The organism is Virgibacillus sp. MSJ-26, from assembly GCF_018918075.1.
GTDB lineage: Bacteria > Bacillota > Bacilli > Bacillales > Amphibacillaceae > MSJ-26.
This window is the reverse complement of record NZ_JAHLPW010000015.1, coordinates 1-107,790: the sequence shown is the minus strand read 5'-3', so window position 1 is coordinate 107,790 and position 107,790 is coordinate 1. Positions and strand designations below refer to the sequence as shown.

97 protein-coding genes, 1 pseudogene and 2 riboswitches are annotated in these 107,790 nt (G+C 38.1%); of the genes and pseudogenes, 15 read left to right on the top strand and 83 right to left on the bottom strand.

The annotated features are described in order from the left end of the window. Positions 1-502: 502 nt before the first annotated feature. On the bottom strand, positions 503-1,138 hold the full coding sequence (locus KQI49_RS14175) for a Vat family streptogramin A O-acetyltransferase (RefSeq protein ID WP_216489921.1): 636 nt from the start codon (positions 1,136-1,138) through the stop codon (positions 503-505). Positions 1,139-1,276: 138 nt separating this feature from the next. Next, positions 1,277-1,876, bottom strand: a complete 600-nt coding sequence (locus KQI49_RS14170; protein ID WP_216489919.1) for a TetR family transcriptional regulator — start codon at positions 1,874-1,876, stop codon at positions 1,277-1,279. A gap of 187 nt (positions 1,877-2,063) precedes the next feature. Here KQI49_RS14170 and KQI49_RS14165 point away from each other — a divergent pair, with 187 nt between their 5' ends. Further along, on the top strand, positions 2,064-3,032 hold the full coding sequence (locus KQI49_RS14165; protein ID WP_216489917.1) for a quinone oxidoreductase family protein: 969 nt from the start codon (positions 2,064-2,066) through the stop codon (positions 3,030-3,032). A gap of 839 nt (positions 3,033-3,871) precedes the next feature. Here the strand turns inward: KQI49_RS14165 and rlmD are convergent. From rlmD to KQI49_RS14020, 29 genes are all read right to left on the bottom strand, one after another. Further along, a complete protein-coding gene (gene rlmD / locus KQI49_RS14160; RefSeq protein ID WP_216489915.1) occupies positions 3,872-5,257 on the bottom strand; it encodes a 23S rRNA (uracil(1939)-C(5))-methyltransferase RlmD in 1,386 nt (461 codons plus the stop codon). Positions 5,258-5,440: 183 nt separating this feature from the next. Then, the gene (locus tag KQI49_RS14155) at positions 5,441-6,451 is read right to left on the bottom strand and encodes a WD40/YVTN/BNR-like repeat-containing protein (protein ID WP_216489914.1); all 1,011 of its coding nucleotides are present in this window, start codon (positions 6,449-6,451) and stop codon (positions 5,441-5,443) included. Between the two features lie 156 nt (positions 6,452-6,607). Further along, a complete protein-coding gene (locus tag KQI49_RS14150) occupies positions 6,608-7,513 on the bottom strand; it encodes a diacylglycerol kinase (protein ID WP_216489912.1) in 906 nt (301 codons plus the stop codon). Between the two features lie 623 nt (positions 7,514-8,136). Beyond that, positions 8,137-9,567 (bottom strand): Asp-tRNA(Asn)/Glu-tRNA(Gln) amidotransferase subunit GatB, encoded by a 1,431-nt coding sequence (gatB, locus tag KQI49_RS14145; protein ID WP_216489910.1) that lies wholly within the window; start codon positions 9,565-9,567, stop codon positions 8,137-8,139. Then, positions 9,567-11,027, bottom strand: coding sequence for an Asp-tRNA(Asn)/Glu-tRNA(Gln) amidotransferase subunit GatA (gene gatA / locus KQI49_RS14140; protein ID WP_216489908.1), 1,461 nt, complete (start codon positions 11,025-11,027; stop codon positions 9,567-9,569). Before gatA ends, gatB begins: the two co-directional genes overlap by 1 nt. Before the next feature lie 12 nt (positions 11,028-11,039). Further along, positions 11,040-11,330: an Asp-tRNA(Asn)/Glu-tRNA(Gln) amidotransferase subunit GatC gene (gene gatC, locus KQI49_RS14135; protein ID WP_216489906.1), complete on the bottom strand. Its 291-nt coding sequence runs from the start codon at positions 11,328-11,330 to the stop codon at positions 11,040-11,042. Positions 11,331-11,711: 381 nt separating this feature from the next. Further along, positions 11,712-13,232, bottom strand: coding sequence for a sodium/proline symporter PutP (gene putP / locus KQI49_RS14130; RefSeq protein WP_216489904.1), 1,521 nt, complete (start codon positions 13,230-13,232; stop codon positions 11,712-11,714). A gap of 299 nt (positions 13,233-13,531) precedes the next feature. Then, complete coding sequence (locus KQI49_RS14125) at positions 13,532-13,675, bottom strand: hypothetical protein (protein WP_216489902.1); 144 nt, start codon at positions 13,673-13,675, stop codon at positions 13,532-13,534. An 18-nt stretch (positions 13,676-13,693) separates the two neighbouring features. After that, entirely contained in the window at positions 13,694-14,962 is a 1,269-nt protein-coding gene (locus tag KQI49_RS14120) for a helix-turn-helix domain-containing protein (RefSeq protein ID WP_216489900.1), read from the bottom strand. 251 nt (positions 14,963-15,213) lie between these two features. Continuing rightward, positions 15,214-16,767 (bottom strand): L-glutamate gamma-semialdehyde dehydrogenase, encoded by a 1,554-nt coding sequence (gene pruA, locus KQI49_RS14115; protein WP_216489898.1) that lies wholly within the window; start codon positions 16,765-16,767, stop codon positions 15,214-15,216. 186 nt (positions 16,768-16,953) lie between these two features. After that, positions 16,954-18,174, bottom strand: a complete 1,221-nt coding sequence (locus tag KQI49_RS14110; protein ID WP_216489896.1) for a CamS family sex pheromone protein — start codon at positions 18,172-18,174, stop codon at positions 16,954-16,956. Positions 18,175-18,216: 42 nt separating this feature from the next. Next, a complete protein-coding gene (gene ligA, locus KQI49_RS14105; RefSeq protein ID WP_216489894.1) occupies positions 18,217-20,226 on the bottom strand; it encodes an NAD-dependent DNA ligase LigA in 2,010 nt (669 codons plus the stop codon). Positions 20,227-20,238: 12 nt separating this feature from the next. Continuing rightward, positions 20,239-22,461, bottom strand: coding sequence for a DNA helicase PcrA (gene pcrA, locus KQI49_RS14100; protein ID WP_216489892.1), 2,223 nt, complete (start codon positions 22,459-22,461; stop codon positions 20,239-20,241). A 13-nt stretch (positions 22,462-22,474) separates the two neighbouring features. Then, on the bottom strand, positions 22,475-23,152 hold the full coding sequence (pcrB, locus tag KQI49_RS14095; RefSeq protein ID WP_216489940.1) for a heptaprenylglyceryl phosphate synthase: 678 nt from the start codon (positions 23,150-23,152) through the stop codon (positions 22,475-22,477). A gap of 410 nt (positions 23,153-23,562) precedes the next feature. Then, the gene (locus KQI49_RS14090; protein WP_216489890.1) at positions 23,563-23,871 is read right to left on the bottom strand and encodes a YerC/YecD family TrpR-related protein; all 309 of its coding nucleotides are present in this window, start codon (positions 23,869-23,871) and stop codon (positions 23,563-23,565) included. An 18-nt stretch (positions 23,872-23,889) separates the two neighbouring features. Beyond that, a complete protein-coding gene (locus KQI49_RS14085) occupies positions 23,890-24,936 on the bottom strand; it encodes a DUF3048 domain-containing protein (protein ID WP_216489888.1) in 1,047 nt (348 codons plus the stop codon). A gap of 51 nt (positions 24,937-24,987) precedes the next feature. Next, complete coding sequence (locus KQI49_RS14080; RefSeq protein ID WP_216489886.1) at positions 24,988-26,727, bottom strand: adenine deaminase C-terminal domain-containing protein; 1,740 nt, start codon at positions 26,725-26,727, stop codon at positions 24,988-24,990. Positions 26,728-27,197: 470 nt separating this feature from the next. Continuing rightward, on the bottom strand, positions 27,198-28,448 hold the full coding sequence (gene purD / locus KQI49_RS14075) for a phosphoribosylamine--glycine ligase (protein ID WP_216489884.1): 1,251 nt from the start codon (positions 28,446-28,448) through the stop codon (positions 27,198-27,200). A gap of 232 nt (positions 28,449-28,680) precedes the next feature. Continuing rightward, on the bottom strand, positions 28,681-30,213 hold the full coding sequence (gene purH / locus KQI49_RS14070) for a bifunctional phosphoribosylaminoimidazolecarboxamide formyltransferase/IMP cyclohydrolase (protein WP_216489882.1): 1,533 nt from the start codon (positions 30,211-30,213) through the stop codon (positions 28,681-28,683). A 2-nt stretch (positions 30,214-30,215) separates the two neighbouring features. Next, positions 30,216-30,800, bottom strand: a complete 585-nt coding sequence (gene purN / locus KQI49_RS14065; RefSeq protein ID WP_216489880.1) for a phosphoribosylglycinamide formyltransferase — start codon at positions 30,798-30,800, stop codon at positions 30,216-30,218. After that, positions 30,800-31,816 carry a phosphoribosylformylglycinamidine cyclo-ligase gene (gene purM / locus KQI49_RS14060; RefSeq protein ID WP_216489878.1) on the bottom strand — a complete coding sequence of 339 codons (1,017 nt, stop codon included), beginning with the start codon at positions 31,814-31,816 and terminating at the stop codon, positions 30,800-30,802. The genes purN and purM overlap by 1 nt, the downstream gene beginning before the upstream one ends. 24 nt (positions 31,817-31,840) lie before the next feature. Continuing rightward, complete coding sequence (purF, locus tag KQI49_RS14055) at positions 31,841-33,208, bottom strand: amidophosphoribosyltransferase (protein WP_216489876.1); 1,368 nt, start codon at positions 33,206-33,208, stop codon at positions 31,841-31,843. Positions 33,209-33,210: 2 nt separating this feature from the next. Beyond that, the gene (gene purL / locus KQI49_RS14050; protein ID WP_216489874.1) at positions 33,211-35,451 is read right to left on the bottom strand and encodes a phosphoribosylformylglycinamidine synthase subunit PurL; all 2,241 of its coding nucleotides are present in this window, start codon (positions 35,449-35,451) and stop codon (positions 33,211-33,213) included. Positions 35,452-35,477: 26 nt separating this feature from the next. Beyond that, complete coding sequence (purB, locus tag KQI49_RS14045) at positions 35,478-36,773, bottom strand: adenylosuccinate lyase (RefSeq protein ID WP_216489872.1); 1,296 nt, start codon at positions 36,771-36,773, stop codon at positions 35,478-35,480. Further along, positions 36,770-37,903, bottom strand: coding sequence for a 5-(carboxyamino)imidazole ribonucleotide synthase (gene purK / locus KQI49_RS14040; protein ID WP_216489870.1), 1,134 nt, complete (start codon positions 37,901-37,903; stop codon positions 36,770-36,772). Before purK ends, purB begins: the two co-directional genes overlap by 4 nt. Then, positions 37,890-38,381 carry a 5-(carboxyamino)imidazole ribonucleotide mutase gene (gene purE, locus KQI49_RS14035; RefSeq protein WP_216489868.1) on the bottom strand — a complete coding sequence of 164 codons (492 nt, stop codon included), beginning with the start codon at positions 38,379-38,381 and terminating at the stop codon, positions 37,890-37,892. The genes purK and purE overlap by 14 nt, the downstream gene beginning before the upstream one ends. A gap of 738 nt (positions 38,382-39,119) precedes the next feature. Then, positions 39,120-39,219, bottom strand: a riboswitch (purine riboswitch). Positions 39,220-39,334: 115 nt separating this feature from the next. Then, positions 39,335-40,234 carry an SDR family oxidoreductase gene (locus KQI49_RS14030; protein ID WP_216489866.1) on the bottom strand — a complete coding sequence of 300 codons (900 nt, stop codon included), beginning with the start codon at positions 40,232-40,234 and terminating at the stop codon, positions 39,335-39,337. Between the two features lie 196 nt (positions 40,235-40,430). After that, positions 40,431-41,099 carry a DUF2179 domain-containing protein gene (locus KQI49_RS14025; RefSeq protein WP_216489864.1) on the bottom strand — a complete coding sequence of 223 codons (669 nt, stop codon included), beginning with the start codon at positions 41,097-41,099 and terminating at the stop codon, positions 40,431-40,433. Positions 41,100-41,158: 59 nt separating this feature from the next. Continuing rightward, on the bottom strand, positions 41,159-41,872 hold the full coding sequence (locus KQI49_RS14020; protein WP_216489862.1) for an MOSC domain-containing protein: 714 nt from the start codon (positions 41,870-41,872) through the stop codon (positions 41,159-41,161). Positions 41,873-42,000: 128 nt separating this feature from the next. Here KQI49_RS14020 and msrA point away from each other — a divergent pair, with 128 nt between their 5' ends. Both msrA and KQI49_RS14010 read left to right on the top strand, forming a co-directional pair. Beyond that, positions 42,001-42,528: a peptide-methionine (S)-S-oxide reductase MsrA gene (gene msrA / locus KQI49_RS14015; protein WP_216489859.1), complete on the top strand. Its 528-nt coding sequence runs from the start codon at positions 42,001-42,003 to the stop codon at positions 42,526-42,528. A 75-nt stretch (positions 42,529-42,603) separates the two neighbouring features. Further along, complete coding sequence (locus KQI49_RS14010) at positions 42,604-43,776, top strand: MFS transporter (RefSeq protein WP_216489857.1); 1,173 nt, start codon at positions 42,604-42,606, stop codon at positions 43,774-43,776. A 924-nt stretch (positions 43,777-44,700) separates the two neighbouring features. On the opposite strand, the gene KQI49_RS14005 is transcribed toward KQI49_RS14010, so the two are convergent. The 9 genes from KQI49_RS14005 to KQI49_RS13965 all read right to left on the bottom strand — a co-directional run bounded on the left by KQI49_RS14005 (position 44,701) and on the right by KQI49_RS13965 (position 52,014). Beyond that, entirely contained in the window at positions 44,701-44,910 is a 210-nt protein-coding gene (locus KQI49_RS14005) for a hypothetical protein (RefSeq protein WP_216489855.1), read from the bottom strand. Positions 44,911-45,340: 430 nt separating this feature from the next. Continuing rightward, on the bottom strand, positions 45,341-45,478 hold the full coding sequence (locus KQI49_RS14000) for a hypothetical protein (RefSeq protein ID WP_216489853.1): 138 nt from the start codon (positions 45,476-45,478) through the stop codon (positions 45,341-45,343). Positions 45,479-45,493: 15 nt separating this feature from the next. Further along, positions 45,494-45,664 carry a twin-arginine translocase TatA/TatE family subunit gene (locus tag KQI49_RS13995; RefSeq protein WP_216489851.1) on the bottom strand — a complete coding sequence of 57 codons (171 nt, stop codon included), beginning with the start codon at positions 45,662-45,664 and terminating at the stop codon, positions 45,494-45,496. A 435-nt stretch (positions 45,665-46,099) separates the two neighbouring features. Next, positions 46,100-46,333: a hypothetical protein gene (locus tag KQI49_RS13990; protein ID WP_216489849.1), complete on the bottom strand. Its 234-nt coding sequence runs from the start codon at positions 46,331-46,333 to the stop codon at positions 46,100-46,102. Positions 46,334-46,624: 291 nt separating this feature from the next. After that, entirely contained in the window at positions 46,625-47,878 is a 1,254-nt protein-coding gene (locus KQI49_RS13985) for an aminopeptidase (RefSeq protein ID WP_216489847.1), read from the bottom strand. A gap of 83 nt (positions 47,879-47,961) precedes the next feature. Continuing rightward, positions 47,962-48,579, bottom strand: coding sequence for an HAD family hydrolase (locus KQI49_RS13980; protein ID WP_216489845.1), 618 nt, complete (start codon positions 48,577-48,579; stop codon positions 47,962-47,964). Positions 48,580-48,765: 186 nt separating this feature from the next. After that, on the bottom strand, positions 48,766-49,224 hold the full coding sequence (locus KQI49_RS13975; protein ID WP_216489844.1) for a GNAT family N-acetyltransferase: 459 nt from the start codon (positions 49,222-49,224) through the stop codon (positions 48,766-48,768). Positions 49,225-49,491: 267 nt separating this feature from the next. Then, on the bottom strand, positions 49,492-50,136 hold the full coding sequence (locus KQI49_RS13970) for an HAD family hydrolase (protein WP_216489841.1): 645 nt from the start codon (positions 50,134-50,136) through the stop codon (positions 49,492-49,494). Positions 50,137-50,679: 543 nt separating this feature from the next. After that, positions 50,680-52,014 carry an NCS2 family permease gene (locus KQI49_RS13965; RefSeq protein WP_216489840.1) on the bottom strand — a complete coding sequence of 445 codons (1,335 nt, stop codon included), beginning with the start codon at positions 52,012-52,014 and terminating at the stop codon, positions 50,680-50,682. 140 nt (positions 52,015-52,154) lie between these two features. Continuing rightward, positions 52,155-52,255, bottom strand: a riboswitch (purine riboswitch). A gap of 632 nt (positions 52,256-52,887) precedes the next feature. Here KQI49_RS13965 and KQI49_RS13960 point away from each other — a divergent pair. Further along, entirely contained in the window at positions 52,888-53,034 is a 147-nt protein-coding gene (locus KQI49_RS13960; RefSeq protein ID WP_216489838.1) for a hypothetical protein, read from the top strand. A 64-nt stretch (positions 53,035-53,098) separates the two neighbouring features. Here KQI49_RS13960 and KQI49_RS13955 read toward each other — a convergent pair whose 3' ends face one another. The 12 genes and pseudogenes from KQI49_RS13955 to KQI49_RS13900 all read right to left on the bottom strand — a co-directional run bounded on the left by KQI49_RS13955 (position 53,099) and on the right by KQI49_RS13900 (position 67,349). After that, positions 53,099-54,667: a Vga family ABC-F type ribosomal protection protein gene (locus KQI49_RS13955; protein WP_216489836.1), complete on the bottom strand. Its 1,569-nt coding sequence runs from the start codon at positions 54,665-54,667 to the stop codon at positions 53,099-53,101. 385 nt (positions 54,668-55,052) lie between these two features. After that, a pseudogene (locus KQI49_RS13950) lies at positions 55,053-55,223 on the bottom strand (winged helix-turn-helix domain-containing protein); the annotation flags it as partial. A 35-nt stretch (positions 55,224-55,258) separates the two neighbouring features. Continuing rightward, the gene (locus KQI49_RS13945) at positions 55,259-55,792 is read right to left on the bottom strand and encodes a hypothetical protein (protein ID WP_216489834.1); all 534 of its coding nucleotides are present in this window, start codon (positions 55,790-55,792) and stop codon (positions 55,259-55,261) included. A gap of 115 nt (positions 55,793-55,907) precedes the next feature. Next, positions 55,908-56,327: a nucleotidyl transferase AbiEii/AbiGii toxin family protein gene (locus tag KQI49_RS13940; protein ID WP_371817576.1), complete on the bottom strand. Its 420-nt coding sequence runs from the start codon at positions 56,325-56,327 to the stop codon at positions 55,908-55,910. Continuing rightward, complete coding sequence (locus tag KQI49_RS13935) at positions 56,318-56,755, bottom strand: nucleotidyl transferase AbiEii/AbiGii toxin family protein (RefSeq protein ID WP_216489832.1); 438 nt, start codon at positions 56,753-56,755, stop codon at positions 56,318-56,320. The genes KQI49_RS13940 and KQI49_RS13935 overlap by 10 nt, the downstream gene beginning before the upstream one ends. Beyond that, positions 56,709-57,338, bottom strand: coding sequence for a type IV toxin-antitoxin system AbiEi family antitoxin domain-containing protein (locus tag KQI49_RS13930; protein WP_216489830.1), 630 nt, complete (start codon positions 57,336-57,338; stop codon positions 56,709-56,711). The genes KQI49_RS13935 and KQI49_RS13930 overlap by 47 nt, the downstream gene beginning before the upstream one ends. 170 nt (positions 57,339-57,508) lie before the next feature. Beyond that, the gene (gene guaA, locus KQI49_RS13925) at positions 57,509-59,029 is read right to left on the bottom strand and encodes a glutamine-hydrolyzing GMP synthase (RefSeq protein ID WP_253286842.1); all 1,521 of its coding nucleotides are present in this window, start codon (positions 59,027-59,029) and stop codon (positions 57,509-57,511) included. A gap of 114 nt (positions 59,030-59,143) precedes the next feature. Continuing rightward, a complete protein-coding gene (locus KQI49_RS13920) occupies positions 59,144-61,381 on the bottom strand; it encodes a transglutaminase TgpA family protein (protein ID WP_371817574.1) in 2,238 nt (745 codons plus the stop codon). Beyond that, positions 61,378-62,640 carry a DUF58 domain-containing protein gene (locus KQI49_RS13915; RefSeq protein ID WP_216489826.1) on the bottom strand — a complete coding sequence of 421 codons (1,263 nt, stop codon included), beginning with the start codon at positions 62,638-62,640 and terminating at the stop codon, positions 61,378-61,380. The genes KQI49_RS13920 and KQI49_RS13915 overlap by 4 nt, the downstream gene beginning before the upstream one ends. Further along, positions 62,640-63,599, bottom strand: coding sequence for an AAA family ATPase (locus KQI49_RS13910; RefSeq protein WP_216489824.1), 960 nt, complete (start codon positions 63,597-63,599; stop codon positions 62,640-62,642). The genes KQI49_RS13915 and KQI49_RS13910 overlap by 1 nt, the downstream gene beginning before the upstream one ends. Positions 63,600-64,041: 442 nt before the next feature. Then, complete coding sequence (locus KQI49_RS13905) at positions 64,042-65,571, bottom strand: AbgT family transporter (RefSeq protein WP_216489822.1); 1,530 nt, start codon at positions 65,569-65,571, stop codon at positions 64,042-64,044. 263 nt (positions 65,572-65,834) lie between these two features. After that, positions 65,835-67,349 carry an amidase gene (locus tag KQI49_RS13900; protein ID WP_216489820.1) on the bottom strand — a complete coding sequence of 505 codons (1,515 nt, stop codon included), beginning with the start codon at positions 67,347-67,349 and terminating at the stop codon, positions 65,835-65,837. A gap of 395 nt (positions 67,350-67,744) precedes the next feature. Between KQI49_RS13900 and KQI49_RS13895 the strand changes: the two genes are divergently transcribed. Next, entirely contained in the window at positions 67,745-69,547 is a 1,803-nt protein-coding gene (locus KQI49_RS13895) for an ABC transporter substrate-binding protein (RefSeq protein ID WP_253286840.1), read from the top strand. A 234-nt stretch (positions 69,548-69,781) separates the two neighbouring features. Beyond that, positions 69,782-70,246: a DinB family protein gene (locus tag KQI49_RS13890; protein WP_216489818.1), complete on the top strand. Its 465-nt coding sequence runs from the start codon at positions 69,782-69,784 to the stop codon at positions 70,244-70,246. Positions 70,247-70,368: 122 nt separating this feature from the next. Here the strand turns inward: KQI49_RS13890 and KQI49_RS13885 are convergent, their stop codons facing one another. The 11 genes from KQI49_RS13885 to KQI49_RS13835 all read right to left on the bottom strand — a co-directional run bounded on the left by KQI49_RS13885 (position 70,369) and on the right by KQI49_RS13835 (position 79,498). Then, entirely contained in the window at positions 70,369-70,740 is a 372-nt protein-coding gene (locus tag KQI49_RS13885; RefSeq protein WP_216489816.1) for a DsrE family protein, read from the bottom strand. A gap of 87 nt (positions 70,741-70,827) precedes the next feature. Beyond that, positions 70,828-71,160 carry a YolD-like family protein gene (locus KQI49_RS13880; RefSeq protein WP_216489814.1) on the bottom strand — a complete coding sequence of 111 codons (333 nt, stop codon included), beginning with the start codon at positions 71,158-71,160 and terminating at the stop codon, positions 70,828-70,830. A 2-nt stretch (positions 71,161-71,162) separates the two neighbouring features. Beyond that, positions 71,163-71,378, bottom strand: coding sequence for a transcriptional regulator (locus tag KQI49_RS13875; protein WP_253286841.1), 216 nt, complete (start codon positions 71,376-71,378; stop codon positions 71,163-71,165). Between the two features lie 254 nt (positions 71,379-71,632). Further along, positions 71,633-72,400, bottom strand: a complete 768-nt coding sequence (locus tag KQI49_RS13870) for an N-acetylmuramoyl-L-alanine amidase (RefSeq protein WP_216489810.1) — start codon at positions 72,398-72,400, stop codon at positions 71,633-71,635. After that, positions 72,401-72,655, bottom strand: a complete 255-nt coding sequence (locus tag KQI49_RS13865; protein WP_216489808.1) for a hypothetical protein — start codon at positions 72,653-72,655, stop codon at positions 72,401-72,403. 425 nt (positions 72,656-73,080) lie between these two features. Further along, entirely contained in the window at positions 73,081-73,869 is a 789-nt protein-coding gene (locus KQI49_RS13860; RefSeq protein ID WP_216489807.1) for a mechanosensitive ion channel family protein, read from the bottom strand. A gap of 314 nt (positions 73,870-74,183) precedes the next feature. Continuing rightward, positions 74,184-76,082, bottom strand: coding sequence for an ABC transporter permease (locus KQI49_RS13855; RefSeq protein ID WP_216489805.1), 1,899 nt, complete (start codon positions 76,080-76,082; stop codon positions 74,184-74,186). Then, positions 76,057-76,821 carry an ABC transporter ATP-binding protein gene (locus KQI49_RS13850; RefSeq protein ID WP_305852334.1) on the bottom strand — a complete coding sequence of 255 codons (765 nt, stop codon included), beginning with the start codon at positions 76,819-76,821 and terminating at the stop codon, positions 76,057-76,059. Before KQI49_RS13850 ends, KQI49_RS13855 begins: the two co-directional genes overlap by 26 nt. Positions 76,822-76,906: 85 nt before the next feature. Next, positions 76,907-77,611 (bottom strand): hypothetical protein, encoded by a 705-nt coding sequence (locus KQI49_RS13845; protein WP_216489801.1) that lies wholly within the window; start codon positions 77,609-77,611, stop codon positions 76,907-76,909. Positions 77,612-77,801: 190 nt separating this feature from the next. Next, positions 77,802-78,797 (bottom strand): sensor histidine kinase, encoded by a 996-nt coding sequence (locus KQI49_RS13840; protein WP_216489799.1) that lies wholly within the window; start codon positions 78,795-78,797, stop codon positions 77,802-77,804. Next, entirely contained in the window at positions 78,794-79,498 is a 705-nt protein-coding gene (locus tag KQI49_RS13835) for a response regulator transcription factor (RefSeq protein WP_216489797.1), read from the bottom strand. The genes KQI49_RS13840 and KQI49_RS13835 overlap by 4 nt, the downstream gene beginning before the upstream one ends. 140 nt (positions 79,499-79,638) lie before the next feature. Here KQI49_RS13835 and KQI49_RS13830 point away from each other — a divergent pair, with 140 nt between their 5' ends. Then, positions 79,639-80,358 (top strand): 3-ketoacyl-ACP reductase, encoded by a 720-nt coding sequence (locus KQI49_RS13830; protein ID WP_216489795.1) that lies wholly within the window; start codon positions 79,639-79,641, stop codon positions 80,356-80,358. Positions 80,359-80,385: 27 nt separating this feature from the next. On the opposite strand, the gene KQI49_RS13825 is transcribed toward KQI49_RS13830, so the two are convergent. The 3 genes from KQI49_RS13825 to KQI49_RS13815 form a co-directional block, all read right to left on the bottom strand. Then, entirely contained in the window at positions 80,386-81,885 is a 1,500-nt protein-coding gene (locus KQI49_RS13825; RefSeq protein WP_305852336.1) for a BCCT family transporter, read from the bottom strand. A gap of 149 nt (positions 81,886-82,034) precedes the next feature. Continuing rightward, entirely contained in the window at positions 82,035-82,238 is a 204-nt protein-coding gene (locus KQI49_RS13820; RefSeq protein WP_216489791.1) for a hypothetical protein, read from the bottom strand. Between the two features lie 190 nt (positions 82,239-82,428). Next, positions 82,429-84,495 (bottom strand): catalase, encoded by a 2,067-nt coding sequence (locus tag KQI49_RS13815; protein WP_216489789.1) that lies wholly within the window; start codon positions 84,493-84,495, stop codon positions 82,429-82,431. Between the two features lie 146 nt (positions 84,496-84,641). Between KQI49_RS13815 and KQI49_RS13810 the strand changes: the two genes are divergently transcribed. Further along, positions 84,642-84,824 carry a CsbD family protein gene (locus KQI49_RS13810; RefSeq protein ID WP_216489787.1) on the top strand — a complete coding sequence of 61 codons (183 nt, stop codon included), beginning with the start codon at positions 84,642-84,644 and terminating at the stop codon, positions 84,822-84,824. A 73-nt stretch (positions 84,825-84,897) separates the two neighbouring features. Here the strand turns inward: KQI49_RS13810 and KQI49_RS13805 are convergent, their stop codons facing one another. Beyond that, positions 84,898-86,235 carry a serine hydroxymethyltransferase gene (locus tag KQI49_RS13805; RefSeq protein ID WP_216489786.1) on the bottom strand — a complete coding sequence of 446 codons (1,338 nt, stop codon included), beginning with the start codon at positions 86,233-86,235 and terminating at the stop codon, positions 84,898-84,900. 24 nt (positions 86,236-86,259) lie between these two features. Continuing rightward, positions 86,260-86,910: a GntR family transcriptional regulator gene (locus KQI49_RS13800; RefSeq protein ID WP_253286839.1), complete on the bottom strand. Its 651-nt coding sequence runs from the start codon at positions 86,908-86,910 to the stop codon at positions 86,260-86,262. Positions 86,911-87,376: 466 nt separating this feature from the next. On the opposite strand from KQI49_RS13800, the gene KQI49_RS13795 reads away from it, so the two are divergent. Together KQI49_RS13795 and KQI49_RS13790 are read left to right on the top strand one after the other, a co-directional pair. Further along, positions 87,377-87,544, top strand: coding sequence for a hypothetical protein (locus tag KQI49_RS13795; protein ID WP_216489784.1), 168 nt, complete (start codon positions 87,377-87,379; stop codon positions 87,542-87,544). A gap of 335 nt (positions 87,545-87,879) precedes the next feature. Then, on the top strand, positions 87,880-88,344 hold the full coding sequence (locus tag KQI49_RS13790; protein WP_216489782.1) for a YndM family protein: 465 nt from the start codon (positions 87,880-87,882) through the stop codon (positions 88,342-88,344). Positions 88,345-88,411: 67 nt separating this feature from the next. Here KQI49_RS13790 and KQI49_RS13785 read toward each other — a convergent pair whose 3' ends face one another. Continuing rightward, entirely contained in the window at positions 88,412-89,917 is a 1,506-nt protein-coding gene (locus KQI49_RS13785; RefSeq protein WP_216489780.1) for a malate:quinone oxidoreductase, read from the bottom strand. A 565-nt stretch (positions 89,918-90,482) separates the two neighbouring features. On the opposite strand from KQI49_RS13785, the gene KQI49_RS13780 reads away from it, so the two are divergent. After that, on the top strand, positions 90,483-91,211 hold the full coding sequence (locus KQI49_RS13780) for a DsbA family oxidoreductase (RefSeq protein WP_216489778.1): 729 nt from the start codon (positions 90,483-90,485) through the stop codon (positions 91,209-91,211). A gap of 54 nt (positions 91,212-91,265) precedes the next feature. On the opposite strand, the gene KQI49_RS13775 is transcribed toward KQI49_RS13780, so the two are convergent. Beyond that, complete coding sequence (locus tag KQI49_RS13775; protein WP_216489777.1) at positions 91,266-91,685, bottom strand: universal stress protein; 420 nt, start codon at positions 91,683-91,685, stop codon at positions 91,266-91,268. 15 nt (positions 91,686-91,700) lie between these two features. Beyond that, a complete protein-coding gene (locus tag KQI49_RS13770; protein ID WP_216489923.1) occupies positions 91,701-92,705 on the bottom strand; it encodes a YeiH family protein in 1,005 nt (334 codons plus the stop codon). 142 nt (positions 92,706-92,847) lie between these two features. Here KQI49_RS13770 and KQI49_RS13765 point away from each other — a divergent pair, with 142 nt between their 5' ends. Both KQI49_RS13765 and KQI49_RS13760 read left to right on the top strand, forming a co-directional pair. Beyond that, positions 92,848-93,753, top strand: coding sequence for a LysR family transcriptional regulator (locus KQI49_RS13765; RefSeq protein ID WP_216489775.1), 906 nt, complete (start codon positions 92,848-92,850; stop codon positions 93,751-93,753). Between the two features lie 11 nt (positions 93,754-93,764). Beyond that, entirely contained in the window at positions 93,765-94,208 is a 444-nt protein-coding gene (locus tag KQI49_RS13760; protein ID WP_216489768.1) for a hypothetical protein, read from the top strand. 20 nt (positions 94,209-94,228) lie between these two features. Here the strand turns inward: KQI49_RS13760 and KQI49_RS13755 are convergent, their stop codons facing one another. The 7 genes from KQI49_RS13755 to KQI49_RS13725 form a co-directional block, all read right to left on the bottom strand. Beyond that, positions 94,229-95,176 (bottom strand): nuclease-related domain-containing protein, encoded by a 948-nt coding sequence (locus KQI49_RS13755; RefSeq protein WP_216489766.1) that lies wholly within the window; start codon positions 95,174-95,176, stop codon positions 94,229-94,231. A gap of 490 nt (positions 95,177-95,666) precedes the next feature. After that, positions 95,667-96,074, bottom strand: coding sequence for a YugN family protein (locus KQI49_RS13750; RefSeq protein WP_216489764.1), 408 nt, complete (start codon positions 96,072-96,074; stop codon positions 95,667-95,669). A 369-nt stretch (positions 96,075-96,443) separates the two neighbouring features. Beyond that, on the bottom strand, positions 96,444-96,923 hold the full coding sequence (locus KQI49_RS13745) for a hypothetical protein (protein WP_216489762.1): 480 nt from the start codon (positions 96,921-96,923) through the stop codon (positions 96,444-96,446). 76 nt (positions 96,924-96,999) lie between these two features. After that, positions 97,000-97,140 (bottom strand): hypothetical protein, encoded by a 141-nt coding sequence (locus tag KQI49_RS13740; protein WP_216489761.1) that lies wholly within the window; start codon positions 97,138-97,140, stop codon positions 97,000-97,002. A 337-nt stretch (positions 97,141-97,477) separates the two neighbouring features. After that, a complete protein-coding gene (locus tag KQI49_RS13735; protein ID WP_216489759.1) occupies positions 97,478-98,020 on the bottom strand; it encodes a DUF3267 domain-containing protein in 543 nt (180 codons plus the stop codon). A 572-nt stretch (positions 98,021-98,592) separates the two neighbouring features. Then, positions 98,593-99,792: an MFS transporter gene (locus KQI49_RS13730; protein ID WP_253286838.1), complete on the bottom strand. Its 1,200-nt coding sequence runs from the start codon at positions 99,790-99,792 to the stop codon at positions 98,593-98,595. A 560-nt stretch (positions 99,793-100,352) separates the two neighbouring features. Further along, positions 100,353-100,871 carry a GNAT family N-acetyltransferase gene (locus KQI49_RS13725; RefSeq protein ID WP_216489755.1) on the bottom strand — a complete coding sequence of 173 codons (519 nt, stop codon included), beginning with the start codon at positions 100,869-100,871 and terminating at the stop codon, positions 100,353-100,355. 681 nt (positions 100,872-101,552) lie between these two features. On the opposite strand from KQI49_RS13725, the gene KQI49_RS13720 reads away from it, so the two are divergent. Both KQI49_RS13720 and KQI49_RS13715 read left to right on the top strand, forming a co-directional pair. After that, positions 101,553-102,479 (top strand): glycine betaine ABC transporter substrate-binding protein, encoded by a 927-nt coding sequence (locus KQI49_RS13720; RefSeq protein ID WP_216489753.1) that lies wholly within the window; start codon positions 101,553-101,555, stop codon positions 102,477-102,479. A 240-nt stretch (positions 102,480-102,719) separates the two neighbouring features. Next, positions 102,720-103,502, top strand: a complete 783-nt coding sequence (locus tag KQI49_RS13715; protein WP_216489751.1) for a formate/nitrite transporter family protein — start codon at positions 102,720-102,722, stop codon at positions 103,500-103,502. A 319-nt stretch (positions 103,503-103,821) separates the two neighbouring features. Here the strand turns inward: KQI49_RS13715 and KQI49_RS13710 are convergent, their stop codons facing one another. From KQI49_RS13710 to tnpB, 5 genes are all read right to left on the bottom strand, one after another. Further along, entirely contained in the window at positions 103,822-104,307 is a 486-nt protein-coding gene (locus KQI49_RS13710; RefSeq protein ID WP_216489749.1) for an NUDIX hydrolase, read from the bottom strand. 258 nt (positions 104,308-104,565) lie between these two features. Beyond that, the gene (locus KQI49_RS13705) at positions 104,566-105,609 is read right to left on the bottom strand and encodes a serine hydrolase domain-containing protein (protein WP_216489747.1); all 1,044 of its coding nucleotides are present in this window, start codon (positions 105,607-105,609) and stop codon (positions 104,566-104,568) included. Between the two features lie 104 nt (positions 105,610-105,713). Continuing rightward, complete coding sequence (locus tag KQI49_RS18775) at positions 105,714-105,842, bottom strand: hypothetical protein (RefSeq protein ID WP_256439016.1); 129 nt, start codon at positions 105,840-105,842, stop codon at positions 105,714-105,716. A 115-nt stretch (positions 105,843-105,957) separates the two neighbouring features. Next, the gene (locus tag KQI49_RS13700; protein WP_216489745.1) at positions 105,958-106,386 is read right to left on the bottom strand and encodes an HIT domain-containing protein; all 429 of its coding nucleotides are present in this window, start codon (positions 106,384-106,386) and stop codon (positions 105,958-105,960) included. Between the two features lie 537 nt (positions 106,387-106,923). Next, positions 106,924-107,790 (bottom strand): IS200/IS605 family element RNA-guided endonuclease TnpB (gene tnpB / locus KQI49_RS13695; protein WP_216489743.1); only part of this gene is annotated, 867 nt, incomplete at its 5' end.

The window sequence follows — 107,790 nt, the reverse complement described above, 5'->3', positions numbered from 1 at the left end:
CCCTGCGCCCTCTTAACCAATAAAATAAAAGCCGAGGATTCCTTAACGTAGGAAAATCGGCTTTCTTTATGTCGAATTTTGCTTAGCGTATGTTTTCCGCGTTTTGTTGGTAGGACCCCTTCTCTTCTAGCCTCTGCTATAAAGGATTGTTTATCTTCCATGAATATTCACACCTCCCAAACTTGGTTATATAATCATTTTTTTGATTGGCCGTTCAATTAATCCCATTATAATACTTTCTTAATTCTTGTCAATAGGGTGGAATAAAGGATTAAATATAGAGTTAAAGAGATATTGGGGATAGAGAAAAAGACCGAATCACTATTGATCCAGCCGAATTTACATTGGTTTTAAATTAAGTTTGATTTTCTTTTTCAAATTGTATAGTAAACCTCTTTTTCACAGGCAATCGTAAATGCTTATTTTTCCTAATTCATAAACATCGTTTGGGAATTAGAGTAATTAATTATCACCCTCAAACGCTACTCAAACAATCTGATAGTTAATTAATAGTTTTAATTCTGTTTAAATCAGAACTACAAAGTATTTCAAGATTAGAAAAGATCTTCTCAGGTGGCCAGTCCCACCATTTTAGTTTAAGTAAATAGTCAATCAATTCATCATCAAACCTCTTCTTAATAATCCTGATTGGATTCCCACCTACAATATGATAAGCTGGTACATCCTTTACTACTACAGAATTGGCTGCAATGATGGCTCCATCTCCTATATGAACGCCTGGCATTACTGTTACATTTTGCCCAATCCATACATCATTGCCAACCACTGTGTCTCCTTTAAATGGTAGATTTTCAAGTGACGGTGTTGCTTTTTCCCAGCCATTACCAATAATATTAAAGGGATAGGTCGTTACAGAGTTCATCCGATGATTTGCACCATTCATAATAAATTCTATCCCTTTAGCAATCGCACAGAACTTACCGATAATTAGCTTATCACCAAGAAAATCATAATGATGTGTGACATGTTCTTCAAAATTTTCAGCTCCATTAACATCATCATAGTAGCTGTAATCTCCCACACTTATACTAGGCCTGGTAACTGTATTCTTTATAAAACAGATACTTTTAATTGCCTCATTAGGATATAGATCCTTCGGGTTTGGACCGTATTGCATTTACTCTACCTCCCATTTATTGTTGCTTCCTAGTATATTACCTTTTTTAAATCCTTTTCAGAACTATAGCCCTCCGTCCAGTTATCCCGGAGTGCCACAAACTAAGTGGAATTGTTTGTACATAGAAACCCAAACTTACTACCTAATTATAGTTTTCAAACCATCATTAAAAAGATCATCAACTGTTCGATCTGCAGCAAAGTACTCTTCTATGGCTTCGATCATTAAGGGATGGTTCTTTTTAAATTGTTCTGTATCAAAGCCTTCCATGAGCTCGGTAGATGGGGAGTTTTGCTCCTCGATAACATGACCGAACGTGTAGCGGGTTGCTGTCAGAACAAGCAAGCGAGATTGGTGTAGACTCATACCAGTATTTAAAAGTGTTTTTATAGCTTCTTCTGATATTTTTGCCATTGTTAATGATAAATGAGTCCCAGCGACGACCCTTCCCCCATCTTTATATGAGAGCAACGCTTTACGTAACCTATTAAAAATTAACATAAGCCAATCTTGCCATGGCTCATCATCCCTTCGTGGCTGTATTTCTGAAAACTCCATCTGTAATATAGTTTCAGCCATTCCGTTTACCAGTGCCTCTTTATTTTTAAAATGCCAATATAAAGCCGAAGCATAAACTTCTAATCTTTTTGCCAGTTTTCTTAGTGTTACACCTTCAAGACCACTTTCATTAAGCAGTTGTAGAGCTTCTTCAATAATTTGTTCCTTTCTCAAAGACATCTAACTTCTCCCCCCAATACTTAATTCTTAACACCACTTTTATGAAGAAATAGAAGAATTCATTGAAAATATTATAAAACAAATAAATTTATCTACTTGACATTATATCATAAATTCTTTTATACTGAACACAGTTCAATTGAACACTGTTCAATAAAAAATATTATAGCCAGGGAGGAGAAAAAACATGAAAGCTGCCGTATTATACAAATTCGGAGAAGTGCCTCGTTATGAGGATTTTCCTGATCCTAGTCCTACTCAGGAAGAGGTTCTCATCAAGGTTAAAGCAGTTGGGTTTGAAAATGTTGATAAAATGATGGCAGAGGGGAAACATTTTGCAAGTAATCAATTTCTTACTGAGCTTCCTGCAATTGTAGGTTTCGATGGAATAGGTGAACTAACCGATGGGAAACTTGTCGGATTTGGAGGTACAAAAGCCCCGTATGGAGCGATGGCAGAAAAGACAGTTGTTCCAAAAACTCATACTGTTCCAATCCCTGAAGGCATTGATGCCGCAACAGCAGCGGTACTTCCTGCATCTGCTTTAACATCTTTATTTCCACTTAAATGGGGTGCAAAACTTCAGAAGGGGGAAACAGTCCTAATAAACGGAGCTACAGGAGTGGCGGGAAAACTTGCTGTGCAAATAGCAAAACTACTTGGTGCAGGTCGAATCATTGGTACTGGCCGCAATCCTGATTCATTAAAACAAATCATGGATCTTGGGGCAGATGCAGTTATTAATCTCAAGCAACCCAAAGGTCAGCTTTCCGATTCATTCAAAAAGGAAGCAAAAGATGGCTATGATGTCATTCTCGATTTCCTATGGGGGCATCCTACAGAAACGCTTATCAATACACTAATTCCTGATGAAATTGGATATGTAGGTAACAGGATACGTCTTGTACAAATTGGAGAAGCAGTAGGGGAAACGATTTCTCTACCTGCTAGTTCACTTAGAAATTCTGGTCTGGAGATTATTGGAGCATCCGCTGGTATGACTCCTGAGGCGATAAATGAGAGTACAAACCAAGTTTGGGAATGGCTCAGGGAAAATAAGTTAAAAATGGACATTGAAAAGGTTCCACTGAAAGATATCGAAAGCACATGGAAGCGAACGGACTTTCAGGGGAAAAGAATAGTCATAGTTCCATAAAATTATTAATAGACATCAAGCAATGTAAGACTATATTCTTACCTATTGATTAAAAATGAAAAATAAAAATCACTCAACATATTATGTGCTGAGTGATTTTTGTTTACGTTGTTAATGTTGACCCGAAAGTGAATTCATTCTCATTCTATATTTGCAAGTAGTCTGGACCATTTAACACTCTCAAAGAGCTTATAGAAATGACAACGTTCTAAATCATATATGCTTTTACCCGTAAATCCTTTCGATAGTTTCCGTACTATTTCTTTCTTCTTTCCTAACCTTCACTTTACATTGGAATATTATAAACTAAACTAAATTTATTTTCACAACTATGTGCCGTAACAATTAACATCACCGAAATCTCCCCCCTCCAACCCGCATTCCACCGTTCGAGTTAAAATAAAGTTTTGCTACGGAACCACCATTTTCACACTTTTTCGGTTCAAAAATGGCCGTTTTTCGGGCCTTTTTCGCCTGTTTTTTCACCTTTTTTTCAGAGTTAAAATAAAGATTCCCGAAATATAATGGAGCAAAGAATACGGGAGAAAAGAAATGATGAGTAAAGATAAATATTGGATGACTATTGTTTTACTTATTGTACTACAATTGGGATTAATATTGAATAAACCCTTTAGTACCAATAATTTAGGCGATATTATTTTTATGAAAAAACTATTGGAAAGATATTGATTTGTATTGAAAAAAGCATAAAAAATCCCGGGTTCCTATTGAGGAAAAACCGGGATAATATTGGTTCAGACCCCGAAATCGGAAATGTTTATTTTAACGGAATTGATGTCGGAGTCGGTAATGTTTATTTTAATTAAGAGATTTACTTTTTAATTACACAACCTCTGTTCCAACCTAGTCACCGACTCAATATGCATACTCTGTGGAAACATATCTACTGGCTGCACTTCTTTCGTTTCATAACCGCCCTCGTCCAATATCTTTAAGTCACGTGCTAAAGTTGACGGGTTACAGGACACATAGACAATTCGCTTAGGCTCCATATCAATCATTGCTTGAATAAAGTCGACTTCACAGCCTTTTCTTGGTGGATCCACGACGATGACGTCTGGTCTCAATCCCTGAGCTTTCCACCAAGGCATGACCTTTTCTGCTTGGTCAACCACAAATTCTGTGTTGGTGATGCCGTTCAATTTCGCATTCTTTTTGGCGTCATCAATGGCTTCAGGTACGACTTCGATGCCGTATACTTTTTTCGCTTTTTGAGCTAAAAATAATGAAATTGTTCCAATTCCGCAATAAGCATCTACAACGATATCGTTGCTCCCAATATCTGCATATTCTAATGCTTTGTCATAAAGTTTTTTCGTTTGGGGAGGATTTACTTGATAAAATGATTTTGCTGAAATTGCGAAACGGATGTCGCCTATCGTATCGTAAATGTATTTCTCGCCGTATAATAGTTTCGTTTCTTTTCCTAAAATAACGTTCGTTCTGCGATTATTGATATTGTGCATAATTGATTTTATATGTGGATAGGTTTCGGTCAATTCCTTTACAAGTTCGTCTTGATGCGGAAGTTTTGCCGTTCGAGTAATGATGACAATCATTGTATCCTTCGTTTCCCTACCGGTGCGCACCATGATATGACGTAAGGTGCCCTTGTCATTCTTCTCATCATAGGCTTCAATGCCAAGTCGATCAGCAATTCGTCTAACCGCTTCGACCATCCGATCGTTAACTTCGTCTTGCACCACGCATGTATCCATATCTTTGATAATATCATGGCTTCTCATACGGTAAAATCCGGTAATGAGTTCACCCTTGTGTTCACCGACTGGAATGCTCACTTTATTACGGTAACGCCATGGATCTTCCATACCAAGTGGGTTGTGCACAGGCACATCATCTAAATGGGCAATTTTTCGCAATACATTTTTCACTTGATTTTGTTTCATTTCAAGTTGCATATCATAACTCATATGCTGGATTTGACACCCACCGCATTTATAAAAAACATCACACGGGGGTTCCACTCGATGTGGGCTTGATTTGGTGATTTCAATTAATTTCCCAAAACCAAAATTCTTATTCACTTTAACAACTTTGACCGTTGCTTCTTCACCGGGTAAACCATACGGAACGAACAAGGGATAACCGTTGATTTTTCCGACGCCATTACCTTCATGGGTTAAATCTTCAAATTGAAGTGTTATTGTTTCATTCTTTCTTACTGGAGCTTTTCCTTTTGCCATGATTCAATCGTCCTTTATGTTTATTCATTATTATGTAGGTTTTATCTTATCATAGATAGTAGATAAGGTTTAGTGTTTGTATTTAATACATGAAAAACAGCTTGCTGCTTAAACGTAAGATTATCCTTTAAACTGCAAGCTGTTATGTGCTAAAGCGCCTTTTTCAAAATTCATATTTGCTAATCAAACCCCAGCGAATGCCCATACTCTTTCATTTGATAAACGATCCGGCCATTCAAGAGGAATTTTCCGCCACGTCTTTCCAGAGTCTTTTGAACTGTACATCCCCAGATTATTTACTCCAAAAAACTCACCCTGTTTACCACTTGAAATGAGCGAAAATACAGAGGAGCCATCAGGTTTCGGCAATCCAGACTCAATCACTTGCCACTCTTGCCCCTTTTCTTTACGTACAAGGACGGTGTGAGCTCGCTCAGGCATATAAGCCGTCCGGGCACTTTTCGAAGCAGAAGCAACAATGGTGTCTGGATCACCTGAGTCTACAGTAAGTTCCACTAAATACGTATAAGGGTCTAGCCCGTTGTTAATCGTCTCCCATGTTTTTCCTCCGTCATGACTTTCCGCAAAACCTCCTCCGGCTGCTTCATATATACGTCCTTTTGCCAAAGGATTCATCGTTAAGGTATGACAGTCATATTGTGATCCAGGTTTTCTGTCTTCCCATGTTTCACCCTTGTCCTCACTTTTCATCACACCACCCAATTCGATGCCCGCGTAAATTCGGCTTTCATCATGGATATCTGGTTGAATCCATCTCACATGATGTGTATGAGGACGTGGTGGAAAACTCCATGTTGATTTAGATGGAAGGTTTTGTAATGCAGGACAGTCTTGCCAAGTTTCTCCACCATCTGTCGAGCGAAACAAGGCGCTAGGTTCCGTTCCTGCCCAAACAACAGCATGGCCATCTACTAGTTCACTCTTACTCACGGCAACGCTGAGCACACGATTATGAGTTATTCCTTCTCCTGCTGGTCGCCACGAGGCACCAAAATCATCCGTAATCCATAGGCCATTATCGAAAGACCCACCGTAAAATCTTCCTTTTCGCGTTGGATCAGCTGCTAAACATCTAAAGCTGTGAGGTGTCTCCTTTTCCTGTAAGACCCAACCTCCGTTCTCTTGAGTCGCTTCGTATATAAACTGCCCAGCTGTGAAAAATAACTTTTCCATTCTTTATCCTCCTCCCAATATTTCAAAAAACTTAATAGGAAATTAAATGTCTCTCTTTAATAATAAATATATCTTCTTATATCCAAATTTACTAATAATTGATTCTATTATGTCATTTACTTTTTAAAAATGAAAAAAAGATTACTGACCATTTTATCAGTAATCTTCCATAAATAATTGAGGTACGAAGAATTCAATATGCCGCTGGAGATTTACAAACTCCCCTGGCAAAAGCCCACCATATTCTCCATCGATGTTTAGTTGCATTTTTTGTTCTGGTGTCACTTTAATATTTTTTGCTTTGGTGTAGATTATGTTATCATCGTCTAAATGATTTCCGCGCAGAGCCATAGTGGCGATACGGATAAATTCGGCTAGATTCGTTTTTCTTAAAATTAATAAGTCAAAATAGCCATCATTCAAACTAGCGTCTGGAGCTAACTTTTCAAAGCCGCCAACGGAATTTGTATTCGCGACTAAAAATAACATCACATCTTCATCAATGACATTTCCATCATATTCAATTTTTGCTCGAATGGGTCTTAGTGATGGCAGCATCTCAATACCCTTAATGTAGTATGCCAATTGACCGATCATCGTCTTTAGACCTGTTGGCACTTCATAAGTAAGTTCCGTCAGTCTGCCGCCCCCAGCAATATTCATGAAGTAATGTTCATTCACTTTGCCGATATCGAGGAACATCGACTGATCTGCTAAAATGATATCGACTGCCTTTTCAATATTACGAGGGATAAATAAGGCTCTGGCAAAGTCATTCGTCGTTCCGGTCGGTATAATCCCGAGTTTAGGACGTTTTTCTTCACCTGCCATCCCATTGATCACTTCATTAATCGTTCCATCTCCGCCAGCTGCAACAATAACATCATATCCGCGATCAACGGCATATTTCGCCGCTTTCATCGTATCTCCCTCTTCTGGAGTGGTGGCATGGGCTGACGTTTCATAGCCCGCCTGTTCAAATCGTTCCAGTACGGTTGGCAATTCTTTTTTGAAAGCTTCCCGGCCAGATGTCGGGTTATATATAATCCGTGCTTTTTTCAAAGATGACCCTCCCCTATTTCCGTGACGCAAGGCCATTGTTTATTAAAATTACTTTCCATTCATTAATATAACACAACCTTTATCATAGCCCTTATTGAATTTTTTTAAAAGTGATTTGTATTTAAAAAGACAATACCGTGCTAAGATGCCTGAGGGAAAAAGAAGAAGAAAATTCAATTGGACATGGAAGAAGTGTTTTGCTTGATTGATGTCCGATTGGGCATCGCTATTGGACATGGAATGAGAATTTTGCCTGAGTGATGTCCGATTGGGCCTCGCTATTGGACATGGAATGAGGATTTTGCCTGAGTGATGTCCAATTGGGGCTTGCTATCGGACACGAAGTAAGAATTTTGCCTGAGTGATGTCCGATTGGGCATCGCTATTGGACATGGAATGAGAATTTTGCCTGAGTGATGTCCGATTGGGCCTTGCTATTGGACATGGGATGAGGATTTGGCTTGATTAATGTCCGATTAGGCCTCGCTATTGGACATGAAGTACAAATTTTACACAAGCAATGTCCGATTGAACCGCCTCGCAAACTACTAATACTGGCCTGGATGAAACTCACCCCGTATATAAAAAAGACTCTCTGCAAAAATGCAGGAGCCTCCTTTGTGTTATCTTTTTTCAATTTCTTGTTTTAAAATTTTATTAACCATTGGCGGGTTGGCCTGCCCTTTTGTTGCTTTCATGACTTGACCAACTATAAAGCCTAATGCGCGGTCTTTACCGTCTTTAAAGTCTAAAACGGATTGTTCGTTGTCATCTAGAACTTTGGTAATAATTTCAGTTAGCTGACCCTCATCTGAAATTTGAACAAGTCCTTTTTCTTTAACAATTTTCTCCGGGTCGCCGCCTTTTTCAACTAACTCAGCAAACACTTTCTTCGCCATTTTGGAAGAAATCGTGCCATCTTTGATTAGTTTAATCATCTTAGCTAATGCTTCAGGTGTCATTGGTAAGTCATGGAGTTCTTTCAAATGCTTATTCATATAGGCAGAAACGTCACCCATCAGCCAGTTCGACACTTGCTTCATATCTGCGCCTTCTTCAAGAGCCTTTTCAAAGAAATCCGCCATCTCTTTAGAGCTTGTCAGAACTTCAGCATCATATGCAGGCAGTTTTAATTCTTCAACATAACGTTTCCTACGGGCATCAGGAAGTTCAGGAATGCTTTGGCGAATCCGTTCTTTCCAAGCATCATCGATATAAAGTGGAACGATATCAGGATCTGGAATAAAACGGTAATCGTCTGCACTACCTTTAACACGCATCAAAATTGTTTCTTTCGTTTTTTCATCATAGCGGCGCGTTTCTTGTAAAATTTCTCCACCAGACAATAGGACTTGCTCTTGACGTTTTTCTTCAAATTCAAGACCTGCTTTAACAAACGCAAACGAATTTAAGTTTTTAAGTTCTGTTTTAGTTCCAAACTCATCTTGACCATATGGACGTAATGAAATATTGGCATCACAACGAAGTGAGCCTTCTTCCATTCTTACGTCAGAAACGCCTGTATATTGGATAATATTTTTTAGCTTTTCAAGATAAGCATAAGCTTCATCAGGCGTGCGGATGTCAGCTTCTGATACAATTTCGATAAGTGGTGATCCTTGACGATTGAAATCAACTAATGAATAACCATCATCCCCATGGGTTAATTTACCCGCATCTTCTTCTAAATGAAGACGTTCGATGCCGATTCGCTTTTTCTTTCCATCCACTTCAATATCTATCCAACCATTTTCCCCAATCGGATTTTCATCTTGGGAGATTTGATAAGCTTTTGGATTATCCGGATAAAAATAGTGTTTCCGATTAAAAACAGAATGAGTCGCAATGTCACAGTTTAAAGCCATTGCCGCTTTCATAGCAAAGTTGACAGCTTCTTCATTTAAGCTTGGCATAACACCTGGATAAGCTAAATCAATCGGGTTAACATTTTCGTTTGGTTCAGAACCAAAAGCATTTTTACTAGGACTGAATACTTTTGAATTTGTTTTCAATTCAACATGCACTTCTAAACCTATGATTGTTTCAAAATTCATTATTTCCCACCTCCTAATTGAGGTCTTTTTGTATGATGATCTGTTGCTTGCTCGTAAGCATGTGCTGCGCGATATACTGTTTCTTCATCAAAGTGTTTGCCGATGATTTGCAAACCTATTGGCAATCCCTCGCTTGAAAAACCACAAGGTACTGACATAGCAGGCACGCCAGCTAAATTAACTGGCACCGTTAAAACATCGTTCGCATACATAGCTAACGGGTCGTCTGTTTTTTCCCCAAACTTAAAGGCAGTAGTTGGTGTTGTCGGACCAATAATCACATCGTATTTTTCAAAAGCATTCTCGAAGTCTTGCTTAATTAATGTCCGTACCTTTTGTGCTTTTTCAAAGTATTCTTCGTAATTACCAGAACTTAGCGCAAATGTCCCTAACATAATACGGCGTTTTACTTCGTCACCAAATCCTTCGCTACGGGATAGTTTGTACATCTCAAACATATTTTTTGCGTTTTCAGAACGTTCACCATATCTCACACCGTCATAACGTGCAAGATTTGCAGATGCTTCTGAGGAAGAAATAAGATAGTAAGCCGCTTCAGCGTATTTTGAATGGGGAAGGGAAACTTCTTCCCATGTTGCTCCTAACTTTTCATAAATGCTTAATGCTTTTTGAACGGCTTCTTTCACTTCAGGATTTACTTTTTCTGATAGGTATTCTTTCGGAACACCGATTTTCAAGTTTTTAACGTCACCTGTTAATGCATCTGTATAAGTTGGAACTTCCAAATTCGCACTTGTGGCATCTCTTTCGTCATGTCCTGCAATTACTTCAAGAACACGAGCATTGTCTTCTACTGTGCGTGTGATCGGACCGACTTGATCGAGTGACGAGGCAAATGCCACAAGTCCAAAACGAGACACACGTCCATAGGTTGGTTTTATCCCAACGACGCCACAATAGGCAGCCGGCTGACGAATGGAGCCGCCAGTATCAGAACCTAGGGCAAATAACACCTCACCTGCTGCAACGGCAGCCGCTGCTCCTCCACTTGATCCCCCAGGTACATAGTCTGTGTTCCACGGATTACGTGTTTTAGAAAAACTAGAGTTTTCAGTTGAAGACCCCATGGCAAACTCGTCCATATTCAGTTTACCAAGTGTCATTGCTTTTTCTTGATTTAATTTATTAATCACTGTGGCATCATATAAAGGATGCTCAAAGTTTTTTAATAGTTGACTTCCTACCGTTGTTTTTAATGCTTTCGTAACAATATTATCTTTGATACCGGCAGGAATACCAAATAATTTTCCATCTTCACCAGTATCTAATTCTTCTGCTGCTTTTATTGCATTTTCTTCATCGACCGTGATAAATGCTTGAACTTGATCGTCCACTTCTTTGATTCGTTCTATCGATGCCTCAACAAGTTCTTTGGCCGTTATTTCTTTATTATGTAGCTTTTCTTCTAGCTCTTTAATTGAATGATTCAATAATGACATTAATTTCCCTCCTTACTCTAAAATTGACGGGACTCGAAAATGCCCATCTTTATGATCAGGCGCATTCTTGAGTACTTCCTCCTGAGTTGTCCATTGTTTAGGTTCGTCTTTACGCATCACATTCTCCAATTTTAAAGCATGTGTCGTTGGTTCAACACCCTCTGTATCAACTTCATTAAGCTGTTCAGCATAAATTGTTATCGCATCAAGATGTTCTTTAAACATTTTCGTATCCTCTTCTGTAACCGCCAAGCGTGCTAAATCAGCAATACGCTTAACTTCATCCATCGCAATATTTGACATATGTGCACCTCCATCTTTTAAATTTTGTCATTAAATCATATATTTTCTTTAAAGCTTTTTCTTATCCTATAAACTCTCATAACACTATTGATAATAGCAGAATTGACCAGCCTTTCGCAACTTATGCGACACTTTATACAGAGCGACGACGTTAAGAAAAATAACTTTTTTCTTGTACTAAACCGATGACATTTAATGAATATACAAATAAAAAATCCAAACAATAATTCAAATCTCTTAAACTGAGAATCAAATTAGTTTGGATTTTAGCTATAATTATAATATAGAGAAGTGTTTTCCATAGCGATGAAAAATTATCTGATTTGATGTAACACTTTAGAATTCTAAATTACTTCCCATCTTTTATAAACCAAAGAACTCCTATTCTTTAACTCTAGCAACCGTCTCATCAAACTCAGCTTCAACGCTTTCATGAGGTTCACCAAACAAACTTACGATAACAGTGACAATAAGATTTAATAAGAATCCGGGTAAAATTTCGTAAAGATCAAAGATGCCACCTGATAGAAAATCTCCCCAAACAATCACTGTTACCGCTCCAATAATAATGCCCGCTAAAGCTCCGTTTCGAGTAATTCTTCTCCAGAAAAGAGACAGAAGAATAATCGGCCCGAACGCTGCTCCAAAACCTGCCCATGCATAGCTGACAAGTTCAAGAACCGAACTTTCAGGGTTCATGGCAATAATCGCGGCAATTAACGCAATAACTAATGTAGCGATCCTACCAACCCAGACAAGCTCTTTATCAGACGCCGAACGACGAAATATTGCTTTATAAAAGTCTTCAGCGACAGCTGATGAGGATACAAGGAGCTGTGAATCTATCGTACTCATAATCGCTGAGAGTATAGCTGCAAGTAAAATACCAGATACGAGTGGATGGAATAGAATCTGTGAGAAAGCAATGAAAATCTTCTCAGGATCATCTAAATATTGAATACCATTTTCAGTGATCACATCAATTCCAAACTTTGATAAGATACTAACGTCTTGCGTACTAATGAAAGCGAGTCCAACGAGCCCAATAAAAATAGAACCATATAATCCCAAAATCATCCAAGTGGTTCCGATAAATCGTGCAATTGGAACGTCTTTTGGTGATCTTAAGGCCATAAAACGAACAATAATATGTGGTTGACCAAAGTAACCAAGACCCCATGCAATGGAAGAAATTATGGCCATGATACTGACACCTTTTATCATATTAAGATGAGTCGCATCAATTTGACCAACTGCCTGCACAGCTTCATTCAAACCTCCCATTTGATTTAAAGCGACAATTGGAACGACAATCAATGCTAAAAACATTAAGCTTCCTTGAATGAAATCTGTCCATGCTACTGCTAAAAACCCACCTAATAAGGTATAAGAAACAACAACAATCGTGCCAATCCAAAGCGCCGATTGATAGGATAATCCAAAGGAAGCTTCAAATAACTTGGCGCCTGCGACCATTCCGGAAGATGTATAAAAGGTGAAAAATAAAAGAATAACAAAAGCGGATATGACACGAAGAACATGGGATGTATCTTTAAAGCGATTTTCTAGGAAATCTGGAATAGTAATCGAATCATTCGAAACCTCCGTATAAATACGTAAGCGCTTTGCAACGAACTGCCAATTTAAATAAGCTCCAACAGCTAACCCAATTGCCATCCAAGCCTCAGCTAATCCTGATAGATAAATAGCACCTGGAAGACCGAGTAAAAGCCATCCACTCATATCAGAAGCACCGGCACTTAACGCAGCTACCGTCGGACCAAGCTTACGACCACCTAAAACATAATCGGATAAATCATTGGTCATACGATACATAATGACACCGATAATAAGTAATAATAATAAATACACAAAAAATGCAACAAACGTAGCTGTATCCACCGATTATTTCCTCCTTTCTCTAATCAAGGTAAAGATAGATAACAAGATTAATAATGGCATTGGGACAAATAACCAAAACCACGTCACCAATGGAATTGAGTACTCCATTCAGCACCCTCCCTCCCCATATTAACGTATGTTAAATGCTAACATTAAATACAACTGATATTTATTTAATAAATTCATATGATGACTCATTCACTTCTAGACAAAAAAATGCCTGAAATAGGTTCCACGCTATTTCAGGCTATAATATATATAATAGGGTAAAAAACATAATTCCATCTTACTTCCATCAATTACATGAAAGAAACAGGTTTTTGTACTGATAGAATGCTTGGCTCTAATTCATAAGCCAAATCTTCTTGATTACTGTCTTGAACTGACATAAACCCTCCCATTAACATCACTCCTAATACAGTTCCTACAAAAAGTTTTTTCATTTTGTATCCCCCCTTTAATTACAAAATAATTAATTTACCATATGTTAAATTTGCGAGTTTGTAATATTTAAGTGCTTCTTTGTACTTTGCTTGTTTTTCAAAATGTTCACCCAACATATTGGCAAAGTCAACTAAATAAACATATTCTTTATGTTTGGTTAAGTAAGGTAAAAATTCATTTATTAAAATACTTTCAAATTTGGCTTCATCTTTTTCCATGGCATATTTATAAGCAGTTAATGCATAGTAGTGCGCTTTAAAAGCTTCATCATAATTTAACCTTTTAAATAACTTCAAGCCTTTATCTAACATAATTTTACTTCTATCATATTCCCCTATTTTAAAATATTCTCTAGTCAATGAGGTAGCAGTTGGCAACTTAGTTTGTAAATCTACTTCTGAATCTTCTACAACTTCGCCATAATAATGAACAGCACTATGAGAATCTCCTTTTGATGAATAAAGATACCCTAAATTCACATTTGCCAGTTGAATGATTTGATTACTTCTTTCCAATCCACCTAAGTGTTTCGCTAAGTTATAATTTTTGATTGCTTTATCATACATTTTTATCCGACGATAAGAAATACCAAGTACAATATGACATTGAGCGCAGCGGATAAAATTATATTCTATCTGAAAGACTTCAATTGCTCTTTCTGCGTAATCAATGGATTCTAAGGTATTTCGAATTTTACTGTGAGCTACCGCAATCGTATAATAAAGATCAGCAGCTTCATCATTTTTTAGGTCGATTTGCTTTAATTTTTCTTCAGCAAGTTCATATAACTTAAGAGCTTGATTGTTATCTCCGGTTAGAGAGTTATAATTTCCTTTAAACTTATACCAATAATATAAATGGAGATTATCAAATGTATTGGAAACTTCATTTAAGCTATTAATCTGTTCAAGAGCACTCTCATGCTCACCAATAACTAAAAAGTATCTCACTTTGTAAATCTCAAACATAAGATAATTATTTGAGTTTACAGTTTCCATTAGTTTATTAAGTTCTTCATAACGTTTTTTAATCTCTTCCTTGTCATTCACTTCAAACAGCATGCCATACCATTCTTCACATTTGTCTTTAATATCAATATCTTTTTCGTTATCAATTTCAATCCCTAGTCGAGTGCATAACAAACTAATTACTTCTGGACTTGCCTCTGCTCGTTGATTTTCAATCTTAGATAAATAAGACATCGAGACAATTCCACTAGCTAATTCATCTTGGGTCATCCCTTGCTGGACTCTTTGCAATTTGATATAGGATCCGACTTCCATCATTTTACCCACCCGACTTTTTTTGAATTATTTCAATTAATTAATTTGTTTGTTAATACTATAATAGCATAACATTAAAGAAATTCATATTGGGAAAGTTGAGGGGAGAAAGTAGTGTTTAAAACGGTAAAAACTTTCCTACTTTCCTGACTTTCATCAAAAAATCAATAAATTTATTAAAAAAAGTAAAAAAGAACCTCTTTTGACTAAAAATCGTGCCAAAAGAGGTCGAGTCTATTTCTATGACTTTTTACTTAGAACATTTCTGATGTTGTTTTTCCTTGCATATGATGTAATAGGTAATCAGGTCCACCTGCTTTTGAATCGGTACCTGACATGTTGAAGCCACCAAATGGCTGATAACCTACGATAGCTGCTGTACAGCCTCGGTTGAAGTAAAGGTTTCCAACATGGAAATCTTCTCTCGCTTGTTCGATATGTTCGCGATTATTTGTGATGACAGCACCTGTTAAGCCATAATCTGTATTATTTGCAATATCAATGGCTTCGTCAAAGTCTTTCGCTTTCGTTAAAGCAACAACAGGGCCAAAAATTTCTTCCTGCATAATACGAGCTTTCGGATCAACATCACCAAACACAGTTGGATTCACAAACCAGCCTGTGGAATCGTCGCCATCACCACCGATGAGCAATTCTCCCTCATTTTTACCAATATCAATGTAGCCTGTGATTTTGTCATATGCTGCTTGATCAATAACAGGTCCCATATAGTTATTTGATGCTTCAGCTGGATTACCAATTGTTAATTCCTTCGTTAACTCAACTACACGGTCTTTCACTTGATCATACACATCTTCATGAATCACTGCGCGTGAGCAAGCTGAACATTTTTGACCTGAGAAACCGAAAGCTGATTGGACGATGGACTCAGCGGCCAGTTCAAGATCTGCTTCATTGTCAACAACAATCGTATCTTTACCACCCATTTCAATAATCGTGCGCTTCAACCATTTTTGTTTTTCATGGACGACCCCGGCACGTTCAAAGATACGTGTACCAACCTCACGTGATCCTGTAAAGCTTACGAAACGAGTGCGTGGATGATCTACGAGATAATCTCCAACTTCACTTCCAGGACCAGGAATATAGTTGATAACACCATCCGGAAGTCCAGCTTCTTCAAGTACTTCCATAAGTTTATAAGCAATCACTGGTGTGGTACTTGCTGGTTTTAATAAAACTGTGTTACCTGTAACCATAGCAGCAACAGTTGTACCAGCCATGATTGCAAATAAAAAGTTCCAAGGAGAAATAACAACCCCTACACCAAGTGGGATGTAATGGAATTGGTTGTATTCAATTGGACGGCTGTTAACTTTCATGCCATCTTTTATTTCTAGCATTTGACGTCCGTAGTATTCGAGGAAGTCAATTCCTTCAGCTACGTCAGCATCGGCTTCTTTCCATGGCTTTCCACCTTCTTTAATTAATAGTGCTGTAAATTCAGCTTTGCGGCGGCGAACAATGGCTGCTGCTCTAAATAAAATATCAGCACGGAATGTCGGATCTGATTTTCTCCAATAATTTTGGAATGTCTCGTCAGCTACCTTCATAGCCTTTTCTGCAAGTTCTTGGTCCGCTTTTGAAACGTAACCAATGACTTCTTCTTTATTTGCAGGGTTGACTGAAATGATTTTATCTTCAGTTGTTATGCGCTCACCATTAATGATAAGTGGATATTCTTTGCCTAAATCTGCTTCAACTTTCTTTAAAGCATCAAGCAATGTTTGTTTATTCTCTTCTACTGAAAAATCTGTAAATGGCTCGTGTGTGTATGGTACTACCATTAATAAACCCCTCCCTGTAATATGCGTTTCATTCCATTGTTTCCGCTTTCAAAGTATCTCTTTTTCTAAATTGATTTGCTAACATGCTAATCAATTTCATAAAAAAACGGAGTGGAATATGTCCACTCCTTATTTTAACGTATTTAAATTAACTTCTCAATCAACAAATATTTTTATATTTTTAAATTAGTGAAAAATATGCACGGTCGGTTCTTTTTCACCGGCTTCCTTGGAAATGAAGCTCTCGACTTGTTGGCTGGATGTTATTTTTATCTCCAAATCATAATAATCACTAAACATATCTTGGACAAGTCCGTAGGCGTACTGGGTGAAACCTATCACTTCACCTTTACCGAAGAACTCAATCGGGATTTCAAGCGTTAATTGTTTGAGATCACCGTCATAATAAAAACCTTCACCAACAACACCGACATAATTTGGGAAGTATTTAGCTATTTCCTCACCAAAATTATTGACAGTTTGATAATCATCGAAATGATCTTCCTTTGCATCATCTGAAGGAAATAGGACAAACTCTTCATTGATATCTTCCCATTTCTTGACTGAATCACTGTCACTATCAACAAATCCCCGAGCAACAAAGTTTCCAGGAATCGGTGAACTCTGTTCGGCCTCACGATAGATAGCCACCATAATCGGGATATCTTCTAAACCTTCCATTCCACGCATGCGTTCAACAATCGTATCAGCTAATTCGTAACCTTTTTTAAGCATCTGCTTTTTTGAAATGTCTTCATAGTAGTATGGTCCGCCTTCTTCAGTCTGGTAACGATAAACAGATTTCATCGCTAAACCAATGGAAATACCATTTAATGATACGGTATCATCATCGTTTTTAACTAGAAAATTATGTTCTAATATGTGGGATAAATATTTTGGATTTTCTTTATGGGCTTTTTTATCTTCATCATCAGAAATGGATGGGTTAAGTCCTTGCTGTAAGTTTTTTTTGATTTGTTCTTCATCGTAGTTCATTTCGTTCTTTTTACGTTTGTCTACTTCCTTTTTAACTTCTTTTTCCAATTCTTTTTTTGTTAATGTTCGTCCAAGCCAACCATAAACTGTGCTTTCGGATAAATACTGTCCTTCTTCAAAATAATAGTCATCCGGACTGTAATAGTCTTTAGCTAAGCGTCTTAAGCCCTCTTCCATTTCATCAATATCAAGACGGTTCGCAAGTTGGTTTGTTATGACCCCTCTTGCTGCACTGACTCGGTAGGGAAGCACCACTCTATAATTATCTTTGGAGAGCTGGTTGCTTGGTACGATAGATGTCTCTTCTTGTTGTTCATTATCTTTGACTACTTCTTCATCTTCCTGCACATCTGGTGCACAGCTTGTTACAAAAAGGAGTATGCCTAATAGTAGTATGCTTAATCTCTTCATAATTAACTTTTTCACTCCTTGTTATCAAAGGAATTGTTTACTTTAATTGGTTCCATCGAGAGCTTCTTTAAATTGTTGCTCATCCCATATTGTTATGCCAAGTTTTTCTGCTCGTTCGTACTTTGATCCGGCAGCTTCACCGGCAATGACGATATCTGTTTTGTTACTCACCGTTCCAGTGACAGATCCGCCGAGCGTTTCAATATTTTCTTTTGCTTCTTTACGTGTGAAGCTCTCCATTTTTCCTGTTAAGACGATTGTTTTACCAGAAAAAATGGTGTCGCTACTTTGTTCTGAAGTTCTTAGCCCTTTATATTCCATATTTAGTCCGAGATTCCTTAATTCTTGTAAAAGATCATTAGCCTCTTCTTCTGAGAAAAATTGGACAATCGACTCGGCCATTTTTTCACCAATTTCATCAATCAAGATAAGATCGTCATAGTTTGCTTGTTGGATTTTTTCCATTGTGCCATAATGTTCGGCTAAAATACGAGCCGCTTTCTCTCCAATAAAACGAATTCCGAGTCCGAATAACAATTTTTCAAGTGAATTAGCTTTTGATGCTTCAATGGCGTTTAAAAGATTATCCACAGACTTCTCACCCATGCGCTCAAGTTTAAGGAGTTCTTCACGGTCGAGGCGATAAACATCAGCTATCGTATGAATCAATTTTTCACGGAATAGCTGAGCGATGACTTTTTCTCCTAACCCTTCAATGTTCATTGCGTTGCGCGAAACAAAGTGAAGCAGTCCTTCTTGTAATTGTGCGGGACAATTCGGGTTAAGACAGCGTAAAGCTACTTCCTCATCCAAACGCACAAGATCACTGTCACAGGCTGGGCAATGTTTAGGCATAAAGAATTTCTTTTCTTGACCTGTTCTTTGTTCTTCAAGAACTTTGACGACTTCAGGAATAATATCGCCTGCTTTTTTAATGATCACATGGTCACCAACACGGATGTCTTTTTCCCGAATTAAATCTTCGTTATGAAGTGAAGCGCGCCCAACGGTTGAACCTGCAACTTGGACAGGTTCGAGCACTGCTGTTGGTGTAATAACGCCTGTTCTTCCAACACTCAATTCAATCTCTTTAAGTGTGGTAATCACTTCTTCCGCTGGGAACTTATAAGCAATAGCCCAGCGTGGACTTCTCGCTGTATAGCCTAGTTCTTCTTGTTGGTCGATATCATCTACTTTAATAACAATGCCATCAATCTCATAATTTAAATGGGGGCGTTCATTCGTCCAGTAATCAACGAATTCAAGGACTTCTTCGATTGAGTTGACTTTCTTCCATTCAGGATTCACTTTTAAACCTAGTTCAGATAAGTAGGTGAGGCGCTCACTATGTGACGTGATGCCTTCCACTTCCCATTCACCAACACCGTATAAAAAGATATCTAAGTTACGTGATGCAGCAATTTTCGGATCGAGTTGTCTTAATGAACCCGCTGCTGCATTTCGAGGATTGGCAAATGGTTCTTCTGCTTTTTCTGCTTTTATTTCGTTTAAAGCCAGAAAAGATTTTTTTGGCATGAACGCTTCGCCGCGCACTTCAATCGTTCCTTGTTCTGAAACCGACAGTGGAACACTCCGTATGGTTCTTAAGTTTGTTGTAATATCTTCTCCGACAGTTCCATCGCCTCGGGTTGAGCCTTGAGTAAATTGACCATTTTCATATGTTAGCGACACAGCTAATCCATCTATTTTAAGCTCGCAGACGTAAGACACCTGTTGATTTAAGTTTTCCTGAACACGCCGGTCAAAATCACGAAGATCCGCTTCATTAAATGCGTTTCCTAAACTTAACATGCGAAGTCTATGTTCGACTTTTTCAAAACCTTCAAGAGGTTGTCCACCAACACGCTGAGTCGGGGAGTCCGCAGTCACAAGTTCGGGATGCTCTTCTTCTAATTTTAATAATTCCTGTAACCTTTTATCATATTCTGAATCAGGTACACTTGGCTGATCAAGCACATAATATTCATAACCATATTTGTTTAATAATTCTTTTAACGCATCTATTTTTTCTTTTGCTTCCGTTTTATTCATTCAGTAAACACCCTATTCTTTCGTGATTGGTGCAAACCTTGCAAGAACTCGCTTGATTCCTGTTGGAGCAGGGAATGCAATATCAAGCTCCATTCCTTCGCCTTCACCTTCTACTTTTACAACGGTTCCCTTGCCCCATTTTTTATGAATAGCCTTATCGCCTGGAGCCCAGCCCTTCGTTTCTGCACCTGTGTTATTTGTTGTACGTCTGGCTCTTCGTTTAGGCTGAGGTTTCTTGATGGCTTCTTCGGTGAAAATAGGCTGTCTGCCAAACATCTCTGTTTTCGTCTCTTCCACGCCGTCAATAAGATCTTCAGGTATTTCGTTTATAAAACGGCTAATTGGATTCATGTTCGTCCGTCCAAATAATGTCCGCATTTTGGCATGGGTCACGTACAACTGTTTTTCCGCTCGAGTAATTCCCACATAAGCAAGACGTCGCTCTTCTTCCATCTCTTCCTCTTCAAACATAGAGCGGCTGTGAGGGAAGACATTTTCCTCCATGCCTATTAGAAAAATTACAGGGAACTCTAGCCCTTTCGCAGCATGTAAAGTCATTAAGGTGATTTTTTCTTCTTGATCAGGGTCTTCTTCATCAACTTGGTCAATGTCAGCGACTAAAGCTAAATCGGTTAAAAAGGCTATCAACGTTTTATCGTCTTCGTTTTTCTCTTCGAAATCCTTTGTGACGGTCATAAATTCTTCTAGGTTTTCAAGGCGACTTTGTGCTTCGATTGTCCGTTCGTTTTCAAGTGCCTCTTCATACCCTGAACGCTTAAGAACCGCTTCAACCATATCTGTTGCTGTTAAAAATTCTTGTTGTTGTGACAAGGTTTTAATCAGCTCACCAAAATCAGCTAACGCATTCGCTGCACGTTTAGAAACCCCCGTAAAATCTACTTCTTTAACAGCTTGATAAAATGAGATATCATTTGCCGCCGCGTAAGCTCTTAGTCGTTCCACAGATGTTTTACCAATCCCTCGCTTCGGTTCATTAACAACACGTTCAAAGCTTAAATCATCATTAGGATTCATGATCAATCGTAAGTAAGCAATGAGATCTTTAATTTCTTTGCGGTCGTAGAACTTTGTGCCGCCGACCATTTGATAAGACACACCCGACTTCATCAAAGTATCCTCAATGGCACGTGATTGGGCGTTCGTACGATAAAGAATAGCCATATCACCAGGTGTATACCCTTCTTCACGAATAAGCTCTTGAATTTTATCAGTAATAAACAAGGCTTCTTCTTGTTCTGTTGCACCTTGGTAATAATTAATTTTATTTCCATCAGGATTATCAGTCCATAACTTTTTCGGTTTACGGCCAGCGTTATGTTCAATCACGTGATTGGCAGCATCAAGTATAGATTTTGTTGAACGATAATTTTGCTCAAGCAAAATCGTTCGGGTATTTGGATAGTCTTTTTCAAAGGTTAAGATATTTTCTATATTCGCACCTCGCCAGCGATAAATAGACTGGTCAGAGTCACCTACGACACAAATATTTTGGAAACGGGTTGCTAGTTGTTTTACTAAATAGTATTGCGCATGGTTCGTATCCTGATACTCGTCAACATGAATATATTGAAAACGACGTTGATAATACTCTAACACTTCAGGAACGCGCTTAAATAAGTGAATCGTCTCCATAATCAAATCGTCAAAATCAAGAGACTGGTTTTTGCGCAACATTTTCTGATAGGCATCATAAACTTTCGCTACTTGTCGATCATAAAAATTCCCCACATGCTCACTGAATTCTTCTGGATTAATTAACTCATTTTTCGCTCCGCTAATTCGGTTCAGCATGGCTCTAGGTTCGAATTGTTTCGTATCGATATTTAAATTTCTGAGCACTTGTTTAACGACCGATAGTTGGTCACTACTATCTAAAATTGTAAAGTTTGAGTTATATCCAATCCGGTCAATATCACGGCGAAGAATTCGAACACACATCGAGTGGAAGGTTGACACCCACATATAGTCACCTTCAGGGCCGACTAATTTGCTGACACGTGATTTCATTTCACGAGCTGCCTTGTTGGTAAACGTAATGGCTAAAATATTGCGTGGGGCGACACTTTTTTCTTTTATTAAATAGGCGATTCGATGTGTTAAGACACGGGTCTTTCCACTTCCTGCCCCAGCCATAATTAACAGTGGGCCTTCTGTATGTTGGACAGCTTCTTTTTGCTCTTTATTTAATCCTTTTAGTAAATCTTCTTTAAGCATAAATTATTTCACCTCAATTGCCTTTTACGGCTTTTACCGTTTGTAATGCTTGTTTTAAATTTGTATATATACTATTTCCGACAATGACAACATCGGCATGTTCTTTCATTTCCCGCGCTTGGATTGGATTTTCAATGCCACCGCCATAAAAAAGTAGCGTGTTATCCAGTTCATTTTTTACTTTTTGAACTAGTGCCGGCTCACCATAAGTACCGCTATATTCCACGTAAAAAATCGGCAAATGAAAAACATGCTCAGCCATATACGCATATGCAAGGACATCTTCTTCGTCAGGCATACTGCAGTTTGTACGCTCGTAGGCTTTAGAGTTTTCATTTAAAATACAATATCCTTCAACGAATATCTCGTCCCAGTCCATAATATCTTTGTACTGTTTAATTGCTTCATGCTGGATATCCATCATCCACTTTTTATCTGTGCTATTCATCACCATCGGGATAAAATAATAATCGAAACCCGGCGTGATAGCTTCCATATTTGAGACTTCGAGTATACAAGGAACGCTATACCGTCTGATGCTGGATAGCAGATCAAGCACATTGTCTAATGTCACATTATCAGTACCGCCAACGATAATCGCATCTGTTCCTGATTCACAGACAAGTTCTAAGTCGTCGTCCGAGATCTCTTTTGCTGGATCAAGCTTAAATATATGCTTCCATTCATTCATATTTGTGTGCAACTTTATATCCTCCATTGGTCTTTTAAAAGTATAACTTCATCTATGCAGGCTAATGTCTGACTAGTCCTGTTTGTTTAAGTATACGATTGAGATTACTCAACTTCTTCAAGTTATTATAACAAAAAAATGAGGTTAGGACATAAGTATATTAGTTAAAGTAAAAACGAACGTGTTAAAGTATATTTTGACAAATACACTTTTCTTCAAGTCAGCGTAGGAAAAATACGTAGACTCCTGTGGGAGCTGAGGCCTAGATGAGACCCCACAGTGCGTTAGCACGAGGAGGCTCATCAGCCGCCCACGGAAAGCGAAGTATTTTTCCGAAGCGAATAGCACTCACTTGAAATTGTCCGTCATTTAATAACAAATACTTAGTTTTGTCCGAACCTCATTTTCCTTTATTCTTTTCTATTCTCTTTTTCTACCATCCGATCAAGGACAAGCTTATATCCGTCGCTTCCATAATCTATGCAGCGTCTGACTCTTGAAATGGTCGCTGTTGATGCTCTTGTTTCTTGTTCAATGGCTGTATATGTATGACCTTCTGTTAGCATCTTAGCCACTTGAAGCCGTTGAGAAATGGACTGGATTTCACTCATGGTAGCGATATCGTCAAAAAATCGATAACATTCATCAACTGATTCTAAAGATAAAATTGCTTCGAAAAACTGATTCAACTGTTTTCCGCGTAATCGATCAATTTGCAAAAAGAACACCTCCTGCTCTTAATGACTTGATATGCTGACAGAGTGATCTATTCCAGGAGAAGATGGCACCACATTGATCCATGTTTTTCCAGGCACAAATCCGATTGGTTCACCTTCTTTAACAGGTGTCATTTTTCCATCAACATTTTCCCATTCAATCTCTTGCATTTTGCCCTTTTGCATTAAATAGGCATTGCCTCCAGATTCAAAATCAATCGCTCGTCTACCTTCATCGTCGATCACTTCATGTTGTGCTTCAACAATAAATACGTTGTCGGCGTATATCTGTTCTTCAGTATTTAACTCTATTGTCGGTTCCCCGTCACTTGAGCGCAAGTACCGCTCATCTTCTTCATCATAATCGTATTGTACTTGCCAATTCGAATCATATGCAATCGTTACTTGTTCACTCGGCTCCCCTTCGATGTCATCTGCATCATCTTCTAAAAATGGTAAAGGAGCAACATCCGTCTTTGTCTCATAACCTTTTTGCTCTGCAATGTCGTTCACTGCATCAAATAACAAGTAAGAATTATGTGGCGCTTTTCGGAATGATTCACGTTTGAATATTTGCCCGTCATTATCGTAGCTGGCACCATTAATATTTTCGATGCCCCTCTCTTGAATCATATCTTCAACAAAATTGGCCGCGCCATGATAAACATAGATAGCGTCATAGCCTTCCGCTAATTCAAAATAATATTCCCGAGCACTACGGACTGGACCAACAATTTCAGGCTCTTCGCTTTGATAAATCGCTAGAAAACGAGTGATACTACCTTCTGCTAGAATTTCAAACACAACATCTGCTTGAGATAAACCTGATTGGGGTCTTGCTTTAGGATGATTATTAACCATCACTGCCACTGGTCGTTGATCTATCGCCTTATCCGTGTCAAGCCCGGTAAATGGATAAGAGTTTTCCTCTTGCCCTGTTTTTGGTTTTGTTTTTGAGTCTAAATTAGTAGATTTTTCGTCATTGTCTTCTGCTTTTTCTTGTGAACAAGCCACAAGCAGGAAAGCAAGGACAATTAAAATAAACCATTTCTTCCTTATCTTTCTCATTTCCTCACACCTAACGTATGTTTTTAGCTAGTTTAACCTATATACTTTAGATTAACGCATGGTGCTCGGAAATAAAACCTCTTTTTTCATTATATCTAAAACACCTTGTTGTGTAATGCGGATATAAGGTAAGTGTGTTGATGACAAAAATAAAATTGAATATATAGGATCTTCAAACGGATAGCCGAATTCCTCAAGTAATTTTTTAAGTTCTTGTTCCTTACTAATTAATTTTGGCATATCGCCTTGATCCATTAATCCACCAAGTTTAAGTGGAATTTCTAGAAGGATCTCTCCTTCATGAACGACGACAATACCTCCTCCTAATTCTTTCAATTTCTTCCATGCGAGGATGATGTCGTGTTTATTTTTACCGATAAAGACAAAATCACCTGTTGTCGAATAGGAACTGGCAATGGCACCGAGACGTTTCGTGAATCCCCGAATAGCCGTGTTGACACGCCATTTCCCGTAGCGATCAATTAACAATAAAAAAGCATCATCTTTATCCTTTGGCAGAACATCCAACGTGACGTCTGTTTCAACGGCATACGGTTTAATTATAACGTCATTGATCATATCAAGGCCGATTGGTACGGAAAACTGTAAATCTTCCATATCAAGATCCCATTCTAAATCAAGTGGTTTTATATTATATTCTTCCCAATTAATAATAGATTTTACTTGCTGCTCTTCATTATTTTTAACTAGCCACTTTCCTTTAGCCAAAACTGACTCTGGGTGGGGATTGTCTTTTGCCGATAAAATATTGATATGCGCTATTCTACCAGGTGCTATACTGCCGATCATTTCATCAAGAAGCAAATGTTTAGCTGGGTTATAAGAGGCCATCCGGTACGCCTCTTCAATAGGGACACCTTTTTCAATAGCTATGTCTATACATAGATTCATAACACCATTTTCATAGAAAGAAGGTGTTGCTCCATCTGTTGTCATCATTAAATTATCAAATGTAGTAAGTCCCTGGTCTAATATTTCTTCTAGAAGACGAGGCAAATCTGGTCTAATTGAAGAATATCTTAAGCCCACCTGATAACCTAATTCAAGCCGTTTAATCGCTTCTTCCCCTGTCATCGCTTCATGATCAGCATTGATACCGAATAACTTCATTTTGGTTAAGGTTAGATCTGAAGCTCCTGGAAAGTGACCTTCCACTGGTTTTCCTAGTCGTTTTGTTTCTTGAATCCAGTAAAGCAGGCGGTCATCACCAGCAAGTAAGCCTGGCCAAGAGGTGAGTTCCCCACCTTGAACAACCCCAGGATAATTCAACCATTTAAGTACGTCTTTTGTATTAAAAACTTTGTCTTCATCCATCAACGCCGTTTGTGAGTCAAATCTTCCCCACCAATACATTGATATCGGTAATTCATTAAAATCATCCAGTAAAGTAAACGCTTTCTTTTTCGGTAATAAAAAATGCCACATTAAGTTATCATTAATCAGTGTGGTCGTCCCGAATTTTCCAGCGTGTAGAGCAAGTTGCTCAGGGTTATATAATTGAAATGGATGGGCATGGGGTTCAACATATCCCGGTACAAGAAATTTATTTTCACAATCCACAATTTCCGTTTTGTTTAATTTTTGTGGTAAATCTTCCCCGACGTAAATAATCCGATCCTCATGAATCCAAATGTTGGCTTCCATCCAACGTTTTGTAAATACATTTAAGTAAGTCGCATTTTTAAGTAAAAGTGTTGGCTCTTCGATACCATCGGCCACTGCGATATGATGCCTTATTTCTCTATTTCTCCAGTAACCTCTTTCCATCATAAACAACTCTCCAATTAATCTATTTTATTTATTCTATCACATCTTTCACTTTAATACAGTAAAGTTTTGTTTAATTAAAGTGAAATTTTTGTGACACTTTTCTTTAGCTGTAAAAAAGATAAGATTCCCTTGTCCCTTTTTAGTTTGTATGAATGATTGTGACGATTTATTCTTTTTTTAAAGTGATCCGAGGTGGTGGATTAGTTTAGGCTCCCTGGATTTATGAGCGGTAGTGATTCTAGGGAGGTTTAGCTCGGTTGCCTACCTGGATTTGCGAGCAGCAGTGATTCCGGGGAGGTTTAACTCGATTGCCTACCTGGATTTATGAGCAGCTTTGATTCCGGGGACGATTAGCTTCGTTGTAGGAGATTACAACTAGTTTAAAACATAGCACCCGAATGAATTTTAAAAGAATATTCAATCGGGTGTTATGAGCTAATCCCGATATTATGCCAACTTTATCTCTTTAACTAGTTTAGTCCGATATCTTTTCTATAAAAGAAATCTGCATGACTTGGGAAACTGGTGAATGAATGATAAGCCTTCTCTGTTGCTTGCTTTAGTGAAGAGTCTTTCGCACCAACTAGAAGCACACGCCCACCATCGGATACTAAGCCTTGGTCAGTCTTTTTCGTGCCCGCATAGACCGTGAATGATTGACTACCCGATGCGAAGTCGGGAATCCGAATATTCTTTTCACAAGATTGAGCAGGATAACCTTTGGATGCTAAGACCACACCAACACATGATTCATCATGCCACTCAAGTCGAGGATCTATCCCCGCTTTAACATCTAACATGACTTGGAGGAGATCATTTTTTAATAAAGGTAACACAACTTGGGTTTCAGGATCACCAAAGCGCGTATTAAATTCAATCACCTTAGGACCGTTTGGCGTCATAATCATGCCAGCATATAAAATACCTGTAAATGACCGTCCTTCACTCTGCATGCCATCCGCTGTTTTCTGAAGTACTTCCTTCATTGTATAAGTTAAAATTTCCTCTGTAATTTCCGGGACAGGGGCGTATGCTCCCATTCCACCGGTGTTCGGACCTTCATCGTTATCAAAGGCACGTTTATAATCTCTTGCTGTCACCATCGGATAAACTTGATTTTCATGGACAAAAGCCATCAAAGAAAACTCTTCTCCGTCTAAAAATTCTTCCACAACAACCGTTGATCCAGCTTCTGAGAAAATTTTAGAAACGAGCATATCGTCAAGCGCTTGGAGGGCTTCCTGTTTTGTTTGAGCAACAACGACACCTTTTCCAGCAGCAAGCCCGTCTGCTTTAACAACAATTGGAGCCCCTTTTTCTTCAATATACAACCTAGCTTCTTCAACATTGGTGAAGGTTTCGTAATCTGCCGTTGGGACGTTATGTCTTTTCATAAATGATTTGGCAAAACTTTTACTCTCTTCCAGCAAAGCAGCTTCTTTTGTCGGTGCAAAAATAGCTAAGCCTTCTTCTTGAAAGTAGTTCGTAATCCCTTTAGCAAGTGGCATCTCAGGTCCGACGATTGTGAAATCTATTTTGTTTTCTTTAGCAAACTGAACAAGAGCTTTGGTATTCGTTTCGGCAATATTCACGCAAACTGCTTGGCCGTCTATTCCACCATTGCCAGGAGCAACGTAAATCTTATTCACCCGTTCGCTTTCAACTAGTTTCATAACAAGACTATGCTCACGGCCACCACGCCCAACAACTAATACGTTCATTGGTATACTCCTCCTCATATTTATGTAACTATCAAATCAACGTCATGCGTCTTATGAAGATCTTTTCAATGAGGCTTCACACCTCAAATCAATGTCAGGTGCCTTATGACGATCTTTTCGACGAGATTTCAACTGCCAAAAGAACGTCATTCACCCTATGACGATCTTTCCGACGGGATTTCACGTCTCAATTGAACGTCATGCACTAAATGACCATTATCCATCAACAACTTTAATGCTTAAAATGTCTCATTCCTGTAAAGACCATCGCAATGCCGGCTTCATCACATGTATCAATAGAATCTTGATCGCGTTTTGATCCTCCGGGTTGAATGATGGCTGTGACTCCTGCTTTAGCTGCTGCTTCGACCGTATCTGGCATTGGGAAAAAGGCATCTGACGCCATGACCGCTTTTTCTGCTTTGTCACCCGCTTGTTCAATTGCGATTTTCGCCGCTCCGACACGGTTCATTTGACCTGCACCCACGCCAACTGTTTGTTCATTTTTTGCTAATACAATCGCATTAGATTTCACATGTTTGACTGCTTTCCAAGCAAACATCAAATCTTTCCATTCTTGTTCTGTTGGTTGACGTTTTGTTGGATAACTCAGTTCATCTGTTTTAACTTCTGCTTGGTCAGCCTCTTGTATAAGCATTCCGCCTTTAACCGTTGTTAAGCGTTGATAAGATGAACGCTCTCCTGCTACATTTAGCTCTACTAAACGAATATTTTTCTTCTTCGTTAAAATATTAAACGCTTCATCAGAAAATCCAGGAGCGATGACAATTTCTAAAAATATTTCGCTCAATTTTTTAGCCAAGTCTTTGGTCACTTCTCGGTTGACTGCAACGATTCCGCCAAAAATAGAAATGGGATCAGCGTCAAATGCTTTTTGAAATGCTGCTTCAATCGTCTCACCTACCCCAATACCGCATGGGTTCATATGCTTCACTGCTACAGCTGCATGTTGCTCATATTCGCTCAGTATTTCAAGTGCACTATTTGCATCTTGGATATTGTTATAAGATAATTCTTTTCCGTGGAGCTGCTTTCCACTAGCTAAGCTTCCTGACATTTCTTGTGCATCTTTATAAAAAGCTGCTTCTTGATGTGGGTTTTCACCGTAACGTAGTGATTGAACTTTTTCATAGGTAACGGTATAAGTTTCGGGATATTTGTCGTCCGTTTTGCTAGTGAAAAAGCCGGCAATCAATGCATCATAATGGGCTGTGTGTCGGAATACTTTCGCAGCTAATTCCTGTCTTTTAGCAAGAGTCAATTCTTTTTCCGTTAAAGCAGAAAGAACATCTTCATAATCTACCGGATCCACTACAACTGTTACGTGCTCAAAGTTTTTAGCAGCTGCACGCAGCATCGTCGGGCCACCGATATCAATGTTTTCAATAATTTCCCCATCTGTGACGTTCGGTTGATCAAGCGTTTGTTTGAACGGATAAAGGTTGACAACAACCATATCAATTGGCTTAATCTGATGACTTTCAAGCTCTGCTTTATGTTCGGGCTTATTATAATTTGCCAGTAACCCACCGTGAATAAATGGATGTAATGTTTTGACTCGACCGTCTAAGATTTCCGGAAAATCTGTCACATCTTCAACAGCTTTGACGTCTAGTCCGGCTTCTTTTAATACCTTTAATGTGCCACCTGTTGAAATAATGTCATAATCCAAATTAACAAGACCCTCGGCAAATGGTACGATATTCGTCTTATCGGATACACTGATCAATGCTCTTTTCGTCATGGCTAACCCCTTACCTCTCTCTTTGATTCTTTAATAAGTTGTTTGATAACTTCAGGATATAACTCGTGTTCTATGTTTTGAATTCGTTCCGTTAAACTATCTCGTGATTCATTAGGATAAATTGATATAGATTCTTGCGCGATTACAGGACCTGTGTCCATGCCTTCATCCACATAATGAATCGTCACGCCTGTCACACTGGCTTTATTTTCAAGCGCCTGACCAATTGCATCGAGTCCTGGAAACTTAGGCAATAATGACGGATGAATATTGATAATTCTTCCCTCGTACGTGTGTAGTAGTGTTGACCCTATTAGCCGCATATACCCGGCTAAGAAAATCCAATCTATTTCATACGCTTGAAGCTGATCCACTAACCGCTCCTCATACTCACTTTTAGATCGATAGTGTTTAGGATTAAAAGAAAGTACAGAAACCCCAGCGTGCTTAGCTTTCTCAATGACAGGTGCCCCAGGTTTGTCACAAATTAACAGTGAAATCTCACATGGCAAATCTGTCCGTTCAATGATGGCTTGAAAATTCGTCCCGGAACCCGAAGCGAAAACAGCTGCTCTTACATTTTTCATTATAAAAAGTGCACCCCTTCACGGCTCGTCACTTTACCAATCATTGATGCTTGTTCCCCTTGCTGATTGAAGATTTTCGTCACTTGCTCTGCATCTTCTTTACAGACAACAACTGCCATGCCAATACCCATATTGAAAATACCGTACATCTCTTCAAGTGAGATATCGCCCTTTTCTTGTAAAAAGGTGAATACAGTTGGAACATCCCAGCGAGTTGAATCAAGTTCAACCCCTAATCCCTCAGGAAGCATTCTCGGAAAGTTTTCATAAAAACCTCCCCCGGTTACATGGGTAATGCCTTTGATGTTGTATTCAGCCATTACATTCACAACCGATTTAGCATAGATTCTAGTAGGTGTCAGCAAGACCTCACCTAACGCAGCATCCATCTCGCCATATTTTTCAGTTAAATCCAAATCTTCAACAAGCTGGCGTACTAACGAATAACCATTAGAATGAATCCCACTTGACGCCAGTCCAATCACCACGTCGCCTTCTTCAATCGACTCTCCAGTAATAAGTTCGGACTTTTCAGCAATACCGACTGAAAAACCAGCCAAATCGTATTCATCCGTCGCATACATGCCCGGCATCTCGGCCGTTTCGCCACCGATAAGGGCAGCACCAGCTGCAACACATCCTTCAGAAATCCCAGCGACAATGTCTTCCATCACGTCAGGGTCGTTTTCACTGCAGCCGATATAATCTAGGAAAAACAACGGCTGAGCCCCTTGTGCCACAATATCGTTCACACACATGGCCACTAAATCAATCCCGATTGTATTATGTTTATTTAATTGAAAGGCGAGCTTTAATTTCGTACCGACGCCATCTGTACCTGAAACTAGGACTGGTTCTTTAAATTTGAATGACGTGAGCTCAAATAATCCCGCAAAAGCTCCCACACCACCAAGCACTTCAGGACGTGTCGTTTTATTAATATGCTTTTTCATACGCTCAACTGCTTCATAACCTTTTTCTACGTCGACCCCAGCCTCTTTATATCGATTTGACATGATTGTAAACCCTCCGGCGAATTTTTAGTTTGTGAGAAATGACTGTTTGTTTTCTTCAGTTCCAACAGGATACTGTCCTGTCATACAGGCGTTGCATATGCCTTGGTTAATTGTTTTATCTTTAACAATCGCTTTTTCCAATCCATCTGGAGATAAATAAGCGACACTATCTGCTCCTAGCACCTCACGAATATCTTCTATTTCTTTATTGGCTGCAATCAGTTCTTCTCTTGTTGACATATCAATGCCGTAATAACATGGATTTTTAATCGGTGGTGAAGCAATCCGAACATGCACTTCTTTCGCGCCAGCTTCCTTAAGCATTTTAACAATCCTGATACTTGTCGTACCACGAACAATGGAATCGTCAATCATAACGACCCGTTTTCCTTCAACAATGCCACGTACCGGTGAAAGTTTCATTTTCACGCCTTGTTCGCGCATTTCCTGTGACGGTTTTATAAACGTTCGGCCGACATAGCGATTTTTTATTAAGCCCATTTCATACGGTAAACCTGTTTGTTCCGCATAACCGATAGCTGCGGAAATACTTGAATCCGGCACACCGGTCACGACATCTGCTTCAACAGGGGCTTCTTTGGCCAGTTCAATGCCCATTCGTTTTCTTGATGCATGAACATTGACATAATTCAAATCACTATCAGGTCTTGAAAAATAGACATATTCCATGGCGCATAGATGACGTTGCTCTCTTACCGCAAAGCGAGCCGACTCAATGCCAGCTCTACTTATCGTAACTAGTTCACCAGGTAAAATTTCCCGATCAAACTTAGCACCGACGAGGTCAAAGGCACACGTCTCTGAAGCAACTACATAACTCTCACCAATCCGACCGATCGATAAGGGACGAATCCCAAAAGGATCAACCGCTGCATAAAGTTTATCTTCAGTTAGGATGAGAAAAGTATAAGCACCGACTAGTTTCTTGAACGCTGATATAATTCCTGGTTCAGTAATTTCCTTCCCATTGCGGCGAATCAAATGGGCAAGTAATTCCGTATCTGCCTTCGTATGAAAAATACTTCCTTCATTTTCAAGTTCACCGCGAAGATCATGGGCGTTCATGATGTTTCCACTATGGGCGAGAGCCACACTCCCTGACTGAGAGTGGAATAGATGTGGCTGCACGTTTTCGTACCCCGTATCCTGATTGGTAACATAATGCACATGTCCAATCGCTGCCTCGCCGTTTAGTTGTCCTAAGTCCGGCCGACCAAATACATCATTAAGCAAACCGACATCTTTATGGATCAGCAGTTCGGCTCCGTCATTCGAAACGATGCCAGCACCTTCTTGCCCGCGATGTTGTGTCGCATGAAGTCCATAATATGTTATTTCTGCTGCTTGTTTATGTCCCCAAATGCCAAACATATTTACGCCTCACTTATCCCTTTGTTTTCCAATTGGTTGGAAAGGGCTTGCTCCCATACCTTTTGGAGTTGGTCAACTGGCTCCTGGATAACTTGTTTGTCGTTTACCTTTACTATGAATTCATTTGTCTCTGTCACGTAACCTATTTGTTTTGCTGAATCGATGGAAGACTCAAATTTCTCTTGAAGTTCAGGTCGCACAGAGATAATGAATCGTGATTGAGTTTCACTAAATAGTTGAACTGTCTCGTTTCCTTCAAGTGCAACAGTTAATCCTAATCCTTGCTCTGTAAATGTAGTTTCAGCTAAAGCAACGGCTAGCCCACCTTCAGATATATCTGTTGCTGAAACGATGAGACCTGCTTGAATTGCCTTCAAAATTTGCTTTTGACGTTTTGCTTCCTCTTTTAAATCAATCTTAGGTGCTTTACCTGAATAAGAGTTATTGAGCACTTTTTGCAATTCACTCCCACCGAACTCTACTTCTGTCTCACCAATTAAGTAAATTAAATCGCCAGCCTGCTGAAAATGGCTTGGTGTCAAGTGGTCAACAGATTCAAGAAGTCCTACCATACCAATAATTGGCGTTGGGAAAATGGCTTCTCCTTTTGATTGATTATATAAAGAAACATTTCCACTTATAACAGGCGTATCTAGTTCGCGACTCGCCGTACTAATGCCATCAATACTCTTTCCCATTTGCCAAAATACTTCCGGGTCTGTCGGATTTCCAAAATTCAATCCATCCGTTAAAGCAAGAGGTTTGGCGCCAGAACAAACGATATTTCTAGCACTCTCAGCAACAGCTATCTTTCCGCCTGTTTCCGGATCTAAATAAATATAGCGAGCGTTACAATCTGTTGACATAGCAATCGCTTTTTCAGTTCCCTTAATGCCCACAACCGCTGCACTTGCACCGGGACCTATAAGCGTACTGTCTTGTGCATTTGTTTTAAATTGATTATAAATAGCTTTTTTACTAGCTATTGTCGGGCGACCGAGCAATGTCTTTAGCATGTCACTATGATTTTCCACTTGTGGAATTGCGTTTTCTTTTTGTTGAAATTCTTTAAAATAAGTGGCTTCCTCAGCAGGTAAATCATAAACAGGTGCTTCTTCAACAAGCGCATCAACAGGTACGTCAGCGAAAACTTCACCGTTTTGAATAACTCTGAATGATTGTTCTTCAATCACTTTTCCAATAGTGACGGCCTCAACTTGATGTTTTTTAAAAACTTCAATGACGTCCTGTTCGTGCCCTTCTTTAACAACGAGCAGCATTCGTTCTTGAGATTCAGACAGCATCAGTTCATAAGCCGTCATATCTTGTTCACGCTGTGGCACCAAATCAAGATTCATTTCAATCCCTGTTCCTGAACTGCTTGCCATTTCACTAGCGGAAGACGTCAAACCAGCTGCTCCCATATCTTGCATGCCGATAACAGCATCAGACTTGATAACTTCAAGACACGCACTAATCAATCGTTTTTCAATTTCTGGATTTCCAATGGCGATGGCTGAAGATTGATCTTCAGAATCCCCTTCGAGAACGTCAGAAGAGAAAGTCGCACCATGAATGCCATCTCTACCTGTATCGCGCCCTGCATAAATCACGCTGTTTCCGACACCAGAGGCCACACCTTTTTGCAAGTCTTTTTGATTAATAAGTCCGACACACATTGCGTTAACGAGCGGATTTTCTTCGTAACAGTTATCAAAATAGACTTCACCACCGACTGTAGGCACCTCTAATGTATTGCCATAATGGGCCATACCACGAGCAACTTCAGACACTAAGTATTTTGTATGATTGTTGGTCAGTTCACCAAAACGAAGAGAGTTCATTAATGCAATTGGCTTAGCTCCCATAGAGAACACGTCACGAACAATACCGCCTACACCAGTAGCAGATCCTTCAAAAGGTTCAACCGCAGACGGACTATTATGACTTTCCATTTTAAATACAACAGCCTGGTCGTCGCCAATATTAACGACGCCCGCTCCCTCACCTGGGCCTTGAATAACTTGAGGTCCTTTAGTAGGAAATTTTTTCAAAATAGGTTTTGAAGATTTATAGCTACAATGCTCCGACCACATTACTGAAAAGAGACCCGTTTCCGTATAATTAGGTCGTCTACCTAATTTCTCCTTAACCATTTGATACTCTTCATCACTTAAACCCATCTCTTGATAAAGCTTCTCTGATTCAATTGTCTCTGGACTGACTTCGATCTGTGCTCCCATGTTTGCCCCTCCATTTATAAAGTGAATTATTTTAATCCAATCCGTTCAAAAATAAAGTCGACATTTTTCAAATGGTACGTTGTGTCAAAACAAGCATTGATTTCTTCTTGTGATAAAACATTTGTGATCTGATCATCTGCTTCAACAAGCTTTTTGAAATGAACTTCTGTTTCCCATGCTTCCATTGCTTTTGGTTGTACTAAATCATATGCTTCTTCCCGGGACATACCTTTATCAATAAGTGTCAACAACACACGTTGGGAAAAAATAACTCCATGTGTCTTATCAATATTTCGTTTCATATTTTCAGGAAATACAGTTAAGTTTTTCACGATGTTAGAAAAGCGATTCAACATGTAATTCAGTGCAATCGTAGCATCTGGTAAAATAATGCGTTCTGCTGAAGAATGTGAAATATCGCGTTCATGCCATAACGATACATTTTCATAAGCCGTTACCATAAACCCGCGCATCAAACGCGCCATCCCCGTCATATTTTCCGAGCCGATTGGATTCCGTTTATGCGGCATGGCAGATGATCCCTTTTGACCTTTCGCAAAAAATTCCTCTACTTCTCGTGTTTCTGTTTTTTGTAAACCACGGATTTCAGTAGCGAATTTTTCAATTGACGTTGCGATTAAAGATAACGTTGAAATATAGTCCGCATGCCGATCACGTTGGAGTGTTTGCGTTGAAACTGGTGCTGGTGAGAGTCCCAGATGCTCGCACACATATTTTTCAACGAATGGATCGATATTGGCGTACGTTCCGACCGCGCCAGACAGTTTTCCGAATTCGATTCGCTCAGCCGCTGCCTCAAAACGTTCAAGATGGCGTTTCATCTCTTCATACCATAAGGCGAGCTTAAGTCCGAATGTCGTTGGTTCAGCGTGTACCCCGTGAGTTCGCCCCATCATAACAGTATGTTTATGTTCGATGGCCTTTTCTTTAAGTACCTTGATAAATTGATGTAAATCTTTTCTAATAATCTCATTCGCTTGTTTAATTAAATATGAAAGTGACGTATCCACCACATCGGTAGACGTTAAACCGTAATGAACCCACTTTTTCTCATCACTTAACGTTTCTGATAGCGCCCTTGTAAATGCGACGACATCATGACGCGTTTCCTGTTCGATTTCATAGATGCGGTCCACGTTCACTCGCGCATTTTTACGAATTTTTTTCACATCTTCCCGTGGTATGACACCGAGTTCACTCCACGCTTCACAGGCCAAAATTTCAACTTCCAGCCATGCGTTATATTTATTCTTTTCTGTCCAAATTGCGCCCATCTCTTCGCGAGTATAACGTTCGATCATTGTTTTGCCTCCTGAAACTCATTTATCTGTTGTTCGACTTGCTGTAATGATTCTCCTATAAAAGTCACATGCCCCATCTTCCGTTTTGGTTTGGCTGCATCTTTTCCATATAAATGAATGAATCCGTTTGATTGAGAAGACATCGCCTGGTGAACACCATCCAAATCTTCACCTAAAATATTGACCATGACTGAATAGTGACTTAGATTAATTTCTCTTAAAGGCAGGCCACAAATCGCGCGGATATGTTGCGCAAACTGTGAAATTGTACATGCTTCAATTGTATAGTGGCCTGAATTATGTGGGCGAGGCGCCATTTCATTGATATAAATATCTTCTCCATCAACAAACATCTCTATCGCAAACGTCCCCACCACATTCATTTCATCCGCTAATCGTTTGGCAGCTACTACCGCTGCTTCCTTCACACGATCGCTAATTTGTGCTGGGACAGTTGATTTATATAAAATATGATCTTTATGTTCATTTTCCGGGATTGGGAAAAAAGTAATCTCGCCTGATAAAGATCTTGTAAACACGACAGAGATTTCCTTATCAAAGGATAGCCAACTCTCAATAATGCAGTGCTTATTTTCATTTAAAAATTTAACGGCTTGTTCAATCTCAGAATCAGCATCGATTTTAAGCTGCCCTTTTCCGTCATATCCCCCACGGCATGTTTTAATGACAGCTGGAAAGGCAATAGTTTCAAATGCTTCTTTAATATCTGATTCAGTTTGTACGATTTTAAATTCAGGAACTGGCAAGCCGACTGATTTCATTAATTCCTTTTCTTTTTCTCTATTTTGCGTCACTTCAAGAGCATAGGCACCTTGAGGTAACTTGCCCTCTTTTTCAATATAGGTTGCTGCTGTGAGATCAACATTTTCAAATTCGTACGTGACCACATCGCTTAATTCAGTCAACTCTTTCACCGCGTCCATGTCGTCATAAGCAGCAACAATTTGTTTATCTGCGACTTGGGCTGTTGGACAATTTGGTGTCGGATCAAGTACGGCAATCTGGTAGCCCATATAACGTGCAGCAATGGCCATCATCCGTCCGAGCTGTCCTCCGCCAATAATGCCGATTGTCTTTGGTGGTAAAATCGGGTGGTTATTTTTTCGCAAGATCTTCCCTCATTTCTGCAACATTTTCTTGCATTTTCTCTCGGTAGTTTATGAGTTCTTTCATGATTGACTCATCAAATGCGCCAAGAATTTGTGTGGCTAAGATGGCAGCATTTTTTGCGCCGGCTTTCCCGATGGCGACGGTTGCTGTCGGTACACCACCTGGCATTTGCACAATTGACAGGAGTGAGTCTAAACCGTTTAATGCTTTACTTTGAACAGGCACGCCGATGACGGGTAAGGTTGTTTGAGAAGCTACCATTCCTGGTAAATGAGCAGCGCCTCCTGCTCCGGCAATAATTACTTTTAAGCCACGATCACGGGCTGATTTGGCATAGTTGAACATATCATCAGGTGTCCGGTGCGCCGATATCACTTCTTTTTCATAAGGTATATTCAATTCGTCTAACGTATCACACGTATGCTCCATCGTTTCCCAATCAGAAATACTTCCCATAATCACACCAACTTGCGCCATCCAACATCATTCCTTTCAGTTCTTATTATTTATGTAAAGATTATATAGAAATTTGGTAAAGTCTGATTCTTATCGTCTACAAGAAAACTACAACGTAACCCCTAGTTGGAATTCCTTTCATTCTGCTTAATGTAAGTGTCTATCCTATCGCTGCGGAAAAACACTCCGCTTTCCGTGGGCGGCTGATGAGCCTCCTCGTGCTACGCACTGCGGGGTCTCATCTAGGTCTCAGCTCCCACAGGAGTCTCCGTGTTTTTCCTTCGCTTTGAATACCTTGCTCTTTGAATGAAAAGGGCTTCACCATTACTAACTTTTTGGGATTTTTCTAAATTCAATCAGAAAGTCTGTGCTAGCGTAGGCAGAATACGAAGACTCCTATGGGACAAGCACGAGTCTGAAGACCCCGGAAGAAGCGTTCTTTGCTTCTGAGGAGGCTGAAGCCGTGCCCATGGAAAGCGAAGTATTCTGCCGGAGCGATGATAAAGCACTCAGCAATTCGACCAATAGGAACACCAAAAGTATTTTATTATTTGATGTTTACAATTTGTTGAATTATTTAACTCTAAGTAATTATTATATATAATCAAAAAAGTCTATTCGTCTCCCTCTATTATGAGAGAAGATGAATAGACATAGAATAATTGAAAGCCATATCAGTCTAGCGTGTTGCTTTACTTTTTTTCAAGACAATCTAATTGTATCGTTAAAAGCAACAATCTAATGATTTTCCCTTTGGTTAAATGACTCATCTTCCCTCATAGTCCAGCGTTTACGGTGCTGGGTAGAGACTTTTGAACCTTATTTTCAAAATTATATGAGGTACCGTATTGAATTGTTGCTTTTATCATAACAAATTAATTTTGATACTGTCAATAAAATACGTACATTTTTTTACCTGATTAATTTAATGTTCGTGTTTTACTCTATAACCATCCTTCCACCCTATAATTTCATTAAGAAGTTACCATTTCTCCTCCATTCACATGAATGACTTGCCCTGTAACATATGAAGCATCTGGTGAGGCAAGGTAAACGTAAGCAGGAGCAAGTTCAAATGGTTGGCCTGGTCGTTTCATGGGTACGTCTTTACCCCACTCTTCACCAATATATTCAGCAGAAAAACTTGCAGGGATAAGTGGCGTCCATATTGGCCCAGGAGCGACCGCGTTTACGCGAATGTTTTTATCGGCTAAGTTTTTGGATAAAGAACGCGTGAAACTCACAATAGCTCCATTTGTCGCACTATAATCTATCAATTTTTCATTTCCTTCATAAGCCGTAACTGACGTTGTGTTAATGATCACGTCGCCCTTATCTAAATGAGGTAGCGCAGCTTTTGTTAAATAAAAGAAGGCAAATATGTTTGTCTGAAAAGTCGCTAGCAACTGCTCATCAGATATATCGAGTAAACTATCTTGCGGGAACTGGACACCATGATGATTCACAAGAATATTTAAAGTCCCAAAATGCTGAAGTGTTTCTTTAACAACTTTTCGACAATGAGCTGGGTCACGTAAATCGCCAACAATCAATAAACATTTTTGACCGAGTTGCTCAATTCTTCGTTTGGTTCGATAGGCATCGTCATCTTCATAAGAATAATAATAAGGAATGACAACATCGGCTCCTTCTTTTGCAAAAGCTATTGCGGTCGCAGCGCCTATACCACTGTCACCTCCAGTGATGATTGCCACTTTATCCCTTAACTTATCCGAACCTTTATAGTATGGATTTTCAATGACAGGTCTAGGAATCATCAAAGATTCAATCCCTGGTTGTTGGTCCTGATGTTGCGGTGGAATGTTTTTGGGGACTTGAGGCAATTGGCGTTCTTTTTCATAAGAGTATTGCATTTTTCCTTCCTCCTCATTCAAAGACTAATCTAATATATTCTTTAAAATAGGCAAAAGTGCACACAACAAAAGCTGAAGCTGGGTGTGGTCAACCTTAATATTAAATTATCCACAGACATTTTAATGAACAACAACAAAACGCGATGGACTGTTCCACCGCGTTACACTTTAACATTTTGATTAGGAAGGTATTATTTTATTCTTCTTTTCTTGTCATATTTTCTTGTGTCATATTGTCTTCTATATTCTCTGTTGCCACATCTTCAGCACTCTCTTTTACAACGTTTTCCATGGCCTTTTTTGCTTCCTCTTCTTTGCGCTGGGGATTTAATAGTCGACCTTTCCGTACTTGTTTCACCCAGAAACCTCCATGAATATGGGTTGGTTCATAAGAAATGATAAAAGCTTTCGGATCTAACTTTTTAATGGTTTCATAAAGTAGCAGTTCATATTTTCTAGGTGTCAGAATTTGCATGGATAGGCGATCACCTTCCATACCATATGCAAACCAACTCGTTACCCCGTAACCTTTATCTCGAAGTTTTCTTGTAAATTCAATATCCGGATTTGATGAGATAACATTAACCGTGATATAGCCTAGTGCTAATTTTTGCTCGATCATTGAACCGACGACAACACCAATTCCGAAGCCGACCGCGTATGCAATAATATTTTGAACCTCGTTTAGGTTATCTAACACCAAGCCTAAACCTATAACATACATTACCACTTCAAACATGCTGACTAAGGCAGCGATATAGCGCCGTCCTTTTAATGTTAATATCATTCTAATCGTAGAGAAAGAAACATAAACAACATTAATGACAAGAATAATAGCTACCATTACATACGCATTGCTAAGCAAACATAGTTCCTCCTTTAAACTCAAAAGGCATCGAGCAATCTCGGCTTATTCATTGTAAATTAAGAATCAATATTAGGTCCGAATACTCTTTTAGTATCGCTTGAAGAACGACCCTTTAAACGTTTGTTCAATGATCTTTTCCAATTTGGGGCGAGTAATTCCACAGACGCTAATTGCTCTGCCATCCTTAAATCTTCTTTATTGATATACATCACTTCATTACAGGCAGCGATTGTCCACTCAGGATGTGGTCTGTCTATCAATTCTATGTCAATCCCTGAGATAATATGCCCTTCTTCAAGTACTCTGAAATACCAGCCAGTTCGTCCGCTATTCTGAATCCGCAGCGCAAAATCCTTCACTCGAAAACGACGAGCAGGCTTCCAGCACGGGCGACGTGGTTGGGACACTTGAATCAGCGTATCACCGAATTTGTATGTATCTCCTATACAAACGGAAAACTCATCCATTTCAAGTACTGCCAAATTCTCCCCAAAAGCTCCCATATCAATGTCTTCATTCTCTAAGTCCTTTTTCCAATAGGTATAGTGTTTAATCGGATAGGCGAAGAGTGCCTTTTCAGGACCGCCGTGAACTTTTTTGTCGGCAATTTCGTCTCCCTCAAGACCAGTTTTCGTAAGCCATAACTGCTCTGACTTCTCTTTTTTAAAAATGCCACTTTCCCATTCCCTATCCATTGGATCTTTTGCATTAGGGTCGCCCATTGTTTTGACTTTACCCGTAAATACTTTATGAACAAAAGGTTCCTCCATGATGTCACCTACTTCCTATTATGATATACTTACCGTACAATTAATTATCATTTTACTTGAAAGTACTACTAAAGAAAACATTTAAATGTTATTAATAATAGACGCGTGTAGACCCAGGAGGCGTACATATGACGACAAAATTAAACAAAGCAACGTTTGCTGGCGGTTGTTTCTGGTGCATGGTTAAACCATTTGATCAGTGGGATGGAGTTCATTCTGTAATCTCAGGTTATACTGGCGGGAATCTAGAGAATCCTACTTATGAAGACGTGAAAAAAGGTTCCACAGGCCACTACGAAGCAGTTGAAATTACCTTTAATCCTGATATCATTTCTTACCAAGACATCTTGGATATTTACTGGAAGCAAATCGATCCGACTGATGACGGTGGCCAATTCCATGACCGTGGTGATTCTTACCGAACAGCGATTTTTTATCATAATGAAACACAGAAAGAACTAGCCGAAAAAACAAAAACTGATCTGCAAAAAAGTGAGATTTTCAGCAAGCCAATTGTCACTGAAATATTGCCTGCTGAAACGTTTTACCCTGCTGAAGAATATCATCAAGATTATTATAAAAAGAACGAAGAACATTATAAAACGGATCGAGAAAAATCTGGCAGAGATGAATTTATCAAAAGCACTTGGAAATAAGTCAAAAACTTCCGGCATCTAGCGGGAGTTTTTCTATTGTTTAATAGATTTTATTAATGTTAGGAGCGGAACCATGTGTCAAAAGACCAATCATTAACACCTTTGAAAATGCTTTTATTTAGCTTCCATGCTACAAATACAATTATTCTCAGCTATTTACCACTGTATTTAAGATACAAAGGATTAAATGGTACCGAAATTGGCTGGGTGCTGGCTGTTGGGCCCTTGGCATCTATCTTTTCCCAACCATTTTGGGGTTATTTAAGTGATAAACATAAAACCGTCAAACTCATGATTCAAATTTGTGTCGTTGGTCTGCTTGTTACAAGTGTTTTATTTTTCCAAATGAATACGTTGATTGCTATCTTGTTGATGGGAGCTGTTTTTTACTTTTTCACTTCACCCATTGGAGCACTTGGAGACAGCTTGGCACAACGAAGTGCTGAAGTTAAAGGCGTCCCATTTGGTAGCATTAGAACATGGGGGTCTATTGGATTCGCATTTTCTTCTCTGATTATTGGAGCTATACTTACTAGAGTTGGGATTCAATATATGATCTGGCCTTACTTATTATTTGGTCTCATTGCCTTTATTGTCACGTTTAAAGTACCCGACGTGAAAGTAGATTCAGAGCCTCTGCAGTTTTCAGACATTAAGGAGTTATTGACGACAAAACCATATTTTATATTTTTAATTCTAATGTTATTTATAACGGTCACTCATCGGGCAAGTGATAGTTTTATAGGCTTGTACATTGCCCAACTCGGAGGTACTGAGAGTTTAGTAGGAGTGGGTTGGTTTGTTGGCGTCATGAGTGAAGCGGTAATTTTCGCCACAGCGGGTTGGTGGTTCAGAAAGTACCGTCCACTTGTTTTTGTCATTCTAGCTGGTGCCATCTATGCCATAAGGTGGTTCCTTTATGCTGCAGCCGATCAGTCCTATCAGGTTATCATTTTACAAGTATTTCACGGTTTATCTTTTGGTATCTTTTATACAGCCGCGTTTGATTATGTATCTCGGATTATTCCTAGAATATTGCAATCGACTGGACATCTCGTCTTTTTCGCCACATTCTTTGGCGTATCAGGAATCATCGGATCCCTTGTTGGTGGTGCACTGATTGATTCCTATGGCGGAAGCACACTCTACTTCTGGCTAGGATGCTCTGCGCTCATCGGTACCATTTTACTAACCGCGTATCATGTACTTCCATATGGGAAGGATGAGAGAGTGCGACAGGTGGAATAATAAAAGCCCCCTGAAGTTAGATTTAGTCTAACTTCAGGGGGGCACATTCTGCACTTTTTTTAATTAATTGCCATTAAATATAACGTCATTCTAATACTTCCTTAAAAAGTTATTGTTGAGCTCGGCAATTAAGTATTCATTTTACTAGGTAGTTTATTCAGAGGCCTTAAAGGATAATTTGAAAGAAGTTTGATTATATATATAAAAAGTATTGCATTCCTTTATTCACTCATTTCACAGCAACATAAACACTATTGTGAAATGAAAGCAACGATCTTACTTCATCGATTTGAATAATTTCTTTATAATAACAAATGACTGTCTCCCTTACTTTTGTCAGATTAATATTCCACCCATGTTTCTGATAACAACAAATTTTCACGCTCCATACCATGGGAATTCAGTAGTTCGATTTTAATAAAAACACTCCGAAACCACTTTATCCAACAATCGAATGTTATCAGGATAGGCATGAAAAAATAAGGCGATTTGTATACGAAATGGGCACAATGCCTCTTCAACAACTGTGTCCTGCAGGGATGTATCCGTTTGCATGTATTCACCCCACCCTGCTAGTTTATGATACAATAACTACAATAGATTGGCTTCGCATGAGGGGTTAGGTAGCACTGTCAATCTGCCATTAGTCTTTTATGAGACTTCCTGGGAGGGAGGTGTTTTCCTATGGACGTTGTTAGCGCTTGGCGTTCATTGTTTCTGATAACCATAAAAAATAATCCCTCGAATGCGTTTGACTGGCGCTGAGGGATTATTTTATGAACTTTCTACTTATATTAGACCACGAATGCTTAGAATGTACACATACTTTCGAAACGGGAAGATTTTGTTCTAGATATCGTTCTCAAAGTAACACCCGTTTGCTTAAAACCAGATTTGCATTAAAAATACCATGCGATTTTTTTCCTACAAGGTCTTCGCTGATATTGTCCGTTTTGACCAAATCCTAAGTATTAAAGCTGTTATACCTAAAAGTAAACTACCAATAGTTAAGGCCAGCTCAATGTATGCAACCGCATATATACCAAACCTTTGCAAGACAATTGTTCTAATTTGAAATAGATAAAATGATACGTAGAGAAGCTGTAATATTAAACCTATATTTACTATCCTCATAACTTCTCCCCTATCTTGAGTAATTTTGCCTGATTCAGGCGCAGGGGCTTCTTCAATGACTAAGTCCAATTGTTATTTATACGAAATAAATGATAGTCACATTTCTCCTATGCCATAGGCAAGAACACTGAATAAAAAGCTAATTATTGTTAAGCCCCCAACGGGAATAGAAAAAAACTTGTTGTTTTTGAATTCAACGATAGCAGTGATTGCACCCCCTACACACAGTACCAACCATATAAGTACAAACAATTCATCCGCAACGTTCACTGGTAGTAAAGTGTAACCGCCAGTCAAGAAAAACACCCATTGAAAAATCAATAGTCCTACTACTACATCAAACTACTTTATTGACTTAATGACATAAAAAAAGCACTCTTGAGTAAACAAAGGTACTTAAAAATATATAAAACCTAAATAAACTGACTAGTTATGTCATTTTCAACATTACTATACAAGCAACTGCTAACGCTATTGCCAACACAATTACAAACGTGTTTGCTATAATAAAATCCTTTTTATTAAATTCATCATTGTTTTTGTCAAATTCATTTTTGTTTTTAGTCATATAATCTTTCCTTTTCTAATTATTTCTATCCTTATCATTATTCACAATATCTTTTGTAGCTTTTTTAAATTCTTTTAAAGCTTCGCCTGCTGATTTTCCTATTTCGGGTAACTTGGATGGCCCGAATACAATTAAGGCAGTTACAAAAATTAAAATGAAACTAGGTAAACCAATATTACCTAACATATATCATCATTCCTTGAGTTATAATTTTATTTTCATTTAATCTATTAATTCGTCCATCAGCCTTGGAATCCATTTACAATAAATTCGGATGTTGTAATAATTGAACTCGTAGTCACAAAAAACGACACCACATTCAGCGGAGTTTAGGTAATTTGAATTTAGTCTTTTATTTTCCAATTTCACATGATGGACTATTTTTTAAAATAGTGTGTTTGTAACCCAATGCTTAAAAAAGACATCAGAAAAACACTTCTTATTTTCTAAATAAGAAAAATTACATTACGGATATAAAATTTTCCAAATAATATAAACTGATAATTGGGATTTTTATTATTTTAGGAGAGGTAATTCGATTGGTGTTGCACAACACAAATAAAACCAGCAATTTTTCCAGAGAAAAACAGATGGTTCATAAACTTAATAGGGGTAAGTTTACTACAATATATGTGTATCGTCATTCGAAGGGAATAGAAATTCAGTCTGCCACTTTGGGATTAGCGTTTGGACTGATTCAGTGATTACATCAGAACTAGCAATTGTATCAACTGTAGTGATAGTTGGTTCATCTGTAGGATTAAATGAATACTGTGCCGTTTCTTCTGATGGGCCTATGAATAGTGAGAAAGAAATCAACATCAGTAACATAATGCTTAATACACACTTCTTCATTGTCAACAGACCTCCTTCCTTTGAATTCCATGTTATAATATTCTAGGTTAGAATACAATCTTTTTTAAAGCATGACTCAAACAAAAACTAGCCCGATTTTTGAACACTACTATGTTGCAGCCGTGCAGAATTGGTGAACAATGACATTATTCAGCTTGTACTTAATAAGCCAAACAAGATCATTATCTCCAAACTCATTCAATTCCTTTGTTTTACGAATGCTGCCCGATTTGTTTTCACTATAACAATCCACCAGAAATCAGTTTTCTCTGTTTTTAAATAGTAGACGATTTAGAATTGGAATTCCCCACCCTTCATTAGCATGACTTCAGTTCCACCGTCTTTAATGCCCACTACTTTCATATCTTCGGTACCAAAGGTCACATTGACTAACAAAAGTGACGTATTCAGACCCGCTTTCTTCAATTCTTCATCAGATTGGTCAATGCCATTTTGAATATTGGAAGGAGATGCATTTCCGATTCCAATATGACAGGCCGTATTTTCATCAAATAAAGTATTGTAAAAAAGAGTATTTGCCTGACCAAGAGGAGATTTATTAGAGACTAAGGCGATTTCACCTAGATAATGTGAACCTTCGTCTGTTTCGATGAGATTTTGTAACACTTCTTGTCCCTTTGCGGCATAATAGTCGGTAATCCTTCCATCTTTAAAAATTAGATAAAATTCATCGATAACACTTCCCCCATAAATAAGAGGTTTAGTACCTACCATTTTGCCATTCACCTTATGTTTATGTGGAGCGGTAAATATTTCTTCTGTAGGAATGTTCGGAAAAAAAGGTATACCATTTTTATCTATCACACCTCCACCGATATAGAGATGGTTCTCAGGTAGACCAACTAATAAATCAGTTCCACGGCTATTTGTAAAATGCAGAGCTTTAAATTGGATCTCATTTAGGATTCTTTTTTGAGACTCAAAAGCTCTATTGTGACTTTTCCAATCTTTTATAGGATTTTCCCCATCTGCCCGGGCTCCTTTTAAGATTAATTTCCATAATAATTGCATAGCTTCTTCTTTACTTAGGGTGGGGAACACTTTGGATGCCCATTCAACGGACGGCACCGTTATAAGACACCAGTGTATCTCATGAGATCTAATTTTTGCATGATGAGCCTTCAGCTTGGTGCGAGATGCCTTTTGAAAACGACTCATCCGTTCTGTGGAAACATTTTTAAAGGCATTTAAGTTTTCAGATATAATATAGATATAAGCAGCACCTGCATCGTCCCATTCCTTAAAGCGCGCATCCTGCCAGTCGGGAAAATGATCGATGGCATCATCTGCTGCATTTAAATAAAATTCTTTGGTAGACTGTTCATCTGTCCAATCTATAAATACATTTGAAGCTCCTACCTCGTAGGCTGCCGTTTGAATTAGACGTGCAAACGTAGCATTTTGTATATCACTATGAATAATCAATAATTGATTCTTTTGCAGATTTACACCAACTCGTACAGCAAGTTCTGCATACTTTTTTAACTGTGTTTCACTTATAAAATCATATATTCCTTCAATCATTTAATCTCTCCCCCTTTTCTCATAAATGGTCCGATGATCGAATGAAATTGCTAGACAACCGGGTCCGTTAATGGGATACCACATTAATTTAGAGTTAAAATATCTCTGGGCTTATTTAATATATAATCTGCTGTTTCAAAACCTTTAATTGTTTTAGAACCCCATAAAGCAAGCGCAAATTTTATTCCTGCGCTTTTTGCAGATTGCATATCGTATATGGAATCACCTATATATACTGTATCGTTTTTATCTGCTCCCAATTCTTTTAAACAAAATAATAATGGGTCAGGATGTGGTTTGTGATTTTCAGTATCACTTGCAGATATAATACAATCAAAAAAATGACTTAATCCAAATGGATCAAACTCATCAATTATTTCTTGTTTTGTTTTAGATGTTACAATACCTAATTTGATCGGCTGTTGGGATAACGTCTCAATAATTTCTTTTATCCCGTGAAACACTTGTACTTCACTAGAAAATTCCAATACGGTTTGTGACCATTTCGATTGTACACGATCAAGATTATCAATATTTAATTTCTTTAATGCGTCTTTACCAGGTATTCCAAGAGCAAATCTTAATTCATTAGGAGAATAAGTTTCTCCTTCATCTTCCAAAACTTTTTGGAGAGACTTTAAGATAGATTTTTCAGTATCTAAAATAGTTCCATCGACATCAAAAATTACATATTTAAACAACCCTACTCCTCCTTTAATTGGCCCTTTAATCGTTCAGTAAATGCGCATAACTATTAAAAAGCACGCTTTAGGATATATTAAGATTTACAAACCTTATAAATTCGGGAACAACGTATGAGATGTTTGCTCCCTTTTATATCAACTTCATTCTGCTAAATCCCCATTTTCTGAAATAAGAATTATAACTTATAACGTTTTTTCCATTTTTATATTTGTTTCCATATACCCTAATTTTTCATATAGTCCTCTTGCCACTTTATTGTGACCAAAGACGTGAAGCCCTACCTTTTTTAATCCTATCTTTTTAGCTACGCGTTCAACTTCCTTCATCGCTTGTTTTCCATATCCCATACCTTGGTTGCCCTCCCAAATGTTTATATCATAAATAAACCCTTTTTCATTTGTTCTATGTGCAAGCCAAATCATACCAATCTCTTGCTCCCCATCACGAATTGTAAATAAATAGTTATTTTCAGTCTCTTCCCCATCAGGTAATAACTTTTTATGTTCCTCTGTTGCCTTACTAATTGCATCTTGTTGCTCCCAATTACCCGACTTAATTTGCTCTTCTGCAAAGTTTTTAATGGCATAACTTAAGTATTGCTGGAATTCAATTGTGTTCATTTTTTCTAATTTGACAGTCATCTTCTTACCCCTCCTGAAGGTGCTTAATCAATCCGATTGATGAATAAACATATTTCATCAATTGCAATTCTCTTAATCTTGTTTAATCCCAAAAGCTATCCATCTTCCGTCTAATCTTCCTCCATCAGTTTTTATTATTGTAATCGGTATGGTTTAAAGAACGGACTATCTTCTGTTTATTTTAATGGGATTACTTTTCTTCGCTGCCTCCCCCTCTTATCGGGGTTCAGTCTATTAAAATACAAACAAATTCTATAAAAATCCTTTTCAGCAAAATACCGTATTTATATAATCAACAAACTGATTAACGCTATTGAAAAAAGAATCAGGTTCTATTTCAAATTCTACAGTTTGGTAATCTGGCAGCCACTGAACCCCTACTGTATGTACTTTTGCTTTTTTACCTGCTTGAATATCTGCATCACTATCTCCAATAAATATAGCGTCTTTATTTTCCACACCTAATAATGATAATGCTTTGTTTACACCTTCAGGATGAGGTTTAGGGTTAATAACATCGTCGCCTGTTATTATGACATCAAAGCAATTATCCATTTGAAGGGCCTTTAATGAAATATCTAAACTCCTTCTGGCTTTTCCAGTAACTATTCCTAGTTTAATACCATTATCTCGTAAATGTTTTATCATTTTCTCAATTTCCGCATTACGTTTGACTAAGTTAGAGTGGTTCTCTAAATACTTCTCATAATACAATTCAATGGCTTTCTCTTTGTTTGAGTTTGTAAGGTTTTCTTTAATAATTCCTGTTTCTGAAGGTCCAAACATTGCTTTAATTTCCTTCGATGAAAGGTCTTTATTATCAAATTCCTTGAAAACATTCTGAAAAGCATAATAACAAATTGGTAAGGTGTTCGCTAAAGTTCCATCAAAATCAAAAATAACAGCTTTCATAACAACTCATCCCTTCTTTTTCTTTCTCCTTTAAATATTACCGAATAAAGAATTTTGGAAGGAGTAATCCAAACTTTTTAGTCAAATAACATATCCTTCATTAAATAATCTGGCCCAGTTATTGAACACGGGCAGCTCAACATTTCATACAATGATTTTAACATAAATAGTAGTTTTCTTAACATTTTTAATATAAGTTTGTTAGTGACATAATGAAACGAATATAAGAACAAAAGTGCAAGCGCTCGATTAACCTCAGGCACAGCTTAAGAAGGAAAACGTAGTGGCGATTTTTGACACGTAGATTTACTGCGTAAGACCTCAGACGGGCTGAGCGCTTGCGCTGGACATGGCCAATTTCAGTATAAATTTATCACAGGAGTTTTAATGTTATAGTTTAACTATAAAAAATCAGGGATGCGATTTGCACCCCTGATTGATATGTTATTTATCATTTTCCCAGCCATACCCGTTCATCGTTTGTATTCTTAATTTTAAATGACTTAACGTTCTGGTCACTGTTCCATCTTAGTCAATTTAACTTTAAGTCAAAAAGATAAAATATAATATAAATATAACGAATAACACATACATAATAGGATGAATTTCTTTGGCGCGTCCTTTAAGGATCATCGTAATTGGATAGAAGATAAATCCGATGGCAATTCCTGTTGCAATACTGTATGACAAAGGCATCATAATAATCGTTAAGAAAGCTGGCACAGCAATTTCAAATTGATCCCAGTTCACTTGCTTAAGTGAAGAAGACATCAAAATACCGACAATTATTAAAGCTGGTGCAGTGACTTCAGCCGTAATAACACTTAATAACGGTGAGAAAAATAAAGCTAAAAGAAAAAATCCTGCCGTGACCACAGATGTAAAACCAGTCCGTCCACCAGCTGCAACTCCTGCTGTCGATTCAACATAGGCTGTTGTGGTTGACGTACCAACGACAGCGCCAACCACCGTTGCAGATGAATCCGCAAATAATGCTCTTCCAGCTCGTGGCAATTTATTATCTTTCATCAATCCTGCTTGAGAAGCAACGGCCACCAACGTTCCGGCGGTATCAAAGAAATCAACGAATAAAAAGGTCAAAATAACAACGAGCATGTCCATAGTAAAAATATCGCCGAAGTGTAGAAAAGCTTGTCCGAAAGTTGGCGCGACACTCGGCACACTTCCAACAACATCACTCATTCCAGTCGGTGGATGGATTAACCCAGTTACCATTCCGGCAATTGACGTTAAAATCATTCCGTAAAAAATCCCGCCTTTTATATTAAGGCTCATTAAAATAACTGACACAGCCACCCCAAAAATAGCGAGTAACACGGTTGGCGACGTTAAATTTCCGAGAGATACTAATGTTTCTTCATCACCGACGATAATCCCGGCATTTTGAAAACCTAAAAATGCGATAAATAAGCCAATCCCTGCGCCGACAGCCATTTTCAAATCTGCTGGAATCGCATTGATAATTTTTTCCCGAAGTCCTGTTAATGTTAGCGCTACGAAAATAAGTCCAGAAACCAGCACACCTGCTAAGGCTGTTTCCCATGGTATGCCATAGCCAAGCACAACGGTATAAGCAAAAAAGGCAGTGAGTCCAATACCTGGAGCAAGCCCGATCGGATATTTTGCAATTAATCCCATTAACAGTGAACCAATCGCCGCTGAAATAGCAGTTGCGGTAAAGACAGCTCCCTGATCCATCCGAGTAACACCTTCAGGCAAATCCTCAACGCCAACAAGCGATAATGTCGCTGGGTTAACAAATAATATATAGGCCATGGCTAAAAATGTTGTCAACCCGGCCATAAACTCTGTACGATAATTGGTTCCTAGCTCATCAAACTGAAAGTATTTTTTCATAGTTGCTTCCTCCTTATATGTGGCAAGACAAAAGCACTCCCAGAGGAAATCCCAGGAGTGCTACCGTTAACTAAGCAAGAAAAAGCAATCAAAAATAAATACACTTTGACTACAGATTTAATCGAGCCAAGGATGATTTATCTTATTACTATTTCTAGCGTAGTCAGACCATTTACGGTAGTCTGGTAGAAACTTTGGGCCATATTCCCTGAATTATACGCTTAAATTATTTAGTTCTCTCAAAAGCATATTCATATATTACTAGTTTAAAAAGCTTGAGTCAATGCTTGTGGAATAATCATTTAATTCTAATTTGAAGAATAATTGAGAGGTGAAAGATTTTTAAATGTTACACGGGCTAGACACGACGCAATTATAAGTTACGCATATATAATCAAGAGAACGTCCTTCTCGTTCATTATTTACAGAAATCATGCTGTTTTAATCGAGAGAGTGCTCCTCTCGTTCATTTCTTGGCTAAATCATATAATTTCACTCGAGTGACAGTGCTCTACAGTGTAATAGTTTCCAAAAGTACAGTAGCCTTTTACTAAATTAGTCATTTATTATAAGTTATCTGTAAATATTAAAAATTTGTGATACAATACATACAATAGACTGGCTTCGCATGAGGGGTTGGGTGGCACTGTTGATCTGCCGTTAGTCTTCATTGGGAGACTTCCCGGGGAGGGAGGTGCTTACCTATGGACATTGTTAGTTCGTTAACGCTGATGATATCCTTTGGGATGTTAGTGGCATTCATTATGTCTGACAAAAACCATAAAAAATAACCCCTCATATGCGCTTGTTTAGGTAGCTGTGAGGGATTATTTTTTCTTTAGCTGCCTAGCCCCTCTTGATGGGGTTCGGTCTATGGAGACCGTTCCATGTATCAGCATGGGCGGTCTTTACTATTTTATGAACCTTCCATCTTTATTATACCACAATCAATATGAATATACACATTTTAATTTTGTTTTGCCATCTACTGCACTGGATGAAGATAAACTTTATGGATAAGCGTATGATGAATAAATTCGCCCCATCCTCGAGTTACTCTTTATCATCAAGAAGTCTACGAATATTACTGTTCTTCTATCTTCCGCTTTTCTTTTAGCAATCTCTGAAATTCCTCTTCTAACTCTTTCGATGGTTCAACACTCAACCGACTAAGTACTTCTGATATTTTCGTTTCCAATAATAAAGATTCATCTTGTGCTGGATCTCTGTTTTCAGATTGATGACTTTTATACTGTTTATAATTCCCTTCAAATAATGAGATTTTTTTATCTTGGATTTCCAGGATTCGCGTTGCAATATTTTCTACAAATTGTCGATCGTGAGAAACGAAAAGAATACTCCCTTCATATGTTTTCAAAAGCGTTTCTAAGGCTTCCAAAGATTCCACATCCAGGTAGTTTGTCGGCTCATCTAACACGAGCATGTTGACATCACTTAAAAACACTTTTGATAGAGCAACTTTTACGCGTTCTCCACCACTAAGGACATTTACTGGCTTATGGACATCCTCATCAAAGAAGTGCATTCTTGCTAGTACTGTTCGAATGAGTGTTTCAGACTGATTTGAGGAGGACCCCACATTTTCCAAGATAGTCTTTTCGTTGTTCAATATATTCAAATTTTGAGCAAAATAACCAATTTTTATCGACGGGGAAATAGTAATATCAGATTCTCTATTAAGTATTTTTTTTATTAACGTTGTTTTCCCGCTACCATTTGCACCAATCACTGCTAGTTTATCTCCACCCCGCATATAAAAATTAGTTGTATTCCAAAGAACACGGTCCTCAACCATTCCGGATACCCCTTCAACACGCAGAATCACTTGATTTTTGGATGATTCAACATTTGGTAAATCCATTTGAATAGGGACCTCTTCCCTAGGTTTGTTTACTTTTTCTAAGCTTTCCAATCTCGTTTCAAAAGCTGATACCGTTTTGCGAAGTTTCTTTTGTTTATTAGCAAAATAAGGCTTCGCTCCTTTAAGTCTCGCTTCTGAAGAACTCAAGTTTTTAGGTTTCTTTGTTGCTCGCTGTGCTTGTTCTTCTTTTTTCCTGATCGCTTCTTCCAACTGCTTTTTCTCTTTTTCATATTTTTCAAAAGCTAGCTGTGCTTGTTTATGTTCAACTTCTTTTTCTTCTACATAATCGCTATAATTTCCCTTGTATTCTGTTAATTGCCCCTCATTAATCTCCCAAATCGTGGAACAAAGAGCATCTAAAAAGGCACGATCATGCGAAACAATAACAAGAGCGCCTTGCCATTCTTGCAGCCTCTTTTCAACCCATTCAATATGATTTGTATCAAGGTTTGTAGTCGGTTCATCTACAAGCAAAAGTGCAGCATTACTATTTAGCGCTTGTTGAATATATTCTTGTGTGATCTCACCACCACTTTTTGTTGTATTCGTCCGTTTGAGCTGTGGTAAAAGTTCAACATGAGCATGCTGACTAATATCCCCCTCTTCAGGAACAAGCTTGCCAGCAATTATTTCTAATAAAGATGTTTTACCACTTCCATTTCGACCAACTAATCCAATACGGTCTCTTTTCCCTATTTTTAATTGATTGATATTCAACAATAAACGATCCTGAATATAATGTTTCACGCGATTCGCTTCGAATAAAAGCATAATTACATCTCCCTGTATCAGATTTAGGGAAGACAAAAATCCTCCCATCTTCATACAGAATAGGAGGCATAAATAAATATAGGTATACACCAAAGAATATTACTCTCTTTAGTCCAACTATATAATACCAATCCTATTCTGAAAAACGACAATAAAAGGCATCACAAAAAGCAAGCACTATCTGCTCAACATTAAAAACCTTTATTGTTTATTTTCGTAAAATAGGATTAGTACTTCATGTAGTTGGGTCACCCTTTTTTGATAAATGTTACTTTAAACATACAACGATTTATTCATAATTGTCAATGGCTGTTTCTTATTAAATATTGAGATAAATAAAAGTAGCAGTGACCAAACACCATATTATGCTAATACCATCTTCCACCTAGTCATTTTCCTTCAATAGAAGTTTATATCCCCCCCTAACAGTAATGATATGGACGGGGTGAGAGGGAGAGTTTTCAATTTTTTCGCGGATCCGCCTTATATGAACCAGCAATGTATGTTCATAACCGAACCTGTCGTCTCTCCAAACAATTGCATCCGATCGAAGAACAATTCTATATTAAAAGTGAGCGAAATCGTAGAACTTTAATTCTCGTCAATAGTTTTAAAAATCCTTGAATAAACATCCAAAATATTAGTTTCATTGACTGCATCATTGTAAAGCCCATAATCCCAATACGTTCCTTCATCTCCAGTTCGGTAATAACCAGAAGCATAGTTTCCAGGTTTGTTAACAGAAGAACTTTCATAGTCTGTTTCCTCATCAACGAAAGGTATATAAGATTTTTCTGATTCAATAAAGAAAAAGAGCATACCTGATTCTTTGTACACTTTAGCAAAAGAAGCCTTCGATGCTTCAGTAAAATTCTCTTTCATAATAAATATAGCATCCAATTCTGAGGGAAATTTTTCTTCTTTTAAATCTTTTAATGTGACATTTTTAAATTCAATATTTTTTTCTCTCACTTTTGGTTCCTCTCCAACTACACCAATTGTCAATTCCTCCCCTTCGTATAAAGGGCTGTCTTTGACTTCATCTTTGTTACACGCTGTTAAAATAATAAACGTAAGCAATAAGACTATCATTAAGTTTCTATTTCTTAATAACCAACTATCCAATTATATCCCCCTTTTTTCTTTATTTACGATAAGTGCTCATTTTCGCTTAAATTTCTTTTTATGCTTATTTCTATGGTGTCTTTCTGCCCTACTTATTTCAGTGCCTTTTTTGAAGTTATTGATTAATAAGTTTGTTTGAAAAGAATTTAATTTGATTCATTATTTCTTGAAAGCTTATGTTTTTAGCATAAGGATTACCGCTTACAAAAGCTGACCATAATTCTTGTTGGTTATTTGACTGAGTTAAAAAGTCAATAATTACATCATAATCATTGGTATGAATAAAGGTATTCCGTTGGTTCATTCTCTTTTCAAGACCCAAAACAACTTTATTCAAATCAATATCATCAATAGTTGTTGTCAATAAATACAAATCATAGTAATCTTTCATTCGGGTGTTTGTATCATCAAGTTCACCATAGGCTAGTAACGTATGAAATTTATCAGTTATTATTTGTTCAATTGAATAGCTACTTAACATGTACTCTTCATTAGTAAATATTGACTTGAAATGCCTTCTATCATTTACACCGATAAGTTTTCCCCACTTGTAATATCTACATTTATTGGTATCTTAGTGTTTCCATTATGATAAATAAGTTTTAAATTGTATCCATTATAATCAAATTCTTCTCTTGTTTCTTTTATATTATTAAGCTCAAAATATTCATTACTATCTTTATCTTTAATCTTAATTACATCAAATAATTCATTAATTACATCTGTAGATAAATACAAATCCCTAACAGTAAGGTCTAAATCTCTAGTTGCTCTCATAGAAACACCTAAATCGATTGTTAAAAGAAATCCGCCTTTAACAATCAAATTATTAGCATATGGAGTCTTACTTAATTTTAATATCAAGCGATCCATTGCAAACAGTCCATATAATTGTTGGGCGGGTAATTTTGATTCTTTAGATTTTTTGATTATTAAATTCTTCATCATTTGTTGATTCAGCAAATGGAAAGACCCTCTCTTTAACACTAGTTAATACATCAAATCGACAAGCGTAATCCACTAACTTATCAATGTTTTTATCTTCTCTTGTAACATAATCATGAATCATTTCATCAACAATTCCTGGCATTGGATTTTTATGACGCAACATATCCACTATTGTTTTCTCTAAATTTGTAACTTTAATTGGGTTAGAATCCCAACTATCGATTTTTTCGATATATTCGTCATCAAGTTCATTTTTAGAAATATAGTGTGGTTTTATATGTTGTTCTTTAGCATTGGATAAATGATAACCTCTTCCAAATGAAACGTGATAAAAAAATGGTGAGTAACTAGATAATGTATGCAACATAACTGCTGTTTCGTGCGAATATACAGCGCCAGGATACTGCAACTGAATAATATATAAATCATCAAAATAAAAATCGTCTAATAAATAAATACCTCTGCAATATTTTTGAATATCTTTTCGTTCAACAGCTTTTCTAAGGGTCGAATCATGAATACCATAATCTGTTGCAATTTCAGGAGTCAAGATACCGTTATTCTCTTCAAAAGCATGTTTTAATGTGTCTTCAATCACAATAGTCACCTCATTTTTATTATATCATAATTCACGTTTCATACACATGGAAATTATGCAAATCAAACATTCAGCAGTAACCAATTTATGTAGACAAAATTATATAACCGTGTCACGACAAAAAAGCCCTTAAAGTCTGTGTTGAAAAGACTTTAAGGACTCTTGTTTTTTTACTCCCACTCAATACTAGCAGGCGGCTTACTCGTAATATCATAAACAACACGGTTCACATGATCAACTTCTGCGGTCATCCGTTCAGAAATTTTCTGAAGAATATCCCACGGAATCTTCGCAAAATCGGCTGTCATGGCGTCGACGGAATGGACGGCACGAATGCCGATGGTGTAATCGTATGAGCGTTCACCATCCACAACACCGACACTGCGCATGCCTGGTAGAACGGTGAAATATTGCCATATATCACGGTCAAGGCCTGCTTCGGCAATTTCTTCTCGTAAGATTGCATCTGTTTCGCGGACGAGGTGTAATTTTTCTTCAGTAATTTCACCTAGCACACGGACCCCGAGGCCTGGACCTGGGAACGGCTGACGCCAAACGATGTAGTCTGGCAAGCCTAACTGCGTACCAAGTTCGCGCACTTCATCTTTGAATAGTGAACGAAGGGGTTCGACGAGTTCAAACTCCATATCTTCTGGCAGTCCGCCTACATTATGATGTGATTTGATCGTTTGCGCTGTGTCTGTGCCGCTTTCAATCACATCGGCATAAATCGTTCCTTGAGCTAGAAAATCAATATCGGTTAATTTACCGGCTTCGTCATCGAAAACAGCGATAAATTCATTACCGATAATTTTCCTTTTTTGTTCAGGATCGCTCTCACCTTTAAGTTTGCTTAAGAAGCGTTCTGCTGCATCCACTTTGATAATGTTCATATGGAAATCTTCAGCGAACACGTCCATGACATCATCGGCTTCATTTTTACGTAAAAGGCCATGATCAACAAAAATACATGTTAATTGATCACCGATGGCTTTATGAATCAAAGCGGCAACAACTGAGGAATCAACCCCTCCACTGAGTGCACATAGGACTTTTTTATCGCCGACTTGCTCCTTGATTTTCTTCACTTCAGATTCAATATAGTTTTCGATTGTCCAGGTGCCAGCGCAATCACAAACATCATAGACAAAGTGTCGTAATATTTGAGCGCCATACTGCGTCCCGTCTACCTCAGGATGAAATTGCAATGCGTATAGATTTTTATCAGCGTCACTCATCGCAGCGACTGGAATTGATTCGCTTGTCGCGTCAACTTGGAAAGATGCAGGAACTTCCGTCACTTGATCACCGTAGCTCATCCATACTGTCTGGTTTTTCTCTGTATCTTTGAAAAGGCTAGTTTCATTTTCTAATCCAATTTGGACTTCTTCATACGTGCGTTCGGCTGTTCTTTCAACTTTTCCATCAAAATGAATGGCCATAAGCTGCATGCCGTAGCAAATACCTAAAACAGGAATGCCGAGTGAAAATATTTCTGGATCACAGCGGAATTGATTTTCATCATAAACGCTATGCGGGCCACCAGAAAGGATAATTCCTTTAGGATTCATTTGTTTAATTTCTTCAACACTTAGTTTATGAGAGTGTAATTCGCTATAAACGCCAAGTGCTCTGACACTTCTCGTAATAAGCTGATTGTACTGACTACCAAAATCCAAAATTAAAATCATTTCATTTGTTTTATCCACGATTTCCGCTCCTAACTATAGAGAGTCCTCGTTAAAAAGGATTCCCATGAAAGCTCTACTTAATATGGACTATTTTACCCATCATTTTTTTCAAGGTCAACCTATAACTTGATTAACTAAATCTTTCCATAACTCCGGTAACTCGGTGTTGTTAAGCACTTCTTTATTGTTGTTATACAAAATTTGCTCGTATCCTGCTGTTAAGAGGCTCATTGAACTTCCTGAATAGAGGACATCTATTTCTTTCGCGTACTCTCTTAATGTTTGTTGAGGGTCTTTTCCGTTTCCTTTTTTAGTAAGAATTTTCAAAAGGAAATGATAAGCGGACTGCAAAGATGCCGCGTCCCCTTCACGTTCCATTTTTTTCGCTAAAAGATACGCTTGGATACGGTATCTCCTTACAAAGGCAAACACCAATAATAAACCGAATAAACCTCCACCAACACCGATATGCCATTTTTTCAAAGTAAACCCTGAAGCGACGTCATCTTTATCCTCATCGTCTTCTTCATATTCGGGGCCACCTATTTCAGGATCATCCTCTTCAACTTCTGGGTCGTCCTCGGTTTCAGTCTCAGGTCCTTCAGCTTCATTTGCGTCAAGGGCATCATCTTCGTCACTGCCAGCCACTTCGGTATGGAAATCGGCCAAGTTTGAGAAGCCTTGCGTCGGTTCAAACGGCACCCAACCGGTATCAGGAAAATAGACTTCTACCCATGAATGCGCATTGGCATTGGTGACTTCGTAGACATCACTGCCGTCAGGGGAAATTCTATCATTATCTTCATTAACCACTCTGTTTCCACTTGTGAACCCTTTTGCCCATCTCGCTGGAATGCCCTGGGTTCTTAGCATGATGACCATAGAGGTAGAGTAATTATCACAGTATCCTTTTTTAGAATCGAATAAAAATTGATCGACATAGTCTTCATCGCCTTTTGGTACGGGAATGTCTTCTGTCTCATAGGTGAATTCTCCACTTTGACCAAAATGCTGTTCAATCGCTTTTGCTTTATCATAACGATTATCGTATGGTTCTGTAATATCTTCTGCTAATTGATCAACACGCTCCGGTAAATCATCTGGAACTTGAGTATATCTTGACGAAATTTCTACTGGATCATCGCCGTCATTTTTAAGTTCATCAATATCAAATGATGGGTCATCATAAATAATGTTATAATCTGCTAAGCTTGTGTCCTTTCCTGAATACATTGTGCGTAATTCATCACTATGCATATTTAATTCTATATCAAACCCCCGTTCTGCTAGCACCTCACGAATTCCATAAGGGTAGACGAGTTTTGGCAAATACGTGGCTGCATCCATCTCTATTCTCGCCTGTAATTTTTGTGTCTCAACATCGTCGGAGAAAGTATTAATAGGGATGTTGTTCAGTGAGTCGAGCATGTATGTCTCTTTAGTTTCGTCTGGTTCAGCTTCCCAACCCTTTCCTGTATAAACGTCCTTTGTTTCAATACGCCAGTAATTTTCCGACGGGGCTATGGCTGTAAAAACACGTGCATTATCTTGAACAAATGACCCGCCTAAATGGGAATCATCCTCCCCATAACCAACTTTTTGTATTGTTTTGCCACTTCCACCTGTTCCTGTAGCATGTTGGATAAACGGTACTGGGTCTGGCCATTGAGGACTGAACTTCGGAGCAGCGTATCCTACAACTGAAGATAATAGAACAATCGACAAAATCGGGATGAGCCATCTGGACATTCGTTTTGTCCATTTAAAAGGCACAACCTCCCTTTCTACTTCATTAAAAAAGTTCGTTAAACCAAGCGATAGAAAAGATAATATGAACACGCGGATAATCGACCTTGTCGCGTCATAAACAGTAAAGGTATCTAAAACGGATAAATAAACGAACGTTAATAGAATAAATAGAAATATCCGTTTGACAGTGACGAACCAATAATGAATGAGATAGCTCATCAACCAGATTAATATGAGAAAGAGTAAGCTACGGAATATCGCGGTAAGCTCATACCACTCTTGGTTCGTCAACGCTTGCCAGTTGTAGAGTATATCAATTACAAAGTCATGAACCCATGCAATATCCAACAAACTCTGTTCATAAAATAAAACGTGGATGATAAATAGTATTCCCGCACCTTTTAAAATGAATGAGAGCCACCAGCGCACTTCGAGTAATGAAATTAAAAAACAAAATCCAGCGAAGACAATAAACAATCCCATTTCATTCGTCTCAGTTATTTGCTTAATAGGGTATAACCATTCTAGAAATATGAAAAATCCACAAATATATAATAACGAGGTGAAGACTGAAGGTATTTTACTTACTTTTAATGCATTCACAATTGATTCACCTCAATGCGATCGTTTATTAATTGAGTCTCTGATATATGACTTACACAAACGCCTTGTTGTGTAAGGTGATGTAGGATAGCTAAATCTGTTTGCGTTAAAGCTTTTTCTGCTTGAACAAAAATTAACATCACACGTCTCTTTTGCATTTTTAATTCTTTCACAGTCTCTTTTAATTGGTCATCGATATAAGTCGTTAAAATAACGATAAGATACTGAGTTTGCAGACGGATTAACTCTTCTTTTAATTTCATAGAAAACATCTGCTTGCCAGTTGGCTGAATCGTCGTTAAATGACGTTTGGTCAAATCGTTTTGACCTTGATATGGTTGGACTGGAAAATAATCAGCTTTTTCACCAATTGTTAGCAGGCCTGATGGAATTGCATTTTTCTTGAACATATCGATGAATGAGTAACTCATTTCCACGGTTGCTTCAAACGCCAACTCATTGAAACGATCATTTGACGTACAGTTAAGCACAACCAACGTATCAGCACTTTTTTCTTGTTCAAATTCTTTTGTCATCATCGTATTTTTACGGGCCGTTTGTTTCCAATCAATCCAGGAAAAACGATCCCCTGGTAAATAGTCACGAATTCCTGAAACGACGTTCGTGTTGCTTATATTTAATGAATGGGCTGACATCGTGCCGTGATCTAGACTTTGACTTTGCTCGTCCATATGAATCGAGCGTCGACTTGGGTAAACCATCATGTAATCAGACGTTTGAAAAACATGCTCTTTTTGAATTAATCCAAAAACATCTCCTGTCCGGATTCGAATATTACTTAGCTGATGTTCACCGCGCGGGATCTGTTTAAGTTGATAGTTTACCGTAAAGTTTCGTTTAAATCCTGGAAAAATAATTTGCTTCTTGCGTCGTTTTATTTTCATAGAATGAGGATTTTCCATATATTTATATTTATCCAAGCGATAATCAACCTTATTTAAAGAGTCTGGTAAACGTTCTTCAACAACACAGTAATACAATGGGAAAGCTATCTTTCTATGAAGTTTTATAGTAACCGTCACATCACTTCCTGCTTCAACAACCATGGGACTGACTGTTCTCGTGACATGCCATTTTTTCATTGGATAAATGAGTAGTCCAATATGGTAAAGGAAAATAGGTAGGAAACTATAAAACAAGAACCACGAAAGAAAACCTCCTTGAAACATCGCAAACGAAAAAAGAATGAGGAAAAGAAGCATGATAAAAACAAAGTTTAGGATCAACCGAAATGACATTAGCTAAATTCCTTTCGAATTGGCACAAATGTCTGTTCCACAATAGAACGGACGATATCTTCACTTGTTTTCCCCTCGTATTGAGCACGAGAATTTAAAATAATTCGGTGGCTTAATACATAAGGACTCATAAATTTCACATCGTCAGGAATGACATAATCCCGGCCATAAATAAAAGCTAAAGCCTTTGCAACACTCATCAGAGCTATCGATCCCCGCGGACTTACACCAAGGAAAATATTTTCATTTTCACGGGTTGCTTTAACGAGATTGACAATATATTGTTGAACATTTTGATCGACATAAACATCTTTCACTTCTTCTTGAATAGATACCAATTCTTCTTTCGTCATGACCGGAGAAATGGTTTCAATTGGATGATTTCGTGACATTCTCTCTAGCATCTCAAGTTCATCTGCCATTGATGGATAACCCATATTTAATTTTAGGATAAATCGGTCAAGTTGAGCTTCAGGCAGTGGATACGTTCCTTCATATTCAATTGGATTTTGTGTTGCCATCACAAAGAAAGGTTGACTTAATTGAATCGTGTTTCCATCGACGGTTACACTTTTTTCTTCCATTCCTTCTAGTAGCGAGGATTGCGTTTTTGGTGACGTCCGGTTGATTTCATCCGCAAGCACAATATTTCCTAAAATAGGTCCGCCACGAAATTCAAATTCTAATGTTTTCGGATTATAAATCGATACACCTGTCACATCAGACGGAAGTAAATCAGGTGTAAATTGAATTCTTTTAAAATCACAATCTAGCGACTTGGCCAGTGTTCGAACGAGCATTGTTTTACCAACACCAGGCACATCTTCCAGCAATATATGCCCCCTTGCTAAAAGAGCGGCCAGGCTGAGAACAGCTACTTCTTCTTTACCAATCATAACTTCATTTATATTATCAATGACTTTTTTTACTTTTTCATGATACAGTACGACACTTTTCATGACTCATCGTCCCCTATTCATTTTCTATCATTTATATCTTAACTATACTAGAAACGCTATGCGAGTTAAAGTGGATAATGACGGTAATCTTTAACTATTCTTTTCATATAGGTGGTTTATTATACTTCTGATTTTAGATTGGTAGGTTTTGGTGGGAGGTAGTAGAAATGAGCAATCTAATTTGTGAAGCCGGTTGGTTGGTGGTTTTCATAGCTGGGATGAACGACAACTTTTAAGAGTTTCCTCGGATTTGCGGTCTTCATAGCGGCGATGAACGACAACTTTTAAGAGCTTCCTCGGATTTGCGGTCTTCATAGCGCGGATGAACGACAACTTTGAGGCTTTTCTACGGATTTGTGGTCTTCATCCTCCATAATCACCCAAACTTATACTAAAAAAGCACCACCCCACTAGAGATGATGCTCTCAAACTATCATTAATTTTATTGATATAGAATTGGTCCGCCTGGGCCGAGTTCAATACCAAATAACATCCAAATAATCAACATGAGCGTCCATGTCACTAAGAAAATGAGTGAGTATGGCAACATAACCGAAATCATCGTACCAATTCCCATTTTCTTATCGTATTTCTGGGCGAATGCAATAATAATCGCAAAATAAGTCATCAAAGGCGTGATAATATTCGTTGCTGAGTCAGCGACACGATAGGCCATTTGAGTGAGTTCTGGTGAGTAACCGAGCTGCATCATAATCGGAACAAAGACGGGAGCCATCATCGCCCACTTGGCTGACGCACTTCCGATAAATAAGTTAATGAATGCAGCAATTATAATAAAGATGATAATTAATGGAATCCCTGTTACGTTAATACTTTCAAGGAATTTAGCACCATAAACACCTAAGACTAGTCCCATATTCGACTCGTTGAAAAAGGCAACAAACTGTCCAGCTGTAAACGCAAGCACAATAAACATCCCCATTGATGCCATCGTCTCACCCATTTGACCAGCAACATCTTTATCATTTTTAATAGATTTTGTTACTTTCCCGTAAACATACCCAGGAACTAAGAATAATATTGTGATAATCGGCACTAATGAATCCATAAATGGTGATTTAATAATCGGTTGATCCATCTCGTCTCCACGCATTGGCGCGCCTTCAGGGAATACTAAGAATACTGCTAAGATAGCCGTAACAGCCATCGCAATCACTGCCCAAAGCATTCCTTTTTTCTCAACAGGCTTTAGACCTTCTAAACTTTCGCGGTAATCTCCTTTATACTCTCCTAGACGTGGTTCAACAATTTTTTCCGTCACCCATGCACCGACAAAAGTTAACAAGAATACAGAAGCGGCAATAAACCACCAGTTCATCGCAATATTCATAGTTTCAGCATAGGCTGGATCAATAATCGCTGCTGCATCGATTGTTAATTCACCGAGTAATGCATCGGTACCTGATAGAAATAAGTTCGCACTAAATCCTGCAGAGACCCCAGCAAACGCTGCAGCCAAACCAGCTAATGGGTGGCGTCCTAGTGCGGCAAAAATGACCGCTCCAAGCGGAGGCAAAACAACATACCCAGCATCAGAAGCTACACTGGACATAACCCCTGCAAATACAAGGCCAAGAGTGATTAATCGTTTTGGCACAGATAAAACAAATCCGCGTAAAACGGCACTAATTAATCCTGATCGTTCAGCCAACCCTATTCCGAGCATGGTAACTAGTACCACGCCTAGTGGGGCAAATCCAATAAAGTTATCGGTCATGTTGGTTAGAATATAGTTAATTCCTTCCCCACTAAACAGGCTTTTCACTTCAACCATTTCCCCCGGCTCACCGGGATGTTCGACACTTAAGTCGAAGAGTGAAATCACACCCGATATAACAACCACAAGTAATGCTAAAATAGCAAACAATGTGACAGGATGTGGCAGTTTATTCCCTACGTTTTCAATCATATCTAGAAAACGCTGAAATAAACCCTTCCTTTCTTTCTCCATAAATATGTATCCCCTTCCATTGATAATAATATTCTGAAATATTACATATATTAAACTAATGCGTGATTCCTATTATATAAGGGTTAGCGGATAAATTAAATAGATAACCACTAAGTAAAAATACTATTATTATTCTGAATTAAAGTGTCTATTTAGTGTGAAAGTTGTCGAATAGACAGTTCTACGCTTTTAAATACTTGAGTTTTTAATCAAAATAAAAGAAAACCTCCAAAAGCTCTCGAAGATTTTCTTTCACTTTATAGTTATTTTACGAGATTAGTATTTTTAAAGTACGGATTTTCACTCATGCTTACCCATAATTTGGACTCCTCTATTTGGTGAGCAAGTTTTAACAATTGATGTTCTAATCCTTTTGTCGCCATAACTTGTACACCAAGCGGCAATCCCTCTTTTGATAAATGGACTGGTAAGGAAACTCCAGGCTGTCCTGTTAAGTTCGCTAACTGTGTAAACGGCGTATAAGTCAAGCTCGGTAAGAACATATCGTAAATTAATTCCTGTTGTTTTGCCTTATCAATGGACTGGATTTGTTCTCTTAATGCTGCTTGCTCTGATGTCGTATGGGTCAGCTCACCAATTTTCGGAGCTGTGAATGCTGAAGCGGGCGTGATGTAGAAGTCATAAGTTTCATGAAAAATTGCCATTTGTTCTGCAGCGGTATCCCATGATCCTAGACTCTGAGAAAATTCAGTTGCCGAAACCGACCTACCCGCAACATTCAACAACCATGTTTCAATTTCCAAATCATCAGCAGTAATGACCCTTCCCATCGCTTGTTCCATTTGTGAAACAACCGTGGATACCTCCCCGCTGTTCATTAGAAAGTAATTTTTCATTAATTGAATGCCGTCCACACCATTATCCTGTTCTTCCACATGATGTCCTTGTTCCTCAAGCCACTTCACCGTTTTTTCAACCGCTGCTTTTGCATCTTCAGAAACTGGTGTTCCTACTGGCGATGTCGTTGTATAAGCGATACGCAGTGGTTTGTTAAAATCTCGCTTCATTTCTTCAGTATATTTCCCATCAAATAAAGGTGTTTGGAAAGCGGCTGCTGGCTGAACAACTTGTAGTAAATCTAGCATTGCAGCACTATCTCTGACACTTCGACTGAGGACAAAATCTATGGAAGCACCTTGCCATTGTCTTCCTACTCCTGGACCTACTGGCGTTTTACCACGTGTAGGCTTGAGTCCAAACAGTCCTGAAAAAGATGCTGGGATACGAATTGAACCGCCACCATCACTTGCACCTGCTATAGGAACAATTCCTGAAGCAATCGCAGCTGCAGATCCTCCGCTTGATCCACCTGGAGAATAGTCTGGATTCCAAGGATTCCGAGTTGGTCCGTGAAGTTCCGCTTCGGTAATATTTTTCAAAGCAAATTCTGGTGTCGTCGTATGACCAGTGGCGAGAAAGCCAGCCCCACGAATTTTTTTCACTAAATTAGAATCATGGTCAGAAATGACATCTTTCATTAATTTAGAACCTGACGTTAATGGCTCCCCTTCTAGGGATTGAGAAATATCTTTTAGAAGAATCGGCACCCCCGCAAACGGATGAGAGTCTATATCGATTTTATCCGCTTCTGCCAATGCTTTCTCTTTTCTCGTATGCGTAATGGCATTTAATGAAGGATTCACCTTGTCCAATTGTTGAAAACTTAAATTCACTAATTCTCTTGGACTAACCTCTTTCTCTTTTATTAAGCGCGCCATGTCTGTCGCATCTAATGTTAAATATGTATTCAAATCCATGTCTTCCACCCCTAGTCTTATTTGCTTTTATTCTATCATTAAATTGGGGGGCTCCCAAATTTTTAGAATTTTTGGTAGTTTATCACGATACGAAATTAAGTAATCCAACCAAGATACAACGTGAGACCTCTTGTCACGGTACGAAATTAGGTAATCCAACCAAGATACAGCGTGAGCCCCCTTGTCACGATACGAAATTAGGTAATCCAACCAAGATACAGCGTGAGCCCCACCAGACAAAGATAGTCTCGGTACCGTTACTATGGCAGTTTGTTTTTATAAAAATCTATCCATATAATTCACTCATATCTCTAAACAGCTTGTCATATAAATTAAGACAGTAACTTTTTCAACTCGTACACTCGTTAACACTAAAAGGGGAGAGTTATGTCAAATTGAAAATTCAACATTTATTTATATCAAAAATGCTGTTGCTAGTGCTTATGCTATTTTCTTTAATGGTCTTGGCAGCATGCCGTGACGATACATCTGCTAAAGAAGACGCTAATGAGGATGATGTTAAAGTAGAAGCAGAAAAAGAAAACCAAAGTCCCCAGCAAGGCGGACGTGTCACTGGAGCTATGTACTCTGCTCCTTCCGGAATGTTCAATCCTTTATTTTACGAAGATATTTACGATGACACTATTCTTGCGTTTACCCATGAAGCACTATTCACCCAAAATGAAAATTTAGAATATGAAGCCCTACTCGCTATGGATAATTGGGAACTTAATGATGACCACACTGAATTGACAATCCATCTGGAAGAAGACGTTACTTGGCATGATGGTGAAGCTTTTACGGCAGACGATGTTGTTTTTACTTATCAGGTGGTAGCTGATCCGGATTATATGAAAGCAGGTGGTATCCGTTCGAATTATGTTACACCTCTGCTAGGTTATGGAGAATACACTGAAGGGGAAACTGACGAATTTGAAGGCGTTGTCGCTGAGGACGACCATACAGTTATTTTCAAATTTAGCGAACCAACCGTGACTCCAGAATATATCGCAAGCCTTCGCATCATTCCGAAACACATATTTAAAGAGATCCCCGTTATTGATATGCCAAAAGAATCTCTGGAGATAGAGACCGTAGTCGGAACAGGGCCATTTCAGCTTGCCGATATAGTCGAACGGGAACAATATGTTCTTGAAAAAAATAAAGATTACTGGCAAGGTGAACCTTATTTAGATGAAATCACTTGGAAAATGATTGAACAACCTAATGTCATACACGTACTAAAAGATGAAGAAATTGATTTTATAGAGAACCCAAGTGGTCTTCCAAAAGAAAAACATCAGCAAGTAAGTAAGTTGGACAATATTAAAATGATTGAACAAGCAGATTTCAACTATCAACTTTTAGGCTTTAAACACAATCATCGGCCGACTGAAGATGTAGAAAAAGGTACCATTAATCCAGATAATTGGGAACCAAATGAAAAACTTCCTAAAGAGGTCCGGCAAGCGATTGGTTTTGCTATTAATCGAGCAGAACTCATCGGCGAAAACCATGACGAAGGACTTTTACATGGCAAAGGCCAACTGATTAATGCACCGATTGCACCTCAGTCTTGGGCGTATAATGACAAGATAACAGACGATTACCCGTATGATCCTAAAAAAGCAGCTGAGATACTTGATGAAGCTGGTTATGAACTTGGCGAAGATGGTTTTCGCACCGATCCAGACGGTGATGAATGGACACTTAATATGGATTATCCGGCTGGAAATAAATTACGTGAACAAGCCGCTCCCCTTATAAAAGAATTTCTTGAAGATGTTGGCATTAAAATTAATTTACGTGAGCCTAAAGAAATGTCTACTTATGTAGCGGAACTGGCAGACGACGATACCGACTGGGATTTATATTTGATTGGTTGGAACCTTGATTTGAAAGATCCAGATCCATTAGGATTATGGGGAATCGATAATATGTATAATTTCTCACGCTGGAATAACCCTAAATCTGATGAACTTTTATATAAGGCGTTAGAGGATTCAGAAGCGCTTGATCAAGAAAAACGGACGGATATTTATGCAGATTGGCAAGAGCTTTTTTCAGAAGATTTACCAGGGTTGATTCTATTTACCGAAAATAGTTTATGGACGTATAACAAGCGACTGCATGGCGTGGAGCCACTGCCACACACGTTGTATCATGGATCGCATTTATGGTGGGTTGATGATAATTAATTTCATATCGTTTGGATTGATGTTTCAATAAAAAGGTCTATAGACTTTCGAGCGAATCTATAGCCCTTTAAAAAATTCTATAGCCTTTCGGGCGGATCTATAGCCCTTTAAAAAATTCTATAGCCTTTCGTGAAAATTTCCGGTTCAAATATTGAGGGTTCAATCAGATATAATGAATGAACATTTTATCTCTAGTATAATAGAAAACAACTATTGAAATGGGAGTTGATTTGATTGGATTCACTCGATTTATTTAAATATTCACGTACGGCTTCTTTAATTGCCTTGTCTAAGGTGGATAAAGAACACTTGGATGTCCAGCCTGAAGGGTATCCGAATACGATTCGCTGGAATGCTGGACATGTTTATGTAACAGCTGAAGAATACTTAAATAAAGCTGATCACAGCTATGAAATTACTCATCCGAAATGGTTTGACTACTTTATCGATGGTACGCGTCCGTCTGAATGGCCTGAAGATGAAGTGCCCTCAATGGAAGAAATCCTAGACGCTCTAAAAGAACAAGAAACAAGATTTGAAACTCATTTTAAAAATAAAATGCATGAACCCGCTTCTGAAGATCATGTCATCCGTACTATTAATTTGGATACACCGGATGCCGCAATTCAATTTTGCACTTGGCATGAAGGAATCCATTTAGGTGTGATTAAGTCTTTATTGATTGCTGTTAAGCAGTAAGATATATCAAAAACTTCTCTATCCATTCGATGGGGAAGTTTTTTACTGTTGCTTAAAAATTGAAAAACGCTCAGATAAAAATCCGAGCGTTTTTCAGTCTCTTATAATCAATTTCACGTTTCTTAGTTCAACTGCAACGTCTTCTCAGTATTCATAATGCCGTCAATGACGTCGTCGGCTGTAATCACTTCAGCGCCTTCAATAATGTCTTCTTTAGTGACACCATTATGTTCCATGCATGCTGAGCAGACTTTCAGTTTTCCGCCTTGTTCTAAAAATGAAGCTAAAAGGTCCTTAATCGGTTTGAAAGGTGCTCCAATATCAATTTTGTCTGCATAGCCTTTTTCTGCGATGTGGATTCCGTTAGAAAGAAGCATCATTTCTACTTTATGTCCTTTTTCGATTGCTTTCATTCCCATCGTGAAAGCAATGGTGACGTTACCTTCATCATTTTCATGAGCTGTCAAAGTAATTAATAAATCTGCATGACTCATTATATTTCCCTCCAATATTATTTCCTGCTTCTTATGATGCTCCCTTATTTTAGCGTCAGAGTCAACTTTTAAAATTGTACCAACAAGCTATAAAATAGATACATCTAAAATATCTTGTAAATAAATGTCTTCTAATTCGTCATTTTCAATCTTTAAATATCCGTTCAAAACGTCGATCATGAGCACTTTTCCTTTTATTGTACAGTAATCGTAATTCACATAATACTGAATTTCCACGGTCGCATCATTATTTAATGCTGCTTTTAATAAAAAATCAATTTCCATTTTCTTTTGATCATCTAAAATGGGTTTGTCTTTACGTTCTTCTTCTGCAAACATTTGTTTTAATGCTTCAACATGTTCTGGTAGCATGATTGACGTCCACTTTTTTGTTCCTCTGTCTCTGATTTCATCACTCATAACTAAATCACCATATTCCTTTTCGTGTAGATGGGTTGGAGTGCGAGAATATTATTTATGTTAAATGTCCGTTTTGCCTGCCTCAAAAAACAAAAAGCATTTAATTGATCTTTTTCAAGATTCAATACCTTAATTTTCCTTTTCGTAATTTGGCCTTCCTTAGACATATAAACCATATTGATTAATTGATTATATTTAATGGCTTTCTCTAATATCATACGCACATTTGTTCCCTCCTTGTTCTTAGTATACAGAACTGGTGTTCTAAATACAAGTGGTAATTATTTGCAATGCATTAGCAGATAATTTTTTAAAATAAAATGTATAAGTTTTAATAATAATGGTTAAACTACTATTAGGTCTTGTTCTCCAACTCCCAGACCTACATAGAGGCTGCTTTCCACAGCCTCTTTTTTTATGTTCATTTAAAAAACCTCGTGGATCTGAGCTGATCCACGAGGCTGTTTATTTTTTACTTAGTGTACGCTCTTACATAGGTGGGACTAGCAGTAATATACAGACCACTTTTTAATTGATACATATGACCACCATCTACCGGAAAACGATCTCTTTTAACAGTAAATACTTCACCTTTACCTACAGTCACTGCTCTATCATTCCAGTCGGCTGAATTATAAGTCCAGAGGGAGTCAACTAGAACTTCAACATATTTTTGTGATCCTCCACCGCCTCCGTCTTTATTCAAACCAAGTGCTTTTGCAAGTCCATTCACATGTCCACGAGCGACATTGTCGAGCCATGAATTTTGTTTCATTTTATCTGCATCTGCTTTTGTGTCGATAAAGCCATTTTCAGTTAACATAGCAGGCATCACGCTTTCTCGCAGCACGTGGAAGTTAGCTTTCTTTTTCCCGCGATTTCTCATATTAATTAACTTAACAACCTCTGCGTGAATCGTGCTGCGCAGATTTGCTGTATGGGAATTATCTGAAAGACCACTGTGAATATAATCCTCATATCCCGTTCCCCCACCAGAATTAATATGAATCGAGAGGAAATAATCAGCTCCCCACGCGTTAGCATCATTTGTTCGTTCAATAAGCTCAACAGTTTGATCTCCTGTGCGACTCATTTTAACTGTTGCATTGGAATATTCATTAACAAGGATATCTCTAACCCGCGTTGCAATAGCTAATGTGACGTTTTTCTCCTGTAAACCATTTCCTACTGCTCCTGGATCGTTTCCACCATGACCTGGATCTAAATAAATTTTAACCATTTAATCACCTTTTTCATTATTATTTTCAATCATGTGCTTACTTCCTGAATACAAGCCACTTGCAGACAGTCCAAGCATTAGACCAATGATAATGCCTCCTTTAATATCGTGAGGGCAAATATAAATGATACCCCCAGCAATTCCTAAAATAATAGAAGCAATAGGGAGCCACCTTTTTGGTAGACCTGCACCTTTTAATAACTCTATTAACGCAATGATTAAAGGAATCAAGGCAACGTCATATGCTGCAAGCATTAAAGACACCTCCTCATATGATAGAATATGATGCGCTCGTCCCCCCAGTAACGGCTTACTCCCCCTTCACTTCTATAATCGAAAAAAAGACTACCAAGGTGGCAGCCATTTTAAATTTGTTCTCTATTATTTTTGAAGTGAATGCCTCTCGGTCAAAATTCAATTGAAATGCTGAATTCTAATCGAGAGAGAGTGTCTCTCGTTCAAAATTCAACGGAAATGCTGAAAATTAATCGAGAGAGAGCGTCTATCAAGTGAATTGCGAAATACTAGTCGTGAGAACGCCTCTATCGGACAAATATCAATTGAAATTTAGAAAACTAACCGTGAGGCATCGTCTCTCAATTAAAAAAGGTCTTCCTTAAGTAACACAACTTAAGAAAGACCTTTTCATCTGCTATCTTTTTCACCATCAATGAAGGCGGCTAAGATTTCTTAATTTCCGCTTGATCAAACGCTTGTTTAATCCTTTTTCTCATATCTCGCTCGCACACCCATTGAAGGCCATTTTCCGTTTGACCGACCACTCGTAAGACAACTTCAGCAGAATCGATACTTTGCACGCCGACAGCATTTGGACCGACTACAAAACGCTCATCTTGTTGGAACTCAGCACACACTTTTTCCAATACATTGATTGCTTCATCCATATTATCTTCGTAACTGATCGGGATATCGACTAGAGCTTGCATATTGCCCCGCGTGTGATTCGACACGGCTTCAATATACCGATTGGGCACATAGTTTAAAGTTCCATCAAAACTACGAATTTTAGTTGTCCGTAAGCCGATTTCTTCCACGATTCCCTCGTATCCTGCCGTCGTGACGTAATCATCAATTTCTAGTTGTTGTTCTAAAATCATGAAAAAGCCCGTCACCACATCACTAACAAGACCTTGCGCACCAAAGGCGACAGCTAATCCAACAACACCTGCTCCAGCAATGATTGGACCAATCTCGATCCCTAACGTCGCAAAAAACATAACGATATATATAAAAATCATCACATATGAAAAAACGTTTGCTAACAGTTTTTCAAGAGTTTTCATTCGACCAGGTGATGTTTTTTTACCTTGTACCGTTTTTTGAATTGTTTTTTGGATAAGTTTTTTACCAATAGGTGTTATAATTAAAAAAACAATCGTTAATAGAGCAAGTTTTATAATGATTTGCATAATCACAGCTAAATCTATCTCTATCCCTAAGACTTCCATTTATAATCCCCTTTCATTTTTCATCTAAATTTCCTATCCTATTATTCCCTACTTATTGAACAACTAAACTAGCATATATCATGTCGTTTTTCAAAAAATATTCAATGATAGCATCATAACATAAGACTATGATATGTAAAATTTTAATTTACAGTTTTAAGTCGTGAAGGAGGTCGCGGTTTCAAGATATACGTAAAAAATTTTCACATCATGAGAGCTCTGCTAAAAATAACTTAAAGAACTTCTAGTCGTTGAAAACACATAATTAAAAAGTCTAAAAAAGGTGACCAATGGCATTTGGTCACCTTTTTTATTTAGATAGCATTTTTAACTTGTTTAATATAAACAAACCGCACAATCAGGAAGTAAACGACTTGAATAACAAAGAAACCTCCAAGTACCATACTCGATTCTTTAACTAAATTATAATCAAAGAAATGGGATAGTGCCGTCAATGCAACTGCACCGTGAACTAATGCCACAACAATTGGGGCGAAAAATAAAATTGCCGTTTGACGTGTAATGACTTTTTTAAGCTCTTTATCTGTGAGTCCCATTTTGGCAATGGCTGTGAATTTAGCTTTGTCTTCATCAAGATCTGTAAATAGTCTAAAGTACAAGAAGCTTCCGGCTGAGACAAAGAAAACAATTCCGATAAATAGACCGATAAACAATATTGGGCCATATACTTTGTTAATTGTATAAACCGTATAATCGTTCGCTTGAAAATTGAATGGTGGTGATTCATTTAATTCATCCATTAACATTTCACTAACCTCGATAATGGCATCATCTTGACCTTGTGCCGCTTTCCAAGCTGTATAACTTTCTGATCGTACAGGGTCAGGAAGTTGTTCATACGCCTCATCAGAAACAACATAATGAGCAAACAATTCAGGTAAAACAACACCGTCAATAACTTCTTTTAGTTTAAGTTCCTCACCATTTTCAAGCTGAACAGGTTGATCAATGAATTCATCATCTGCATAGCCTCCCATAATGGCTGAGCTATGCTCGACACCGATCATTTCGTTCCTTTCAAGATGAATAGTCTTTTTCCCCAACAGGTTTGCAAAATCATTATACATTGATTCGCTAGCAATAAACGTTTGTTCATCTTTTCCTGTCGTAAAATATTGCATTTCAATGGTTGCTTGCTTCGTTTTAATCTTTCTTTGTTCAAGTAATTGATTTACCGTTTCAATATCTTGCTTCATCTGATCATCATTAGTTTGGTCACTATATTCAGAATAGGTAAACGTATATGGATTAGCCTCTTTCATTCCGCCTGTCAAATAAGTTTGGAAACCAAATAGTGTTCCTATCGCACTGAAGGCGACGGTGGAAATAATTGCTACCATGAAAAAGGTTCGTGCATTATCTTTCATTCGGAAAGATAAATCGGATAGTAAAATCATATTTGTTTTTTTCCAAAACAATCGTTTGCGTTTCTTCAAGAAATTAATCATATACACACTTAGTTGGGTAAATAAGAAGTACGTTCCGATAGTAACAACAATAATGACGGGAACCATCACGACGACAACCATAGCTCCTTTGACGAGTATCGCAGTAATATATCCCGCTGCTAAGAGGAGCGCTGCAATAATTGTTAAAATAATTGAAGCTTTTGGTTCGGTCTTAGGTTGTTGATCCGCTTTTATCAACGACACTAACTTTTTGGAACGAAGAATAAACGTCACAAAAAATGAAATGACCAAGAACAATAATATAAAGGATACAAAAGTCACAACTATAGCCCAGAGTGGGAAATAAAAGTATAAAGTTTCATCTATAACAAGAACATTCTCAGCAATCATAAGAATGAATTTAGCAAACAATGTTCCAATCCCAATCCCGATAACAGTCGCAAATACACCAATAAACATGTTTTCTAAAAATACCATGAAACGAATCTGTCGCATTGACATGCCTTGCATCATGAGTAAGCCGAATTCTTTTTTACGTGATTGCAAGAAGGATCCCATGGAATATAAGACAAAGAAGAAAGAAAACACATAAATGATTCCACCTGCAACACTCATACCGAATAAAGCTTTTGAATTTATGTCACCATCACCAAAAGCAGGATGGAAGGCGAACATCGCAAATGTAAAAAATACCATAACCGTAAACATACTGCTTAAGAAATAAGCTACATATAACCGTTTATTACGAATGACGTTTTTAATCACGAACTGACGAAAAGTCATGGTCATCCCCCCCTAAAAAGGAGAGTGTATCAATGATTTTCTGGAAAAAGGCTTTACGATTGTCTCCTTGATGAATTTCGGAATAAAATTTCCCGTCACGAATGAAAATGATTCGATCACAGTAACTTGCCGCTTGTGGATCATGGGTGACAAGTAGCATCGTTGCTTTTTCTTGTTGGTTTAAAGTAACAAGCATTTCCATGACGTCTTTAGATGCTTTGGAATCAAGATTACCGGTTGGTTCGTCAGCCAGTAATAATTTAGGCTTATGAATCATCGCCCGAGCAATCGCTGCACGCTGAGCTTGACCACCTGATATTTCGTAGGTGCGCTTATTCATAATTGACGAAATGCCTAGTGTTTCAGCAATTGCTTCAGCCTTTTCCTCCATTTCCTTAACGCGTTTCCCGTCTAGGGTCAACGGTAGGACGATATTTTCCTTCACAGTTAATGTATTAAGCAGATTAAAGTCTTGGAAAACAAAGCCAAGAGAACGACGACGAAATTTTGCCAAGTCATTACGGCTTAGTTGATATGGATTGTTCCCTTCGATTGATACGGTTCCTGTTGTTGGTTCATCAATGGTTGCGATCAAGTTCAACAATGTTGTTTTACCGCTACCTGATGGGCCCATAACACCGACAAACTCACCTTTTTCAACTTCTAAATTAATATCTGTTAATGCTCGATAAGCTACTTTTCCTTCATATATTTTACTCACATTTTTTACTTGTAGCATAAACATTCTCCCTTCAAATGAAATCTTATACTTCTATATTAAACAGTTTTAACCTATTCGAGAATCGATAATCCTTTCAATAAGATTACATCTTTGTAAGGTGGGGGAGATTTATTGGATTTTTAAACAAAACCCTAGCGGAAAAGCGTCTATGTCTGTTATATTTCCTCGTTTTCGCATCGGGGCAAGGTGCCTCATGATGTATAAATGCAGATTTCTCCGTTTTTGCATCGTGACAAAGCGCCTCATGATGTATAAATCCAGATTTCTTCCTTTTCGCATCGTGAGAAAGCGCCTCATGATGTATAAATGCAGATTTCCTCGTTTTCGCATCGTGACAAAGCGCCTCATGATGTATAAATCCAGATTTCTTCGTTTTCGCATCGTGAGAAAGCGCCTCATGATGTATAAATCCAGATTTCTTCCTTTTCGCATCGTGAGAAAGCGCCTCATGATGTATAAATGCAGATTTCCTCGTTTTCGCATCGTGACAAAGCGCCTCATGATATATAAATCCAGATTTCTTCGTTTTCGCATCGTGACAAAGCGCCTCATGATGTATAAATCCAGATTTCTTCGTTTTCGCATCGTGACAAAGCGCCTCATGATGTATAAATCCAGATTTCTTCGTTTTCACATCGTGACAAAGCGCCTCATAATGTATAAATCCAGATTTCTTCGTTTTCGCATCGTGACAAAGCACCTCATGATGTATAAATCCAGATTTCTCCGTTTTTGCACCGTAACGAGGTGTCTCACGATGTATAACCGCGGTTTTTATGAATTTCATATCGTGACGAGCTGTGAGAGACAATGAATTAGTCAACCGGGGCTTGATACTGTGTGTAACTACTCGTCCCACCGATGTACATTGTTAGATTGAAGAAAACCGCCGTTCCCTTAGGTCGGTACGCGCTTGTAGTGGAAAACACTGGGAGATCAGCAGCATGAAATTAAACCTCACAACTAATCCGAGACTTTCACCCAATCGTCTGTGTCTTAGTGAAACAAATTCTAAAGGTTGTCCCAACGTCAACTGTAGACTCCACCTCAATACGATGCCCAAGATAATCGGTTACTTCTTTGGCAAGGTAAAGACCCATGCCTGTCGACTCGCGGAATTTCCGTCCATTGTCTCCTGTGTAAAAGGCTTGGAAAATTCGCTTTTTATCATGTTTTGGAATACCCACACCGTAATCAGTTATTTCTAAAACGGCGGCGCCAGCCCTTTTATAAACAACAAGATTGATTCGTTTGCTCCGACCAGCCGTGTATTTGACTGCATTATGCAAAAGTTGATCCAATATAAAAAAGAGCCATTTTTCATCTGTTTCTACTTTCACATTTTTTGCTTTAATCGTGATATGAGGATAGACGTCATTGCGGATGTAAAACCGTTTATTATCCTGATTGACGTCATGTATAATTTTTTCCAGTTCAACTGGTTTAATCTGAAAGTCATCTTGAATCGTGCGCATTCTTGCCATGTACAAGACCGTATTTAAACCATTTTTTATCCGCTCGGTCTCTTCCCTAATATTCGACGATTCGGGCTCGTCCAATTCTTGCGCTGTTAGCTCAATGACCGAAAGGGGTGTTTTCATTTGATGGACCCAACGATCAATGAATTTTAGGTGATTGGTTTGGTCATCTTCTGCCGTTTTTAATTGCTCCATAAGTAATTGATATTGTGTTTTCATAATGTAATCAAACGCTTGACCAATTGGCACGTCGTCCGTTTTTTCTAGCAACTGTTCTAAATCCGTCGCCCGTTTGGACAGTTTTTGGTAAACATGCCGTCTCTGGTAATAATGAAAAGCGAGGTAACAAAACAATAAGAAAAAGCTAATAAGGACGGCATACATTAAATTAGAATAATCACGAAAACCACTTAAAAAAAGAATAAGACTTATTAAAGATAACTGTATAACTTGTATGATAATAAGGAGAGTATGCTCTTTTAAAAATAATTTCATGACTGTGTTTCTTTCCACGTCACATTAAGGCGGTAGCCTGAACCACGTACAGTTTCAACAGCATTTGTAATGCCTAAATCTTGAAGTTTTTTTCGCACTCTCGTCATGTTGACGTTAAGTGTATTTTCATCTACAAATGATTGATCATCCCATAATTTTTCCAGTAAATCTTCGCGTCCAGCGACTCGAGGATGCCGCTCAAGCAGAAGTTCTAAAATATTCGTTTCATTTTTGGTCAGTAACACAAGCGTTTCGCCAAAATGTAATTCGTGACGTTCAGGAAATAGTTTTAAATGATGTAATTCAAGTACCCTTTCTTGCTGGCTTCCAGCATATTCCCCGTAGGCACGCCGTAATTGGCTTCGGATTTTGGCGATAACGATATCAGGTGAAAATGGTTTCGTAATATAGTCATCTCCACCATTTTCAATCGCCATCACTTGATCCATATCTCCTGTTCGAGCGGAAATAAAAATAACAGGACAAATAGATTCATTGCGAATTTGACGACACCAGTAAAACCCATCATAATAAGGTAAATTAATGTCTAGCAAAACAAGGTCTGGTTTATATGTTTGAAATGAATCCATAATTTTGTCAAATTCGTCTATTACAAGCACATCATAATTGTATTTTTCAATATAAGACTCTAAATAAGTCGCGATTTTTGGGTCATCTTCTATAATCATGATTTTATTCATTTTAAATCTCCCCATTATATTAAGCTCTATTTTCTTTTATGATAACAGATTAATGGAAAAGGATTAACTTAGCAAGACGTATATGCTAAGGTGGAATATGTTAAAAATAGAAGACAACATATAGAAGGGATGTTTGACATATGTCAATTTCTTTAACAGGAAAAAAGGCGATCATTACCGGCGCTGGAAAAGGAATCGGACGTGCAACGGCACTTGCTCTTGCAAAAGAAGGCGTTTCACTTGGCCTTCTCGCACGAACTGAAGAAGATCTGAAAAAAGTAGCAGATGAGGTAAACGATAGTGGTGTGCAAGTTGCCATTGCAACCGCAGATGTCAGCTCTAATGACCAAGTCACTTCCGCTGTTGATGAGTTAATAAATGAACTCGGATCGGTCGATATTTTAATTAATAATGCTGGGATTGCAAAATTCGGCGGCTTCTTGGAATTAGACGTGGAAGAATGGGAAAAAATCATCCAAGTTAATTTACTCGGTATGTATTATGTGACACGTGCTGTTCTACCTAAAATGATGGAGCAAAAATCAGGTGATATAATTAACATTTCCTCAACTGCCGGAGAAAAAGGTGGGCCGGTCACAAGTGCTTATAGTGCTTCAAAAGCTGGCGTACTCGGCTTAACGGAATCACTTGCCATGGAAGCTCGCAAACACGATATCCGCGTGACTGCCCTAACGCCAAGTACTGTTGTGACAGACCTCGCCATTCAGCAAGGACTTGTTACAGGAGATGAAAAAAACGTTCTTCAACCAGAAGATATGGCTGAACTCATGGTCGCTCAACTGAAATTAAATAAGCGTGTATTTGTAAAAACAGCTGGTTTATGGACAACGAATCCATAAAAATTCAGAAGAAGTAATCGCTCACTTTTAAGGGCGATTACTTCTTTTAACTTCTGTTTCTTTCTTTGCCGTTTTTAAAAATGAAATAGCCATCATAATGATAATAACGGAGAACGGGAGTGCCGCGATGATGAGCATATTTTGAATACCATCGAGACCACCTGAGTACATAAGTATGGCAGCCATTGACGATAGAAGCAGTCCCCACACAATTTTGACCGAGTTCTCAGGTAAAAGACTTCCGGATGTACTAAACATTCCAAGCACAAATGTCGCTGAGTCGGCGGACGTGATAAAAAAGATAGCAATCACGATGACGGTCACGAAAGATAATATTGAACCGAGTGGATAATGTTCAAACATCCCAAACGTCGCTGTATCTGTAGCCAATTCTGATATTTTGGCAATACCGTTTTGCTCCAGATTTAACGCCGACGTTCCAAAGACACTGAAAAAAAGCATGGTCACAATCGTTGGAGCAAGCAACACACCGGCAACAAATTCCCGAATTGTTCGACCTTTAGAAACCCGCGCTATGAACATTCCAACAAAAGGAGCCCAGGAAATCCACCAAGCCCAATAAAAAATCGTCCAATCATTAATCCATTGCCTTTTGTCGGCGTCAACTGGTTTTAACTCAAAACTCATTTCAATGAAATTCCCCGCATATTTTCCTATTGTTGTTGTGAACATGTTTAAAATGTACATTGATGGTCCGACAAGAAATAGAGTAACAACAAGAGCTGTCGCAATCCATAAATTGATGGTACTCAAATATTTAATGCCCCGTCCAAGTCCAGACCAGGCGGAAGCGATAAATAGTACCGTGGCAATGCCTAAGATGAGCAGCTGAAACCAAAATGTTTTCGGTGCGTTAAAGAGAAAGTTTAGGCCACTATTAATTTGTGCGGACCCAAGTCCAAGCGTAGAAGACACACCGACCACCGTCGCAAAAATGGCGAGAGTATCAACAATCACACCTACTGGCCCACGCATAATTTTTTTACCAAAAAGAGGTTCTAGTGTGGCGCTGATTAACCCAGGCATACCCACACGAAAATTAAAATAAGCAAGAATGAGTCCGACAATTGCATAAAGACCCCAGCCATGAAAACCCCAATGAAAAGATGTATATTGAAGGGATTCAATAATTGCTTGTTTTGTCCCAGGTTCAGCGTTTGGCGTACTAATAAACGCATGGGAAATCGTCTCAGCCGTAGTAAAGAACATTAAACCAATTCCCATTCCCGCACTAAATAACATAGCAAACCATGCAGGATAGCTAAATTCCGGTTGATCGTCTTTCTGCCCCAGCTTTAGCTTGCCCAAACGGGAAAACATAAGGAACAAGCATAAAATAATCATCCCCATGATCACAAACATGTAGTACCAACCAAATTTATCATAAATAAAAGTTGTTATAGCTGTAGTTGTATCATTTAATTGCTCGGGAAAAATAACTCCCCATAACACAATGGCTGCGCAAATAACAACAGCATACCAAAACACGTTCGACACTTTTGGCAATTGCATACTAACACCTCCATATTACAGTGTTAGTATGAACCAATCTTCACAAAGAGATTCAATGCATTTTTAATAATGGATTCGACTCTTATATGTCATAATTAAACGGCATAGCCTCATTAAAGAGGCTTGCCGTTTTTAAAGTTTAACTATCTTCTATGATTGTTTCTACGCCTATATCCTCGACGCCGATTTCTATGGTGGTGATGGTGTTTTCTTTTCGGTTTGCATTTTTTACAACCACAATGATCATCACGTTCGTCTTCTTCTGCTGCTACATCAACTTCATAACATTTACACACCATTTTCAAATTCTTATTGTCCTGCTCACCACGAACATGGTCATGAGACATATAATCTTACCTCCCCTGATAATTTGAGGTCAACACAACCTCACTAATAATGTATTGAAGGTAAGAGGTAATTGATTGGACAAACAAAATAGTAGAATGAATCATTTTTAATAGAGCATAGTTTTCGTAGTGATGGAGTTCATCTCACTGAGATTGAATCCAGCAACAATTCCGGTGAGTGGACGCCAGCCTATTTCCTATCCCAAAATCGCTGCTTGGCAATGGCAGTGACAAACTCTTCATTGAAATTTGAGTTGTTTGTTGCAAATACAACGCCAGGTAAGGCATTCATATCTGACGGGTTGAAAAAGGATTCCGCGCTAGTTGCTACGCCAATCGGTTTAAAGTGTCGATATGTTTCTCTGATATAATGAGTAATATCCTGCTCAAATTTCGCCTCATTATCAGAACGACCTCCAACAACATAAATTGAGTCATACAAGACAGGATTTGAAGAAGTAAATATGTCATCTACATTAATCTTCGTGCCGTCATCTCCTGTAACGGTGCCGAGTTTTTCACTGACAATGTCGATAAAAACGCCACATTCATGTAAGTAATCAAGAACATTTCGGACTTCATTTCCATTAAAACCATTACCAATTAACACAGCAAGCTTTTGTGTATAGGCGTAATAAACGGTATTCGCTAAACTGAGGGTTGGAGAACTTTTTTCAACTGGTACATTCGATCCTGTTGGTGGGTTGACACCAATATTTTCTGCTATAGCGCAGGCCATTCCTTTGTCAACATTGACAAACATGTCAACAACTTGCTGTCTTACTGATTTACTTTTGACATATCCTAGGTGAAAGGTGAAGGTTTCCACGATGTGTTGTTTCTCAACAGGCGACATACTATTCCAAAACATTCTCGCTTGTGAAAAGAAATCATAGAAAGATTCACCCGGACGTTCCCTCGTTTTTCGTCCTTCCACTTTTTCTGGATAATGGGCATACCCACCTTCTTCAGGAGGGGTTTCTGCTGGGGTATTTCCGGCTAATGAATTTTCATGATAGTCTACAGAATCAACATCAATTCGGTGCCTGACGTAACCGTCCCTCTGATTTAAATTTGTTTCTGAGATAGGCTGATTGACTGGAATATGATTAATATTTCCGGTACCAAGACGATGATAATCTGTGTCTCGGTAAGCAAATGACCTACCTTGCAAGACAGGGTCATTGGTGAAGTCAATTCCCGGGACAACGGTTGCTGGGTCAAATGAGGACTGTTCTTCTTCCGCGAAATGATTATCGACGAGACGATTTAGAGTCATTTTACCGATAGTTTCAACGGGGACTTCTTCTTCTGGCCATAACTTTGTATCATCCAAAATATCAAAATCATATTTATGCTCATCACCTTCAGCAATAAGCTGTACGCCCAGTTCATATTCAGGATAAGCACCGCTTTTTATCGCTTCGTGTAAATCTCTTCGGTGGTAATCAGGGTCAACTCCACCGATGATATTTGCTTCATCTAATAGCAATGAATGAACACCAAGTAGAGGCTTCCAAACAAACCTGACATAAGTTGATTTTCCTTGTTCATTGATAAATCGGAATGTATTGACCGGCCAACCTTCCATCATTCGCCAACTTCTAGGACGGCCACGATCGGACATCAACCACATGATAAAATGCGCAATTTCCTGATTATTAGCGACATAATCCCAGGCATTATCGTGAGCGACAGTGGCTTGAGGGACTCCGGTTCGAGGGTTTGGTTTAACGGCGTGAACAAAATCTGCAAATTTCATAGCATCCATCACAGCAAATACGGCAAAGGAGAGTGCTAGCATATCATAGTTGCCCTCTTGTGTGTAAAACTTTGTTGCAAAACCGCGGATATCAATAGCTGTATCTTTCGACCCCTTACTTCCAATAAAATTGGAAAAGCGAACAAACACCGGGGTCTTAGTTCCTGGTTTTTGAAGAAAATGTGCTCTTGTCACATGACTCATCGATTTATATAATTCAAATTCCCCATAAGCCCCATCCCCACGCGCATGCACAACTTTTTCAGGTATTCGCTCGCGACTAAAATGAGATTGTTTTCGGTAAAAATGAAAATCTTGAAATAACGTAGGACCACGCTTACCTGCTCGTAAACTCCACCGATCATTTGAAATTTTAAAACCCGCGTCATCCGTTAGCTTCTTTCCCGGCCCAGTATTTTTGGCACGATCTTTTTCCAGCTGTTCATCTTTTTCATTCTGCCAACCGTGCCTTTTATCTTTTTTCTCATCATCCATCTTGTCACCGCTCCTTTGTTGAATTTTAAATCCCACATATATATATATGTTTTATTTTTCGATTAAGAACTAAATTCTCATGATTATCTCACAAGTTTAATCGTTTTCGAGAGAGGGAATGTTTTCTAAAAGGAGGTAGAAATATAATGAATGATGGTTATAAAGATAAATTCGAAGGTGCAGTCGATAAAGCAAAAGGAAAAGCAAAAGAAAAGTACGGAGAGGCAACTGATGACTTTTCTAAAAAGATGGAAGGTAAATATGATCAGGCCAAAGGAAGCCTTAAAGACAAAGCTGGCGAGGCAAAGAATAAATCGGTTAATGACTAGTTCAAAGATTTCCCGCAAGAAAAGAGTGATGCCATCATATTCTTGACATCACTCTTTTTATGGATTTTTAAAATCAATCTTCAAAACAATAATGTATTTTATTAAATGAACGACGGAATGCCACGACTTTTTCCTTCACCTGTTCTGCATTTTCCTTTTTCTCAAGGAGTGAGACAATTAAGTCCGCCGTATACTCCATTTCTTGTTCCTTCATGCCATATCTCGTCATTTCAGTTGTGCCAATTCTTAACCCGCTCGGTTCATCCCAATCTTCAGGGCGATCTTTTGGAATAAGGTTTTTATTTGTAATAATATTGGCTTCGGCTAATCTTTGTGCCACGTCGTAACCGCCACCATACTCACTCACATCAACGATTACCTGATGGGTTTCGGTGTAATCTTTATGTGCACCTAATACAGTAACACCTCGATCATTTAGTGCTTTGCCTAGCGCTTTTGCATTCGAAACAATTTGCCCCATGTATTCTTTTCCATATGCCAGGAATTCAGCTGCTGAAACAGCTAATGCTGCGACACGATTGACCTGATGTGTAGCAGCTAGTGCCGGAAAAATGGTATCTGTCAGTGGTTCTGTAATTTCTGCCTCATCCCACAAGATAATGCCACTTTGCGGTCCGCTAAATGTTTTACCAGCTGATCCAGTAAGCACGCTCGCTCCTTCTTTTAATGGATCTTGGAACATTCCGGCTCCGATGAGGCCAAGTTGGTGAGCACCATCGAAGAATATTTTTCCATCCCATTCGGAAATGATGTCGTGCATTTCTTTCACAGGAAATGGAAATAGGGTCATAGAAGCACCGAGGGTTACTAGTTTCGGTTTGACCTCGCGTGCCACTTTTTCAAATTCAGTTAAATCAACGCCTAGTTCGAAAGGATCCATAGGTATATTATGGATGTCCAATCCTCGAATCCCAGCCGGCCCATCTAAACGGTTACTCGAATGCCCACCAAATGGCTGATTCATCGACATAATCGGATCACCAGGTTCGGTCATAGTGGCATATACAGCCATATTTCCGATCATACTAGCGATTAGACGGTGGTCTGCATAATTGACTCTGAACGCCTTTTTTAATAATTCCATACATAGAGCTTCAATTTCATCAATATATTTTGTCCCTGCAAACCAACGTTGCTTCGGACCAATATGACCTTCAGCTGCTCGAATTCCAACCTCTGAGGATAAAAGTTTTCGCACAATTGAACTTGTAGGGGCTTCAGGTGCTAAAAGATTTAAGCACTCTTCACCACGCCATATTTCATTTTTATCAACAGAATGAACCACTTCATTTCCAGCGACGTGATAAGATGGGCTAGATTCAATAAGTTCACGCGCCCATTTTAATACTTCGACATCATGCACTTCGACTTTTTCGTTTACTTTAACCAATCAAAAATCCTCCCTTATAAAAGTTTAAATCAGTTGGTCACTTAAACTAAGCCAATTCTCCTCCACTAACCTTGAGACGAGTTGAATATCCTTCTCTTTGCATGCTGTGATGATTTTTTTATGTTCTGAGACAGAATTCGTAGCTTGTTTCGAATCAAATTTTTTAAATTCCAATCGACGTAGTTTAGGCATTAAGCTTTCTAAGACTTTAGCGATTTCCATGTTTTTCGATGCTTTTATAAACACACCATGAAAATAATCGTCCGCTTGAAGCGCCTCAAATACATTTTTTCTATCAATACTTGCGATGAGTTCATCATTATAAGTTTCTAGTAAATCAAATTCATTTGTTGTTAGATGTGAGGCTGCCAGTCGAGCAGCTAAACCATGTAACGACGCAACAACAACAAACGCTTGTTTCACCTCCTCGATATTAATTGCTGAAACTTGAGTAACCGATCCTGGTTTCGTAATGATTAACCCCTCATTTTCAAGTCGCTTTAAAGCTTCCCGAATCGGAGTTCGGCTCACATTAAATTGCTCTGCCAAATCCATATCACGAATCTTTTGACCAGGCTCCAACTCTAAACTAATGATGGCCGTTCTCAATGAATAGTAAACTTGATCACTTAATGTTCTGCGATTAATCGCCTGAATTGATGTATGCGTTTTCATATATCCAATATATTGCATATTGGAATAAAAAGCAAGGTAATATTCATATTTTTTTGATTTTTGTGATGCTAGTTATTGAGAGAATTTGTTTACTAGCCATGAGATAGCTTTTAGAAGAGATTTTGAAAAGTTCAGCGTGCATTTGAGGAATAAGCAACAACTTTTCGGGGATTTCGTGGGTTTGTGTTCTTCATCGGTGGGATGAACTACAATTTTTCGAGGATTTCACGAGTTTGCTGTCTTCATCGAGGGGATGAACTACAACTTTTCTAGGATTTCGTGGGTTTGTGGTCTTCGTCGAGGGGATGAACTACAACTTTTTGGGGATTTCCTTAATTTGCGGTGTTCATTGAAACTATGAAGAATTTTTTAAGAACCTTATATGAAAATCCAGTTTACTGTCAGATAGTTCGAAAATCTTGCTATCACTCGTGTTATAGCTCATACTTAAAATTGAGGTGACTAAATGGCTATCAAGAATAGAACCACCCATTTAATGGTGATGTTTCCTGTTGATATGGTCGAAGAGATTGAAGCCTACAAATTTAACAACCGCATTAAAACCACGAGTGAAGCGATCAGAACATTGATTAAAATAGGCTTGGAAGAAACTGAAAAGCTAGAAGAAGAGTAACAGGAATAAGGTCCGAGCAATGTATTGAATTTTCTCTTTAAAAATTCGGTACATCGCTCGGATTCTTTTTGCTTTAGTTAATTTTATAGCCCGTCGTGATGGTTCAATGTCTCTTGATTTGATTCTATAGCCTTTCGTGCAGTCCTATAGCCCGTCATTTGATTCTATAGACCTTCGTGGCAGTTCTATAGCCTTTCATTCGATTCTATAGCCCCTCCCCGTGATTCTATAGCCCTTCCACTAATTCTATAATCCTTCCAAAAGGTTTTAGCATATTATTTCCAATTATGTTCATACTAAAAGGCAAATCAAACAGAAAGGACGATTTGCTTACTATGAAACATTTAAAAATTTTAGGGATTAAATTTATCGTTATTACGGTGACGGTGCTGTCTTTATTTGGGATTTTTAACCATGCTTATTTTGGAAATTTGCTGTTGATAGGTTTAATGACGACGCTTATTTCCTATGTAGTTGGTGATATGCTTATCTTGAGGAAATTCGGTAATGTGGCTGCTTCGGTTTCTGATTTCATTTTGGCGTTCTTCAGTTATTGGGTGTTGGCAAGCTTTTTTATCGGGCACAGTGAAGCGATTATGGTGACGTCTCTTGCGGCAGCTTTTTTCACTGCATGTGTTGAACCTTTCTTACATGGTTATATTTTAAACGAATTCGACAATTTTAAAGGAGAAAGAGATTACGAAGCGTTCGGACAGTTGCAAACGGAGTTTTCTGAAGAACTGGATGTACCAGAGCGGGATAAACAAGATTATCTAAAACATAAGGAAGACAAAGATTAACTTTTCCCTCCTCCCTATCATTAAAAAAACGAGGTTTACCCATGGGCAAACCTCGTTTTCTGTAAAATTAACTATGAACGGCGGCCGGTTTCTCATCCAGACCGAGAGCTTCAGATGATGATGCTTTAACTTCTTCAAGGAGTTCTGGATTTTCCATCAGATGCTTACCATACGAAGGAACCATCTCTTTGATTTTCGCTTCCCACTCATTCACTTGCTCCGGGAAACATCTCTCAATAACGTCGAGCATGACGTGAACTGCCGTAGAGGCCCCGGGAGAAGCACCGAGCAGTGCTGCGATGGAACCATCATCAGCTGTAATGACTTCTGTACCGAATTGGAGCGTTCCTTTTCCGCCTTCATCGGTGTCTTTGATGACTTGCACACGCTGACCGGCGACGACGAGATCCCAATCTTCCGCTTTAGCGTCTGGGATGAATTCACGTAAGTCATTCATCCGTTGTTCTTTAGTGGATATAACTTGTTGAACTAAATATTTCGTTAGCGGCATTTGTTTTGCGCCAGCTGCGAGCATGGTGAAGACGTTATTCGGTTTTACAGACGTCATCAAGTCCATCATAGAACCTGTCTTTAAGAATTTAGGTGAAAATCCGGCATACGGACCAAATAGTAAAGATTTTTTATTATCGATGTATCTTGTATCAAGATGCGGCACTGACATTGGCGGTGCACCAACTTTAGCTTTTCCGTATACTTTGGCATGATGTTGATCGATAATGTCCGGATTATTACAAACCATAAATAATCCGCTCACTGGGAATCCGCCGACATGCTTACTTTCAGGAATACTAGATTTTTGAAGTAAGTGCAGGCTTCCACCTCCACCACCGATAAAGACAAATTTTGCGGTATGGTGTTCAATTCTTCCTTCCTTATGATTGTGAACTTCGACTTCCCATAGCCCATCTTCATTCCGTTTGATATCTTCCACGCTGTGATTATAATTCACTTCGACATCTTCATCTTCCAAATGTTTAAATAGCATCTGTGTTAAGGCACCGAAATTCACATCTGTACCTGAGTCAATTTTCGTTGCTGCAATCGGCTCAGTTACTTCACGATTTTCCATAATGACTGGAATCCATTCGAGCAGTTTCTCCGGGTCTTCCGAAAACTCCATGCCTTGGAAAAGTGGATTGTTTGATAACGCTTCAAAACGTTTTTTTAAGAAGTCCACATTATCTTCACCATGCACCAAGCTCATATGTGGCAACGGTCTGATGAATTCTTCCGGATTTTTGATAAGTCCTTTTTTAACGAGATATGACCAAAATTGTTTGGACACTTGAAATTGCTCATTCACTTTAATTGCTTTACTTATATCCATTGTGCCATCTGGTTTTTCAGTTGTATAATTCAATTCACATAGCGCTGAGTGGCCTGTTCCTGCGTTATTCCACACATTAGAACTTTCCTCTCCAGCTTTATCGAGTTTTTCAAATACTGTAATATCCCATTCAGGAACAAGTTCTTTTAAAAGCGTTCCCAAAGTCGCACTCATAATCCCTGCCCCAATTAAAATAACTTCTGTCTCAGTAACTTTGTTGCTCATTTACATCAACCTTTTCCCCTGAATTTGCAGAAATAAATAAGCTAAAACTCATGAGCACGCTCACATACTTATTTCTGCCCCTTTATATTATCTTCTCATTAAAAGTTTTACAGATTAATATATCTACTATTATATAATAATTGTCGATTATTTAAAAGGTGTAGAAAATATAAAATGAATTTTCATTCAGTGACAGTCTGTAAAATACTGGGGAAAGGCTTAGTACGAACCGTAAGACAAACCTGGAGAGGCTTACCAGCAAAGAAGAATGAAGTTCAATTCTTCATCCCCGCGGAAAGCGTCTGTCCATTGTATTTAAAAGATTGTTCTTTAATTTGATTTTATCTAAACCTCGCTCATCTGACATCTGTTTAGGTTTCTGCCAAGTAGATGTATGATTGGTTATGTTATATCTAGCAATTAGCTTAGTAATGTTAACCACTTCGCCGACCGAGACTATTTAAGAAGGTTTTTTATAAGCTCTAACTTTCAAGCTGAAAAATTTGTAGTACCGACAATTAGTGATATATTTAATTATAATCTTTATAAAAAAGGGGTTTTTAAAGTGAAAATTGAAGTGTGGTCGGACTTTGTTTGTCCATTTTGTTATATAGGTAAAAGGAAATTAGAAGCCGCATTGGCTGAATTCCCACAGAAAAACGATGTTGAGATTCAGTTCAAAAGCTATCAACTCGACCCGAATTCACCGCCATATTCCGGTCAGGACTTTTATGAAAGCATGAGCAAAAAATTCGGTAGTGCTGAGCAAGCGAAACAAATGATGGTTAACGTAGCAGACCAGGCGAAAATGGTCGGACTCAATTTTCACTTTGATACCATGAAGCCAACAAATACATTTAACGCTCATCGCCTTGAAAAATTTGCAGCAACACATGGTAAAGGTGCAGAGGTAGCTGAGAAGTTACTGTACGCTAATTTTACAGAATCTAAAGATGTTGGCAATATTGACATCTTAGCAAACATTGCAGCTGATACTGGCCTAGATAAAGACGAAGCGCTTGCTGCTCTGCAAGATGACAATGCTTATGCCGATGAGGTTCGTGCAGATATAGACGAAGCCAAACAGTTTGGCATTACAGGTGTTCCTTTCTTTATTTTCAACAGGAAATATTCACTTTCAGGGGCACAACCGAAAGAAACATTTCTTCAAGTGTTGGAAAAAGTATCGGAAGAAGAAAAATCAATACCTACACTCGAAAGTCTAGCAGTAAACACCGAACATGATGCAACTTGTGGGGATGATGGCTGTGACATCCCTACTCAAAAAGAATAAAAAGCAAGCTCCCATATTTATAGAAATATATGAACATGGGAGCTTTTCTTTATATTAGCGGACGACCAGTACTGGAAGTTCTGCACGATTTAGCACAGCATGAGCAACGCTACCAAGTAGCGCACGGTCAATAAATCCGCGCCCATGACTTCCAACAACGATTAGGTCAGCATTCTTTTCTTTTGCCACATTACAAATTGTCGTACTAGCATGACCGACTTCATGGATAAAATGAACACGATTTTCCCACTCGCTATACAGTTGTTTTTCAATGGTCTGTTTTATTTCTTTTTTAATTTTATTTTCATGATGATCAACAGCATCTGATACAAGATCATAAGCGTAATTTTCTTTTACAGTAACATATAGTACAAATAACTCTGCTTCAGGCCATGCTTTAAGGTATTCTTTAACCATTTCTCCTGCATGTTTTGAGGATTCAGAGCCATCCGTCGCGAATAAAATAGTTTTCATGATTGGTATCCTCCTTTAAACAATGAAATACACAATAACCGAAAGTGCAATCGACGTAACAGTCATCGCTGCAAGTGGACGCAAGGCGCGGTCGCGTAGATCTTTTAAACTTACATTTAACCCGAGTCCAACCATCGCAGCCGTCAACAACCATGTTGTTAAGGTGGAGACACCATCCATCACACCATCAGATAATGGAATCGAATGACCGAATACATAACTTCCTAAAATACTAAAAATAATAAACCCGACAAGGAACCATGGAAATTCTATTTTCGCATTGTCTGTGTCGTTAGCTTTATTTTTACGTTTCATGATTGCAATAAAAATAAAGCAAAGCGGAACGAGCAAGAAAACACGCCCTAGTTTTCCGAGTAACGCCATCGCTAATCCTTCTTCACCAGCCGGTGCTCCGGCCAAGGCAACATGCGCCACTTCATGTAAACTGGCACCTGACCAAATGCCGTACTGAATCGAATCAAGCGGAAGTACAGGGCGCAAAATTGTATAGGCAATCGCAAAAACGGTTCCCATTAGAGCGATAATGCCAACACCAATCGCCGTATCTTCATCTTTGGCTTTTACAATCGGGGCCACTGCAGCAATGGCCGCTGCCCCGCATACTCCAGTCCCAACGCCAAGCAAGAGTGATATATTTTTATCCGCCTTAAATAACTTTGCGAGACCAATCGTTGCAAAAATCGCAAAAGTAATCACCCCAGCATCGATAGCTAATAAGCCAAGTCCATCACTTAGTACCGTACTAATATTAAGCTTGAGTCCGTATAATATGATGGCTGCTCTGAGTAACCGTTTCGCGGAAAAAGCAATTCCTGACCGAATCGTTTCCGGGTATCCGAAAATTTGTCGATAAAAAACAGCAATAATAATTGCACAAGCTAGTTGCCCAATCTGGTTAAATCCAGGCACGAGCGCGAGTAAAAATCCGAGTAAAGCAATGAGAAAAGTAAAGGCCACCCCACCAAGCCACGCGGTTCGTGGGGAATATTGTTTTTTCATATTTACATTAGAGTCCTCAGTCAAAATACAAACACCTCCTTTATTAAGGATAAAGGCTTTCCTTTCATAAGGAAAATAATTATTTATAATCATAATGATAAGTAATATGTTATAGTGGAGAAAATAACTTTGAGGTGGTTTTGTGGATCAGCAGTTACAAGTCTTTGTCACCGTAGCGGAGAAACAAAATTTTTCCAGAACAGCTGAAGAACTTCATATGACCCAGCCTGCTGTCAGTCAGTATATACGCACATTTGAAGATAATTTAGGTGTTAGATTGCTGGAGCGGACGAACAAATATGTACGATTAAATCAAGCCGGTGACATCGTTTATCATCATGCAAAAGAAATTATTGGCCTGTACACTAAAATGGAACGTCTTGTCGATGATTTAACAAACAAAGCAAGCGGCCCACTGACAATTGGAGCCAGTTACACATTTGGGGAATATGTCATCCCCCGTATTATTGCCAAAATGAAAGAGAATTATCCGGAAATCAAACCTTCAATCACGATTGGCAATACAGCAAAAATAGCCGATTTAATCATGCATCATCAACTTGATGTCGGTATTGTCGAAGGGCATTTTAAAAATGAAAAACAATTGAAGATTGAGGAATTCGCGGAAGATTATATGGTGATCGTGGCAAGCCCAGGCCATCCATTAGCGAAGGAAACGAAAGAGATTACCGTGAAAGATTTAGAGCGACAAACCTGGATTTTGCGGGAGCTCGGCTCTGGTACGAGAGAAGCCGCTGAAAAGGTATTTCAACGTTATGACATAACCCCAGCCGATATTTTGAATTTTAGTAGCACCCAATCCATAAAGGTAGCGATTGAAGAAGGATTAGGAATCAGTTTAATATCAAAATGGGCGCTTCAAAAAGAATTAAAAAATGGTGATTTAGCAGTAATCGACGTCAAAGAATTACCATTAACAAGACGTTTTTCAATTGTGACCTCTTCCCCATTTCAAACGAAAGCTCTGCAAGTTTTCATTGAATTGTTAAGGCATAATAAGAAATTGACTGTGTATACAGAGGAGTAAGGGGCTGTTAGTTGGAATGCGGTGACTATAATAGGTGCATAGGCTACCTGGAATGTGGAGTTGGAGTCTTTCCAGGGATGATTAATGCGGTATACTACCTAGATTTCGGAGCGGGGGCTGTTCCAGGGAGGATTAATGCGGTATACTACCTGGATTTCGGAGCGGGGGCTGTTCCAGGGAGGATTAATGCGGTATACTACCTGGATTTCGGAGCGGGGGCTGTTCCAGAGAGGATTAATGCGGTATACTACCTGGATTTCGGAGCGGGGGCTGTTCCAGGGAGGATTAATGCGGTATACTACCTAGATTTCGGAGCGGGGGCTGTTCCAGGGAGGATTAGGGCGGTATACTACCTGGATTTCGGAGCGGGGGCTGTTCCAGGGAGGATTAATGCGGTATACTACCTGGATTTCGGAGCGGGGGCTGTTCTAGAACTTAGCCAGACTCTCAATTAAGACAATCACTTTCTATTATCTTAGAGATAATAAGTTCCGCGTCCGTTACCCAGCTGCTCAAAGTTCTTTATTAAGCAGCGGCGAATCGTATTTTTTGATAATACTCCTCCCGTCCACTCTATAATACTATTTACTGTTAGTGGAAATTCAGGGAACATTAATTGTAATTCTTTTATAGTTCTAAATAGTGCTTCGCCTATCAGCTCTCTATTACCACATCGCTTGCACTGGAAATAATTGTGCCGAGGCATCGGTAAAGCTATCAAACAACTATTACAAAAGACCCCTTTTTGTAACTCTGAGTATGAATATTCTGGAATATATTCGTGGCGAGACTGAGTAATATGAGAAGTTTTAAGCATAGAGGCCAGTTGTTCATGTTGGTTACTCAGAGATTGATAATTTTTCTGAAGTTGTTTTAGGTAAGAATGATGCTGACTCGGAAGAATAATTTGCATGGACTGAGTAGCTTCGTATAAAAAGAAACTTGAATTCATGAAAATAACATGGGATATAACTGGTAATGAAATGCGATTCATTTTAAGCCAAGAATTCAAAAACATATCTGAACGGGAAACTTGATGGAGGGGACTTTTAACGGGGTCCTTAGTTTTAGCATGAATCCAATGATCATCCCTCGCAATATAATCACCATAAAGATTTTTCACTTCAACTAAATGGATTAAATTACGGAAAATTAATAAACAATCAAGCTGAAATTCATTCATGTTTGACTCGAGTTGGAGATTATAGATTGGAATATGCGGAACGGTTAATTTTTCTTGAAGAAGTGCATGAAATTGCATCTCACCATTAAAGCCTGTTTCAAGATTCTTCAGCCTTCTGTCATCCTTGGCAGAAAGCATTTTGCGCAGCTTGAGCGCGTGAAGTACAGAATGAGTCTTTGAAGGGACAGGCTGTTTGAATATACTTTCTTGATTATAGCTAAAGTTAATATTGTTCTTCATAAACTTCCACCTATCATATTTAATATTGATAGCTTACCATACGGTTGTCTAAACTCAATATTAAATTATTTTATAATACTCAATGTTTCAGTCATAAAAAAGCAAATTCTCGTTAAACAAATCATCTTTTTATAGTTTATTATCTTAGTATGTCTTAAAATCACTATTAATTATCTTTTTAGAGAGAGATTGGTCGATACACTACCTAGAATGTAAAATGTTGGTATTTCTGGGGAGGGTACGAGTGATAACCTACCTGGAATTCTGGACGAAAGTCTTTCCAGAGAGGATTAGGGTTGTACCCTATCTAGAATTCGGCGTGGAAAAATTTTCAGGGAGGATAACAGCGGTATACTGCATGGACTGTTAATCGGAGGATTGATTGAGAGAGAAATCTCAGAGTATCATCTGAAATTTGAATGTGACCATACACAGCTTATACTGACACACCAAAAAGCAAGCTCCTACAAGTAGAAACTTGCTTTAAGATTTATATTTTATTAAGTATATCCCCAATCGCTTCTTCACCGAATTCCTGCCATTTGCTTTTATCACGGATATGTCCGTCTGTATCGAGTGGTTCTTGGAATTGGCTGAACCCCGTAGCGGTCAACAATGAGTTTGAGTCTTTATCAAGTCCGAGATTTACCACATGTTTGATGACAAATGGTTTTTCAAACTCAATCCACGCATCTCTTCGATCAAGTTCTCCTTCTAATACTTTAAATGGCAAGCGGACATAATACGTTTCCCCGCCTTCACGACGCATGATGCCGTCAAACATTCCCTCGTGGTATTCCCAATTGCCACCCATATGAAAACCAAACTCTTTTAAATTATCATTGGCATGACCAAACGTCATCTGCTTGCCTTCCATATCTGTGTCCAAATGTATCATTGTATGTATCGCTCCTTAAACCTTTTAAGAATAGTATTGACGCCCCTAGAAAATACATACATTTGTAATTAGGTAAATAATCTATGCTCGCTTCCGGGAAAAACTTCTTAATATAGCCTGGATTATTCCCTGAATATCTTCTTGCTGTTCATCTTGATACACGTATTTATAAATGCGATAGCGGCCTCATTTTGTTTTCGGTTTGGATTCATCAAGTTCAAACATCGTCATTGGATACTTTTCCTGAATACACGTTTAGCGGATTTGTAAAACGATGATGGATTAATTCAAAAGCGCGTGAGTAATCCAAACTCGCGCTATTGTAAACCACATAACAACACAAAAAAACCTTTTATAAGTTTTATCAACTTACAAAAGGTCTCTTAATCGAGTGGTCAGTAAACCTAAGTCAACGACTGTTTCAGGATTATGTGCTTTCACAACTTCTTCAAACTTTTTAAATTTACTTTTTGGTAATACTTGAGGTGGGATTTTAAAATGGATACTTCCTTCTTTATCTTTTATTTCAATGTATGTATTTGATCCACTTCCCGATGGTTCATATGTGGCTTGAATTAATGCCACATCTTCTAAAGGTGCTTTTTTACTGCCAATTAAGCGTACGTAACGAAGCTGACCCTTATCGATGATAATCCTCGTACGAATGTCCCCAATAAGATAAAAACATGGGAGAATTAATAAATACGCAAAAAAATATCCCTCACCTGAAGAGTATTCAGCATATAAATAAAGTGCTAAAAAGATAAGCAAAATTCCCAGATTGGTTAAAATGCTTTTCTCGATACTTTTTCGAAAAACATAGCGTGTTTTATCAATAAGGCATCCCATCTTTTCTATTATTCTTAGTACCTTATTATTCACTATACTGCAAATAATCTCAACCCGAATTCCAGTTCTTTTCCTATCAAGCCATTAACAAAATCGCCAATGCGTAACTTGGCAAACCAAGCATCACACCATAAAAAATAATAAAATCACTCGCTGGAATATGTTCATTCTCATCTGCAATGAAATAATGATTAATACGTGATATAATTTTACTCATAAGTGGATATCCTTTCCATTATATATTGTTGTGCTCGGACGCCCACCGTCCAGGCGCAACTTTTTAGTTTCAAAGTCTGTTTTTCTAATTTATTTACATTATACACTAGTACGAACAAATGTTCCAGTACTAAATTTTATTATTAGAACTCTATCCAATAGACTCATTTAACTCTACTAATACAAACTATGTGATAGTTTACTTTTTATGATAGGATATTTCTCACTGCCCACCGAACATCACTTCCGTTTCATTTAAAAACTCCAAGCATCTTTATTTAACCATAAAAAAAGAGATGCTCTCCGCACCCCTCCGTCTTCACTTGTCCCCCTGTCTCCTAATTCTCAACAAAAAATTTCACACCGACTGGCGTATCTTCACAATGCGTAATGGCTGGATTCTTTATAATTTCATAGATGTACCAGAAATCCCCAGCACAACCTGCTGTATGCAAAACAAACACACTCCACAAGACAGTACTTTCAAGTCCGGACATAGACAGCAGAAGAAATAATGTGCTGTTCAGAATAAACGGAGCTAAAATAATGATAACAAACTGCCTTTTTGTATAGACTTCCCCAGGATTTGAAGCATAAAGCATTCCTTTTGAAAAACCATATTTAACTTTTTTCCCCGACTTAGAAAAATACCTAAAGAATATTCCGTGAAATAGTTCATGGATTGGCAAAGAAACCAAGAATATACCTATAATCCAAAGGTAATTCGAAATAGTAAAGGATAGATGAAATTCACCAAACATAATCAATTGAGCCATTACAACAATTCCAGCCGCAACTATTAGAACGACTAAACTAAATAAATTGATTGTATTGTATAACTTTTTATCCTCGATGATGTTTAATTCTTTATATAATTGCATGGCGATCCCTTCTTTAGTAGCTTTTTGTTTATATACGGATTATTCCCCTGAAGGTTTCACTAATTTAAAGACAGACCCGCTAATTCAGATCAAAGTATCTTAAATGGTTTAATTTTTATTAAAATCAGGTATAATAGAAGCAGAAATGAAATAAGATAAAAAAACTGGACAGTGAAACTGCCCAGTTATAATGTAGCTGCCATTCAAAGTGGCGACTAGAAAGAAAGCGAGAAAAATAACCTACCTTCTACCTGTCAAAGTATTCGAGGTGGTTATTTTTCTTTTCCTATATAAGACAACAATGCTAACAACAAACAAGCGTTGATTTCTATAATCGTTGTTTCAAATACAGACATAGGCATCACCCCCTTTTCGAGGGATTAGCCACCACCTTGAATACTTAGCTACACTTCTTACATTTAACAAACTATGATTGTTGTTGTAATCTTCTCTCTCTTAATTCGACTTAAGTTATATTGATGGTCAGTTCACTAGAACAGTTAGTTAGTTCATACATTGGGACACCGTGCCTGTCCCCCTGTCCCACCTGTCCCCCTGTCCCAATTCAAATTTTACTCGACTATATTTCGCACAAATAAATGGTTATTTCTGTATATGATTGAGGTCACTATAATAAGCAGCAATCCTGAAATGAGAAAGACGCTTCTAACTCCAAATAAATCTGCCACTATTCCCATAGCGAGTGACGCTACGCCAAACACACCTGTGGACACAGCACCTAATGATGTGTAGACGACCGATAATTTTTCCTTTGCTACACTGGATTGAATGATAGTTTGCTGTGGAATGCTTTTGAGTTGCCCAAAGAAGCCAATTCCTAACGAAAGCAATAGTGCAATGATTGGATGACTTGTCATACTGAATAATAAAGTTATTAAAAAACTAAACATAGAACCAATTAAAATCACTTTACCTAACTTTTTTTCTACTACATTCGAATATTTTATACAGTAAATACTTCCTATAATAAGGCCTAAAAAGAAAGATCCATTGATAAAGCCCCACCATTTTTCGTCTACATGTAATGCTTCACTCACAAACACGTATAAGATAGCGGCAATCCATACGGTATCAGCAATCGTTTCGATAATTTCCATGAGTGCTATTTTTCGTAATACAGGAATTTTAAATAACGTTTGCCAGCCTGCTTTAATCTGTTCAACTTTACTTTCCCGCTCTACTTTCTGCTCGGAAACATTTTCCAATAGATACATCGAAATACTTGAGATTGCAAACAAGCAAGCAACGACCCAGACGAGTTGACGCACATTTATCCAAACTAAAAACAAGCTCCCCACGAACCACATGATCGTTTGATTGAACTGTGATAACGATTCAGCTATTCCGTTTGCTCTGACCAACTTTTCCGGTGCCACGTACTGGGGTATCATAGTAAGTTTGATTGGATTAGCACACCCATCAAGAAATGCGATGCCAGAAATAATTATAAACACCAAATAATAGTTTGAGTCAGATATTCTGCTTAAGAACAGGCCTAACACAATAATCAAACCTGTTTTTCCCATTTGCGAACCAGTCAATAACCACTTCAAATTCACTTTATCAATTAATAGAGGCGTTAAAACGCTTGATATAAACATGGACGTCGTAATGGTAAAAGGCACAAAGGACGCGGCCGTTGCGGATCCTGTTAAGGCAAAAATAGTGCTAATAATGCCTACCATGTATAAAACGTCACCAATGCTTGCAAGCGACTGCCCTGTTAGTAGCAACGTGAAGTTTCTATTCAATTGTCTATCCCCCAAATAAAGTAATTTTAAATTGAAATTAGGGGTTTTAAATTGGACTGTTCACGAGATTAGCTCCTTTTTTAACCGATAAATCTTGGGGGATGTAGATTTATTGAAAAATTTAATTAATCTGTTATTTAAAATAATATAATAAAATTTAATAGATTGGCTTCACATGAGGGGTGGCGCACCAATAACCTTCTATGAAAGTTAAGAAGGGAGGTGACGCCTATGGATATAATAAGCGTTCTAATGCTGATGATTTCGTTCGGCATTAACAAGAGTTTGTAATGTCCGATAAAAATAAAAAGTAACCCCTCTTGTGCTGACAGGCCATCAAGGGATTACTTTCTCTAAAAGCGCCTAGCCCCTCTTGTTGGAGGTTAGCCTATTGTGACCGTCCATGTAATCAGCATGGGCGGTTTTTAATATCTTATGCATTTTTAATGCTTCTATGTTTATTATATCACGAGGTGAATTATTGTACACATTTTTTCCTTGTTATTTGAATATCGTACAGTTATGAACCACTAAATCTAATCAACTAGTTTTAAAATTTTTTAAACAAATTGATACATTAAAATATCATCGACATAGTCACCATTATCTAACTTAAATTCTTTAAATTTTCGTCCTTCCTCAATAAATCCCATCTTTTTATACAAAGCCACCGCCCGTTCATTTGTTGAAAACACACCTAAGCAAACTTTTTCAATAAGCGGGTTTAGGGTCGCCCAATCTAAGATTCCTTTTATTAATAACTTTCCTATTCCCATATTTCTAGATTCTTTGTCTATCATCATTCCTATTGACCCAGTGTGAGAGAGTCTCACCCTATTTGGCGAACGAAAAACAATCCAACCCACTATCTGATCAGGGGTCTCAGCCACTAGCATTGTTTCTCGATCATTAGTTAATATTTTTTCCATCCATTCTTGTTGCTGTTCTACTGTCTTATCAAATTCCTCAGACGCAGTTGCTAAATAAATTTTCTCTGCCACTACTTCTTTTTGAATTTGTAAGATCCTCGCAGCGTCTTCAGCTTTTGCTGTTCGAATAACTATATTTCCCTTAACCAATTCACTTCACCCGCCTAAAATTAATTACCTTAATCATTTAGATAAGTCTAGAAAGTCTTCTTCAATATTGATGTATCTCTACTAATTTTATTGTTTTGATTTAACTATTTCTCGTTTCAAATTCCATATCAGTATTTAAAATGTCACGTTTTTTCATTTGAATTTCTCTCTTTTATATTATATAAAGTTATTTGATATTTTAGCATGAATGTTGGAGAGGCACCACTGAAAATTGTGGATTATGGATACTTATAAAAAATATGACGCGTGGGTCTGCACGAGTTGGGGTGGTTGATGCCTGACCTGAAGCTGTACTGCACATTGAACGTAAATTGACGATAAAAAATTAAAGCTTTTAATTATACCGTATCAATGCTTGGAGCATTTAAATAGAAAAAATTGGGTTAGTCAAATACTTACATAAATTATCATTACTCATTTAGCGTTTTTTCTAATTTCCGCGCAAGTAATGCACCAATACGGAGCAAATCGAAATAAATAAACGTCCTTCTCCTTAATTACGTTGTTATTGCAAACAGTGTAAGCTATACGAACAATAATAACAGAATATACTGTTTGTTATGAGTTGAGTGAGGGGATATAATCTTTATGGAGTTATAAGTTAATCTTTACAAAACTTGAGAGATTATTACAATAGGATTTAAAGGAGATTTGTACAACATGTTAAGTTTTCAATGGAAAAAGTTAGGGGTAATTGCTGGATTATCTTTATCTCTTGTTGCCGCTGGTTGTGGCCAAGCAGACGCAAATGATACCAGTAATAATGCAAAAGAAAGCACAACAAATGAAAGTGAAGAAATGGATTATACTATTACTGGGCTTGAACCTGGAGCTGGTCAAACGGAATTGAACGACCAAGCTATAGATGAATATGAAAGTCTTGCTGGTTGGGAACAAGAAACGTCATCAACAGGAGCGATGTTATCAGCTCTAGACAAGGCTATTGAAAATGAAGAACCAATTATGATTACGGCATGGTCACCTCACTATATGTTTGCGAAATGGGATATCAAATATTTAGAAGATCCTAAAGGTGTTTTTGGAGAGGAAATATACGCCGCAACACTTGTGAGAGAGGGTCTGCGAGATGACATGCCGACTGCTTATACACTCATGGAACGATTTAATTGGGATATATCAGAGGTGGATTCAGCTCTTTTAAAAGCGGAAGAAGAGCAATTAGAAATGGACGTAATAGCCGCGCAATGGATTGATGAAAACGAAGATACAGTTTCTGAATGGACAGAAGGAATAGAGACAGTAGATGGAACATCAATGGAATTAGCTGCAACTACTTGGGACGACGCACTATTTACAGCAAACGTTGCTAAAATTGTATTAGAACAACAAGGATTTGATGTGACGCTTACACCGGTTGATCCAGCTATTTTATTTGAATCTATCGCATCAGGTGATGCAGATGCCACACTTTCTCCATGGTTACCTACCACACATGGTGCTTTATATGAAGAGTATGAAGGTGAATTTGAAGATATAGGAAAAAATATTGAAGGTGGTAAGCTTGGATTAGCTGTACCGTCTTATATGGAAGCAGATTCCCTTGAAGATTTTGAACCTGCAGAGTAGGTGAACTAAATATGAAATAAAATTGCTCGCCCTATCTAAAGTTTAGCTAATGGGCGAGCTTTTATTTTGTTTGAAAGGAGTTATCTTGCGTGAGTGAGCTACAATCCTAATCGATTTGGACGATTGGTACTCGACCCTCTTTAAATCTTAATTTCATAATACAATTCCAAACTCAATCATACAATGGTTATATCAGAGCACGTCCATCTGATTTCATATTAACCGAGGTGACATGAGAACATGGCTTTCAATTCTCCAGAAAAAATTGTTGAAATGACAAAAGAAATTGGCGCAAAGAAGGTTAATCTACCACTTTCTAGCGCTGTTATTTTAGGATTTCTAGCAGGTGCGTATATTTCATTTGGATTCTTATTATATATCAGAATAACAGCGAACCTCCCAGGAGAAATATGGGGGTCTATTCCTGATATGATTGGATCGACCCTCTTTCCACTAGGACTTATTTTAGTTCTAATTGCCGGTGGTGAACTTCTTACAGGGAATCTCATGACCTTAATACCTGCAAGACTTTCCGGAAAAATAACGAACAGACAGATTGCGAAAAATTGGACAATCATTGCCTTAAGCAACTTTGTAGGGGCAATATTCTTTGTTTACCTGTTTGGTCATAAACTCGGCTTAACGGAAACGGAACCTTATCTAACTCAAACCATTGCCGTTGCTAAAAGTAAAATAGATGAATCATTTCCTATGGCCTTCATCTCCGGAATTGGTGCCAATTGGCTTGTTTGTCTCGCCGTTTGGCTAGGCTATGCTGCAAAAGATACGATAGGTAAGATTATAGGTATTTGGTTTCCGATCATGGCCTTTGTTGCTATTGGATTTCAACATGTGGTTGCGAATATGTTTATAATTCCTGCCGCTATCTTTGCAGGTTCATTCAATTGGTTTATGTATCTTGAAAATTTCCTTGCTGTTTTCTTAGGAAACGCAGTCGGTGGAGCGTTTTTTGTTGGCAGTCTCTATTGGATGGCCTATGCGAAGGTGATAAAATCTGAGTGACATACGTGCTTATTCAACAACTGTTTCCTATTATGGACTTATTTATCAATGGGACATACTGAATGTATTGTTCTAGAGAGTGGAATGGGACATGTCGCATAATAAGTTGAAAAAGTAATAACGATTATGTCGTGAACTCCCAATTGATTCAACTGTGTTCCGGATCTGTGCTTGGTTATTATTGCTTCTCAGATGAAAAATATCCTAACCGAATAATCCATTATCTAATTCGATTAGGATATTCTTTTTGTGTGTATGTCAATTGTCCATTCTCCTTCTATTCCGGATTATTCTATCTTTACAATGTTCAACCACTCTTCTAAATTTTTTTCTCCGATTTTAATTCAAACTCTGGTCTAGTTATGTAGTCCATATATTGGACATTTCCGTTATAATTTAAATAAGCTTGATAGCGTGTACGTTGTGAAGGAGCCAATACCATATCCAAAACTTCTTCTTTATTAACCCAGCGGCTGTCCGAAGTTTCATCCGATGTCGTTAATTTCCCACCTATGGGTTCACATACAAAGTCAAACATAACCTTTGTCGGCACTACCTTTACACCACTATGTCCTTCATATGTCGCTGTATTAGAAAAAACTCCTACCAAATGGGATACTTTAACATCAATTCCACTTTCCTCTTTAACTTCTCTGATTATCCCATCTATTAAATTTTCTCCGACTTCCACTTGCCCACCGGGAAACACCCAATGACCGTCACGACGAGTTTTCACTAACAATATTTCACCTTTAGTATTCTCAACAAACCCTAGTGTAGCAACAATATGTACTGGCATTTGCATATAACTATCCCTCCATTAAATTGATTAAATTTATCTATTCAGCCTATTATTTTTTCTAAACGAGCCACCAAATAATTAATAAAAACAATTTTAGCTGATTCAATAAATTATCAGGTTCCTCAGATTGTATAAAACTATTAATAGTTTAACTTCTTCGACAATGGAACTTAAATTTATTCCATAAAATGTCCCGATAGTCCAAAGGCACATTTTCAATACAGTCTCTCATCGGTTGGCCAAAATCCACATATCATTTACTTATGACTTCATGCTAATAGCAATTTTCATGGCCAACCGCACTGGCAGAGCAGGGTTAGACATTTGATTCACATCTCCAACAAAAAACAGATCCTGTCTTGGATAGTAAAATGCCAATGAACCTGTTGAGCCAGAATGCCCAATTAACTCACCTTTACCCATAAAAAGGTTGGCAAGCCCAGTTAGTGGAATGAACATATAACCAGCGCTATAGCGAATGGGAAACATAGAAAACTGCAACTTATTGGTTTCATTTTGTTCATTGAAAATAGCTTTATTAAATAACTTTCCACCGAAGAAAGCCTTGATAAACATCATTAATTCACGGGCTGTGGAAATGACACCCCCACTGGCGCGGCAACTTCTAACGAAATCAGGTCGATATAAAGAATTATCGTGATAATAAACTTCAGGAATAAAATCATGTTCATTTTCTGGAAGATATGTATGAATGAGTCCTAGGGGTTCGAAAATAAATTGCTTATACGCCTCATTTAATGTTGATTGAGTTATGATTTCAATTACGTTTCCAAGCAAATCAAAATTAACATCAGCATAATGTGCTCTATTTTTAAAGCCAGGTGCAAAATGTGGTGTCTGTTGTTTCGTCATCCGGATAATTTTATCAAAATCAATGTGCATATCTTTATAAATGACATGTTTTCTTAGTACTGCTACACCTTCTTCAGATATATCCGGTAATCCACTGGTTTGGAATAATAAATGAGAGAGTGTCAGATCCTCGGAATAATTCCACCCTTTATAAAGATGAAGATTACTCACGATATCCCCTTGAACGTAGGTTGCTACTTTATCATCCAACGACAATTGACCCTGCTCTTGCAAAATGAAAATACATGTCGTCGTTAATAGCTTCGTTATACTTGCCATAAGAATTGGTGTATCTAATCCTTTATCCCCGTATTCTCTACTATATGAAAAATCCCCCTTTGAATTTTCTACCAGTAGAATACCCTCGTATATTTGTTTCTTATTTGTAATTCGTTCAAAGGCTTTATCGATTAGTCGTGTTCTGTTTCCCATATAATCACCCGCTTTTAAAGATATACCATCGTACTGTCTATCTCTCGCAATCTAGTCAGATTCGGAAGATGTATTCATTATATAACGCTCTCGATAATTAAATACTAATCAACGAATTTATCTTCTAATTCTTTAATTCTTTCCTCTAACTTTTTAGTTTTATCTAATTGCTGAGAAGCAAGTGCAAAAGCAGCGCCAGCCAAACCGAGAGCACCCCATATCGCCCATTCCATTGTTTTTATTCCTCCCTCAAATTACCTTTACAAATCTTACTAAACAATCTGATCTGTTTCATTACGACAAAGCGAAAATCCTTATTCCAAAAACACGCTCAATTGAGATGTGTCTTTAATAATTGCTTTTAGTAGATTTAAGTCGGTTATATGTGTGATTTAAGCTATTCTCACTGGATTCTTTTTCATTCGTTGGAAGGTGAAATTGTACTTTTTCATTATGGTGTCTTGGTATGATATGAAAATGGGTATGCATAATATCTTGTTGTGCATTTATTCCATTATCTTGAAGTACGGTATAATCCCTACAAATACCGGATTTAACCAATAAATTTGCCATTTCTATAATGGCATTCATTAACCCCTTCATAACATTTTCATCTTTGATTGAGTCGATCCGCCTAAAATGTTTATTAGGGATCACTAATATATGTCCCGAAGTCACTGGATTAATATCTAAAAACGCTGTTGCCATATCGTCTTGATATAGTATATATGAAGGAATTTCACCTTTAACAACTTTACAAAATATACATTTATCCATATTTATCCCTCCACATGCTATATACTTATGCAGTTGTCTCCTAATTACGGAAGGCCAATATCAAATTATTCTAATAATAGTTAACGCAGTTATATTAATAAATTTAAAAACAAAAATATTAAAGTGATAATTGTACCAAAGCTAAAACCAAGTATATGTACAATAAATGCGCCCATCCCATAAAGGTTACCTAATATTAAATAGGCGAATGTGTAATTCACAGACCAATTGCCAAATTGTAAATTAAGAAATTCTTTATTCTATAAATGTAAAATAATTATGCAAGCAATGAGTGCGTAAATTCCAGGTGACGCTCCAGTGCCTTTTGTGTAATCAGCGAATAAAGAGTAAACGGTATAGGCGGCTATATTTCCGATTAATTGAACTACCCGCCACTTATCGACCTTGCGGTCTGATTGAAGTGGGGGATTCTTGGGAACAGAGCGTACTTGACTATGGTGGCATACACCATAGTCAGAGGTTTCTCTTATTGACCAAGCTACCCCCGCAGTCCCTGCGGTTCTTGATGGATCTTTCTTAAGCTCGCGCTTGTAAGCGCAATCCTTCAGCTAATATGTTTTTGCTGGCATTTATATCTCTATCGTGATGTTCGTGGCAAACAGAACACGTCCAATCCCTTATTTCAAGGGGTTTCTTGCCATCTTGATGCCCACATTCAGAACATATCTGACTAGAAGGATACCATCTGCTTATTTTTACGATTGTTTTACCGTACCATTTTGCCTTGTACTCTAATTTCATTACAAGAGCAGACCATGATACATCAGAAATTGATTTTGCTAACTTACGATTCCGTAACATTCCTTTTGTATTCAAGTTTTCAATACAGACGACATCGTGGTTTTTGATTATCTCTGTACTTAGCTTATTAAGGAAATCCTCACGCTGGTTCATTACTTTTTCATGTAATCTAGCAACTTTTATCTTCTGCTTTTGATAGTTTTTTGCATCCAGAAGGTTAATACCATTGTTTTTAGCACGTAACGCTCGTCTTGAAAGTTTTCGTTGTTCTTTTTTTAATTTCTTCTCCGCTTTTATTGTAAATTTATTATTGTCAATCTTGCGACCATCAGAAAAAATGGCAAAATCAGTGATGCCTAAGTCTATACCAATAGATGTTTCAGTTTTATCTAACGGTTGCACTTCTGTTTCAACAAGAATGGATATGAAATATTTACCGCTAGGATTTCTTCTAACAGTAATATGAAGAATGCGACCTTCTACATCACGACTTTTGGAGAATTTGACCAATCCAAGTTTAGGCAATTTAATCTTGTTGCCGATAATCGCAATATTGCCGTTCGTGTATTTCGTTTTATAAGACTGCACATTGTTGTTTTTAGATTTGAAACGTGGGGCTTTGTTTTGTTTCTTAAAGAATCT

Bases quoted from the DNA above. Each gene is read 5' to 3' on its own strand.
- KQI49_RS14175 (WP_216489921.1), bottom strand. From the start codon at position 1,138: ATGCAATACGGTCCAAACCCGAAGGATCTATATCCTAATGAGGCAATT.
- KQI49_RS14170 (WP_216489919.1), bottom strand. From the start codon at position 1,876: ATGTCTTTGAGAAAGGAACAAATTATTGAAGAAGCTCTACAACTGCTT.
- KQI49_RS14165 (WP_216489917.1), top strand. From the start codon at position 2,064: ATGAAAGCTGCCGTATTATACAAATTCGGAGAAGTGCCTCGTTATGAG.
- rlmD (WP_216489915.1), bottom strand. From the start codon at position 5,257: ATGGCAAAAGGAAAAGCTCCAGTAAGAAAGAATGAAACAATAACACTT.
- KQI49_RS14155 (WP_216489914.1), bottom strand. From the start codon at position 6,451: ATGGAAAAGTTATTTTTCACAGCTGGGCAGTTTATATACGAAGCGACT.
- gatB (WP_216489910.1), bottom strand. From the start codon at position 9,567: ATGAATTTTGAAACAATCATAGGTTTAGAAGTGCATGTTGAATTGAAA.
- gatA (WP_216489908.1), bottom strand. From the start codon at position 11,027: ATGTCATTATTGAATCATTCAATTAAAGAGCTAGAAGAAAAGCTACAT.
- gatC (WP_216489906.1), bottom strand. From the start codon at position 11,330: ATGTCAAATATTGCGATGGATGAAGTTAAGCGTATTGCTGATTTAGCA.
- KQI49_RS14125 (WP_216489902.1), bottom strand. From the start codon at position 13,675: ATGAAAAAACTTTTTGTAGGAACTGTATTAGGAGTGATGTTAATGGGA.
- KQI49_RS14120 (WP_216489900.1), bottom strand. From the start codon at position 14,962: ATGATGGAAGTCGGATCCTATATCAAATTGCAAAGAGTCCAGCAAGGG.
- pruA (WP_216489898.1), bottom strand. From the start codon at position 16,767: ATGGTAGTACCATACACACACGAGCCATTTACAGATTTTTCAGTAGAA.
- KQI49_RS14110 (WP_216489896.1), bottom strand. From the start codon at position 18,174: ATGAAGAGATTAAGCATACTACTATTAGGCATACTCCTTTTTGTAACA.
- ligA (WP_216489894.1), bottom strand. From the start codon at position 20,226: ATGAATAAAACGGAAGCAAAAGAAAAAATAGATGCGTTAAAAGAATTA.
- pcrA (WP_216489892.1), bottom strand. From the start codon at position 22,461: ATGCTTAAAGAAGATTTACTAAAAGGATTAAATAAAGAGCAAAAAGAA.
- pcrB (WP_216489940.1), bottom strand. From the start codon at position 23,152: ATGAATGAATGGAAGCATATATTTAAGCTTGATCCAGCAAAAGAGATC.
- KQI49_RS14085 (WP_216489888.1), bottom strand. From the start codon at position 24,936: ATGAGAAAGATAAGGAAGAAATGGTTTATTTTAATTGTCCTTGCTTTC.
- KQI49_RS14080 (WP_216489886.1), bottom strand. From the start codon at position 26,727: ATGATGGAAAGAGGTTACTGGAGAAATAGAGAAATAAGGCATCATATC.
- purD (WP_216489884.1), bottom strand. From the start codon at position 28,448: ATGAACGTATTAGTTGTTGGGCGTGGTGGCCGTGAGCATAGTCTTGTT.
- purH (WP_216489882.1), bottom strand. From the start codon at position 30,213: ATGACGAAAAGAGCATTGATCAGTGTATCCGATAAGACGAATATCGTA.
- purN (WP_216489880.1), bottom strand. From the start codon at position 30,800: ATGAAAAATGTAAGAGCAGCTGTTTTCGCTTCGGGTTCCGGGACGAAT.
- purM (WP_216489878.1), bottom strand. From the start codon at position 31,816: ATGTCAAATCGATATAAAGAGGCTGGGGTCGACGTAGAAAAAGGTTAT.
- purF (WP_216489876.1), bottom strand. From the start codon at position 33,208: ATGTTTGGCATTTGGGGACATAAACAAGCAGCAGAAATAACATATTAT.
- purL (WP_216489874.1), bottom strand. From the start codon at position 35,451: ATGGGAGCACAGATCGAAGTCAGTCCAGAGACAATTGAATCAGAGAAG.
- purB (WP_216489872.1), bottom strand. From the start codon at position 36,773: ATGATCGAACGTTATACTCGCGAAGAGATGGGCGCAATTTGGACAGAA.
- purE (WP_216489868.1), bottom strand. From the start codon at position 38,381: ATGGCGCAAGTTGGTGTGATTATGGGAAGTATTTCTGATTGGGAAACG.
- KQI49_RS14030 (WP_216489866.1), bottom strand. From the start codon at position 40,234: ATGCAATACTCTTATGAAAAAGAACGCCAATTGCCTCAAGTCCCCAAA.
- KQI49_RS14020 (WP_216489862.1), bottom strand. From the start codon at position 41,872: ATGGAGGAACCTTTTGTTCATAAAGTATTTACGGGTAAAGTCAAAACA.
- msrA (WP_216489859.1), top strand. From the start codon at position 42,001: ATGACGACAAAATTAAACAAAGCAACGTTTGCTGGCGGTTGTTTCTGG.
- KQI49_RS14005 (WP_216489855.1), bottom strand. From the start codon at position 44,910: ATGAGGATAGTAAATATAGGTTTAATATTACAGCTTCTCTACGTATCA.
- KQI49_RS14000 (WP_216489853.1), bottom strand. From the start codon at position 45,478: ATGACTAAAAACAAAAATGAATTTGACAAAAACAATGATGAATTTAAT.
- KQI49_RS13995 (WP_216489851.1), bottom strand. From the start codon at position 45,664: ATGTTAGGTAATATTGGTTTACCTAGTTTCATTTTAATTTTTGTAACT.
- KQI49_RS13990 (WP_216489849.1), bottom strand. From the start codon at position 46,333: ATGAAGAAGTGTGTATTAAGCATTATGTTACTGATGTTGATTTCTTTC.
- KQI49_RS13985 (WP_216489847.1), bottom strand. From the start codon at position 47,878: ATGATTGAAGGAATATATGATTTTATAAGTGAAACACAGTTAAAAAAG.
- KQI49_RS13975 (WP_216489844.1), bottom strand. From the start codon at position 49,224: ATGACTGTCAAATTAGAAAAAATGAACACAATTGAATTCCAGCAATAC.
- KQI49_RS13970 (WP_216489841.1), bottom strand. From the start codon at position 50,136: ATGAAAGCTGTTATTTTTGATTTTGATGGAACTTTAGCGAACACCTTA.
- KQI49_RS13965 (WP_216489840.1), bottom strand. From the start codon at position 52,014: ATGAAAAAATACTTTCAGTTTGATGAGCTAGGAACCAATTATCGTACA.
- KQI49_RS13960 (WP_216489838.1), top strand. From the start codon at position 52,888: ATGGAGACCGTTCCATGTATCAGCATGGGCGGTCTTTACTATTTTATG.
- KQI49_RS13955 (WP_216489836.1), bottom strand. From the start codon at position 54,667: ATGCTTTTATTCGAAGCGAATCGCGTGAAACATTATATTCAGGATCGT.
- guaA (WP_253286842.1), bottom strand. From the start codon at position 59,029: ATGATTTTAATTTTGGATTTTGGTAGTCAGTACAATCAGCTTATTACG.
- KQI49_RS13915 (WP_216489826.1), bottom strand. From the start codon at position 62,640: ATGTCATTTCGGTTGATCCTAAACTTTGTTTTTATCATGCTTCTTTTC.
- KQI49_RS13910 (WP_216489824.1), bottom strand. From the start codon at position 63,599: ATGAAAAGTGTCGTACTGTATCATGAAAAAGTAAAAAAAGTCATTGAT.
- KQI49_RS13905 (WP_216489822.1), bottom strand. From the start codon at position 65,571: ATGGAGAAAGAAAGGAAGGGTTTATTTCAGCGTTTTCTAGATATGATT.
- KQI49_RS13900 (WP_216489820.1), bottom strand. From the start codon at position 67,349: ATGGATTTGAATACATATTTAACATTAGATGCGACAGACATGGCGCGC.
- KQI49_RS13885 (WP_216489816.1), bottom strand. From the start codon at position 70,740: ATGAGTCATGCAGATTTATTAATTACTTTGACAGCTCATGAAAATGAT.
- KQI49_RS13880 (WP_216489814.1), bottom strand. From the start codon at position 71,160: ATGAGTGATGAAATCAGAGACAGAGGAACAAAAAAGTGGACGTCAATC.
- KQI49_RS13875 (WP_253286841.1), bottom strand. From the start codon at position 71,378: ATGATATTAGAGAAAGCCATTAAATATAATCAATTAATCAATATGGTT.
- KQI49_RS13870 (WP_216489810.1), bottom strand. From the start codon at position 72,400: ATGGTTAAAATTTATTTAGATCCAGGTCATGGTGGAAACGATCCAGGA.
- KQI49_RS13865 (WP_216489808.1), bottom strand. From the start codon at position 72,655: ATGCTTGCAGCATATGACGTTGCCTTGATTCCTTTAATCATTGCGTTA.
- KQI49_RS13860 (WP_216489807.1), bottom strand. From the start codon at position 73,869: ATGGAAGTCTTAGGGATAGAGATAGATTTAGCTGTGATTATGCAAATC.
- KQI49_RS13855 (WP_216489805.1), bottom strand. From the start codon at position 76,082: ATGACTTTTCGTCAGTTCGTGATTAAAAACGTCATTCGTAATAAACGG.
- KQI49_RS13850 (WP_305852334.1), bottom strand. From the start codon at position 76,821: ATGCTACAAGTAAAAAATGTGAGTAAAATATATGAAGGAAAAGTAGCT.
- KQI49_RS13845 (WP_216489801.1), bottom strand. From the start codon at position 77,611: ATGAAATTCATAAAAACCGCGGTTATACATCGTGAGACACCTCGTTAC.
- KQI49_RS13840 (WP_216489799.1), bottom strand. From the start codon at position 78,797: ATGAAATTATTTTTAAAAGAGCATACTCTCCTTATTATCATACAAGTT.
- KQI49_RS13835 (WP_216489797.1), bottom strand. From the start codon at position 79,498: ATGAATAAAATCATGATTATAGAAGATGACCCAAAAATCGCGACTTAT.
- KQI49_RS13830 (WP_216489795.1), top strand. From the start codon at position 79,639: ATGTCAATTTCTTTAACAGGAAAAAAGGCGATCATTACCGGCGCTGGA.
- KQI49_RS13820 (WP_216489791.1), bottom strand. From the start codon at position 82,238: ATGTCTCATGACCATGTTCGTGGTGAGCAGGACAATAAGAATTTGAAA.
- KQI49_RS13815 (WP_216489789.1), bottom strand. From the start codon at position 84,495: ATGGATGATGAGAAAAAAGATAAAAGGCACGGTTGGCAGAATGAAAAA.
- KQI49_RS13810 (WP_216489787.1), top strand. From the start codon at position 84,642: ATGAATGATGGTTATAAAGATAAATTCGAAGGTGCAGTCGATAAAGCA.
- KQI49_RS13800 (WP_253286839.1), bottom strand. From the start codon at position 86,910: ATGAAAACGCATACATCAATTCAGGCGATTAATCGCAGAACATTAAGT.
- KQI49_RS13795 (WP_216489784.1), top strand. From the start codon at position 87,377: ATGGCTATCAAGAATAGAACCACCCATTTAATGGTGATGTTTCCTGTT.
- KQI49_RS13790 (WP_216489782.1), top strand. From the start codon at position 87,880: ATGAAACATTTAAAAATTTTAGGGATTAAATTTATCGTTATTACGGTG.
- KQI49_RS13785 (WP_216489780.1), bottom strand. From the start codon at position 89,917: ATGAGCAACAAAGTTACTGAGACAGAAGTTATTTTAATTGGGGCAGGG.
- KQI49_RS13775 (WP_216489777.1), bottom strand. From the start codon at position 91,685: ATGAAAACTATTTTATTCGCGACGGATGGCTCTGAATCCTCAAAACAT.
- KQI49_RS13770 (WP_216489923.1), bottom strand. From the start codon at position 92,705: ATGAAAAAACAATATTCCCCACGAACCGCGTGGCTTGGTGGGGTGGCC.
- KQI49_RS13755 (WP_216489766.1), bottom strand. From the start codon at position 95,176: ATGAAGAACAATATTAACTTTAGCTATAATCAAGAAAGTATATTCAAA.
- KQI49_RS13750 (WP_216489764.1), bottom strand. From the start codon at position 96,074: ATGATACATTTGGACACAGATATGGAAGGCAAGCAGATGACGTTTGGT.
- KQI49_RS13745 (WP_216489762.1), bottom strand. From the start codon at position 96,923: ATGGGATGCCTTATTGATAAAACACGCTATGTTTTTCGAAAAAGTATC.
- KQI49_RS13740 (WP_216489761.1), bottom strand. From the start codon at position 97,140: ATGAGTAAAATTATATCACGTATTAATCATTATTTCATTGCAGATGAG.
- KQI49_RS13735 (WP_216489759.1), bottom strand. From the start codon at position 98,020: ATGCAATTATATAAAGAATTAAACATCATCGAGGATAAAAAGTTATAC.
- KQI49_RS13720 (WP_216489753.1), top strand. From the start codon at position 101,553: ATGTTAAGTTTTCAATGGAAAAAGTTAGGGGTAATTGCTGGATTATCT.
- KQI49_RS13715 (WP_216489751.1), top strand. From the start codon at position 102,720: ATGGCTTTCAATTCTCCAGAAAAAATTGTTGAAATGACAAAAGAAATT.
- KQI49_RS13710 (WP_216489749.1), bottom strand. From the start codon at position 104,307: ATGCAAATGCCAGTACATATTGTTGCTACACTAGGGTTTGTTGAGAAT.
- KQI49_RS13705 (WP_216489747.1), bottom strand. From the start codon at position 105,609: ATGGGAAACAGAACACGACTAATCGATAAAGCCTTTGAACGAATTACA.
- KQI49_RS18775 (WP_256439016.1), bottom strand. From the start codon at position 105,842: ATGGAATGGGCGATATGGGGTGCTCTCGGTTTGGCTGGCGCTGCTTTT.
- KQI49_RS13700 (WP_216489745.1), bottom strand. From the start codon at position 106,386: ATGGATAAATGTATATTTTGTAAAGTTGTTAAAGGTGAAATTCCTTCA.